Consider the following 115,343-nt stretch of genomic DNA (forward strand, 5'->3'; position numbering starts at 1 on the left):
CCGCCGTCATCCAGTTTACTTCGCCGGGGCGGATTAGCTGCTGAACTCCCAGGCTGTCACGGTGGGTAACCTGCCCATCAAACAGATAACTAACGGTTGACAGGCCAATGTACGAATGCGGCAACACATCCATGTTCGTTATCTGGTTCGGATCAATAGAAACGGGGCCACCGTGATCCATAAAAATGAACGGGCCAAGCATCCGTCGCAACTGATAGGGCAGAATGCGCTTTACCGTAAATCCATTGCCCAGCGAAGCCGGACGCACGTCAATAACCAGGTCTAACATAGCCGAAATTGGAATGGATCATCTCAAAAATGCGGAATCGCTTTTACAACAAGCAAGCGTTTGTCAGAAAGCGTACTGCTGAGTTACTTACGCCGTTTACGCGTCAATTTCGCCCATTTACGTTAAATCTTGTCGATGAAAATTTACGGGTAGTTATAAAACATAGCGCGTAACGAAGCCGTTAGCTAAGTGTAAAAGAGAATTTTTTAAAGCTTGGCTCGTATTGAAGTCCGGCTTTTTTGTCTTTTGAACGATAGCTTTGTCGGTACCATAAAGCCGTTGATGGCTGCAAAAAGCTAGCCTGGCCAGTAACACGTTGAATCAGTCCCAGAATCGCAAAATAATTCACATTGACATGGATGCCTTTTACGCATCCGTCGAGCAACGGGACAATGAACATCTTCGGGGAAAGCCCGTTGCGGTAGGGGGCTCCCGGCAGCGTGGTGTTGTAGCCGCTGCCAGTTATGAAGCGCGTCAATTCGGGGTTCGCTCGGCAATGGCGTCGTCCATCGCGATTCGAAAATGCCCCGATCTTATTTTTGTAAAACCTCGCTTTGACGTGTATAAAGCCGTGTCGGCGCAGATACGGGGTATTTTTGCCCAGTACACCCCGCTTATTGAACCGCTCTCACTCGATGAAGCGTATCTGGACGTAACCAACAACCTAGTCAATAATCCGTCCGCTACCCGAATTGCCCAGGCTATCAAAGAGCAGATCCGACAAGAGACGGGGCTGACCGCTTCGGCTGGTGTGTCGTACAACAAATTTCTGGCTAAGCTGGCATCGGATTACCGCAAGCCCGATGGCTTATTTGTTATCAGACCCACTGAGGGCGCAGCCTTTGTGGAAGGATTGGCTGTTGGGCAGTTTCACGGGGTTGGCCGGGTTACCGCAGCAAAAATGAATCAGTTGGGTATTTTCACCGGCGCGGATTTGCGCCAGAAAAGCGAAGCTTTTTTGACCCAGCACTTCGGTAAAGTTGGTCATCATTACTATTCCATTGCCAACGCAGTCGATCACCGCCCGGTAACGCCTGACCGGGTACGAAAATCAGTGGGTTCCGAGACAACGTTCGAGCAGGATCTCACCGATGCTCCCGACCTGCAAAATTCCCTCGAACCACTACTGGACAGTGTATGGAGCTATTGCCAGCGGACGAATGTGTTGGGGCGAACGGTGACGCTGAAAGTCAAGTACGCCGATTTTCAACAAATTACCCGCAGCCGTACCACGCCTAGCCTGATTACGGATCGCACGCTGCTCAAACAGGTGAGTAATGAATTGCTAACCTCTTTGCTTCCCGTGCAAAAGGGTGTACGGTTGCTAGGTATAGCGCTGTCAAGCCTACAGGACTGGTCGACAGCCAGGAATGGGCAATTATCGCTGGATCTGTGAGCAAAGCACGACAGAACGCAGTTACTCTTTGGGTGGTATAAACCGATTAATAAGTAGCTATTTTGTCTATAAGTTTTTATATAGTTCCAATTAATAAGATTTTGTTAACTTATTATTCCTGTAAGGTAACTCACGCTAAATTAGATTTAGCTTTACAGTACTAACGTTAATTGCTATGCATTACGCAGGGTTTATCATTGAAGAAAAGGCTATACCGACGTGTGTTTTTCACGAAGACAGCTATGAACAGGTAGGAACAAGTGTTGCTTACTCGATCAATAACACGCGCACCGGGCTGACCTACGGGCTTAAGCACAGTCTGGAGTCGGCAAAAAAAGCCATCGATAAAAATGGTGCTCGATGGCTTTCTGAATTACCGTCTCATCAGATGGATCAGGAGGCTCCGGTCGTCGCTTAGACGAACTGGTTATCGACCGTCTTTGTCGTCGTTACTAATCTTCTTTCCTTTTTTACCGCCACCCGTGTTCATTTGGCCAAACCGCCATTCGAACGTCAACCGTACGGAACGGCGAAAGAATGCGTAATTGGTTTGCGACTCAAACGTTGGCGCTGATTGCCGGTTTGTCTGGTACACGCGCTGGTAAAATGGATTGTTGAGTCCCAGGGTCAGGCTAGCCTGTTTGTTCATAAACTCCCGTTTGGCCGAGATACTGTGCCAGTAGAAGCCTGTGTATTGCCCCTGTAAGCTGATCCAGCCCGAGTTGAAATTACCGTTTGCCTGAATCGTGTAATTATTGGGCAGTTTGTAGCTAGTATTCAGATTGGTACTCCATACAATACCACTATTCCCCTGATTCAAAGCCGGGCTGCGCAGATCCACGTAGCGTAGATCGACACCTCCGTTGAGGCTCCAGTTTTTTGTCGGCTGGCTTGTTATGTTCGTGTTGAGGCCATACGCCTTACGCTGGGCAATGTTCTGAGGGGTCGTGAGGGAGGTCCCCGAAGCATCGACCGTTGCCAGGTATTCGATGGCATTGTTTGTAAATCGCCAGTATAAGGCCGTGTTTAACGAGAGTCCTTTTTTGGTGCTGACGTTATAGGACAGCTCCGTGGCGTGGCTCAGTTCGGGATCTAAGTAAGGGTTACCAGTCTGAATATTTTTAGGGTCGCTCTGGTTCAGCCAGGGGTTTAGATACCACACCATAGGGCGTTGTATCCGCTGCGTGTAGCTAACCTTGATCGTCTGGCCCTTGATGCCTTTGGACAAGGTGATGCTGGGAATCAGATTGTTGTACTGACTGACCAGCTTTGTTTTTGTCGTAACAAAATCACCCTGAATAGCAGTATGTTCAAACCGCGCTCCGGCGTTAAGACTCCATTTGCGTTTTGTGTCGAGCCGTAATGACGTATACCCGGAGTAAACCTTTTGGACGTAGTTGAACTCATTTGTTTGAGTCGAGTCCAGTACCAGCTCGCCCAAGCCATCCAGCGACTGGGTCACGCGGTATTCGCTGCCAATATCCCGCAGAATACCCTTGAGACCTGCTTCCAGTTTAATTGTCGTGGTATCCCGGCGTCCGTTTATGGTGAATGGATGCGTGTAATCCGTCTGGAATGTGTATTCTTTGTTGCGACTGTAATTGGTACTGTGTTGACGGTAAATAAGCTGCTCGGCGGTATTATACCGGTCGGTGTCGTAAAAGTAGTTATCGGGCATGCGGCTGAACTGCGTCAGAATCGAAAATTCCTGTCCCGTCTTTTTAAACGTTTTAGTATAGCCCAGATCGAGTTGGCCATTGCCGTACGGGTTGCTGAATCGAATGTCGTTGCGAAACGCTTGCAATTCCTCACCCGACGGGTTGGTCAGCCGGTTGAACACGGTGCTATTGTTTGGATAGTACCCACCCCAGACGTTGGCCGAAAAGTTGATGTGATTGGTTGAATCGGGGTCATACTCGGCGCTCATTTCCCCGTAGCCACCGGTGCCTGTATTGTCAGCGCTATTTTGTTGGGTCAAAATAGAAACGGGCTGGCGACTGCCGTCACTGGCTGTTGTAAAGCCGGTGCGAGTCGACTCGATTTGCCGCTGATTGCGAAACTGGTAACCATTTGCCGAGAGCGAAAAGCCAAATTTTTTCTTTCTTAGGTTCAGACTGGTACCGATTCCCCGGTTTAGATTGCCTGCCGTGGCATTAGCCGAACCGTTGAAGCCTTGAAGTGCTTTTTTGGTGATGATATTGATAATGCCTGCGGACCCTTCGGCATCGTATTTAGCCCCTGGGCTGGTTATAACTTCAATAGATTTGATGGTATTGGCGGGCATCTGGCGCAGGGCATCGGCGAGGTTACGGGCCATCATGGCCGAAGGCTTCCCGTTGATCAGCACTTTGATATTACCGTTGCCACGCATCTGCACATTACCATCGAGGTCAACGCTTAACGTGGGCACTTTACGCAGCACGTCCGCAGCTGTACCGCCAGCGTTCGAAATGTCTTTTTCGGCGTTGTACACCAGCCGGTCGCCTTTGTCCTCCACCAGCGCCTTCTGACCGGCTACGGTTACTTCGCTTAATGTTTTCCCTTCGGCAATCATTCGGATCGAGCCAACGTGCAGGATTGGCTGGGCGTCGGTAAGCGTTACGGCCAGCGGTTTTGAACGGTAGCCAACAAACGACAGCATAAGGGTGTATCGGCCTAACGGTAAATTTGGTAAAACAAACGCGCCAGCGCCGTCTGTGGTGGTGCCCGTAACGAGTTTGGTACCATCCATTAACGCTACGGTAGCGAAAGGAACAGGTTTTGTGGTGCTGGAGTCGGTAAGCGATCCGGTCAGCTTACCTGGGTTAGACACTTGCGCCAGGGCACTAGTCAGCCAGGCACCCAGCAAGAGCAGCGTGAGAAGGTGTTTCATCGATATGGTTGAAGGAAGTTGTTTGGACAGGTGGAAGATACCTGAAGCGTCAGTGTTTGTTAGAAGCGTTTAACGTGCCCCGGTAGCACGCTTATTCGCTCGTTGAACCAAAGAGGTCAGCTAGTAGTGGTGTGTTGCATCGTTGGTGAAAATAATTTTGAATGCTGTCGCCCGTAAAACCTACTTTCAGGAATGAAGACGATCCAGTCATCGAATCATTACAAATAGTCCAGTCTTTTGTCTAGAAAAATGTAAAAAGGCTGGGACTGCTAAAAGAAGCGATGCTAAGAAATTAAATAATTTATATTAGCTGGTATGTCGCAAATACCTAAGTATATTTGCTTAGGTTGTTTTAGCGAAAAATAAATTATTGGTTGCGTTCTGTATGAAGTCTATTGTAATGATGTTGTCGGTATTCGGGCTGTTATCGATGTCCGGCCTGTTTTTGAAGGAATGCATTCAGACACCTTTGGGAACACTATGCCGGGTCAAGACGGGTTTAGCCGCAATGGCTTACGGAACCCTGGCCGTGCTTATGATATGGGGTTTGTTAAATTATTCTATCGAATGAAAGTGACTCCTTAATCTGGTGACACGCTTGAAAGCAAAGCGGTCATAGATGCTGGTTATCAGGTTATATAGCTCGTGTAGAAAATCCAGCAAAGCGTTTCTGTCGTATATGTAGTCAATTATGGCTTCCGCTTCTCCACAACTGAAGCCCGCCATTACTACTATCAAGACCCGGTCTGCACGTATTGCGCAGGCCGGGTTTTTCTGCTTTAAAGCGGTAGTGTGTCCATTGGATGAAGTACTGCAACGGGCTGTGGTCTGGTTTTGGACGCGTTGATGAGCTAGCCGAGGAATGATTGCCGTCATTTAATGGTTAACCCTGTGCATGCCGCTTCTGGAGCCATTTTAGGCCGATTAGCTAACCCTACACACGTATGATCCATTTCGACACCCTTGCTCTCCGTGCTACGCACCAACCTGATCCAACGACCGGAGCCGTCATACCACCCATTTACCTGTCTACCACGTTTGCCCGCGATGAAGCCAACGAATTACCGGCTGACTTCATATACACACGTCCTAACAATCCTACCCGTGAAGCATTGGAGAAAGCACTGGCCGCGCTTGAAGGGGGGGCGGTTGCTATGGCCTTCGGATCGGGACAGGCCGCTACCATGACGCTGTTTCAGGCGTTGCGGCCGGGTGATCACGTCTTACTATCTGCTGATTCCTATTACGGTACGCCCGCCCTCCTCGAACAGGTATTTCATCCGTGGGGGCTGACGTATACACGCGTCGATATGAGTGATCTTGATGCGGTGCAGCAGTCGATTCACGAAAATACCCGTGTCGTCTGGTGTGAAACGCCTTCGAACCCTATGTTGTCGATTACCGACCTGCTGACCGTAAGTCGGCTGGCTCACGAAGCCGGAGCCATTTGCGTTTGTGATAATACCTGGGCGACGCCCGCTCTGCAACGCCCTTTCGACTTCAATTGCGATGTGGTTATGCACTCGACCACCAAATACCTCAGTGGTCATAGCGATGTGTTGGGAGGAGCGCTGATTTTTAAGCATGACAATGCATTTGCCCAGCGTGTTCGTATGTTGCAGGGTTTGTCGGGGGCGGTACCGTCGCCGTTTGACTGCTGGCTGATTAGTCGGGGCATTAAAACGCTTGGCGTCCGGATTCGGGCGCAAACGGCTACAGCACAAGCTATAGCTGATTTTCTGGATGGGCATCCTGCGGTCGAGCAAGTACACTACCCCGGCTTGGCCAACCACCCCGACCGTGCCTTGATTCATCAGCAAATGAACGCGCCGGGGGCTATGCTGTCCGTCCAGGTCAAGGGAGAAGCCGCCGAAGCCCTGCGATTCATCGGTAAGCTAAAACTGTTCACAAGGGCCACGAGCTTGGGAGGGGTGGAGAGCCTGATCGAGCACCGCGCCAGTGTTGAGGGCCCCAATTCCGCAACACCACAGAATCTGTTGCGAATCTCCATTGGCCTGGAACACGCTGAAGATCTAATTGGCGACCTGGCTCAAGCGTTACGCTAAGGCTTTTTCGGTACGTGCTGGCGCCAATGCCTTTCCCCAGGCATTGGCGTTTGTTTGTCTGGCGGGTAGCTGGGTCGATACCGTTGCAGGGTATAATAGGTAGACGAGTCAGGAATTTTGACTGGCATATTGTCCAGGGTGGCCCGGACCACATTATCGGGGTCAGTAGGCTGTCGGTAAAACGAGTTGGCCGGTAGTAGCGTCGGCATTGCCCGCTGAGTATCGGGCAGGGAGTCGCGCCGGATGGTTGTGGCGGGGAGCTGGGCGTAGGCAAAGCCGGTAGCCAGCAGCATGAGTAGCAGGGATTTCATCGTGTCAGTTCGGTTAAACCGGGTGAATTTACACAAAGACCCTTTTTGGGACTTATGCGTTGCAAAACCTGTGCTGAAACTAAACCCTAATCACGGTGGTTTCTCAACCATACGAAGCAACCTACCCCAATGAAAATCGCTTTGATTTCTACCTCCTCGCGTAAAAACAGTAACTCACTGCGTTTCATCAATTACGTTCGGCAACTGCTGACGGCAGATGAACAGCACGAGGTGTCAATCGTTACGTTTGAGCAGTACGATATTCCCTATGTTGGACAAGGATCCGTTAAGCCGGAGACGCTCACGCCTTTTCAGCACGAACTGATCGACGCCTGGGAGTCGGCGGACCTGGTGATCTTTGCCATGCCCGAATACAACTGGACGGCTCCGCCACAAGCCACCAATACGATTCATCAATTAGGCGGACCGGCCTACAAGCACCTGTTCGATAACAAGGTTTTTGCTATGGTCGGCGTTTCTAATGGTCGGGGTGGCCGGCAACCTGCGCTGGACATGACAACGGTGGTGAACAAGATTATTAGCTTTACCAACAGCTACTCAATCGTTTCACCAAAGTTATACGAATCGCACGAAACCGATAAGAACCTGGATGAGAACGGCAACTTCGTCGGGCATGACGTGTACGAACGGACCGCGAAAGCGTTTGTTGACTATACCCTTCAGGTCGCCCAACGCTGGATCGGTAGCGAACAGTTAACGGAACGGTAAGGGCTGGGCTAGCATGGCCAGCCTGGTTTTAGGAGAGCCTCACCCATGAACAACAGCGCGTTGTTTGTCGGTGAGGCTTTTCAGTGTTATTGGGTATCAGAACGGGCGATCATCCGTTGCTTTAAGGCATTGATCAACTCAACAAACGGTTGAACACTGCGCAGCGATCGCTGGTATTCGTATTCAGAAAGTACGCGTTGCCGCATATCGGCTGCAGATTTGCTTACTTCCCGATCAAGGCTGGTTTTTAGGCCACGGTTTACAATGCTGATGCTGGCGATCCGGTACTTAAACAAGCCATTTTTTACTTGTATCTCAACCGGTACTTCGTAATAAGCCTGCGCTCGTGAATTGGGAACTTCTGTTTGGCTGTTGGTTATAGGAATGAACAACCTTCCTTTTCCCGTAACCAGTCCTTTGGCCTGGTCTGCGGATTTAATGACCTGATTATCTTTTGGAAATAGATTTTGTAGCGATGACCTGGCCCGCAGATACAATTGATCAGCCATAACGCCCGGAACCTCAACCATACCTCGATATACAATGCCTCCCGATGCGGAATCAAGCTCAAAGGGCATATCGGCCAATGAGTATGTTCGCTTTTGGGAATAGCCATGCCCTGCCAACAGGCAGAACGCTACAAATAACCATTTCTTCATCTGAACGTTTCTTAGGTTTGTATTTAGCCATAAAGAAAGGGCTAAATTGGGCGCAGGCCAATAGTCAGTACGCAATCGGCTGAAAAAGTTGATTATAGGGTTGAATGATACGGACTTGCAAGCCGACCTCAAGCTGCGGGTTTTTATCCCTGAATGGATCAAAGCGGAAAGGCTATCGGTTAAACCAATCGACGGTTGTACGAATCGTAACGCTTAGGCAGCCAATGGTGGCCAGCAGATTCACACCAGGCATAAACGCTATAGGTACCGCAATCTGCATGGTGTCTTCCTGGGCGTCGGTCAATAGCCCACACATCAGTATGAATAGCATTGGAAGGAAATAGCACGTAAAAAAGAGTATAAACATAGTAGTAGGTGTGTTTGTAAAGCCCCAATCAGAAAACAACGGCGGTATTCCAGAGACAATGGTACAGGCTTATTCGGGCTACACAGTAGTTATAAAATCATCAAAAATTGTATTCGCTTACGCCAAGAAGCTGTTTTACTTATGACTACCAAAAGGTAGGTAAGTCATTAAGTGCGGTTATTGAATCTATAGAATTTGAGGAAAGTGAGTCGCCACTCCACCCGATAAGCGACGGGCATACACCATTAATGCGCTCCATGATCAGCTGTAAAAGGTAGTTTCTAAAAGCGAACGAGCTTCCTTGTAGCGTGTTCGATTTTCCGTAATTATGCTACCTTTACGACAATTGTATGCAAGCATACTATCGCTATGGAAACGACGTATCAGTCTTTGTCTCTTACCGCTGCTGACGGTATCATGACGGTTACTTTGTTAGGTCCCGGAAAAGGCAATGCGATGGGCCCCGAGTTTTGAGAGGAGTTTCCCAAAGCAATGGATGCCATCAACGGCATGGCCGACATTCGTTGCGTTATTGTTCGGGGTAGTGGCGACCATTACAGCTATGGTTTAAATCTGCCCCACATGATACCAAGACTGGCAGCCATGACAACGGGTGCGGTAGTGGCTCACCAGCGTAGCGAGCTAATGGCGCAGATCCGCCACATGCAGTCCGGTTTTCAGAAGATGCACGAATCGCCCAAACCCGTTATTGCGGCTGTACACGGTTGGTGCATCGGGGGAGGGGTTAACATGATTGCGGCTGCTGATATTCGACTTTGTTCCCGCGAAGCCAGGTTTAGTCTGCGCGAAACCAAACTGGCGATCACACCCGATATTGGTGGGTTACAGTTTCTGCCTCCTATCATCGGGCAGGGGTTTACGCGAGAAATGGCGTTTACGGGGGCTGACTATGATGCCGCTTTTGCCGAGCGTATTGGTTTGGTCAATCACGTGTATGATACGCCCGACGCGCTTTTTCAGGCGGCTAATCAGCTAGCCCGGCAGATTGCCGATAATCCGGCGACGGCCGTGCAGGGAGCCAAGCGTGTACTTAATTATAGCCTGAACAAATCCATCGAAGACGGGCTGCAATACGTTGCCGTCTGGAATTCATCACAGCTGCAATCCGATGATTTCAGCGAAGCTATTCAGGCTACGATGGAAAAACGCAAGGCGGAGTTTAACAAGAAAACAAACCGGGGCTACTAACGAGTGACTCGTTCACTGAAATGCTCTTTCACTTAGCTGATATGAACACAACAGGAATGCTCCGCGATGGAGCCATGCAGGGAAAAACCATTATTGTGACGGGTGGCGGAACCGGGCTCGGTAAGTCCATAAGCCGGTATTTATTACAGTTAGGAGCCTCGGTTACCATCTGTAGCCGTCGGCAAGCTGTTCTCGACGAGACCGCGCAGGAGCTGATGAACGAAACGAACGGTCAAGTCCTGGCTGTAGCCTGCGACGTGCGCAAACCGGCAGAGATTGAACACGTAATCGAACGGACTATCGAGAAATTTGGTCGAATCGACGGGCTTCTGAACAACTCAGCTGGTAACTTTATCAGCCCTACCGAACGCTTGTCCTACAAAGCATTTGATACGATTGTTGATATCGTGCTTCGGGGTACGTATTATTTCACCCTGGCGGTGGGCAAATACTGGATCGATAACAAAATACCGGGTACCGTGCTGAACATCGCGACTACCTACGCGACAACTGGTTCAGGCTACGTCGTTCCCTCGGCGGTAGCGAAAGGGGGCGCCTTGATTATGACCAAATCGCTGGCTGCTGAATGGGGGAAGTACGGTATTCGGCTTAACGCCATTGCTCCGGGGCCATTCCCGACCAAAGGGGCGTGGGACCGGTTGTTTCCCGAACCCTTAGCCAGTATCATGGATCCGACGAGCCGTATCCCACTAAAACGGGTTGGCGAACACGGCGAATTAGCCAATCTGGCGGCTTACTTACTGTCGGATTATTCGGGCTACGTCACCGGCGAAACCATTACCATTGATGGGGGGGAAGTGCTGGCTGCCGGTGAGTTTAACCACCTAGAGCAAGTGACCAACGAGCAGTGGGACATGATCGAACAAAGCATTAAGCAGGCTAATCGCGCCAGTAAGCAAGAAGGTCAGGGCTAATTTTTCTGTCCATTGCCTGAAGCACTTTTCCGACTATAGGGCTTTCTCGTAGGCCAGGAATCGTAATCCTGGCCGAAAGCTTAAGGTGATTTCACCAGCGTACCGGTAGCCTAATTTGGGAAATAACTTTTGGGTTACCTGATTTTCGGAGTTTGTATCAATTCGCAGAAAACTAACGGAGCGTTCCTTTGCAATCTGTTCGGCCTGAGCCAGTAAAGCGGCTGCCACCCCCTGACCGCGAAAAGCGGGATCAACGGCGAGACGATGCGTGACAATGGCGCGCTGGCTGAGGTCGAAACCGACCTGTGCGTATTCGGGCTCCTGGTCTTCGGTTAGGGCGGCTACGCCAGCCAGTTGGCCATCCACGTCAGCAACCCACAATTGCTCCTTGCTGATGTCTTCACGAAAAACGGTTACGTTGGGGTAATGGTCGTCCCACTGCAAATTGCCCGCTTCGCGCATGAGTGGAATTACCTTTTTTAAAAGCGTTAATAAAGCCGGAAGATCGGCAGGGGTGGCAAGTCGGATGGTCATTCGGAATGATGGCTACTTTCGGGTGAGTTAAACCTGTTAACTCGTTGCTATTACTTTTCGTCTTTTAACATCTCTACGACCAGCGTCAATTCATTCACGGTGGTTTCCGGGTCGCCGGAGTAGCCAATCTGGCGGTAGCGTACACGACCTTTCGGATCAATAACGACCTTGGTTGGAATACCCTGCACTTTGTACGCCCGCGACACGCGCTGACTAGCGTCAATCGGTACCGTAAAGCCGTAAGAACCATACGGTTGCCGGTTCATAAAGTTGTGTACCCGCTGTAAAGGACCGCCTTCACGGGTATTGACAAACAAAAACTGCACCTTGGAGTCATTCTCAAACTTCGATTGCGCCTGTTTCATAGCCGGGAACGATGCGATGCAAGGACCACACCAGGTTGCCCAGAAATCCAGTACGATCACCTTGCCGCGCAGCGAAGCCGACGAAATGGTCCGACCCTGCAAATCGGTCATCGAGAAAGCGGGGGCGGGCTCGTTGATAAGGATGTCCCGGAGTTCGTCCGTCTGATCGGCCCGTAGGTCGGCTTCCAGTTCGGTCAGGTACGTATCGGCTTTGGCGACTGTGTTGCCGGATTGTTTAGCGTACCAGTCCCGAAAAACGGTTTTCAGCCGGGGGGTAGCTTTCCCAACCCGGATAGCGGATTCGGTTAGCGCCTGAGCATCAGCGGCATGGTTAGCCTGAAGCGCGCATAGGAAATACCGTTCGTTGAGCCGTGGGTCGCTGTCTTCTATGGCATTCGGATTGATAACGTCCTGATAGGCTGTGTACGCTTCGGCGTATTTACCCTGCTGCTCCAGTACGCGGGCGTAGGTATTCATCAACTGCCGTTGCCGGTCGTCACCGTTGCCAGATTTCGGCTGTGTTTTCTGGATCATCATGGCCCGCTTGATCAACTGCTCGGCTTCCGGCAGGGATCGCCGTTCGTCGGCTAGTTGGAAGGCCATTGTGTTCAGCATCAGTACGTCGGTATGCGCTACGGGTTGCTGCTCGACAAAAGCGACCAAACCGCGGATATCGTTGTTTTTGAAGTAACCGTCCGTCATCATAACGGTTAGCGGAGGCAGGTAGGATGCGTTCGGAAATTCCTTCTGATAAGTCTGGTATGCCAGTTTTTTGCGAGTCCAATCCGTTTCATTTCGAACTGCGGTGGCCCGATCTCGTTGTACAAGTGATCCGGCGGGATCGAGCGATTTCATGCGTTCGCGCAGGGCGTTGGCTTTGGGGAAGTCGCCCATGTTTTCGTATAGCTGAGCGCCCGCTGTTAGCTCTGCCGCCGTAGGAGCCGGTCGGGATGCCAGATACGTTTCGATACCCAGCTTTACTTTCGGGCCGTAACCGGGTTTTTTCTGCTTGATTTGGGAGGCCAGATAATCCGACCAGTACATCGGATAAAGGGTAGGGTTGGCCTGAAACTCCTGCGCGTACAACGAAACCACCCGGTTCTGATCAGGACGACTACCCAGTTCGTACAGAAAATGACTACGGGTAAAAACCGACGATTGTCCCGCGATAGCGTGCGGAACGGTCTGACCCGTGGCGTCGTAAACCGGAATCACGTACAACTGGCCCTTGTTCAGGTCGATGCGTTGAGGTTGTTTGCTATTGCGAAAGGCCAGCATCGCGCCCGTTACCCCTTTCAACGGAATCAGTACCTGCCCAACAAACACATTGCCCTGCCGCGTAAGCGCAGCGGTTGTCGGACGACTCAGGTGCATGGCTGTTGGTGCGCCATAATACACAAACCGTCCTTCGAGTGTGCTGTCCGTCGCCAGCGGGGTGGCCTGTGGCGTATAGGTAAAGGAAACGGTTTGACCAACCTGCGGCTTTTCGGGCGAGAAACGAAACTGAGCCAGCACCGATGCCTGCGTGGCTACGAGTAAAAGAAAAAAACTACTAATACATTTCATAACGTAAAAAGGAAAGGCGTTGCAAGTTATACGATTACTGGCTCTTCTTTTTTGACCGGTTTGGATACCGCCAGTAAGCTGACGAAGGTAAATAACCCATTGAGCAGTAAACGCTCGAACCCAAACTGATAGCCGCCAAACCAGGCCGCTGAATTTTCATTGACAATGTACGTGAATACGGGTGAAGCCAGGCAAATGAACGGTACAAAACGATCAATAACCGGGCGTTTGCTGAAAATACCGAACGCATACAAGCCAAGCAGTGGCCCGTACGTATAACCCGCAATATCGAATACAGCGGTGATTACTTCTTTGCTGTTTAGTTGGCGGAAAACAATAATGACAACGTAAAAAAGCAGTGAAAAGCCGATGTGGACAATGTGCTTAATCCGGGAACGGTCGGACTCCGACCGTTTCTCAACGTTCATAAAATCAACGCAGAACGAGGTTGTAAGGGCCGTCAGGGCGGAGTCGGCACTGGCGTAGGTAGCCGCCGTGATCCCAAGTAGGAACGTAATTGCAACCACTAAACCAAGATGATTCAGGGCCAGCAACGGGTATAAATCGTCGGTACGGGCTGGAATCGCGATGCCTTCTTTCTGCGCATACTGATACAGTAAAACCCCTAAACTAAGGAATAGAAAATTAACGATCACGAGCGTAACGGTAAACCAGAACATGTTCTTCTGGGCTTCCCCGATGTTTTTGCACGTCAGGTTTTTCTGCATCAAATCCTGATCCAGACCCGTCATCACGATGGCGATAAAGGCACCCGAAATAAATTGTTTGAAGAAGTTTTTGGAATCATTGCCTTCCCAGTAAAAAACCTGCGACATCGGGCTGTCACTGACCGTTTTTATCAGGCCACCGAAGGATAAGTTCAGTTCTTTAGAAATCAGAAAAATCGTCAGGATAACGGCGGTGATTAAGAATAACGTTTGAAGCGTGTCCGTGACAATAATCGTTTTAACGCCACCTTTGAACGTGTATATCCAGATCAGACCAATGGTGATCAGCACGGAGACCTCAAATGGAACGCCCAGCGGACTGAACAAGGCGATTTGCAACACCCCAGCGGCAACGTAAAGCCGGACGGCAGAACCCACCGTTCGGGATAGCAGAAAAAAGCCTGCTCCAGTCTTGTACGACCAGAAGCCAAAGCGCTTTTCGAGGTAGCCGTAAATAGAGATCAGGTTTAATCGGTAGTAGAGCGGCATGAGTACCGAGCCGATGACGAAGTAGCCGATGATGTATCCGAGTACAACCTGAAAATACGAAAAGCCGATTTTACCCACGGCTCCCGGTACCGATATAAACGTAACACCTGACAGCGAAGTGCCAATCATGCCGAACGCAACCAGCCACCAGGGCGACTGCCGGTTGGCGGTAAAAAAGGTGTTGGTATCAGCTCCCCTGGCAGTATAGAAGGATACCGCGATCAACATGCCGAAATAGGCAATCAAAATCACTAAAGCAACGGTGGTATTCATGCAGCGAAAAGCACTTTTTTATAAACTGAGGTTGTCTAAGGTACGATAAGGCTGGTAAAATGGCTTGTTGTTGTGCAATTTATCCATCAGCGCTAACAAGCAACCGATTGAACGTTGAAAGTAGCCGATAAGCACATTACCGAGTTTGTATTGGCGCAATTTACGGATAAATATAAAGTTCTGGTTCGTCAGGCTCACTGCGTAGGCTATTCTTACCTACGCGTGACGGATCGCTGTACGATTGTACTGAACGAAACGGTAGCTTACCGGCTTGCCCAACGGATATTGATAACCAGTCTTTAAACTACCGGAGCTTTACGGGGTTTATAAGGTGAACATACCTTTAAACAGTATTGCTATGAAGATGAACACACAGCCCCTGCAAAATCTGCAAGTCAGCCTTGATGAGTTAGTGAACGCTTTTAGTAGTCTGCCTGAACAACCACAGGAGAACAATCTCCACGCTGTAAAATTTCCCGTGACCAACGATTACGGGAATCCGTGCGAGCGAGAGTTAATGTTTAAATGGAATCCGCAGCACAATGACTGGGAACTGAATACGAAAGGACACGATCTGCTTATTACGGCGGTCGAACGATAAACAGTGATGTCTACCATAAAACAGCAGGCCCCCAAGCGTAGGGGGCCTGCTGTTTTATGTACGGTGAAGCGGTCGCTCTTTTGTCGCAATTATTATTCGGCTGACAAATCCAGTTTCCTTCGCTGAACGTATAAGTAAGTATAACACATCACTTCTCAACTGACTTACTGGCCCATGCCCAAACTGTACATTTTATCATCAACGTTTGTGCATGACTACGCTAAAAGTAGCTGGATTAGATAAACCCATAGTTAATAGTTCGATCGTGTGGATTGAAGGCGACGGTAATTACGCCCGATTACACTTTATTGATAGCCACTCTTATCTGGCTTCTCAGACCCTGAAAGGTTTTGAAGCGAAGCTACCTGCATTTGTTCGCGTCCATAAATCGGTACTCATCAATCCTAAACACATTGTTCGCTTTGAACAGACCAAAGCCAAGCAGGCATGGATAGTGATGAGTACAGGCCAGCACATTGAGATCGCTCACCGACGCATCAACCAGGTTCGTCATACGCTTGGTATGGCCTCGTTCAGCGCACAAAGCTTCCCCGTGGAAAGCTAAAAAAACTGGCTACCCTGTCGTTAACTGATTTAACTTAAGAAGGGAGCTGACTTGCTTCAAACCAGTATTCGCACAATTGACGAACGATGTGTACCAGGCCAGATAGGCTAGGGGATTTGAGTAATACGGAGTTAGCTCCTGCCTGATAGCATTGGGTGATTTGCCCCTTCTCCAGGGAACCTGACCAGACAATAACCGGAATCATGTTGGTGCGAGAATCCTGTTTCAGAACCGCTAGTACATCCAGGGCGTTACTCGGGGGAATATTGAAATCCAGCAGAATAAGGTCTGGTAACGAGTCTAAGTGCAACAGCGATTCCAATAGCTCGGTAACCGTCTGCTGGTGCGAAAGAGTAACTTGCTTCGAGTAATTCCCGAATGCCTGATTGAGTAGATAGTAATCGTCCTCGTCGTCATCGATTAGCATGACGTTAGCACGCTGATCGGTTCGCATTGCCATTTCGTTGAGTGATAAACATCGAACGAAGGTAGCTTGTAGGCAACTACCATGATCGAAAACTTTTTAAGCGGACCCTGGTAACCGAATCAACTCAACTCCCAGTCCTGTACCAGTTGACCAAACAAGACCAATAACAAGTCCATGGAGGGTGGCTTTGTCAGAAAACCATTGGCACCTAGTCGGGCGGCTTTTTCCTGATCTTCCCGATGCGAAGAGGTGGTCAGTACAATGACGGGTACGTGTTGGTAGGGTGGGGTTTGACGAAGTTGCTTGAGCGTTTCGAAGCCATTGAGCCGGGGCATGTTCAGATCCAGAATGATCAGATTGGGCAGGTCCGACGTTTGCATAAGCGCGGGAATCAACTCTTCTCCATCGTCGAGAAGCTTAATCTCAACGGGGGGAACAAGCCGCTTAAACGCAATTTCGAACAGGTACTGATCATCGGTATCATCATCAACAATCCAGACGCGGGGGCAAGTTGTTAGCATAGGCAGCGAAATGGCGGGTACGATTAGGGCTTTTGGCGGTATACGATGAAACTACGTTTAAAATTAGTAAACAGCTCCCAAGAAACAGGATAAAAAGCACATTCTACCCGTACCTAGCCCATTAAAATCTGTTAAGCTAGATCAGGTCATGTTACCCAGCAACCACTGGCCGTCCTCGACAGTGGCTGTAGTTGCTGGGTAACACAACAAATTCAAACTTTATAATGCGTCTAGCCGGGAAGATATGAGCTTGCAAGGAGTACGCGTACGGGCTGAAAATTCATTTGCTTGCAGTACCTTGGCAACATAGAGCGGTCTGAAAACACTTGACCAGCCGGTGGTACCTACAAATACCCTTTCTTCGCTTCGTCCAGGTCCATCTCCGTCAAGAGTCCCATTTGCCCTAACGTCGTTAGTCCTTCAACAGTATGAACACGCTGTGGATCATTCGGCTCGGTCTCTTCAGAATCCCCATAAACTGCCTGGTCTACAGCTTCCCGTAGCTGAGTAACATTCTCAAGAGCAAACACATCATGAGCCTGACCGGCTTGGCCAACCGGTTCATGACTGATTGGCTGAAGGTTTTTTTTAAGTCTTGCCATTGGAGTAGATTACAGATTTCTCCCTATAAACCGCAAATTGTAGATTAGGTTAAAAATTATGGGAAGGAGCTAACAAAAAGCGTCCGCTTTACTGCCGCTAAACGGCTGGCTGTCGAAAGTCAATAAGGCAGCGATAGGGGCAACAACGTTCGGGGGCTTTGGGCACGAGCTTGAAATGCATCGTACTTATTCCTCCAGGAATCCGTAATTTCATAGACTTCCCGGCTTTCTTTTCTGAATAAAGGGGCAAGCTAAATTTGGTTTATACTGAATCAATGATCATTCTATTTGTTAATGCATATTATAGTAAAGTAATTGTTTTGTTTATTTTATATAAAAATCGTTAACTATAAGTTTTTTGTAGTATCTTGCATCATTAATTTCTTAGGTTAGGTATTTGTTTAAATGGGCTGCCTAGAGGGCGGCCCGTTTTTTTTAATCAATTACCGTGCTGGTCGATATGGCTCATAACTAACTGCGGTCAACAGCCCCGATGAATTGATATGTCTACCAGACTCTAGAGAATTTATATTTTTTACTGTAACTCCTTAACAATTAGATTGTAAATTACCTGATGAGCCGCTTTTCGCTTATTTACGCTAAAGATGGTCAATACCAACAGCTCTACTGTACATCTCAGAATGAAGCGATTGGCCTGTTACAACATATCTCAGTAGGGCAAATCGGCATTCCGATTGGCGTTTATGATGCCAAGACAGAACTGTTTTCGTGGGAAACGAATCGGCAACAGCAATACAACCGGATGAGCATTGAAGAGCAGGGTCGATTGGGGAGTCAGATTATCGCTGTGGCCCAGGCGTTACGACGTCAGCAGGAACACGGAGCCGCACTAGCAGGCTTGCATCAAGCCCAAGCCAACCTTGCCAATTTTATTAATCGTATTTAAGCGAGTTTATCGCTACACCCCACATTAGCTTGCCAGTGGCAGACCGAATGATTCTTAACGGATTAGCATCCGCTCTCTTCTAATAACCCTATATCCCGATAGACTACTAGCTAATTGATTGATAATCATTTTTTTACAAAGCACTTGCAAAAATAAAATCGGCTACCCAACTTTGCCCGTCTATTAACTGTAGCACTATCCAGGTTTGTCTGTAGCAACCTTATCTGGATAGGTTGAGTGGTTCAATACACCTGTCGTCACGCTATCTAATCAATGATGTTCACCGATGAGTAAATGTAAGTAATGGGTTATAATCTATAAATTCTATAGATATAATTATTAATACGTCAACCAATTGCGTTCAAAATCGAGATGTATCGCTTCTTATAAACCAACATAATCAATCCCACATGTGTAGATAGATAATTTATTGGTGCCGTAGCACCGGTAACCTGTGGTTCGTAATTCAGCGGCAACTGAATTATAGAGCGCAAAAAAAAGTCGAAACGGCGGCAACCGTTTCGACTGGCTAACAATAAGGCTCTGGCAACCGAAGCGTCGGACCGGCCTCACTTTTTCACATAACCAATACAAAGTAATGCAAAAACTTTTATTTGCAGGAGTAGTCTGGCTATTCTCTTGCGGATGGTTGCTGGCACAATCAACCGGATCACGCATAAACGGCACCGTTAGGACCGAGAACGGTGAACCTTTACCCGGCGCGAACGTGGTTGTTAAAAGCCAAACAAAAGGGGCGACGACCGATGCGGATGGCCGTTTTAACCTGGATGCCCGTTCGGGTGATCAACTTGTTGTCTCCGCCATCGGCTATCAAACGGCAACACTGGCCGTTAGCGGTAGTGCTCCGCTGACCATAACGCTCCGCGAATCAACGTCTCAACTGAATGAAGTGGTGGTTGTGGGCTATGGTACCCAGGATCGTAGGAATCTGGTCGGTTCGGTCACGCAGGTCAATGCCGATGAAATCAAGAATCGTCCGGTCGCCAGTTTCGACCAGCAGTTGCAGGGGCGGGCGGCTGGTGTGCAGGTAGCGGCCAACACGGGTGTGCCCGGTGATGGTATTTTCTTCCGCATCCGGGGAACAACCTCGATCAATGCAAGCAACGACCCGCTTTACGTGGTTGACGGTGTATTTGTCAACAACCAGTCGTTGCAAAAAATCACGACCCAGGGCCAGTCCAACAATCCGCTGGCCGATATTAACCCCGCTGATATTGAATCCATTTCGATTCTGAAAGATGCGGAAGCGACGGCCATCTACGGAGCCAGAGCGGCCAATGGTGTTGTCCTGATCACGACCAAACGGGGAAGCTACAACAGCAAAACCAAGGTGTCCCTGAATACATCCGTTGGGCAGGCCTGGGCCCCTAAACTTTGGGACTTAGTAACGGGTCCCGAGCACGCAACGATCATCAACGAAGCTTGGATTAACGACGGTAAGCCGGCATCTACTCGTCCGTTTCGCCCAGTTTCCGAAGGAGGGCGCGGTCTGCCGGAAGAACAACCTACCTACGACCGTTTAGGCGATATTTTCCGGACCGGTGCGCTTCAGAATTACGACCTCGCCGTGTCGGGTGGTACGAAGCAAACTCGGTTTTACATCGGTGGCGGGTATACCAGTCAACAGGCTACGCTACGAACCAACGATTTCGCCCGCGCCAGTTTTAAACTAAATCTGGATCAGGATATTACCGATAAAATTCGCATTGGAACGAGCAACATCCTGTCGCAATCCAACCGGACCAACGCCCGGGTTGGTGATGGCCCTCAGGGTGGAATTTTACAGGCCGCTTTGCATACGCCTACCTACTTACCCAAGTTCAACACTGACGGCACCTACGCAAAGTGGGCGGGCTTTGATAACCTGGATGTGCTGATCAACAATACCGATATGCACTCGACCAGTAGCCGGTACATCGGTAACATCTACGGCGAGTACGACATTTTAAGCGGGCTGAAACTGCGTAGTAGCTGGAGCATCGATTACAACGATTACAACGAATACGAATATTGGAACACCCTGACCAACCGGGGCAGCGCCAGCAAAGGACTAGCCACGTCGAGCGTTAGTAAGAACACAATCTGGATCAACGAACAGACACTTTCGTACCGACAAACGTTTGGTAGTCAGCATAGTTTCGGCGCGTTGGTTGGGAATACGTTCCAGGGGAATGTGTCAACGCAAACGCTGGGCCAGGGTACGAATTTTCCGTCGGATGCCTTTAAACAGATCGCGTCGGCTTCGGTAACGACGTCGTCATCGAACCGGAATGAGTACAATTTGGTGTCTTTCTTCGGCCGGGTCGATTATAATTTTGCCAAAAAATACTTCCTGGAGGCCAGCCTGCGGGCCGATGCTTCGTCGAAGTTCGCGGTAGGTCATCGCTGGGGCTATTTCCCGTCGGCGGGGGTTGCCTGGCAACTCAAACAAGAGAGCTTCCTGCGGGATGTGAATTTTTTGAGCGATCTGAAAGTACGCGCCAGCATTGGCTGGACGGGTAATCAGAACGGCATCGGCAACTACGCATCGCGCGGACTGTGGGGCGGGGGGAACAATTACCAGGACAATCCGGGAACAGTGCCCGTGCAGTTGGCTAATCCGGAGCTGAAGTGGGAAACGACCCGGCAGGCAAACATTGGCCTGAACGTTGGGTTGCTGAACAACCGGATCGGGCTAGAACTGAACGCGTATTCAAAGTACACGTACGATCTGTTGCTACAGGTGCCGCTGGCCCAAAGCTCAGGTTTCGCCAGCATCTACCGCAACGACGGCGAAATCAGCAACCGGGGCCTCGAATTTGCTATTAATTCGTTGAACATCAACAGGAACGGGTTTCAGTGGAACACGAGTTTCAACATTGCTGGTAACGTGAACCGGATCGAGAAACTGTCCATTCCGGTTGATGCCAGTTATGCCACCGAGCGCATGGCGGAAGGCCAATCGTTCCACTCATTCTATGTCTACAAACAGTTGTACGTTGATCCGAAAACGGGCGATGCTGTTTACGAGGACGTGAACAAGGACGGTAAAATTACCGTAGCCGACCGCCAGTTTTACGGGAGTGCATTGCCCAAATTCTTTGGTGGCCTGAACAACACCTTCGCTTACAAAGGCTTCGACTTGTCCGTCTTTTTTAATTTCAGCTCCGGGAATAAAGTCTTTAACAACAACCGCTTTTTCCACGAATCGGGCGGAACGCGCGACGACCGGCGGGCCATCAACAAAAATCAGCTCAACCGCTGGCAAAAAGAAGGAGATATAACGGATGTTCCCCGCGTAACGACGCTGGGTAACAATTACAACCTCAGCCCGATCAGCCGCTTTGTCGAAGACGGGTCCTTTATCCGACTGAACTCGCTGGTATTTGGCTACACGATTCCCAAAGAGATTCTTCGTAAAATCGGTATCGCATCGGCCCGGATTTATTACAGCGGTTCCAACCTGTGGTTGCTGAGCCGTTACCAGGGACCAGACCCCGAAGTAAACGTCACCGGCGATCCGACAACGCAAGGGTACGATCTGGGTACGCCACCACAGCCCCGGACGGCTCAGTTTGGCCTGAATCTCACCTTGTAACCGCGTGATTGGTCTACCGATAATTCCTCTTTTTTCAATCCGACAGTCTGCGTAGAAAGCAATAATTTTTATGAAACATAGTAGCAAGCTCATTGCGTTGATCGTGCTGTTTACCAGTTGCCAGCGTTTTTTAGACGTGCAGCCGGAGTTGCAGGTCGATCAATCGCAGGCCATCACGAATGCCAGTACCGCCGAAGCAGCCGTCAATGGCTTATATAACCGCCTGGGAAGTGATGGGTATTACGGCTCCAACTTTCCGGCTATCGCGTATCTGTCGGGGGGGGATATCCAGTGGACCGGATCGCAGTCGGCTCCGCAGGAGATTACCGCCCGCAAACTGACCGCCGATAATGGGTATGTCGGCTCAGCCTGGTCCGCTATCTACCGAACCATCCTGCAAGCCAATTACCTGCTTGAAGCCGTTCCGAACCTGACCGATCCACAGCTTACCGCTGATCGGAAAAACCAGATTCAGGGAGAAGCCTACGCCATTCGGGCGTTATCGTATTTCGACCTCGTTCGCGGATGGGGCGGGGTTCAGCTGATTACCAAGCCAACGCGTACGCCCGCTGACAATACCGGTATTACCCGGAGCAGTGTCGAGGATACCTACGCGCAGGTACTCAAGGACTTGACAACGGCAGAACCCCTGCTGAGCAATACAACCAACCGGAACAAAATTACCCGCAAAACAGTCTGGGCGCTGCGGGCGCGGTATCATCTGTACCGGCAGGAGTGGGAACAAGCGGAAACCTACGCCAGCAAGCTCATCGACGATGCTGCGAATTACAAACTGGCTAAACCCTACAGCGCCTTTTACACCAACAATGCGGTGGCTACTTCGGAGTCCGTTTTTGAAATCGCTTACACGAACTCGTTTAAAAACGGGCACTACAACTGGTGGCTACCTCCTGCACTCAGTGGCCGACGCGAATGGGCTCCCAATGGTACGTTGGTTTCGTTGCTGAATGACCCCGCTGTTGGTGGCAACCGAAAAGAGTTGATCGCGCAAACCGCTCCTCCAGGTAATCTGTGGTACGGCAAACTGTATTATCGTACGCCACTCGGTACTGATCCGGCCTATGTCATTCGCATCGCTGAGCTTTACCTGATTCGCGCCGAAGCCCGCGCCCAACTGGGTAAAACAACAACGGCGCTGGCCGATCTGAACGCGGTTCGCGACCGGGCCGGCGTACCCCTCTCGCAAGTCGCTACCAAGGACGCGCTGCTGCTGGCTATTGAAGCCGAGCGGCAGGTGGAGTTTCCCTTCGAAGCCGACCGCTGGTTCAATCTGGTTCGTACGGGACGGGTAGCTACGGTACTGGGTATCAGCGATGCCAGCAAGTACGTACTGCCTATCCCGAACAGCGAAATCCTGGCGGACAAGGCACTCACGCAGAATCCGGGCTATTGATCAACCCGATACCGATCCGACGTTTTTAACCAAATAAGACAATGACTAAAGCAGAATCCACTTCACAACCCACCTGGACCAAGGGGGAAGTCCTTGCGTTCCGCTTTGCCTTTATTTACTTCCTGATTCAGGCGGTACCCCTCAGCGGACGGTTTTATTACGATCTGTTGACCATTGATTGGGGTGCTTCGTACTACCGCGACTTATTTCGATTATCGCATTACGCCCCCCACTTTTTCGGGCCGACCGATACGTTTGCGGACTGGGCCGTTGTCGCCCTTATCTCGGCGGTTGGAACCGTGATTTGGACCATTCGCGATACAAAGCGGACGGACTACACCGCCTTGCAGTACTGGCTGCGGGTTGTGCTGCGGTATCGACTGGCTATCGGTGTTATTGCCTACGGGTTCATTAAACTGTTTCCACTACAGGATCCCCTGCCATCCATCAGCAACCTCAACACGCCTTACGGTGATTTTACCGCCTGGAAGTTGTTTTCGTTGAGTCTCGGCATTGTTCCTTCGTATGAATCCTTTCTGGGGCTAGTTGAAACACTGGGCGGTCTGTTGTTGCTTAACCGGAAAACGACGGCCATCGGTACGTTGGTTGTCATTCCGTTTCTGGGCAATATTTTCGTGTCCAATCTGGCGTACGAAGGGGGTGAATACGTGTATAGTTTTCTGCTGATAACGTTCGCCCTTTTTCTGTTTGCGTTCGATGCCATTCGGTTGTTTCGGCTTGTCTCACTGGAGCAGCCGACTCTGCCAAACCGGTTTCGGCCCGTTTTTAGCGAGCAGTGGCAGCGGTACGGTCGGTTGGCGCTCAAAAGTGCGTTTATCTTCTTTGCGGTTGTGGTCTACGGCTACAAAACGTACGCGGCCTACAAAACGGGACCTTACCAGTTTCCCCAGTCGCCGGGTTTAGCCGGGGCTGCGGGTCTGTATGATGTCGCGGAGTTCAGCGTGGCGGGTAAAGCCATTCCGTACGCGAATACCGATCCGGTTCGTTGGCAGGACGTTGTGTTTGAAACCTGGAATACCATCAGCATCCGGTCGAACCGGCCTGTCAAGCTGGTTACCGATAATACCGAGCAAATGTACACGGCTGATGCGGATCGGACGTACGAGCTGGCAGGATCGGCTAGCCGACATTATTACAGCTATCAGGTAGATTCCGTACAGCATGTGCTAACCCTGAAAAACCGGAACCCGAACTATCCGAACGAAACGCTGACGCTTCATTACGAGCGGTTGGGGGCAACCGGGATTGTCTTATCCGGACGGAATGAGAACCGGGATTCGGTGTATGCGGTGCTGAATCGACTAGACAAAAAGTACCTCCTCAATGAAGCGGCCAAAGCAGGTCGCCGGGGAACGCTCAAACTCTAACCTACGCTGAACAATGGCATTCCCGAATATCAACCCCGAACGGCTGGACTTAGGGCTGGTTTCCCCCGAAGAATTAGCCGAAGCCAATCCGGTTAACCGCGCATTTGATACGGCCAACGCACGGGCTCAATCAAAGCCCCTGCCAACCGAAAAGTCGAACCGGCACCAGAACTGGACAACTGGTCAGAAGATCAGCTTCCGCATCGCCTTCCTTTTTTTTATCGCGATCTCGCTGCCAACGGGTGCTTCCTGGTATAAAAATGTCTTCTCGCTCGACTGGCTGCACCTGCATTACCGTGATTTATACGACGTTGCGCGTTTTCAGCCTAATATTCTTGGTCGGGCGAAATGGTGGCCTGCCTGGATGGGTTACGGCGAATGGGTATTTATTCTACTTGTCGCGGCTGGACTTGGGCTGGTTTGGACGGCTGTCGTGCGGTGGCGAAAAACCGAGCCGAGGAATTATAACCTGCTTTACTACTGGCTGCGGGTGGTGGTGCGCTACCGGGCGGGTATTGGCATTATTGGCTTTGGCTTTACCAAACTCATGCCCACCCAACTGCCGTATCCGTCGCTGGGTCTGCTGAACACAAATTTCGGTGATCTGACGGCGCAGAAGATTTACTGGTTGTCCATCGGTATTGTTCCCTGGTACGAAGTGTTTGCGGGCGTTGTCGAAGTGCTGGCGGGGGCTCTGCTATTTTTTCGGGCTACCACGTTCTGGGGCGCCGTTCTGCTGTTTGGGGCGCTGGCCGATATCGTTTACGTCAACCTGGCTTATGATGGAGGTGTACACGGCTACAGTTCGTATTTTGTGCTATTGGCGGGATTTTTACTGGTGTATTACGTTCGGGATTTGTACAACCTGCTGATTCGTGAGCGACTTACAGTTCCGGTTCATTTCTACCCAACGTTCAGGGGCTGGCAGCAGGTGGCACGTATCGGTCTGAAAAGCGCGACGATTGGTATTTTTCTGGTGCTGTTATTCTGGATTCAGTACCTTAATTTTCGCTACGATCCGTACAAGCAACCCGCTCAGAAAGGCGTTCGGGAATTGCGGGGAAATTATCAGGTGAGTGAGTTTCGGGTTAATAACAAAGTAATTCCGTACACACCGCTGGATTCGATTCGTTGGCAGCAAGCTACGTTCGAAAACTGGTCGACGCTGACGTTTAAGGTGAACCGTGCAGTCCCGCTTGATCTATCGAACGGGGGTGGCTCACCCATGCGCGACATTAACCGAACCTTCGAGCTAACGGGCGTTGCGGGGGGGCAGCGGGTATTCTATTACGATGCTGATTCAGTCAATCACGTGTTGTACTTGCAGGACAAATACCGCTCTTTCGACGGCCGCCGGGGGGAGGGTGGTGAAGGAGAAGGCAGCCCATCGCCCAAGCGAAATAAAGAAAAGACACGGTCTAAAGGCAATCCCACCGATAACTGGATACCAACCACGGCCCAGGCCCGTATTGGTCCCGAAGACGCTAAAATTGAGGCTATTGCTCGCACTACCCGGCGAACGAAAGGTATACAATCCGAAGCGCGGCAGGAAGACGGCAAACGCAAGCGTATGATTCTTCACTACCAAACGACAGACGGATCACATGTGGTGCTGACGGGGATAGACGAAAACAAGGATTCCATTCGGGTTGTGCTGGACCGCATCAATCGACCCTATGCTTTGTCGGAAAGTACCTTGAACGCGGGGACATACTAATCGGACAAGCGCTATGATCGTCGTGGCTGCGCGAAAGACAAGATTTATTACGCAATAAAAAAGGGACGGGCTTTCGATAAAGCCCGTCCCTTTTTTTGTTGGCGTAATGGTTGCTTACTCCTTAATAACCTTCACGGTTTGCGTCTGCTGGGCGGTGCCCGCTTGAAGAAGCAACAAACCTGGTTTTACGTTGGTCAGCAGGAAATGTTGCTCCTCTACGGTACCTGGCTGCTCGATGGTCCGGCTTTCCAGCAGGCGACCCTGCAAATCCATCAACCGCAGTTGAACCGGCTGACCCTGAGCACCCCGAATCTGAACGCCTACCTGCTCGTGCGCCGGATTGCCCAGCACTTGTAGCGAAAACGCTTCGGCAAATTCGGCTGCACTTACACCGACACGTGCCCGACCGCAAGCCGCTTTCAAATCCCAGATGTAGGTAACGGTCTGTCCGTTCTGACGCGCCATGAGCGTAAAAGGCTGTACATCGCTCACTGTGCGGCTCTCTCGATCGACAAACTGATTCGGGTTCGTTGACCAGTCCGTAATGCCAATAGCTTTAAATTCGATGGTCGAGCCGTCGCCACCGGTGGTGTTGAATGTAATCGCTCCCGTAGCGCAGTCGTACGTTGGTTTGGCGAGGGCTAATGTATTTCCCGTTGGGGGTTGTACGTTGTTGCAGAAGGCCGCAAAATCAAACGTATATCGAACGGTATAACCACTTTGCGTTGCTTGTATAATAATTGGCTTTGGGTCATTCCGTAACTCCTGTTCAACAATACCGACCGTGCTGGTAACATCGGTGCGTGTTACGCCGGGTACGGTGTAGGTGATCGGTGAGCCGTCGCCACCGTTGGTGTAGAATTGGATCAGTCCAGACTGACAATTATAAAAAGGAGGCAGAATGGCTAGCCCTGTCGTGTTTGTCTGGTCGGAAACGATCAGGTTAAAGGTTGCGCTTACCGGACCGCAGTAGCCGTTGCTGGCCGTAATGGTTACCGGATACACACCCGCTTTGGCCGGAGCCTTGCCCCGAAACTTGGCGACCAGGCCCCAAGTTACTCCCCCCTGCGATGTACCTTCCGTCGAATAGGTCATTCCCTCTGGTAAGCCCTGCGCGGAGAACGAATAGATAACCGAGCGTTCGTAGCGGTTGATGTACGCGAAATTAGGATCCTGAAAGTACTTACTGATATCGTACGCGTTCAGGGTTTGGCCCGGCGACAAGGTCAGGTCCGGGATGGTATTGATGGTCATTGGTTTACCAATGTATGTGAATCGGCACACGTCTTTCAGAACGAACGAATAGTTGGTGGTGTAGCCGCTCTGCATCGCCTGAATCGTTACCGCTTTTTCGGGATCGATGCATTGTATGTTAACCGTGTTGCTGGTAGGAGACGTAAGTGCCAGATCCGATAAGGAATACGTGATTGGTGAGCCGTCGCCACCGGTAGTATTGAACTTGGCGACAGCCCCAACCGTGAAGCAGCTAAAGGTAGGCGCGATTAGTTTAAGCGGATCGCCAGTGGGCGGGGCGCTACAAAAAGCCTTTAAGTCGAACGTGTAGCTCGCTGTATAGCCGCGCTGCGTAGCCTGGATTAGAATGGGTTTAGGGTCATTCCGCAGGTTCTGCTCAACGACACCCACGCTATCGCTCGATGATGAACGGGTGATGCCCGATGCAGAATAAACAATGGGTGAACCGTCTCCGCCACTTTTGTTAAACGTGATTGCGCCGGTTGTACAGTTGTAGGAAGGCGGCAGCAGGGTTAGGGTGGACTGGGAAAAGACACTGGCTGGCAAGGCGAAACACAATAGCCATACGTAAACCAGCCATGGCTGGCTGGCTACTAATCCGTAATTGTTTTTCATGTAAAAGTGGACTGGTTTTAACGATTTGTGCAATAGTAGATAAAGAGTAGCTAGTAATCGCCATGTACGGCTTATTTAATTGCAACTAATTGTGTACAATCAGCATGTAAGCTTGATAGAAGCTGATCAAAGAATTTTTCGGTGAAAGACTGCTTGTGTAGTGTTGAAAACATAGCGTGTTGAGTGATATGAAACGTATAACTAGTTCTGTGCAATAATTAATCCATTTTCGCAAAAGTAGACTAATTAGTTTTCAATAATAGACAAAAAGTTAAAAATAGATCTATTATTTAGTATAGTAGTTAATATTATTTCATTGCCAATAATAAATAGGCATTTAGGTTACTATAAGGCTATAGTCTGGCATTATATTTTTGATAGGCTACACGTAAAGCACTAACCAGTGCTTTTTTGTCAGGATATCATCACACTGGTGGGCATCAATCAACTAGGTAATGGATAGCGACTGCTTTCATAAAAAAAAGTTAGCGGGTAACGTTCACAGTTCATAACGAATGGAGAGGAACCCCGGCGCGCGCTAAATGAGTAGTAGAGAGGCTTTTGGATGCTTTATGCCTGTAAATAAATTGGACAATGGCCAAAACGCTACGGGGATGACAGTAAACCAACATCATTGTTTACGTGGGCTGATTCAATCGAGCCAATTGCTGATTTTGCCAGTCGTCGTACTGGCTATCTTCCTGAACGGATCGGCGGTTTTTGGTCAATCGCCCGGAAAGACAGCGTCACTGTTTGACGGAAAAACCCTGACCGGTTGGAAAACTGTCAATCCGGCTCATGCTGCGCTGTGGTTTGTCAAAGACAGTGTTATCCGAAGCGGGGATGGCATCAATAAGATTCCGGAGAATACGTATCTGCACACCCTGAAAGAGTACGGCGACTTTGAATTTCGTTGCCTGTTTCGGTTGTCGGGCAATCCGGCAACGGGTATGATCAACAGCGGCATTCAGTATCGCTCGGTTATTGAAGGCGATAAAATTATCGGCTATCAGGCTGACATCGGCAATGGGTTCTGGGGTGATCTGTACGACGAACACCGGCGCGAAAAACTGGTCAGTGGTGATCTGCGTACCCTCAAACGTATGTTGAACGAAGAGGGCTGGAACAGCTACATCATTCGCTGCAAGGGAAACCACCATGAGCTATACATCAACGGCGTTAAAACCTGCGACTACATCGAGCAGGACAGCAACATTCCGCAGAAAGGCATAATCGCCGTGCAGATTCACAGCGGAGGAGTTGCCCAGGTCGAATTCCGGGACTTGACTATCGCTGAGCTTTGAGACTTTTCATAACCTAGGTAAAGAGCAGTCGCGTCGAAACGATTCCGATAACCTATTCCTTTAATCCCATGCCTATACTTTACCTAATCGTTACGCTGCTTTCGGGCTTTGTGCTATTGCCTAAAACGGTCTGTAGAGCGCAGGCTCCTGAACCAAAACCGGTTCAGGATACCACGGCGATTAACCGCGAGTATGCGCTGGAAGCAACGATGCTGGGATTCTTCGCCAAAAATGGTGCTCGCAATCCGACGTTGAAAGCGAACAAGGGCGACCGCGTCCGCATTACGATCACCAACGGGGAGGTTATGACGCACGATATTGCGCTGGAAAAACTGGGCTTGAAAAGTAAAACCCTTCAGGATAAAGGTAAGAGCACCAGCATAACTTTCACCGCCGACAAAAGTGACACCTACTTTTGTACGGTTCCGGGACACCGGGCTGCTGGTATGGTTGGGAGCTTTGAGGTGGTGGAGGGCACTATCGCCGATGCGACTATTGCCGGACAGGTGCCGGTGAAAAACGGTCAGCCGCTGAACCTGAATTTCGAAACGGGTACCCTACAGGACTGGACCGCCACGGGCGATGCGTTTGCTAGCCCCGTTTTTGCCCAGGACGACCCATCACCGGTTCACGAAAAAGACATGCATATCGGTTATGCGGGCAATTACTTCTTAAGCAGTGGTGGGACAGCCAACGCCAAACGGACCGGTACATTGACCTCTGTCCCATTTACCGTAACACAGCCCTTTGCCGCCTTCATGGTGTCGGGCGGGGCGTTGCAGGATACGCGCGTCGAACTGGTGCAGGCCGGAACGAATACCGTGCTTTTTCACAGCACCGGACAAGGCCGGGCCACGCTTCAGCCGGTTGTTGTCGATCTGCAACCGTACCTGAACAAAGACATTTACATTCGGATCATCGATAATGAAACCGGTATTTCGCAGATCCCGTACATTCCGCACGACAAGTGGGCGCACATCAACTTTGATAACTTTCAGTTTTATCCCACTCGGCCTACCTTTCCGAATGAGCTGAAACAGAAAGATATCATTATTATGCCGCCCCTCGATCCTGTCTTGCACGCTGGTCTTTCGGGTACCGAAGCGGCCAAAGTCATGACCCTGCCGAAAGGGTTCACAATTACCCTGGCAGCCGCCGAACCGGAACTGGTTAAACCCATTTGTTTCACCGTTGACGCACGCGGTCGATTGTGGGTGGTCGAAAGCCATACGTACCCCGTTCGTGCACCGGAAGGGCAGGGCCGGGACCGTATTCTGATTTTTGAAGATACAGACGGTGATGGAACGTTGGACAAGAAAAAAATCTTTATCGACGGGCTAAACCTGGTTAGTGGTATGGAGGTGGGCATGGGGGGCGTATGGGTGGGAGCCGCTCCCTACCTGCTGTTTATCCCGGCAGATTTCAAGAACGATAAACCCGCCGGACCACCTCAGAAACTGCTCGATGGCTGGGGACTGGAAGACACGCACGAAACGCTGAACAGCCTGCGCTGGGGCCCCGATGGCTGGCTCTACGGTACGCACGGGGTATTTACGCATTCGAACGTTGGGAAGCCGGGTGCACCAGATTCGGAACGGACGAAGCTGAACGCGGGCGTCTGGCGCTACCATCCAATCTCGCACCAGTTTGAGTTGTTTGCCGAAGGAACCAGCAATCCGTGGGGACTCGATTTTAACGAGTACGGTCATGCCTTTATCACCGCTTGTGTCATTCCGCACATGTACCACATGATTCAGGGTGGGCGCTACCAACGACAGGCGGGCAAGCATTTTAATCTGTATACGTACGACGATATCAAAACCCACGCCGATCATGTGCATTGGGTGGGCGAACGAGGACCACACGCGGGAAACTTCCGGTCGGCTTCGGCGGGAGGGGGGCACGCTCACGCGGGGGCAATGATCTACCTGGGCAATAGCTGGCCACAGGAATACCGCAACGATATATTTATGAACAATATTAACGGGGCTAAGCTCAATCAGGACCATCCGGTTCGGGCGGGATCGGGCTATATCGTTACCCACAAGCCGGATTTTCTGACCATGAACGATTCGTGGTCGCAGTGGCTGAACATGAAATACGACCCCAGCGGCTCGGTGTGGGCCATCGACTGGTACGACAAAAATCAGTGCCATAGCCCAAACCCCGATGTGCACAACAAAACGATGGGGCGAATTTTTAAGATTACCCACGACAACGACAAATGGGTACAGGTCGATCTGACGAAGGCATCGGATAAGGAACTGGTCAACTATCAACTCAACGGCAACGACTGGTACGTGCGCCAGGCCCGGACGATTTTGCAGGAACGCGGCCCAAACAAAAAAGTGCATAAAGCCCTGAAAGAGATTCTGGCAAAAAATACCGATCCGACCCGCAAACTTCGGGCGCTCTGGGCGTTGCACGTGACCGGCGGACTTACCGAAAAAGAGCTGATCGATTTACTGGCGAACGACAACGAATACATCCGAAGCTGGGCGATACAGCTATTGGCCGAAGACAAAACCGTTTCCCCCGAAGCGCTGAAGCAGTTTGCCGCGATAGCCAGACAGGACAATTCGTCGCTGGTCCGGTTGTACCTGACATCGGCCATGCTGCGACTGGAACCGAATCAGCGGTGGGATGTACTGGACGCGCTTGTTCAGAAAGCGTCCGATAAAGACGATCATAATTTGCCGCTGATGCTGTGGTATGCCGCTGAACCGCTGGCCGCTGTGGATATGAAACGGGCGTTGGAACTGGCTCAGAAATCAACAATGCCGAAGCATTTGCCGTACACCGTGCAGCGGATTGGCGCTATCGGTACGGAGGAGTCTAAAAAGTTGCTGAAAGAATTGCAGGACCGAGTCGGGAAGCGGGAGCACTCGCCCAAAAATCACGAGATTCAGGTGCTGATCGCGAAAGCATTGGAAGAGTAGCGATGGGCGGAACTAGGTTTTTTTAACAAACGAATCGGGATGTCATGAACGTGAAAACAGATCAGAACAGCCGGTGGGTGTTGGGCGGAGTCTTGCTTCTCTGCTGGATGACAAACGCCTATAGCCAGGATAAAACGTTGTTTAACGTACGCCAGCAACAGGCCACAAACACCAGCAGTACCAATCGGGCAACGAAATCGGTCACGCCATCCGGCGACTTCAGGAAAACGGAGCTTACGCGCGATTTTATTTCCGAAGGGGTAGCCGTCGCTGATCTGAACAACGATGGAAAACCAGACATCGTGGCTGGTTATTACTGGTTCGAAGCGCCCAACTGGACGCGCCATGAGCTCGCTCCGTCCCGTGCGTTCGATCCGCGCAAGGAGTACAGCAACTCGTTCCTGAACCTGGGTATGGACGTCAATCAGGATGGTTGGGACGATGTCGTAGTGGTAGGTTTTCCCGGAAAGCCGGGCTTCTGGTTTGAAAACCCTAAAAACAACCAGTCGGGCGAATGGAAAAAACATGTCCTGGCTGATTCGGTGGGCATCGCCAACGAGTCGCCAGGTTTTATCGACATCGATGGCGATGGCCGACTCGATATTTTGTGCGGGGATACGAAGAAGAAACAGATTGTCTGGCTAAAGTCGCCGTCCAAACCCGGTGAGACCGAATGGAAACGCTTTGCCCTGAGCAAGGAGAATGTGCCCGGCACCGAAATCTTTTCGCACGGCATTGGTTATGGCGATGTGAATAAAGACGGTTTCAACGATGTCGTGGTTCGCGAAGGCTGGTACGAAGGAACCGCCGACAAAGCATCGGGTAACTGGGTCTTTCATCCGGCCAACCTGGGCGAACCTTGCTCGCACATGCAGGTGCTGGATGTAAACGGCGACGGAAAAAACGACGTGGTAAGCGCTTCGGCTCATGCCCTGGGTGTCTGGTGGCACGAACAGGTTGCCGACGAACAGGGTAAAGTCGACTTTAAAACCCATTTGATGAGCAATACGACGGCGCAAACGCACGCGTCCATTATGGCCGATCTGAACGGCGATGGCCGTGCCGATTACATCACCGGAAAGCGATACTTGGCGCATAACGGCCACGATCCCGGCGATGGTGACGCCCCCATTCTGATGTGGTTTGAATTTACGCCCGGCAGGGAGCCGTATTACAAAGAGCACATCATCGACACCGATTCTGGGGCGGGTCTTAACATCGTGGTGCGGGATATGAACGGCGACAAAAAGCCGGATATCGTTATTGCCAATAAAAATGGTGTGTTCCTGCTAGAGAACAAAATCAGCAAATCGCGTTAGTCGGGCGGTTTCAGTGGTTCGTTTACGCCTTTCGGAGCAAGGGCCGCATTAAAATAAACTTAAGCGGTGATTTCGATCCGGTTCTGTTCAGGGTCTAGCACAACGCTTTCGTAATAGCCATCGCCCGTTTGTCGTGGTTCGCCCGCGATGAGGTAGCCATCCGCCCGGAGCCGTTCCGTCAGCGCATCAACAGCGTCCCGGCTGCCAACCGACACCGCAAAATGAGTAAGACCGATAAACTGTTGTAGAGAGTCATGCGGGCTGTCCGGAATGGTAGGCATGTGCATGAGTTCCAGGCGTGAGCCGCCGTCGAAACGTAGAAAATAGGACGAAAAGCCCTTCTGGTGATTGGTGTATTTCTGGTTAGCGATTGCGCTAAAGTAAGTCTGATAAAATGTCCGCATCTGCTCAAGATCGCGAACCCAGATAGCCAGGTGTTCGATATGCATAGTGGCAAAAATAGAGCCCAAACGGCTTGTCTGCCTAGTGCTTGGTTGATAACTATCAATGCCCGATAAGCGGATTGCCGATCACGAATACGACGGATCAAAAAACCAGCCGGATATAAGCCAAAGGGGCCGGTAATGACGTTTGGTAAACCATTCGTTATGGCTTGTGGACGTATACCTTTTACTCAATCATCGTTTGAAAGCCACTACCGGTAGTGTAGATTCGCACCCTGCGGTAATTATCTCGTTCGCAACGAAATTCGGTTGCCAATGCATGATTTTGTTGTAAAACACAATTGACTGCTTCAATCGAAAAAGCGTATCGTAGATTCGTCGAAAATAGCGATAATTTACCTAACTTACGTTTTAATCGAAGTGGCAGAAGGTACAACTATTTATTAGTAATTAATTCAATTAATTATTGAATTAATTCGTGATTATCTGATCGTGTTCTCGAAAAAACACCTTCTAATCGGTTAAAACTGGCGCTTTCTATCTGCCCACTAACGCGTGATTTATGCCTGATCGTAGTAATAAATACTCGGATACCTTTACTGAACAGCAGTATGCATCTATCATCGCAGACTGGGTTGAAGCAATGAAGCAACTTCAGCAATGGTACAACCTGCTTGATACGGCTATTGACGGGCAAAGTAATCCCTACGGCTCCGAAAATTCACGCGAAGAGAAGGGGAAGACGGCCGTAGTCGATCTAATCAAGCTAAGGACGAAGATTGACGATGGGTTGATACGCCTGACAAAGGAAGTTAGTGCGGATGATAAAGCCGCGAATGTTCCGTTGGAGCTACTCAGATTAGTGGAACATACCGAAACCGTTCTGCTTTGGTGTATCGAAGTTAAACAAGTCCTCGGGATGAACTCAGGGTCTGAATACCAATGGATCAGCGCTAATTAGCCCCGCGCTTTTTACCGGTGAGCTGAATTACTCTTTCCGTAAAGCAATCAAAAATAACGCCCGATATATCGGTTAGCAAGATACAGGAATCGCTCCGACAGCTGCCTCTGGAAATATAACGCGAAGCTGGAAATGACCATCACGAAACCGATAAAGAAATCATCAGATTAGCGGTTGTATTCAGCAGTATAAAGCAACTTTTTTGGCAAAAAAGCGGTTCTCTTAAAGCAAGACAACAGCTTTTAAAAGCGGCTGTTATGCCGTAAATTTGCTTAATAAACACCTTTTACTCGCCCATGCAACCTTTTGAAGAAACCGAAGTGGACGTTCTTGAAGAAGTCGTTGAAACAGACGTTCATAGCCTCGTAGTCTTCAATGACGACGTAAACACGTTTGATCACGTGATTGATACGCTGATCGACGTTTGTCATCACACGCCCGAACAGGCTGAGCAGTGCACCCTGTTAATTCACTACAAAGGGAAATGTGCCGTTAAAAATGGTTCGTGGGAAGAGCTTGTGCCGATGCGCAACGAAATCTGCCGCCGAGGCATTTCGGCCGAAGTTGTAAACTAGTCAAGAATGATGAGTCAATAAGGTAATTGCCCTTATTGGCTTTTAACTCAACACTAACCTCTTGGAGTATCCATCCAAACTTATAGAAGACGCAGTAAATGAGGTAGCGAAACTGCCGGGTATCGGTAAAAAAACCGCCCTCCGGTTAGTGCTCCACTTACTCAAACGGGACGAAGAACAAACCGAAACGTTGGCGCAAAGTCTGACAACGATGCGCACGCAGGTCAAATACTGCCGCAAGTGTCATAATCTGTCGGACCACGAGCTGTGCACGATTTGCGCCAGCAACAAACGGGATCAATCGCTGATCTGCGTTGTTGAAGACACGCGCGACGTGCTGGCCATCGAGAACACGGCTCAGTACAAAGGGCTTTATCACGTGCTGGGAGGGATTATTTCACCCGTCGAAGGGATCGGCCCGAGTGATTTACAGATCGATTCGCTTATCGCACGATTGCGGGGTACGGAAGGCGAACAGGTTCGGGAAATCATTCTGGCTATCAGCCCAACCATGGAAGGTGATACAACGGCGTTTTACCTACAGAAAAAGCTCCGGCCGTTCAACCTTAAGATCTCGACCATTGCCCGAGGGGTGCCTATCGGCGGTGATCTTGAGTACGCCGATGAGGTTACGTTAGGACGAAGTATTTTAAGCCGTATCGCTTACGATTAACAAAAAAGGCACTGCAAGCAGTGCCTTTTTTGTTAATCGTACGTCACTAACCTAGCGATGAGCAGCCCAATAACGTTGGAGCGGCAATTCTAGGCTATCTGGCCCCGCGCCGTCATATAACCCCGATTTTCGCGGAAATATGCCTTTCTTTGCGTTCGCAACCCATTCACTGAACATCCTTCCGAAGGATGAGTTGTACGATAAACGTTAGTTATACTTTTATAAACCAACATTCGCATGAATCGCTCCGAGTTTTTGAAATTGGCCTTTGGTGCTTCGGCCGGTTTAGTTGCTTTCCCTTCTTTTGGCTTTGCTCAGGCCGAAGGTCCGTTCAAGCTGGCTCCTCTGCCGTTTGACGCGGGCGCGTTGGAACCGCACATCGACAAAACCACGATGGAGATCCACCACGATAAGCACCACAAAGCGTATGTGGACAATCTAAACAAAGCCGTAGCCGGAACCGATATGGCGAAGATGGATATCGAGGCTCTGGTGAAAAGCATAGCCAGCAGTACACCCGCTGCCGTGCGTAACAACGCTGGTGGACACTGGAATCACACGTTCTTCTGGAACATCCTCGGTCCGAACGGAGGTGGTGCACCGAAAGGCGCGCTAGCCGATGCGATCAACAAAAAATTCAACTCGTTCGATAACTTCAAAACGGAGTGGGCGAAGGCTGCTGCGGGACGTTTTGGTTCTGGTTGGGTGTGGCTTATCAAAAACGGAAACGACATTGAAATCACGTCAACCCCCAATCAGGATAACCCACTGATGGGTATAGCCGAGAAAAAAGGTACGCCCATCATGGGACTCGATGTTTGGGAGCATGCCTACTACCTCAAGTACCAGAACCGGCGGCCTGAGTACGTCACGGCAGTCTGGAATGTATTTGACTGGAATAAAATCGGAAAGAATTTTGCCAGCTAGTACGCAGTACGTTCATGGTTCACGGGTTTCTTTCGTGAACCATGAACATCATTGTATCTTCTAAGCCGTTGTATGCAGCGGCAGGTAGACATGAAAGGTAGTGCCGTAATTGACTTTGCTTTCCAGCGTAATCGTACCGCCATGATTTTCCGCTACCCGCTTGCAGGTCGCCAGACCAATCCCCGAACCAGTGAACTGCTGTCGCCCGTGCAGTCGGGTAAATAAGCCAAAAATCATTTCGAAGTTTTCGGGGTCAATCCCAATACCGTTGTCCTCAATACTGAACAGGGCATACTCCTGAAGGTGATCGACACCGGGAAATTCAGGCACATCGCCACCGCGAACAAGTTGGCCAGTGATACTTACCTCGGGGCGTTGGGTAGGCCGCACAAACTTTATGGCGTTCGTCAGTAGATTTTGGAATAGCTGTCGTAGCTGCGTTTCATCGCCCGGCACCATCGGCAGATTTGGGTCCGATTTAATCACCGCTCCTCGTTCTTGTATGGCAATTTCCAGGTCATTCTGAATGCCGCTCAGCAGTTCGCTGACATTAATCAACTCTTGTTTCTGAAACTTGGCCAGACCACTGGGCGTTGTAATACGCGCGTAAGAGAGCAGGCTCTTGATAAGATCGTTCATCCGGTCGGCGGCTGACTGCATCCGGTGGACTATATCAACGCCGGTTTCATCGAGCTGCTTCGTATACCGTTCACCTAGTATATCGCCGAACGATTTGATTTTTCGGAGCGGTTCCTGCAAATCGTGGCTGGCAACGTAAGCAAATTGTTCCAGGCTGTGGTTCGATTGCTTTAGATCATGGTTCATTCGTTGCAGCGTCTGCTGCTGGCGGAACTGTTCCGATATATCCCGGTAGACGCAGATACCCATGACAATATTGCCTCGTTCATTGCGTACCGGCCCCACGTAGCATTCACACCGCCAGCCACCCCAATGATCGCTGAACGAGTGCTGCTCACCCATCAACGCCGTGCTGATGTATCGTTTCCAATCGTCCTGATAGTTGGGTAAGATGGTGTCGGTAATGCGCTGGCCGATCAGTTCATCGGCGTTGCTGCTTTTGAACAGTCCCGGCAGATTACCATTGGCAAAAAGGACTTTTTGAAAATAGTTAACAACGACCACGCTCATGCCCGGTACGCTGGACGACAGAGTTTTAAACAAGATCGATTCACCCAGCAGCGTCTGTGATGCGTTTTTTAACGCGGTAATGTCGGTAAACGAAAGTACGGCGCACTGCCCATCGCCCAGCGGTTCGATGCAAAGGTCAAACCACAGTTCTTGCCTGGTATACGACGTTTGGTAATAAAAATCGCTGTGCTGACTTTCTCCGCTTTCAACTACGTCGGCAACTTTACTCCAGAGAGGAGCCAGCGTCTGCGGCAGGAGCTCCGCAACTGTATGCCCCAGCATGCTCTCCCGCTTGAGTCTGAGCGTTTTTTCGGCCTGTCGATTGGCCAGTTGAATGGTAAATGTTTCAATATCGCCATCCTTGTTACGGATGGCCTGGGCTACTAAAATGCCACTGGCCGACTGATCCAACGCTTTTTGCCAAAGAGTAGCAGGCGTTTGTAGTGGATCGGCGATGTTTACTTTCATAGCAGTGGAAGGCATGCCGCCGGCCGCCGGGGCCGAGCAGTTAAAAAGACTTAAGCACAAATTAACAGTCGAGTGCGTAGAGTTGTTAACAAAATTTATTCTACAGCACTTGACTTATTCTTGGTTTCCTGATGTCGTGAGGCTTCTAAAGCCTCGTGGACAGATTGAGTAATCTTTTGTACTTTTGTAAAAACAGTTTAGTGTATGTCATCACAAGAGTTATACGATGAAATCCCGTCCCTGGATTTGGCCGATTTCACGTCGGGAGATCCGGAACGTAAGGCGCGCTTTGTTGCGGATTTAGGTCGGGCGTTCAATCAGATTGGCTTTGTTGCCATCCGTAATCATGGCTTAACCGATGAACTGACGCAGCGGCTTTACGATACGGCCAAGGCGTTTTTCTCGGCTCCGGACGACATCAAGAAAAAATACGAGCACCCTGAGCTGCACGGTCAGCGGGGCTATATCGGAAAAGGAAAGGAGACGGCAAAGGGATTTAAAGTTGCTGATCTAAAGGAGTTTTACCACATCGGCCAGCCTGCGCCAGTAGGAGATATGCCTGCTAATGTGTTTCCCGACGAATACCCGGAATTTGGAGAGGTTACCGTAAAAACGTATCAAACGCTTGAAAACGCGGGCAAACAGTTGTTACGGGCCATTGCTTTATACCTGGAGCTACCCGAAACCTACTTCGACGACAAAGTCAAAAATGGGGATAGTATTCTGCGGGCGCTTCACTACTTCCCGCTCGACCCGGACAAAACGCCCGAAGGTGCCGTACGGGCTGCTGCCCACGGCGATATCAACCTCATCACGTTGTTGATGGGTGCGTCGGCGGACGGCCTGGAAGTTCTTCGTCGGGACGGTAAATGGATTGGTATTACGGCGCTACCGGATCAGGTTGTGGTTAACGTCGGCGATATGCTCGATCGGCTGACGAACCACAAGCTGAAGTCAACGATTCATCAGGTGGTAAACCCACCCCGCGAAAAAATGAATCAGTCGCGCTACTCGATTCCTTTCTTCATGCATCCCCGCAGTGATATGGATCTGACGAGTCTCGAAAGTTGCATTGATGCCGAGCATCCAAAGCTATACGTGGACATGACAGCCGGTGATTTCCTGAACGAGCGGTTGATGGAACTGGGACTCAAAAAAGCGTGATAACGCGGCTTTTCTTACCTACTGCCTTGCCAACCTGCCGATCAAATCAGTCGTCAGTCGTTTATACCAGAATTTAACTCGTTTCGGGCTGAATAACACGATTTTTCAGCCCGAAACGAGTTAAATTTCCTATGTCGTTTGCTTTTGTGTTTACTATGCCGCCCTATCTGACACCCGTCAAGCCCGTACGGCGAATCCGCTATCTTATTTTCATGAAAGATGTGCTGATTCTTGCCCTAACTACCTTCGGTGGGCCGCAGGTGCATTTGGCTATGTTGTACGAGCGGTTTGTGAAGAAACGACGATACCTGACCGAGTCGGAGTTGATGGAGCTTAACGCGCTGTGCCAGATTCTGCCCGGTCCAACCTCTACGCAGACCATAACCGCCGTCGGTTTCAAGATAGGCGGTCCTAACTTAGCTTACATCACGCTGTTGATTTGGGTATTGCCCGCCGTGAGCATCATGACTGCCGTTGGCATGGGCATGTATTATCTCGAACAGCATAATCTGTCCCTGCGGTTTGCCCGGTTTATCCAGCCGATGGCCGTTGGTTTTCTGATTGTCGCCGGGTACCGCATCGGGCAGAAGGTAATTAAAGATCAGGTCAGTCTGGCGTTGGCAATAACAGCCGCGCTGGTGGCTTACGTATTTCGGTCGCCGGTAATGACGCCTATCGTTATCGTGGCGGGGGGCCTGATAACCGCACTCACCTACCAGAAGCACGAACGAATGGAGAAGAAGCCCCTGAAAATTCAGTGGGCTAACTTTTTTTTGTGGGCAGGCGTGTTCATTGGCGCAGCGGGTTTGGGAGCTATTACGCAGTCGTTGCCCGTACGTTTGTTCGAGAACTTCTACCGCAACGGTAGCCTGGTGTTTGGGGGAGGGCAGGTCCTGACGCCGATGCTCTACAATGAGTTTGTGGCTTTCAAACATTACCTCACCCGCGAAGAGTTTCTGTCGGGTTTGGGACTGGTGCAGGCTTTGCCGGGTCCCACGTTTTGCTTTGCTTCCTACATTGGGGCCTTATCCATGCGGCATTCCGGCTGGTCGGGTCAGTTCTGGGGGAGCTTTGTATCGACGGCGGGTATTTTTCTGCCGGGTACCTTCCTGATTTATTTTGTGTACCGCTTCTGGGAACAACTCAAACGCTACCGAGTAGTAAGGGCTTCCCTGGATGGGGTCAACGCGGCTAGTAGCGGCTTAACGGCGGCTGCGGCTATTGCGCTTTTCGAGCCGATGGCTCCTTATTGGCCGTCGGTAGCTGTTGTGCTGATCACCATGGGAATATTATTCTTCACCCGAATCCCTCCCGTTGTCATTGTTATCTGCGGCTTACTGGCTGGTGTGGTATTGTAACGTATACCGTTCGACAAAGTACCTTGTTAGCCGTGCCAGATTCCTTCGGCAATTAATTTAGTTCGTCCGCCCACCTTGATGGTAAACCAATCGTTTGTCAGTTGGCCGTCGAGGTACAGATAAGAATGACGCCCCATTTGAAAACCCTGCTCTACAATTGCGTTGATGGTCGTTGTTCGGTAGGTGAGTAGATACGCCAGCAGACACCCATTCGCGCTACCCGTCGCTGCGTCTTCGGAGAGTTTGTCATTTTCAATCAAAAACATACGGGTGTTGTAGTCTGAATCGGCGTTGGAGGTTTCGCTGGTAAAGAAAAACAAAGACGTTGAGTGGCCGGTCGGGCTATTTGTTCGGTATTTGCCGTTTGCGAGTAGAAAGGCTTTGAACGATTGATAATCCAGGGAAAGGCTGTCGATGGCGGCTAGACTTTGTAGCGGGATCAGAATGTAAGGTAAGCCGGTACTAATTTCCTGAACCGGCAACGAAGTGTCCAGATGGGAGAGGGCTATGCCCAACCCTTCTGAAATGACTTCGTGCGTAAAGATATTTCCGAATTCAGGTTGGGCCTGCTGCATGTAAAAAATGCTGTCTTCCAGATTGGCGGGGTCCAGAATAGATATGGCGATGTCGCTATGGGCTAGTTCCAGGACCAGCGAAGCAGGAGCGGACGGGGTCAAAAACCGGGCTATGATATAGCTCGTTCCTAGGGAAGGATGCCCCGCAAACGGCACTTCGTGTTCCGGCGTGAATATTCGGACGACAAACCGCTGATTGTCTTTATTTTCTTTGATGAAGGTGGTTTCCGCAAAGTTGATCTCTCTGGCCATCCGTTGCATTTGCTGCTCCGAAAGCTGGTTGTCCAGGTCCAGGAAGACCGCCAACTGGTTTCCTTCGTATTTCTGGTTGGCAAAAACATCGACAATGTAAAAGGGGATACCGGACATAGCTGGCAAAAATAAAAATGCCTGGGTGTAATCCCAACGAATGCAGAGGGATTCGCCGAGTGAACCGAACGTCAATCAGGCCATTCCGAAGAAAGAAATGGCCTGATTGACTATTTTCTGAAACATAAAACCAGGATTTTCTCCTTTCTCAGTCGGGTCTGTTATTGGCTTGCAACGCCAGATAAACGCCATTTGTCCAGCCAAAGCCGTCCTGATTCGGGTATTCGCCCCCACCCGCCGTCAAGCTGGTGTCTATGACGTTGTATTTCTCCATCATTTTACCGGTATCCCGGAATACTTTATCGTTAAGAGCCAGCCAACGTTTTTTTAACTCATCGGCGGTCTGCGTAAAGCCAAACGCCAACAACCCCTGGTGCGTAATCCATTGCAAAGGAGCCCATCCATTCGGAGCATCCCACTGCTGGCCGCTTTCCTCTACTGCGGATACGACACCGCCTTCTTTCAAAAAGCTTTTTTCGATGTGGGCATGAACAGAAGCTGCCTGCTCGTTGGTTGCCAGTCCAACGTACAGGGGAAACATAGCCGCCAGCGACCAGATGGGGGTAGGCTTGTGCAAAACGATGTTGTAATCCACGAAAAATTGTCGCTGCTCATCCCACAGATAAGTCATTATCGCTTGTCGACGCGTCGCTGCTTTTTGTTTGTAGTGTTCCGCGGGTTCCTGAAATGAACTTTGCCGGTAAGCATCCGACAAGGTCAGTTCCAGATCGTACATCAACGCGTTAAGATCCACGGGAATGATGTCCGTAGTGTGAATGGTAGCCAGCCGTTGTGAATCACCAAACCATCGGCAGCTAAAATCCCAACCCGATTCGCAGGCGGCCCGAATGTGCCGGTACAACGCACTGGGCGATATACCATAGGGAGCCGCTTCGTGCGCGAGTTCAACGTCCTCCCGGTACGATTCGGGACGAGGAGCCGCCAGATCATCCCAGTAGCGATTCAGGACACTGCCATCGGGCAGCAGCACCACGCGCCGGAACGCTGCTTCGTGATCACTAAGCCGAAAATATCCATCCATCCAGTAATTGTATTCTTTCTGCATGTGGGGCAGGTAGCGAACCAGAACGTCTGCACCGTCAATATCGGCCAGTAAGCGTACCATTCGGGCAAAAAAGGGCGGCTGCGACCGGGATAAGTAATAGCTGCGGTTGGCGTTGGGGATATGGCCGTAGGCATCGATCAGATGAGCGAAGTTATCAACCATGTCCCGGATCAGTTCGTTCTCACCCGATACGCGCAGGCCGAGCATGGTAAAATAACTGTCCCAGTAGTAAAGACCCCGGAAACGCCCGCCGGGAACGATATAAGGTTTGGGGACCGGCAGCATCGAACACAATGGTTCTGACTGCCGCTTAAAGATCGGCCAGATATGGTTGAGGTGCACCGCCGTCGGTAAGCTCTGATCGCTAACGTGACCGGTTTCTATGTTTTTGGGCAGGTGAAAATACGTGTGGACAAAATCGGTCAGTCGAAACTCGCTCTGGTGCTTCTCAATCTCATACCGGCTCAAGATTTCTTCCGGTGCCCGTCTGGGATAGCAGTCGGCAAAGGTGATGGAATCATCAAATACGGGCTGCATCTGTACGTCATGAAACAGCGGGCCAAAGAGTTGATCGGGGGGGAGTATGGCAGGAACTACACTATAAATCTGAGGGGGAAGTTGCGGCTTTTCGGGCATAATAATCAGGTTACGTTTATACTATAAACCCAGTGCAATAAGGTTGGTTATGATTTTTGCGATTCCAACCGGCAGTACCAGCGCCACGTAGCCTCCTGCATAAACCCTAAACGCGGAATGCGCGGCTGTCTATGAAGCAACCGCGCATTCCGCGTTTTTTTAGATAAGTCGGATAAGAAATTCCTACCTACTACATATCATCGGACAAAAACTTGCGCACACTCTGGTAGGGTCGTAGGCCCTGCGGTTTCCCGTTCGTGCCGTTGATGGGCGTAGCCGACGTGTTGCCCGGTGGGCGAGTTTCGCCGGACCGGGCGCGATTGCCGTTTTGAAGCGTCAGCATTTCCTTGCGCAACTGCCGCTGTTCGTCGTCACTCAACACAGTACGCGTGGCTTCTCCCTGACCGTACCCATCGTTGAAGTTACTGATCCGGCTGTCGGTCTGTGCCAGTTTCAGTTCGGCGTATAACTCGTTGAGGTCTTCGGTGGCCGACTGCCGTCTTTCTTTCAACTCGTTGAGATTGGGAAGCAGGTCGAGATTATGCTGTAGCACATTCTGCTGAATGCGTTGTTCGGCCAGTTGTGCTTCAAGGGGAGCCAATACTCCGTCGATTCGTTTGATACGACGACGTAATTTCCAAAGCTTGATATCCGCCTGCAACCATCGAAACCAGAAGGCCGACAGGACGGGAAGCGCTATCCCCAGACAGACCGCTCCGGCCAGCGCGAACAGGATACCGCTCAGTACGAATGACAACAAGGCCCAGGGACTGTTGACCAGCGCGAGATTTAACTCGCTGGACTCGCTCAACTGTTTTTCAATTTTGTTGATCGTCGATGGGCTGAGTGTTTGTGTAGCCGCCGTCGGGTCGGTATTCAGTTGAAGCTGGCGGACCGATTTGTTGATAGCCGCTTTCAACTGATCGGTGCGGTACGCTTCGTACCGGAACCAGCCCAGTACGGCCAGCGTCAGTACCGAAAAAACAGCCAGCGCAATTTTAAACCGTTCGTATTTGGTCCGGTTCTGCTCCGGATTTTCCTGGTAAGGCTGCTCGATAAGCCGATCATAAGCCGGTTTCAGCAAGATCGATACCATCGCTAAGCCAACGGCAAACGCCCAGGCTTCATTCGTGTTGCGAATGTTCAGGGCATAGGCTACAATCTCGTGGGAGATAATTAAATCACCGGCCAGAAACGAAATGCCGGCAACCAGAAACAATAGCCCCGCCAGCAAGGAATAATCGGGAGCGGCTTTGGTGCGACGCTCGCGAAGGTTGTCGCGGTCGGCTTCCAATGCCTGCCGGTCGGCTTCGTGGTGTTTGACCTGCTTGTCCAGGCGCTCTACCTGGAGGGCGTGAGTTTGCAGTTCTGCGTAAGCCGTGCGGTGGGCTTCCGTCGCTTGGGTCAACTGCTGGTCGGTTTCCGTAATTTCGGTGCGCTTCTCCTGAATGCGTTCCTGAAGCCAGTCCTTGTTTACCTGACTTGATAAATAGCCTTCGTATGTTTCCCGGTTGACACCTTCAATACCGCTGTTGTAGCCGTGCTGAAAATCGGGATTTTCTGTTGGTTCCATGCTAAATCGTTTACAGCGGACGATTGGTAGTACTGCTATGAACCCTCCACTCAGTTAAATAGTGCTTCTCGCTGTTGCTCCGGGAGCCGCTGCTCCGGGAGCCGATCCCGGATGCTGCGAGCAATCTGGTATTCACTTAAAAACAAGCTAACAAGCTGATCGCGTTTGGCGTTCAAACGGGCTAAATCCGTTTCCAGCTGTTTCAAGGTCGTAACAAGCGGCCACTGCTGGTTGCGGATGGCTTCTACTTCCCGAACCAGTCGCTCACGGTCGGTTACCCAAACGGGTAGGTTCTGCTGTTTGTCAATAAGCAACTGACGGTTCTGTCGAATCGCCTGAAATCCGTTCTGAAGCCGCGTTAACGTACTGAGGAGTAACTTTCCCGTTAGCAGAAACAGAAAAAAGATAAAGACAAACAACGAACCCGCCTGCCAGATCGACTGCATTTGCACAGCCTGAGCGAGTACAAACAAAGCTGCTGCCATCGGTAAGGCGACCTCTTCGATAAGCCGCCGACCACTCAGTCGAGTGCCTTCCTCGTAGAAAAACGATGTGCGTCCGAATAAATTGAACATACCCGCCAGAAATACACCGACGGCAATCCAGCGATTCGGAAAGGCAGGCCGCAGAGTTTCATCCACCAGATAAAAATTGCCGATGCTCATCCCGATTGCCAGCAACAGGCTCACACTGGTTCGGAGCAGATCATGGATAATCGGCAGCTGTTCCTGTAAGGCTTCGATCTGGCTTTTTAGGCTAGCAATCCGGCTTTCCCGTTCATGGATTACCTGATTCAGTGCCTCCACTTTTTGGGTGTACTGCTCCACCATTTTTTCGATTGGCGCAGCCTGCTGGTCAATATGCGCCCGTATTTCAGTTACTTTCTCGTCGGTCTGGGCGTCTGCTAAGCCAAATAACACACCTTCGTCGCGCAGGGCTTCTTCGTCTGCAAGCCAGGACGGCAGTGAATCTTCCAGAGCATATACGGTCGGTGCAGCATGGTAAGCCTGTTGATTGTCAGCTGGTACAAAGACATCCGAAATAGCGGGTGCCACGGTAACCGGAGTGGAAACGGCTGAGACCGGTGTGCGCACAAATAAAGAGCGAAGGCGTTCAATAAACGTCATTAGTCAAACCCGATGGCGGGTTATCGAGACAGGTTGCTGGTACGAAAACGGTTGTAAATACGCAAAAAGTGCCCTAATAACACAATTCTGCTTGAAGGGCACAGCGATGAATGACCGGGAAAGCAAAAAAATAGTCAGGGTGTGTTTTGTCCCTGACTATATTGGCGGTTAGCGAATTACCGTTGCAAAAAGACGCGTTGGAGCGCTCCCCAGAGCCGTTTCTTTAAATTTTGGTCGGCTTCGATGGTCGGCAGTGAATCGGCCATTAAAAAGGTAATGCCGAAAAAACGGATGGGCTGATACCGGTCCATCGCAATATCCAGGTGGATACGGCTGAAGGGTACGCCAAACGTAATAAAATGGTGAATCTTTTTGTCCTGAACCAGTTCGGCAAAGTCAAGGTCACCCGCACCGTGCAGATTGAGCAGATCGACACCGTCGATGTTGAGATTAACCGCTTTCAGGATTTTTTCGAGGAAAAGCAGGTTACTGGGGTCTAGTTCTTCATCGGCGAGCAGCAACACTTTGTGGTTAAGCTGGGGTAGCCGGGGCTGCTGTGTCGGCGGAACAACCGATGGCGTTGTCGGGCGTGGGACCGGCTGTGGTAGCGGTTCGGGTGTCGCGGTTAACGCAATGGGTTCCGGGGCTGGCGCTTGTACGACGGGTATATCGACAATAGGTTCAACCAGCCGTTTTTCGTCCGAGTGCGTAAGTGGTGACGCGGCCAATGCATCCAGTTCGTCCAGTAAATCGGCGGTGACCACCGGGATTATCTCGTCAGGCGGTTCACTAACTAAATGAGTCACGTCGGGCGCACTCGCTGTTTCGACAAGCGGTTGCGTGCTGTAACTCCACGATTCTCCCGCCAACCGGAATAGCTGGTCGTTTTGGTAAAGCGTCTGATATAAATTCTTTGCTGACATGCGGCTTGTTAACGTCCGGTTTCTAATTTATGCCACTTTGTCGCTTTGAGTGGTTCGCGTCGGCCATCGAAGGGTTGGTCAATTGGTCCGTAATGTTTCACCAGATAAGCCAGAATAGCCGGTTCCGATTCGCCCAGATCCCATAACTTCTGCGTACGCTGCATCCATCGGATTCGCTCGATCCATTTATCGCGTGAAAAATGACTTTGCAGAATGAGCTTACTCGAATGGCAGGCTGTACACTGACCTTTCACCAGCGTAAGATGCTCGTCAACGGCAAGGCCGGTTTCAGGATCGGTTTTCACCGAGTCCGCTGGTGCATAGGTACTATAGACTGTTTCTGGCGCACCATTCTTGGCAATGAGTCCCGATCTGGTTTGCGCGGCTACGGTGATCAGCGCAGCCAACGCAAAAGCCAATGCTGGCCATTTTTTCATTTGTTTCATGTTGTTTCGTTATGCACCGACTTTCACGGCAATGCGGTGGCAGGCGTTGTTGCAATACCCCTCCGGATTCCACTGGGGCATAACCATGGGTTGTGATACACCCGCATCGTCGGTTGCCCGCGCCCATAGTTCGTAATAGCCCGGTTGGGAAAATTTAATCGTTGCGGTCCAGTGCTGCCAAGCCAGGCGATTCTTCGGTGGTTTTAGATCGGCTTTCTGCCAGGTGGCCCCAAAATCATGCGACACTGCTACCTCGCGAACCGAGCGATCTCCTGCCCAGGCGTGGCCGCGTAAGTTGAGCGTCTGACCTTTGGTAAGCATAGCACCCGTTTGGGGAAACGTAACGAGCGATTTCACCGGCATGGACTCAATAATTTTGAACTGACTTTCGGGTGGATCGACGCCGGGTTCGACGGGGTTGATCGGCACCTTATAGCTTTTACCCGTCATTTTTGTTCCATCGTGGACTTTGTTGCGTACCGCAATCGTGTGCAGCCATTTGCCCGAGGTCGAAGCGGGCCAGCCGCCGACGACCAGCCGCAGCGGAGCGCCGTTGACAAGCGGAATATCCTGCCCGTTCATGGCCCAGGCAACCAGCGTTTCGTCTTCGAGGGCTTTGCGCATCGGCACTCCGCGCGATATGGCTTCTTTTTTCGGGTCCAGACTGATGTGTACATCCTTGCCGTAATAACCAATGTAGACCGCATCGTCTTTCAAGCCCACATCGGCCAAAATATCTTTCAGCCGAACCCCGGTCCATTCGGCACAGCCAACGCCCCCATCCGTCCACTGGTTGCCCGATGTTTTAGGGAAATAACCAGACCGTCCGTTGCCAGCACATTCGAGCACCAGCTGGTACGTGTAGTGCTTAAAGCGTTTCTTTAAGTCGTCGAGTTTGTAGGTTTTTGCCTGCTTCACCGACTCGCCGTTGATCGTCAACGTCCAGCTGGCGGGGTCTACTTTTTCGGGCATCAGGCCATTATTGCGAATAAACAGCTTATCGGCAGGTGTAATGGCATCATCCAGCAGGTGCGCGGGCGTTTCGACGTTCCAGGGTTTGTCGCTCAACACAACCAGACCTTTATTTTTCGTCGCCATTGGATCAACCTCAAACGCCATTGGCAAATAATGCTGAGGCAATTTGTCGGCAAAAACGATGTCGGTACCGAGCAGGGTAGTGAGCGTTGCCAGGGCGCTTTTCTGGAGAAAACCCCGGCGGTCAAAAAGGTTATCGGATGGGTTTTGTGATGCCATTGGTAAAAACGGGCCAGATTGAGTTCTCAAAAATACGCAAAAAAAGCCAGCCCTGGCGTAGTTGCAGGACTGGCTTTTAGAAGACCAGAGCCGATTAGTGGGCTTAGGCAATACCTACCGCCTGACGGTAGATGATAGCCTCCCGGTCGGGACTGGTCGAAATGAAGCTGATCGGTAAACCAAGTGTTTCTTCCAGGTAATTGACGTAATCCGCCAGTTCAGCGGGCATGTCATCGAACGCGTGGATGTTCGCCAGATCCGTTTTCCAGCCCTTGAACGATTTGTAGATCGGAGTCACGTCCGTGTCGCAGAGATCGTACGGAAGCTGTTCCGTCGTAGTGCCGTCGGGAAGCTGGTAATGCGTGCAAACCTGAATTTCGTCGAAGATATTCAGCACGTCTACTTTCATCATAACCAGCTGCGTAACGCCATTGATCATGATCGCGTATTTGAGAGCAGGCAGGTCAAGCCAGCCGCACCGACGCGGACGACCGGTCGTCGCGCCGAATTCGCGCCCTTCCTGGCGGATTAGCTCACCGGTTTCGTTGGAAAGCTCCGTTGGGAAGGGGCCGCTGCCGACCCGTGTGCAGTATGCTTTAAAGATACCAAAGACTTCACCGATCTGGCGGGGTGCCACGCCCAGACCTGTGCAGGCACCAGCCGTCATGGTGTTGGATGAGGTCACGAACGGATAAGAGCCAAAATCAATATCGAGCAGCGAACCTTGAGCACCTTCGGCCAACACGTTACGGCCATCGTGCAAGGCCTGATTGACTTCGTATTCGCTGTCGGTCAGTTGAAACTGCTTCATGAATTCGACCGCTGCGAAGAATTCGGTTTCCGCCTGCGGTAACACCGACGCATAATCAAAGTTGTTCTGTTCCAGAATGACCTTATGAATAGCAACCAGCTTTCCGTACTTGTCCGCAAAATTTGGCGACAGAATATCACCAACGCGAAGTCCCTGACGAGCTACTTTATCCTGATAGGTAGGACCGATACCCCGGAGCGTCGAACCAATTTTAGACTCACCTTTAGCCTGCTCGTAGGCCGCGTCCAGCAGCCGGTGGGTCGGGATAATGATCGACGCTTTCTTCGAAATCTGTAGGTTTTTTGTGAGTGCCAGATTGTACTTAGCCAGCCCGTCGATTTCTTTCTTGAAAACAATCGGGTCGAGCACCACACCATTGCCGATGATATTCAGAATATCGTCCCGGAAGATTCCAGACGGAATCTGGTGCAAAACATGCTTGAACCCGTTGAATTCGAGCGTGTGACCGGCATTGGGACCGCCTTGAAAGCGGGCCACAACCTGATACTGTGGTGCTAGCACATCCACAATTTTACCTTTTCCTTCGTCGCCCCACTGGAGGCCTAATAAAACATCTACCATTCTGATTGGCCGCTGAAACGGCTGTGATTAGACTAATTTCTCTGAGTTTTTCTTCCGTCGGCTCGTACCCACTGACCAACCAAACGCTGAAGAATACGTTCATGGACGAACGTAAGTAAAAGCAGGGGGCCTGGATTTACTCCTCGACCGGTATCTGAATACCCTGCGCATCTTTCGCCGTATGCTGCCGGTTTTCGCAGAAATCGCGGGCGCAGGCACCGTAGAAAATCAGCGAATGGTGCATGACGTTGAATTTCAGCATGTCGCCAACCATGTTCTGGATATTCTGAACCCGTGGGTCACAGAACTCCATCACCTTGTGGCAATCCGTACAGATGAGGTGGTCGTGCTGACGGTAACCATACGATTTCTCGTACTGGGCCAGGTTACGGCCAAACTGGTGTTTGGTAACCAGATCGCAGTCGACCAGTACATCGAGCGTATTATAAACCGTAGCTCGGCTTACGCGATAATTCTTGTTTTTCATCGAGATGTACAACTCGTCCACGTCAAAGTGGTCTTCCCGGTTGTAGATCTCTTCTAGAATAGCGAATCGTTCGGGTGTTTTCCGCAGCCCCTTGTTTTCTAAGTAAGCCGTGAAAATCGTCCGGGCAGATTCTAAGTTTGATAATTTCGGCGCAGCCATATCCGTTCCGATGATTGAAAGTGCAAAAATAAAAGTTATAGCCTATAGTTCATGGTTTATGGACTATAGTTTGTTCGTAATCGAACAAACGGGAAACCACGAAGTACACACTACGAAAAAAATCAGGAGTCGAACCGCACGACCTCGAAGACGCCCTGAACCCGTTCCAGTTTGCGCATGAGCGTTTCGAGATGCCCCGTGTCATGAACGTAAAGCCGGATGTTACCCTCAAAGATACCATCTTTCGAGTCAATCGTTACCGAACGCATGTTGATGTGTAGTTCATTGCTGATAACCCGCGTTACGTCGTTCACTAAACCGACACGGTCCATTCCCGTGATGCGCAGACCCGCCAGGAACGCCAGCTCTTTCTGGGAGGTCCATTTGGCTTTGATGATCCGGTTACCGTGGTTCGACATCAATTCGACGGCGTTTGGACAGGTGACCCGGTGAATTTTGATGCCGTCGTTGATGGTTACAAACCCGAATACGTCGTCGCCCGAAATGGGGTTGCAGCACTTCGAGAGCGTGTAGTCGATGCGATCCATGTCCTCACCAATGAGCAGCATGTCGGCGTCGGCCCGTTCCCCGTGAATTCGTTTTAATTCTTTGGTAAACGACTTGGCGTCCTGTAGGGCATCGGTATTGAGTTTGTTCAGGCGGTTCTCTTTCGCTTCCTTGTCGGATTTGAATTTCTTTAGTTCCTGAACGTCGATGTGTCCTTTGCCAACGCGGTAAAAGAAATCGTCGCTTGTTTTGGAGCCGAAATAAGCCCGGAGCTGATTGATGGTTTCGTTGGTCATCTCCATCCGCAGCACCCGCAGTTTTTTCTGCACCAGATCACGGCCATCGGTCACGAACCGTTTGTTTTCTTCCTTGATTAAGTCCTTGATCTTGGTCTTAGCCTTGGACGTAACCACGAACCGCAGCCAGTCTTCGCTCGGTTTCTGACGATTCGAGGTAATGACTTCAACCTGATCGCCGTTTTGCAACACATGGCTCAGCGGTACGAGTGTGTTATTGACCTTGGCGGCCATACAGCGAGCCCCGATCTGGGTGTGAATATCGAAGGCAAAATCCAAGGCCGTAGCCCCCCGCTGCAAGACTTTCAAATCGCCTTTGGGCGTAAACACAAAAACTTCCTCGCTGTACAGGTTGCTTCGAAAATCGTCGACAAACTCGATAGCGGCTTTTTTGTCGCCCGTACCAGCCGACTCGATCATATCGCGCACCTGACTGATCCAGGCTTCAATGCCCGCACCCGTCTGGGTATCGTTGCCTTTGTATTTCCAGTGGGCCGCGTAGCCTTTCTCGGCAATTTCATTCATCCGCTCGGTGCGGATCTGTACTTCTACCCACTGACCGGAGCGGCTCATCACCGTCGTATGGAGCGATTCATACCCGTTGGCACGGGGCGTACTAATCCAGTCCTTCAACCGGTCGGGATTGGGTTTGAAATGATCCGTAACGATGGAGTACGCCCGCCAACAGGCCGCTTTTTCTTCTTCGGGGGGCACGCTCAGTATAATCCGGACGGCGAACAAATCGTAAATCTCTTCGAACGGCTTTTTCGATTTGCTGAGCTTGTTCCAGATCGAATAAATTGATTTGGGACGACCTTTGATCATGTATTTGATCTTTGTTTCGCCCAGGTCTTTCTCAATCGGCTCGATAAACCGACCGATGAACCGGTCGCGGGCTACGCGGGTTTCGCGCAGTTTTTTGGCGATATCCTTGTACGCTTCCGGCTCAACGTACTTCAGGTACATGTCTTCAAGCTCCGACTTAATTGCATACAAACCCAGTCGGTGCGCCAGGGGCGCATAAATGTAAATCGTTTCCGAAGCGATCTTTAACTGCTTGTCGCGGGGCATGGAGTCCAGCGTTCGCATGTTATGGAGTCGGTCGGCCAGCTTGACCAGGATTACCCGAACATCGTCCGAAAGTGTCAGCAGCATCTTACGGAAGTTTTCGGCCTGCTGCGACGTGCCGTACTCGAAGATGCCCGAAATTTTGGTTAGCCCATCGATGATTTTGGCTACTTTGGAGCCGAATGCCCGCTCAATGTCGGCAATCGTCGTATCTGTATCTTCCACGACATCGTGCAGCAGAGCTGCCACGATACTCGTTGTGCCCAACCCAATTTCTTCAACCGCAATCTGGGCAACGGCCAACGGGTGGTAGATGTACGGTTCTCCCGACCGCCTGCGCATATTTTTGTGCGCTTCGGCGGAGGTGTTGAACGCTTTTTTGATCAGTTTGGCGTCATCGCCTTTCAGCATTGGCTTTGCCGCCCGCAGTAGTCGTCGGTAGCGTTTCAGGATTTCCTGGCGCTCCAGCTCTAGATCGATCGCAGGTTCGGCGGTGGCATTCATCATGGTTGGCGTCTTTGCAGGTGGTTGTACTCGCTCTACCAAGATAACAAAATAATATGGTAAAAAAGACGCTGCATCCACTAAAAATAAAACCTTTGAAAATTTTTCTTGACATGTATAAATTCTTTTGTACCTTTGCACCTCCAAAACACGAGTTGATGAGCGCTAGACAGACAAATCTGGCTTGACGACTTCTCAACCTCCAGGCCGCGGGTGTGGCGAAATTGGTAGACGTGCCAGACTTAGGATCTGGTGCCGCAAGGCATGGGGGTTCGAGTCCCTCCACCCGTACATCGTTTAAAAGCGAAAGACTGAAAGAGTGAAAGAGCGTTTGTCTGTGAATGACTCACTCTCCCTTCTTTCAGTCTTTCGCTCTTTTATTTTAAAACCGACACAAACGTGGATATTACTTTAGAAAAAGCCAGTGATACCAATGCTTCGCTGAAAATCGTCCTGACCCCAGCCGACTACAAACCAGAAGTTGATAAAAAACTGAAAGACTACGGTCGGAAGGTTCAACTGAAAGGTTTCCGGCCTGGCCATGTTCCTGCTTCGCTCGTGCAGAAAATGTACGGTAAAAGCATCCTGGTGGACGAAATCAACTCGATGCTAAGCAAAACGGTTAGCCAGTATATTCGCGAAAACAAGTTGCAGGTCGTTGGTGATCCTGTGCCAAATCGTGAAGAGGCCGATGCCATCGATTGGGATAACCAAACCGATTTCGCGTTTAGCTACACGCTGGGTCTGGCATCGGAATTCGATATCGATTTTAATGATCTGCCAGGCGTAACGCAGTACGAAATTCAGGCTGGTGATGCCGAAGTCAATTCAACCATTGCTGAACTGCAACAACGTTTCCATGCGCACGCTCATGGCGAAGAAGTAGGCGATGGTGATACGATCTACGGTGAACTGAAGCAGGTGAACGCACCCGCTGAAGGTGAAGCGTTTACGGCCAAAACGGCTTTCCCGATGAATCAGATGGCCGAAGAAGCCAAAGGACAGTTTATCGGTAAGAAGAAAGGTGACGTGGTTACGTTCAATCTGGAAGCTGCGTTCCCGGACGAAAAAGCACGGGCTACGGCAACCGGTGCACCAAAAGAAGACATTGCTAACCTGACCGGTGAGTTTACGTTCGAGGTAGACGATATTACCCGTCATGAGCCAGCCGCGTTGGATCAGGAGTTCTTTGACAAAGTGCTGGGTGCTGGTGCCGTCGAGAACGAAGAGCAGTTCCGCGTGAAAGTAGCCGAAATCATCCGGGGCAACTACGGACGTGAAGCCGCTCAACTGCTGCGACTGGACATCGAAAAGATGTTGCTCGAAAATACGCCGATTTTGCTGCCCGACGAGTTCCTGAAAAACTGGTTGCTGGAAGTAAACGAAGGAAAGTTCACCCCAGAACAAATTGATGAGCAGTACGATGACTTTACGAAGTCCGTAAAACTGCAACTCATCAAGAATAAAATCGCCGATAAAGCCGACATCAAAGTTGAGTTCGAGGAAGTGCTGGAAGTAACGCGTCAAATGGTACGCGAGCAGTTCGGTTTTGCCGGTGCTGAAAATGAGGAGATGAACCAAACCATCGACCGCATTGCCCGGAACTACCTGCTGGACGAGAAAAACAACGGCCAGAATTACACCAGCACGTTCAACCGGGTGTACGATGATAAAGTAATCGACTACGCCAAGACTCAGTTGACAATTGCTACCCAGGAGGTAACGGTTGATGAGTTTAAAGCACTGGTTGAAAATCGCTAGTACTGCCTGTATACAGGTAATCAAGGCCCGGTCATTGACCGGGCCTTTTGCGTTTTATTAGAACCAGAGCCGCATAACTTACTAGTTGGTATGTTTTTTAGCTAAATCTGCCGGAGTAAGCAGTATATTTTGACAAAATGGGCTATTGGTTAGTAGCCATACGCTACGTTCATGGCATCTGTGAACGATTAAGCAAGCACTAGCTAAGCCCTGTATGAAAACAAGTTTACTGATTTTATTCTTACTGCCTCTTTTGACGTTCGCCCAATCAAAAAGCGATCAATCAGTTGTCATAAAAGGAATACTCCTTGACGAACAAACGAAGCCCATTCCGTTCGGGACCGTTACGTTACATCAGAAAGCAGACTCTACGCTGATAACCGGAGCGATCTCCGATGAAGCGGGTACGTTTGAACTTCGGGCCAAGCCAGGGACGTACTGGGTAAAAATTTCCGTTGTGTCATACACCGAAAGACGTATCCCGGCAATCCAGGTCGTGAATAAGCCGATCGATCTTGGTAAACTAATACTGAAAGCAAGCACCAAACGGCTGGACGAGGTCGTCGTGAAGGGCGAGCGCAGTCAGATGGAACTGGCGCTGGACAAAAAAATATTTAACGTAGGAAAAGACCTGGCCAATGCGGGAGGAACGGCTGCGGATATTTTGAGCAATGTGCCGTCCGTGGCTGTCGATGCGGAAGGGAATGTGAGTTTGCGAGGTAGTAATAGCGTCCGGATTCTGATTGACGGAAAGCCATCAGGATTGGTGAGTTTGAAAGGAGGGAGTGGGTTGCAACAGTTGCAGGGCAGCAGTATTGAGCGGGTAGAAGTGATCACCAATCCGTCGGCGCGCTATGAGGCCGAAGGAATGGGGGGCATTATCAACATTGTCTTGAAAAAAGAGCACAGAGAAGGCATTAATGGCTCATTTGATGTTATTACGGGTTATCCGGCCAACTTCGGACTAGCCGCCAACGTAAACTACCGCCGTAAAAACCTTAACTTCTTCGTTAACTATACGGCGTCGTACCGGAACACGCCCGGTCGGAGTTCGCTGTATCAGGAGGTGTACCGTGATGATACCACGTTTATTACTCAGCAAAATTCGACAAACCGGTTGAAGGGATTGAACAACAATGCCCGCGCGGGTCTGGATTATTTTTTCAATCCCAAGAACGTGCTGACGGCTTCCTACACCTGGCGGCTGAGCAAAGGAAAACGCTACGCGGATATACTTTACCGGGATTACCAGTTTTCGACCCAAAATCTCCGCAGTATAACCAGCCGCACGCAGGACGAAACCGAAACGGAGCCCAATTCGGAATATGCGTTGACGTACAAACGAACCTTTGCCCGCGAAGGCCACGAACTTACCGCCGATGTGCGCTATCTGGATAACTGGGAAAGTTCCGATCAGTTATTTAACCAGCAGACCGTTGGGCCTGACGGATTTATGGCTACCACGCCCGCTGTGCTGCAACGGTCGCTTAACGACGAGACCGAAAAGCAATTACTCGTTCAAATTGATTACGTTCGACCGTTTAGCAAGAATGGGAAAGTCGAAGCCGGACTACGGAGCAGTTCGCGCGATATGACGAACGATTACTCGGTGACGCAACGGGGTGACAATGGCGTGTGGCAGCCGTTACCCGGACTAACCAACGATTTTCTGTATGAGGAACGCATTCACGCGCTGTACGGAATCATCGGCAATAAGTCGCGCAAGCTCTCCTACCAGGCGGGACTGCGTGGTGAACTAACGGATGTGACGACAACACTTCGCCGGACAAACGACGTCAATCCGCGCCATTACGCTAATCTGTTTCCAAGCATGCACGTTACCTACGATCTGCCTCGTCAGCACGCGTTGCAACTGAGCTACAGCCGCCGGATTCGCCGACCGCAGTATAACGATCTGAGTCCGTTCATGACGTTCAGCGACAACCGAAACTTTTTCAGCGGAAATCCGAACCTCAACCCTGAATTCACCAACGCCTTCGAAATTGGTCACATCAAATATTTCAGCAAAGGGTCGATTAGTTCGTCTGTGTATTACCGGCATACGAACGACAAAATTCTGTCCATTCGTCGGGTCAACGAGCAGGGGTATTCGACAACCCGACCCGAAAACTTGGCGAGTGAAAATTCATATGGAGCGGAGTTTGCCGGTTCCTACTCGCCTTTTACCTGGTGGAAACTGGACGGTAGTTTCAACTTTTTCCGGGCTATGACCAACGGGAGTAACCTCGACGTGAATTACCAAAGCGATACCTACAGCTGGTTTACCCGGATGATTTCACGCTTTACGCTCCCAAAATCCACGGATGTCCAACTGCGGGGTAATTACGAAGCGCCCCAGAAAACACCGCAGGGAAGACGTAAAGCCTTGGCGACGCTCGATCTGGCCATCAGTAAAGATTTGTTTAATAACAACGGGACGCTGACCTTGAACGTCGTTGACGTATTCAACTCCCGTCGATTTCGGTCCATTACCGAAGGCGAAAACTTTTATACCGAAAGTAGTTCGCAGTACCGGCTTCGTCAGGTCAACCTGACCCTTAGCTACCGACTACGGCAGGCGAAAAAGAAAGAAAAACCGGCTGAAGGCGAGTTCTAGCCCCGTTCAGGCAATTACGGCGTAAAACGAAAAGCGGAGACGTGTTCGGCCTCCGCTTCTCGGTATTATTTTGGGGTATTTCTCTAGGACCTACTGGTACTGGATGTACATAGGCTTGGGAGTCAGCGCCAGTACTTCTTCGGGAGTCATAATGCGCGAACCGGGCTTTCTGAAATCGTTGTCGTAAAACAATTTAAAGCCTGTATACTGCACTGGCTCTTTCTGGATGTAGTCGTGATACGAATCTTTCTTAAGCACCGGCGGGCCCCAACCGTCCATGTCCATAACAATCTGGACATTAGGGTTGAGTTTGATGTTTTTGTAGTTCTTGATCATCCCCTGCGTAAAGCGGTGAACCACCAGTACTTTAGGCGGTATGTTATTTTCTTTGACAACGTTACTCAGAAATTGAACCGCCTGGTTGACGTCAGCCGCATCGTAACTGCCGATTTTAGTGCCGGGCTTGGCGCCGGTGACCATCGAAAATTCAGGATCGATACCCAGATGCACAAAAGGCAATTTAAGGTATTTCTCCAGGAATTTCATTTCGGGACCAAGTGGAGCGTGACCCCGTTGAATATCGAGAAACACGATAGCCTTGTGCTCGTTGCCCCACTTAAGCACTTTCTTGATCGTTTTGTCGGACATCCGCATCCGGTAGCCGCCGTCTTTGCCGGGAGCCCCCTGCGCCGAGATCGCTACCAGATGCAACGCGGGCTGAATCGGTGTCGCCGGGTCGGCTTTTTCCCAGTTCTTGATTTCCCGGTCGAGCCGTTGCAGCATTTCCTCTTTGGGGTACTTTCCCAAAATACCCATCTTTTTAGAGTGCGGATTGCCGTAGTAAGCAAAGATCCGTTTTTTGGGCAGGATGGCTTCCGTAGGGGCGTACGTTAGCGAATCGAGGGTCGAGTCGCCGGTACTTACCGAGCGGGAAGAGGCAAGTGAATTTTTTTCGGCTTCGGGCTTTTCAGCCGAATCCGTTTTCGCAACGTTGGATTCAGCCGATGCCTCTGTGGTGATTTTACCTGTTTTGGACGAACTTTCCTGTTTCGATTCGGAAGAGCAGCCAGTAAGTTGACTGAGAGCCAGCAGAGTAAGCGCGGCCAGGGGAAAACGCATGGTAATCAACTAAGTTTAAAAAAATGCATGAGAAGGTTGAGCTGCAAGTCAGCGTATACCCGGATAGTGCAAGTATAGAGGCTTATGGTAACTTTTCAAAGCATAAGTTCGCCCAGGCCCTGACGAATTATCGAAAAATTATCGTCGGTTGCGTCAACAATGGTGGAAGCTACATTACCACCGTAACCACCGTCAATGACGATATCGACCTGGTGCTGGAATTTCTCGAAGATCAGCTCCGGATCGGTCGAATACTCGATTACTTCGTCTTCATCCCGGATCGACGTAGTGATAATTGGGTTACCCAGCTCATGAACGATGTCGCGCGGGATGTTATGATCCGGCACGCGGATACCCACCGTTTTTTTATTGGTGTTGAGTAGTTTAGGAACGCTGCCGCTGGCTTCCAGGATAAACGTAAACGGACCCGGCAAGACTTTTTTCATCAGCTTGAACGCCTGATTGCTCACCCTGGCGTAATCGGCAATGTGACTCAAATCGTAGCAAATGAATGAAAAGTCGTTCTTGGTAGGTTTAATTCCTTTGATACGGGCTACCCGTTCTACGGCGCGGGCATTATGAATGTCACAGCCCATCCCGTAAATGGTATCGGTTGGGTAGATGACGACGGCACCGTCGCGCAACGCTTTTACGATGTGATCAATCCGGCGCGGATCGGGATTCTGTGGATATAACTTGATGAATTCAGCCGACATAAAAAACGTTTTTGGTTAATAGATGTCCGCCAAGGACGAACGACTAACCATAAACTACAAACTACCTAAACCAGTTTAGCCGGTTGATAGGCTGGCTGGTGCGGATGGTTCCATTTGAGGTAACGTCGGTACAGTTTATTGACGGGTAAATGAAGACGGCTAAGGCTAAGAATCAGCGATGTAAGCGCACCCGGCGAATCCATTCGTTGGAGCAATTGACCAAATTCCAGCGCTAGGTCAAACTGTTCGGCATAGAAGGCTTTACGGATAAATTGCCGAACCCGGCCCGCCAGTGCTTTGTATTCGGCCGGGTGGTTGCAACGTTCAAACGCTTTATAACAGACGGTCAGCGAGGAACTGAGTAATTGATTTCCGGGCATGATTACCTGGGCCTGCATCGAGTTGGGAAGCCGTCTTTTCTGGGTCAGGACTTCGTCGAGGTAGGCGTAGTGGTAAAGCCGCGAGGAGCGAACCCAAAAATCAAAATCTTCAAACGACAACGTTTCGTCGTAGCCGCCCAGCTCGTTCAACACATCCCGGCGCATCATCATGGTTGGCGTACAGATGAAATGCGACTCCAGCACGTTTTTAAACACATCGCCCGAAGGGACTTTAAAACGGGCACGACCCTCGGCATCAACGGCGTAATGAAAGGCTGTCTGGTTGCCGTGCTCGTCGATGTAAGCCGCGTTGGAAAAGACAACCGCGTAAGGGCCCGCCAGTTGTTCGAACAGGTCGGCCTGTCGGGCAATTCGGTTGGGCAGGAGCACATCGTCAGCGGCCAGATCGATCACGTAGCGACCACTGGCCAAGGCCAGTCCTTGATTAAACGCCTGATTCAGCCCGCGATTGGTAGGATTTTTGATAAAGCGTACCACCGGATGTTTCTGCACAAACCGTTCGATTCGTTTCGCTGATTGGTCGGAGCTGCCGTTATCAATAACAATCAGTTCAACGTTTGGGTAGTGCTGATCGACTACCGATTGAAGTGCCTGTTCAACGTAGGCTTCCTGGTTAAAACTGGTGCAAATTACACTAACCCAGGGCTTTATCCGGTTGAGGTAAGGACTCATCGGTAAGGGGTTAGATTGGCCAGTAACGGAAATCATTCGGTCTGGTTAAGAAGGTATTGGCGTATAAGCAGAAAAAGCCGTGCCGATTTCTGGGGTTGACTAAAAGACAATAGTACGAACCATTTGTCACCAAAAGTCTACTTTTTGAGCAAACGGAGATAAGGTTAAAGGGATGTTGATTAGCGCGTAGCGTTGGCACGGTTTTTCCATAAGAGTCAGGAACGGTTTACAAGATGACATCGCCTGATGTGTGGCCGTTTTCCTTTTATGGGTTAGCGTTTGCAAACGTCATCCTAGGTATTCGGGGTGACGTTTGTTGTTTTCTGGGCAACGTCAGGGTCCCGGTCGCCTTCCAGGTTGTAGAGCGCAACATTCATTTCAAAGCCAATAATAAGCAGCAGAGAAACCAGATTGATCCAGATCATCAACGCGATGAGGGTACCGATCGAACCGTACACTTTGTTGTAGGAACCAAAGTTGGAGACGTAAAACGAAAAGCCCAGCGTTGTCAACACAATCAACACGGAGGCCGTGATGGCTCCCGGCGCAACAAAAGCCCATTTCATGCGCACGTCGGGGCCAAAGTGGTAAATAACCGAAACAGCCGCTACAAACACGGCAAAAACCAGCAGATAGCGGCCCAGCGCCAGTAGATTGACGAAAACGGCATTGTTCAGAATACCGAAGTGTAGCAAGTAATCGCTGACAACACCCCCCACGATCAGCACAACAATGGCCAAAACGAGCGCAAAGGCCAGAATGATGGTTAAGCCAACCGCCACGCCCCGCACTTCAAAAAAGCCACGCCGATCCTGCGTCTCGTTGGTCGAGTTAAAGGCGTTCATCAGGGCCACCACACCACTCGTTGCGGAGTACAGCGCCAGCAGAAAGCCAAACGACAGCACGCCACCCCGTGGGCGGCTGATAATGTCGCGAATTGTTGTCTCAACCGAACTAAAGGTGTCACCCGGCAATACTTCTTTGAGGAAGCCCATGATCTGTTCCTCCAGATTGGGTACGGGGATGTACGGGATAAGCGTAAAGAAAAAGATAACGGTAGGAAAGACGGATAGAATCAGGCTGTAGGATACCGATGCGGCCCGCTCACTAGTGTCGTTTTCCGCGATTTTGGCACCCATTTTTCGCAGAAAGGTGTACCAGCTGATTTTTGAGTTAAACGGTTTGTGCTCGCGAAGCCAGGCGCGTGTCACCCGAAATGCTTTCAAGCTCCATAGTTTTTCAAGCATACACAGGTCAGTAAGTTGTAAGCCGGTAAAACCGCATAAACGGTGCCATTCACCGGCTTATTGACTATTTTTTAACCGGCTAGTCAAAAAAAGGTTTCGCAGCGTCGAGCAAATCGGCGGGAGCCGGACCTGGTCGGCCCGTAGCCGATCGGAGAAAAATAAGCGTCGTTTCGCCCGTATTGAGCAATTGTCCGTCCTGGTTGAAGATTTCGTAGCGAAACACGATGCGCGTATTCGGCAACTGAGGAATCGTAACCCGGATGGTCAGCAAATCGTCGTATTTAGCCGGTCGGATAAAGCGGCAACTCATATCGTAGACCGGCATCCCGATACCGCTTTCTTCGAGCGCTTTGTACTCCATGCCCAAATGACGGAGCGCTTCTACGCGGCCAATTTCGTAAAATCGGGCGTAGTTGCCGTAATAAACGATACCCATCTGGTCAGTGTCGTAATACCGAACGCGGATACCCGTAACGTCGTGGGTAAACATAGGTGGGGCTATTTCATAATTTTCATTCGGGTCAGGGCCTGCTGATACAACCGCGCATTCGCCAAATGTTCCGATAAGGTTTTCGAGAACGTATGATAGCCGTTGAAACTAGCGTTGACCACAAAATAAAGGTATTCGTGCTGTTCGGCGTTCAGCACAGCATCGATGGTAGCGGGAGCGGGGAGATTGATTGGTCCCGGTGGCAAACCCGTGTAGCGATACGTATTGTACGGTGAATCGACCGCTAGTTGCCGATTCAGCAGACGCCGGATGCCAAAATCGCGCAGGGCAAAAATAACCGTTGGGTCGGCTTCGAGTTTGATACCCCGTTTGAGTCGATTCAGGTAAACGCCCGCCACCCGTGGCTGCTCATCCCGCTTGTTGGTTTCGGCGGCCACAATGGAAGCCAGTACCTGCGCCTGCGTTTGGGTCAGACCCAGTGCTTTCGCTTTTGCCTGACGTTCGGGAGTCCAGAATTTCTTGTATTCTTTACCCATCCGTTCCAGAAACGCTTCCGGCTTGATGGTCCAGAAGAATTCGTAGGTATTGGGCAGGAACAGACAGACGATGGTTGTCGTATCGAAGCCAAACTTCTCGCAGGTTGCCGGATCGTTGAGCAGCGTACCAAGCGCAGCAGGGCCGAATTCGAATTTGCTGCCCAACCGCTGGATCAGGTCGCTTTTCATCCGGATGTTGTTAAACGTAACGGGCATCGCGTCCTGACTGCCGTTGCGCAGCTTGACCAGAGCCTCGCGGTTGCCCATCCTGGGTTTGATCTCGTAGCGCCCTTCTTTTACCCGTTCGGGATACTTCATCAGTTTTGCCAGAAAGCGAAACGACGTTTCGTCGTTGACAACCTTGTGTGTTTTAAGGGTGTCCATGACCGACTCGAACGTTGACCCTCGGGGAATAAGCAGCGCAAAGGTTTTGTCGTTTTCCTGGACTTGAAGATTCGGGCTTTTGAAAACCTGCCAGAAGTAAAACGTAAACGTCGTCAGCAGGATGGATACGGTGAGGAACAGGCCAATTTTGAGGTTACGCGACATAATACAGAATCAAGTTGTGCTTTACAGAAGCTGCCCCGGTTTTGCCGTCATTTTAGCTACAGACGGGTTTTGTTTCGAATCACAAATCGTCCGTGAGACGTAATGCGGAAGCGGACCTCCTGTAAACTTTTTGCAAATGTACGGCAAGGAGCTTTATGAGATCGATTTTATGCGCTGAACCGTAAATTTTACCCACGCAAATGGCGCTTCGTTACGCTCTACCGAAAAGTTACTATTGTTAGCAGATAGTATCTCATAGATTACTTAAAGTTATATTTGAATGTATCTTCTTATTTTCATTAAACAAACGCAATACTGATCCGCTTTACTCAGCGTATTTACTTAGCCCGGGTTCAGGATTGAGTAATTTTAACAGGTAGTTAATAGCCATTTAATGATGAATTAACCGTAAGACTGGTACTTGCGGCCCTAATCACCTTGTTCCAATTACAGATTCTATCTTATGAATTTTCGAACGATCGCCAGAAAAGCAAGTCCTGCATTTGTCCTTGGCTGGTTGTTGACAATACCAACGCTGTTTGCACAAACAGTGGGCATTCAGCCGGATACGGTTCAACAAACGTTACCTCAACTCGAACAGCAGTTTCTGGACCGAAATTTTCAGTTGCTTGCCCAACGCTATCAGATCAGCGTCGCTGAGGCCAACGTCATTCAGGCAGGGTTGCGTTACAATCCAAATGTTCAGTTTCAATCCAACTTTTTCAATCCGCAAACGGGTAAGTTTTTCCAGTACGGACAAAACTCGGCGGCCGACGTGGCTAACAGCCAGTTCAACCGGGGGGGGATGACGATCCAGGTGCAGCAATTGCTGATGCTGGCCGGGAAGCGCAGCAAGCTGGTTGCGGTGGCCGAAAGTAACCGGGCGCTGGCCGCGCTGGCCTTTCGCGACATTCTACGGACGCTGCGTTATCAGCTAAATACCACCTACGCCAACCTGTTCTACGACCTCCAGGCCGTCGCCCTGCTGCGAGGGGAAGAAGGGCGTCAGCAGCAATTGATTGAGTCGTATCGAATTGCCCAGCGTACGGGTGGAGTTGCTCCTTACGAGGTAACGCGCCTGGAAGCGGCTCTGCGCGACCTGCGGGCCACGATTGCCAATTATCAAAGCCAGATTGCCGATGAGCAGGCTACACTGCGGGTACTGCTCCGGCAAACGGGAAATCGCTTCATCCTGCCTACGGATGTTCCGGTCGCTACACCACCTTTGCCGCAACTCAGTGTGGCAATCGACTCCGCCCTGCACAACCGCCCCGATGCAGCCATCGCTCTGGAACAGATCAACTACGCGGAACGGAGCTTAAGCCTGGAAAAAGCCCGTCGGACACCAGACCTGCTTGCTGGTTTTGTTTTCGACAAATACGGCAACGCTTTCAACAACTTCACGGGTCTGTACACCGCTATGGACTTGCCAATTCGGAACCGAAATCAGGGCGCGATCAAAGCGGCTGAATTTAACGTGAAAAGCTCACAGGCGGGTGCCGACAACCAGCAAACGATTGTACAAAGTGATGTGCTTAATGCGTACGATAAACTAAGCACTTACTACAATCAATACAGTACCCTGCCCACGGATTACATCAGCCGATTGCAAAATATCTCCGTTGAAGCTACCCGCAGCTACAACGCCCGAACGATTGGTCTGCTCGATTATCTGGACAAAATCCGTACCTACCAGCAAGCGCAGTTGAACTTGATTAACCTTCGAAACAACCTGTTTCAATCGCAGCAGCTGCTGAATTTCGTAACCTCCACCCGATTTTATTAGATAGTAACCACGTCGTTGTATGAAATCTTTGCTATGCATTGCGGCTACCGGTTTGTTGCTGGCGGCTTGTGGACATAAAAATGCTGAAGACGAAAAAGTGCCGACCTCGGCTGCCGATTCAACCAGCAGTTATCTGACCGATTCTGTTCGGCGCATGAGCCCCGAGGCTGAGTTAACTCTTAACGGAACGGTGACATTTGATCAGGATAATGTCGTGCGCGTTTTCCCGCTGGTGAGTGGAAACGTTCAGAAAACGACGGCTTCGCTGGGCGCTTACGTACAGAAAGGTCAGGACCTGGCCCTAATTCGGTCGGGCGATATCTCGAATTATACCAACGACTACCAGGCCGACAAGTCGGATCTGGACGTTGCCAAGCAAAACTTCAAAAACGTCGAGGCACAGTACAAAGCCGGATTTGCTTCGCAAACGGATTACCTGACCGCCCAAAGCAATTTGAAAAAGGCGCAGGACGAATTAGGGAAATCAACGAATATCCTGCGCGTCTACGGCGGAAGTACGGCTGGAACAGGACAGCCTTATTTTACCGTAAAAGCACCCATTGCTGGTTATATTGTTGAGAAAAATGTAAACACAGGGCAGGACTTACGATCTGATAATCAGGACCCGCTCTATACCATTTCGAGTCTGCAAAAGATATGGGTGCTTGCCAACGTCTATGAGCAGGACATTCCCGAAATCAAACAAAACCAGGCCGTCGATATTCAGGTACTGGCTTATCCCGACAAAACCTTCAAGGGTATAATCAGCAACGTCAGCAGCGTACTGGACGAACAGGCGCGGGTGCTGAAGGTGCGGATCGTACTGGACAACAAGGACGGTTTGCTCAAGCCCGATATGTTTGCCACTATTCACGTGCATCTGCCCAATACAGGGGTGGCGGGAACGGATCAGGCGCTGGCCGTAGCGCAGAAAGCCGTCGTATTCGACCGGGACCATTATTACGTAATCGTGCAGACGGGCCGGGACAAGTACGAAGTCCGGGAGGTTAAAGTGGTAAAAAATACGACCCGCTACGCCTTCGTGGAGGGCGGGAACCTGAAGCCCGGCGATACGGTGGTGACCGAAGGTAGCTTGCTGCTGTACAACGATTTGACCGATTAGGTTTCGAGGAAACGGGTTGTTGCAGGCGGTTGCAAACGTAGCAATTGTGACCGCGCTCAATCGCCCAGGTACTCATTCACTCAATTGTTTCCATGAACAAGTTCATTCGTAGCCTGATCAGCTTTGCCCTGACCAACCGGCTCACCATATTTTTTACCATCGGCCTGATCGTAGTGGCCGGGGTGGTTAGTTTTCTGAATACACCCGTTGAAACGTTTCCGGACGTTACCAATACGAACGTTATCGTTATTACGCAATGGCCGGGTCGTTCGGCGGAAGAGGTAGAACGGTTTGTGACCTTACCCCTCGAAACCGAACTGAACTCCGTTCCGCGCAAAAGCACGCTGCGGTCCGTGTCCCTTTTTGGCCTGTCGGTGGTGACGATGATCTTTGAGGATGGCGTCGATAACTTCACGGCCCAGACTAACGTCGCCAACCGCATTGCCGGGGTTGATCTGCCCGATGGCGTTACGGCTGAAGTTGAACCACCCTACGGGCCAACCGGTGAAATCTACCGCTTCACGCTCGAAAGCAAAACCAAAGACATCACCGAGCTAAAAACGCTTCAGGACTGGGTGATCGAGCGTCAAATCAAAAGTGTGCCCGGCATTGCGGATGTCGTTAGTTTCGGTGGTAAAGTAAAAACCATCGAGGTGAGTCTGAATCCAACGCTACTGGCCAATTACGGTTTTACCGCGCTGGACGTTGATCAGGCTATTCAGCAAAGCAACATCAACGTGGGGGGCGATGTCATCAAGCAGGGCAACCAGTCGCTGGTGGTGCGTGGCATCGGTTTGCTTACCAAACCCGAGGACGTAGCCGGTATCATTATCGACAACGTAAACGGCGCTCCGGTTCGGGTGCGTGACGTAGCAACGGTTCGTGAATCGTTTCAGCCCCGGCTGGGTATTGTCGGGCGCGACAAGCAGGACGATGTCGTTGAATGTATCGTGGTTATGCGGAAAGGCGAAAATCCAAACGACGTTATCCCGGCCCTTAAAGCCAAGATCGATGAGCTGAACAACCAGATCTTACCCAAAGACGTAAAAATTAAAACGTTCTACGACCGCACCACGCTGAACAACTACACCTTGCATACGGTGGGCGAAAACGTGGGCATGGGTATCTTCCTGGTAACGGTTATTCTTCTCGTATTCCTGGCCGACTGGCGCACCACCGTAACAGTAGCCATTGTTATTCCGCTGGCGTTGCTGTTTGCCTTTATCTGCCTGCGGCTGCGCGGTATGACCGCTAACCTGCTGAGTATCGGAGCGCTTGACTTCGGTATCATCATCGATGGCGCCGTCGTGATGGTCGAGGGCTTGTTCGTGATGCTGGCCGTGCGGGCCGAGAAGCTGGGAATGACCAAATTTAACGGGCGCGCCAAACTGAGTTGGATCACGAGTACGGCTACGGAGTTGGGTAAGTCGATCTTTACCTCCAAGCTCATTATCATTACGGCCCTGTTGCCGATCTTCAGCTTCCAGAAAGTCGAAGGTAAGTTGTTTAGTCCGCTGGCCTGGACCATCGGTTTTGCGTTGCTTGGTTCGCTTATTGTGAGTCTTACGTTGATTCCGTTGCTGTGTAGCATCCTGCTGAAGAAAAACGTGCGGGAGCGACATAACCCGGTTGTGGAAGGACTCGAAAAAGGCTACATTCCCGCGCTGGCCTGGGCCATTCGCAAACCACGTACCATCATCGGTATTGCGCTGGGTGGACTGGCTTTTGCGATCTATTTGTTTCTGTTTCACATTGGTTCCGAGTTTTTGCCGCAGCTCAACGAAGGCTCGATCTACGTGCGGGCCAGCTTGCCTTATTCTGTTTCGCTGGACGAAAGCTACGCGTATACCCGCAAATTCCGGGCGGTGTTTGACGAGTTTCCCGAAGTGCGGGGTGTGATCTCACAAACCGGGCGACCTAACGACGGAACCGACCCAACGGGCTTTTTTAACAACGAATTCTTTGTTGACCTGTACCCCAAAGAGGAGTGGAAGCGCGATATAACGAAGGATGAACTGATTGCAGAAATGCAGCAGAAATTAGCGCGTTTCCGGGGTGTGTCCTTTAACTTTTCCCAACCGATATCGGATAACGTCGAAGAAGCGGTTTCGGGGGTGAAAGGATCGATGGCGATTAAAATCGTTGGGCAGGACCTGAACGTACTTGATCAGGAAGCTACGCGCGTGTTCAACGTGATGCGGACGATTCCGGGCGTGAGCGATCTGGGTGTGTTCAGGAACCTGGGCCAGCCTGAATTTAGAATCCAGCTCGACCAGCAGAAAATGGCGTTGTATAACGTACCCACCGACGTCGCCCAGTCGGTTATCGAAACGGCCATTGGTGGTAAAACCGTGACGCAGTATTACGAAGGGGAGCGCCGGTTCGACGTTAAAGTGCGCTATGACGAGCGGTTTCGGTACTCACCCGAGCTAATCGAAAACTTGCTGGTGCCTACGCGTTCGGGTAGTAAAATTCCACTGAAGGAGCTAGCTGACATCGGTACCCGTTCGGGACCGGCGTTTATCTACCGGGAAAACAACGCCCGCTTTATTGCCATCAAGTTTTCGGTACGGGGCCGCGATTTGGGAAGCACCATTGCCGAAGCACAGCAGAAAGTTGGTCAGCAGGTCAAACTGCCCGAAGGTTTCCAGATGCGCTGGGCGGGTGAATTCGAGAATCAGACGCGGGCCGAGCGGCAATTGTCGATTGTGGTACCCATCAGTATCACGATTATCTTCCTGATCCTGCTCTTTACGTTTGGTAGCGCCCTGGACGCGGCACTGATTATCCTGAACGTACCCTTTGCCCTGATTGGCGGTATCCTGGCACTCTGGCTGACGGGTATCAACTTTAGTATTTCGGCGGGGGTTGGTTTCATTTGCCTGTTCGGTGTTTCAGTGCAGGATGGCGTGATTCTGATCAACCGCTTCAAGGAAAATCTGCACAATAAGTTGCCGTTGGTACAGGCCGTGCGGGAGGGGGCGCAGACGCGGGTACGACCCGTGGTTATGACGGCGTTGATGGCTTCGCTGGGCTTATTACCCGCGGCTCTTAGTACGGGAATCGGGTCCGAAACGCAGAAACCGCTGGCAATCGTCATGATCGGTGGCCTAATGACCTGTACCGTTCTGTCCCTGTTGATCTTACCCGTTACGTACGAACTGATCCACAAAGGCCGGGCCTGGCGCAAAGAGAAAAAAGCGGCTCTGGCCTCAAACAAAACAGTTTAGGTATTTTGCTGTCGGGGTGGTGTCAGGTTCTCAAACCTGACACCACCCCGACATACCACCCCGATAGTGCGTTTGGGCGTTACCACAGAGCAATACAGTTTATTGTTCGGGCTCAATGATTGGGGAGAACGGCCTACCTTTGCAGCCGGAACCTTCAATAGATCAACTTGTCAATCACGCATTCATTGTCAGGGGCACAAACCGTACGTGGCCCGTCGTTGTACACGTTTTCGTTCTGGCTGCTGTGCCTCAGTAATTTTTTGTTTTCGGCCAGTTTTCAAATGATGATTCCGGAATTGCCGGCTTACCTGACAAAGTTGGGCGGGCGGGAATATGTCGGGCTAATCATTGCGCTTTTCACGCTTACAGCGGGTGTCTCCCGGCCTTTCAGCGGTAAGATTACCGATACCGTCGGGCGCGTTCCCGTCATGGCGTTTGGGTCGATTGTGTGTTTTGTGTGTGGTTTTCTGTATCCGTACCTGCTGACGGTCTGGGGGTTTCTGACCCTGCGGCTCATCCACGGTTTCTCGACTGGCACCAAACCGACAGCCACCGCTGCCTACGTAGCAGATGTGGTTCCGGCCAATCGTCGGGGTGAGGCAATGGGAACGCTGGGTTTATTTACGGCTATGGGCATGTCGCTCGGACCGGCCATCGGGAGCTGGCTGGCGGATGATTATTCCATGAACGTGATGTTCTGGACATCGTCGGTATTTGCCTTGCTGTCCATCGGTATCCTGCTGCGGATGCCCGAAACGCTGGTTAACCGGCAACCGTTCCGGTTCAGTCTGTTGCGGTTAAAAAAAGACGAAATTTTCGATAAACAGGCCATTCCGCCGTTCACGGTTCAACTGCTCCAGGCGTTTTCGTCCGGCGTCGTCCTGACCGTGATCGCTACGGTGAGTATGTCGCTTGGTATTGCCAATAAAGGGTTGTTTTTCAGCGTATATACCGTGGCGTCGCTGGCCGTTCGCCTACTGTTCAGCAAAGCATCGGATCGGTACGGACGGGTGCCTGTGCTGCTGGTATCCTCCACGGCACTAGCTATCTCGATGGTTTTGTTGACGGTTACCGACCCGGCTGATCCGAACGCGTACTTGTGGTTCTGGAGTGCGGCCATTGTGTATGGAATGTCGTGGGGCATGAATTCACCCACCATTCAGGCCTGGACGGCAGATCTGAGCGACGAAGCAACGCGAGGGCGCGCCATGGCGACGATGTACATAGCCCTGGAAGCCGGAATTGGCTTGGGCGCGGTGGCATCGGGCTGGCTGCTGAATCACTTTGCGGGTGAGGCCGGGATTGATGCGTCGTTTATCCTGTCCGGCGTATTGGCTATAGTTGCTGTGCTTTACTTAAGCTGGAAGTGGCGCCAGCGGCAACCGCCCGAAACGCACCGGATGAACGATGCCGATGAAATGGCCTTGGTGGACGGAGAGCCATGATGGAAGAGATTGAACCGCAGATTCGACCGTTGATTGACGCCTTGAACGCCACCGGTCTGGTCCGGACGTTTTCGAGCTGTGAGGGGCATTATAGCGCCGAGGAACAGACGCTTGTTGATCGAAACCGCGCCGACGTTCGGTTTGTGCCTGCCGAAGGAGTTACCGAAAAAGAAATCGAAGGATTGCTGACGTATTTGTTAACCCGCTTTAAAGGGCAGCATGGTGTACTGCCCGTTCAGGTAGTCGGCTATAAAGTGTATACGCCAATTGATGATGAGGCCGTTGACGAAACGTTTGTGCTGGAACTCCGTCCGTTTAACCGCTTCGAGCCACCTGACCGGAAGCGAGCTGATACCGACCGGGCCATTGAAAAACTAACCCGCCTGGTTGTCGCGTGGGTAAAATAAGATTCGTCTACGCGACAACCAGGCAGATCAACTACAAAATAAACTGACTCAAATCCCGGTTTTTGACCAGACCGTTCAGTTTTTCACCCACTAATTCTTTCGTCACTACGACGTGCGCATTGGCCCCAATCGCGTCGGGAATGTCGAACATAAAGTCATTCATCAGATGACTCAGTACCGTTTGCAACCGGCGAGCCCCGATGTTTTCGACTTCCGCGTTAACCTCGAAGGCAATCCGGGCCAGTTCGCGAAGGGCATCATCCTGAAAGGTAAGTTCTACCTGTTCGGCGGCTAACATGGCTTCGTATTGCTTCGTCAGCGCGTTTTTCGGTTCTTTGAGGATCTGGTAAAAATCGTCCTCCGACAAGCTCTGCAACTCCACCCGAATCGGGAAACGCCCTTGTAACTCAGGAATCAGATCGCTGGGTTTGGCGACGTGGAAAGCACCGGCGGCAATAAACAAAATATGGTCGGTATGAACGACACCGTGCTTGGTATTGACCGCGCTGCCTTCCACAATGGGAAGCAAATCACGCTGTACACCTTCCCGGCTGACGTCCGGTCCGCCACCGCCGTTACCCGACCGGGCCGAGGCTACTTTGTCGATTTCGTCGATGAAAATAATTCCTGCATCTTCGGCTTTTCGGATGGCTTCTTCTTTCACTTCATCCATATCGATCAGCTTGGCGGCTTCTTCTTCGAGCAAAATTGTCCGGGCTTCGGCAATGGTCACCTTGCGTTTTTTGCCCCGTTTAGGCATCATGCCACCGATCATTTCCTGAATGTTCATCATGGAAAGATCATCCACGGCACCGCCCATAATACCGATGTTAGGCGCTTGGGATTGCTGAACGTCGATCTCAATTTTACGGTCGTCCATCTCACCCGAGCGGATTTTGTCCCGAAAGCGTTCACGAGTTCGTTCGTTGAGTTCCGCATCGGCGTCTTTCGGCTGATTCTCAAAACCGAGCTGATTAGTGTTGCCAGCAGGTTTGACGGGCGGGATCAGGATATCCAGGATAGCGTCTTCGACGAGTTGCTGAGCCCGCACCTTGACGGCTTCCTTTTTCGCGGACCGCACCATGTTGACGGCCTGTTCGACTAGATCGCGCACCATGCTTTCCACATCGCGCCCGACGTAACCTACTTCGGTGAATTTCGACGCTTCAACTTTTATAAAGGGCGCATCGGCTATTTTAGCGAGCCGACGGGCAATTTCGGTCTTGCCGACACCCGTTGCGCCAATCATTAGAATATTGTTCGGCGTAATTTCGTGCTGCATGTCCGCAGCACTGTTCATCCGACGCCAGCGGTTACGCAGCGCAATGGCTACGTTGCGTTTCGCATCGTTCTGGCCAATAATGTACTGATCTAACTCAGCAACGATTTGCCGAGGGGTAAGGTCTTTGAGTAATTCGGTCATCGAAAAAAAAGAAGCGTATGATACGCGCTGCCTAGTAAGGAAACGCAGGAATTAGAAAAATGTCTCCACAAGGCGTAAAAAATGCACTTCGTACGCCTACGGGCTTTGGGCTATGGATTAAATTGCCTGTTGTGTAGCAGCGAGTTCTTTTCGAATCACGGGGGCTACCTGGGTGCCAAATAATTCAATAGCCCGTAGCAGTTTCGGATGGTCGGCCGACTGTCCACCAATGAGTTGGGCCAGGTAGCGCGTATTCTGAAACAGCTCATGGAACGTCAGTAGCTTGTCGATGACCTGCTGCGGACTACCCACCAGCAAAGGACCGTGCTGCCGCAGGTATTCGTACTGTTCGCGACCGAGCGGGGGCCAGCCGCGCTCCCGACCAATCCGATTCATCAGCACCGCGTAGAACGGGTAAAAATCGTTGGCTGCCTGTTGCGAGTTATCCGCCACGTAAAAGTGGGAATTGACGGCGAGCGGGATCTGGTCGTGTCCCGCTTTCCGGGCCGCCTGCCGGTACATGTTCACCAGGGGCACAAACCGGTCGGGCGTGCCACCCAGCATTGCCAGCGTCATCGGCAGGTTCATACTGCCCGCCCGAACCGCCGAAGCGGGCGTACCCCCAACGGCCAGCCAGATCGGAAGCGTTGGTTGGTAGGGGCGAGGATACACACCTACGTTCGGAATAGATGGACGGAAGTGGCCCTGCCAGCTAACCACTTCCTGCTGGTTGATGGCCATCAACAACTCCAGCTTTTCGGTGAATAGGTCATCATAATCGTTCAAGTCATAACCGAATAGGGGAAACGACTCGATAAACGAACCCCGTCCGGCCATGATTTCGGCCCGCCCGTTCGAAATAAGATCCAGCGAGGCAAAATTCTGGTACACCCGCACCGGATCGGCCGAACTCAAAACCGTTACGGCGCTCGACAACCGAATGGTCTTTGTCTGGGTAGCCGCAGCGGCTAGAATCACTTCGGGAGCGGAGATAATGAAATCAGGCCGGTGGTGTTCGCCCAGGGCAAAAACATCCAGACCCACCTGATCGGCCAGTTTTATTTCTTCCAGCAACTGCTGCATGCGCGTGTGGGCGTTGAGGGCCCTGCCCGCTACCTGATCGGGAATGACCTCGCCAAAACTACTGATACCTAGTTCCATCGCTTCGTCGTTAAAGGAGTTGTTTGCTATGCTGCGGGCCTGTTGCCGAAAGGCGGGTGCCGCCCGCTTTTTAGTTCATCAATCGATTCAGGTCAACACGCAACGACAGCTGACTGGTTCCGGCGGTCGGTACCGACGAGAAGCGGCCGTACGTCAGTTGAAACCCCCGCGCCTGTACCGAGGCTCCGAACGAAATGCCGGCTCCACCGCCACCAGTTGTCAACTTTCCTTCCTGACGTTTCTGGTGATTATAGCCTACCAGCAAATGAACATGCCGGCTAAGCAACAGTTCGGCGCTGACGATCAGATGGCGCGCTATTTTTTCGGTCACGCTGGTCGGCTGCGAAATGATGTTGCCGTTCAAATCGTACCGAACGTTTAGGCTCGGGTCGTTGTAGCTGATGTCGAAGCGTTGCAGGTGATGCGCCGTCAAGGTCAGGCGTACAGGGGCGTGTTTCGGCTTTACGGTTACGCCCGCTTGCAGGTCAAACGGTAAATCAGCGTCGGCTGGGCCGTAGTTTTTAAGCAGGTAACCCACATTTTTGGCCACCAGACCAAACGTTAAGTTCTGTTTCGGATGCCTCCAGATGCCCCCCAAATCGGCCAGTACACCAAATGCTGAGTACGTTTCGATGCTCGACCCAACCGCTTTAAGGGTAGCGCCAAGCGTAAAGTTACCTTCGGTACGGGCATGGGACAGGCTTAGGGCGTAGTCATTGGCGGAGAAGGTGCCGAGCGAATTGCCTGCCGGGTCAGTTAATGTAAACTCGCCATAGGTAAGATACTGCAAGCCTGCGGCCCACCGCGCCCGACGGTTGGGATCATTGGCCTGAATGGGTAAACCGTATTGCAACGTGTAATATTTAGCCGCGGCCAGATAAGGCATCAGGCTAATGGACAGCTCATTATCCCGAACCGAATCGGCTAGGGCGGGATTGTTAAGATGATAGGAGCCATCGGGTTGTGTTGCCGAAGCCAGCTGTCCACCCAGGGCGGCAACGCGCGCATGGGTTGGCAAATCCAGAAACGGAAAGATACGCTGGCCACCGAGCGGTTGAGCCTCGGCCATGTGGCAGAAGAGTAGCCCAAGAAGCAGGCTCAGTAGCGGTTTTAGCACGTATCAGAAACAAAAAGTCTGGGGCAAATGTCGGTGAAAAAGCGGGAAAGCTCAACAGCAGAAAGGGAAACCTCCTGCCCGCCGATACGACCCGCTTTCTTTGTCCGTTAGCTCTGTCATTACGATGTTAGCTTTGATCAAGAGAAAATGGAACAAAATCGGTAGAATTGGGTAGAACAATTAACTTTGCCTAACGCGCTTTCGCTAAACTCTACCTCATGCAACCGGAAATTCAGCCCGAAACCGATTTGTCACCAACTGTCAAACCATCCAAAACGGCTGTCCTGGCCCAAAAAAACGCCGAAGCTGAACTCGGTGGCGGTCAGAAGCGGATCGACAACCAGCACGCCAAAGGCAAGTTAACGGCTCGCGAACGAATCGGTTTACTCGTTGACGAAGGGTCGTTTGAGGAAATCGGGAAGTTCGTCATGCACCGTACCCGCGATTTTGGACTCGACAAAGAGCATTACTTGGGCGATGGTGTTGTAACGGGTTACGGTACTGTAGACGGACGGCTGGTGTACGTGTTTGCGCAGGATTTTACCGTGTTTGGTGGTGCCCTTTCGGAAACCCACGCGGAGAAAATCTGCAAGCTGATGGATCTGGCTATGCAAAATGGCGCGCCAATCATTGGGCTGAACGATTCGGGTGGGGCCCGGATTCAGGAAGGGGTATTGTCACTGGCGGGTTATGCTGATATTTTCTACCGAAATACGAAGGCGTCGGGCGTAATTCCGCAATTATCGGCGGTGATGGGTCCCTGCGCGGGCGGAGCGGTCTACAGCCCGGCCATTACCGATTTTATTTTCATGGTCGAACATACGAGCTACATGTTCGTGACGGGGCCGAACGTAGTCAAAACGGTTACGCATGAAACCGTTACGGCGGAAGAATTGGGCGGAGCCAGCACGCACAGTACAAAGTCGGGGGTGACGCATTTCGCCTGCGAAAACGAACTGGCGTGCATCCAGCACCTCAAGCGGCTGCTGAGCTATATTCCCCAGAACTGTGAGGACGAGCCCGCGCTGCTGCCGTACGACGCGCAGGACGAAACCCGACTGGCGCTTAATAGCATCATTCCCGACAATCCAAACCAGCCTTATGACATGCGCGAAGTCATTGAGGAACTGGTGGATGCGGGTACGTTTATGGAAGTACACCGGAATTTTGCCGAAAACATTGTGGTTGGCTTTGCCCGGATTGGTGGGCGCAGCATCGGCGTGGTTGGCAACCAGCCCGCCGTATTAGCCGGCGTTCTGGACATTAACGCGAGCACCAAAGCCGCCCGTTTTGTCCGTTTCTGCGATTGCTTCAACATTCCCTTGCTGGTCCTGGAAGATGTGCCGGGTTTTCTGCCGGGAACCGATCAGGAGTGGAATGGTATCATCACGAACGGAGCCAAGCTGCTGTACGCCTTTTGCGAAGCCACGGTTCCCCGCGTGACGGTTATCACGCGAAAAGCATACGGAGGAGCTTACGATGTGATGAATTCGAAGCATATCGGGGCTGATCTGAACTACGCGTGGCCGTCTGCCGAGATTGCGGTGATGGGAGCCAGCGGGGCCGCCGAAATTATTTTTAAACGCGAAATTGCGGAAGCCGACGACCCGCAGGCCAAGTTGCAGGAGAAAGTACAGGAGTATACCGAGAAGTTTGCCAATCCGTACCGGGCCGCGAACCGGGGCTATATCGACGAAGTAATCATGCCCGACCAGACTCGGCATAAGCTCATTCGTGCCTTTGGTATGTTGGAAAATAAGGTGGCTAGTATGCCGAAGAAAAAGCACGGCAATATTCCCCTTTAGGGCTGCTTTTGACAGCATGTGCTGTGGAGTACTCCGGCAATAACCAACTACCCGCAATGAAATTATACAATTCTTTATGCATATTTGTGTAAAATCCGAACGTACTTGCGCATGCCTATGGACAATCAATCGACCAAACAACCAGGAGGTTTACTGAAAACAGTGCTGATCGGTTTGCTGATTATTTTTAGCCTCGCGCTGATTGTCGGAACCTTGTCGGTCGTATTCCCGTGACGCTCAGGCGTCAATTGCTTGTAGAATGATCGAACAGGCTTCCCGAATCTGCTCTTCCGTAATAACGAGTGGTGGCGCAATGCGCATGGAGTTATCGCAGAATAGAAACCAGTCCGTAATGATGCCTAAGCTTGTCCCGTTGCCCGCAATGGCCCGGTCGATAACGGATTTCAGAATAGGAAAGGAGTCGAACTCAACCGCCAGCATCAACCCTTTTCCGCGCACTTCCCGAATGGCTGGATGGGTTAGCAATTGCTTGAAAAGTTGCCCTTTGGCTTCGGCAGCTTCGTAAAGACCTTCCTCCCGGATGACCTGAAGCGTGGCCAGCGAAGCCGCGCACGAAACCGGATGACCGCCGAAGGTGGTAATGTGGCCCAGAATCGGGTTATTTTTGAAGACGCTCATAATCTCAGCCGAACTGATAAACGCGCCAATCGGCATTCCTCCGCCCATTCCCTTCGCGCACAGTAAAATGTCCGGCGTAACGGCCACGCCTTCAAACGCCCAGAACGTTCCCGTACGGCCAAATCCCGTTTGAATTTCGTCAAAAACCAGCAGAGCGCCCACCTCCGTACAACGCTGACGGACCGCTTGTAAATAACCGGCTGGTGGAATACGGACGCCCGCTTCACCCCCGATTACTTCGATGACTACAGCGGCAGTACGCGTCGTAATCTTCTCAATATCATCCCAGTTACCAGGCCGGATATGCCGGACGTCGGGTAGGAGAGGGCGGTAGTTACGCTTGAAATTTTCGTCGCCCGAGAGTGAAAGTGCCCCTTGCGTCGAGCCGTGGTACGCGTTGAAGCAGCTGATGATTTCGGTCCGGTTGGTATAGCGTTTCGCTACTTTCATCGCCCCTTCTACGGCTTCGGTTCCCGAGTTGGTAAAGTACACCGTGTCAAGCCCCACCGGTAACGTTTGGGCCAGTGCATGAGCCAGTTGGGTTTGCGGTGTCTGAACATACTCGCCGTAAACCATCAGGTGCAGGTATTTGTCGAGCTGCTGCTGAATGGCTTCCAGCACGCGCGGATGCCGGTGGCCGACGTTACTCACGCCAATCCCCGAAATCAGATCCATGAATGGCTTACCATCCGTTGAATAAATAAATACGCCTTCTGATCGATCGATTTCCAACCCTAACGGGAAATCAGAGGTCTGTGCTACGTGCTGAAAAAATAACTGCCGGTGCGTAACCGTTTTCATGCCAATCATCAACTTTGTCGTCTTTGTATCCTAACACCCGCAACCATGAAAACAGTTCTTCTTTTACTCGTACTTTACCCGGTCGTCCTGTGGGGGCAAGCCGTTCGGGTAACACCAGAGGATTTGGCGCGTAAGCAATCGTTTTTGCTGATGCGCGATGGCTCGGTGGTACGCGGGCAGATTGTTCGTCAGGACAGTTCGCTGATAACGGTCAAAAAAGCAGGCGGGGACATGACCTTTGTTGAAACCGACCAGCTCATTGGGATTATGCCCATCCGACCGCGTCCGACGACCAGCGCTCCCTCGTATTCTGTTTTTTACCTTAAGGATAGTACACGCCTGGAAGGACGGTTTGTCCGGCGCGATAGCACCATGATTACCGTTCGGAAGCGCAATGGGCAGCTCACTTATTTTGAGCCGGAGCTGCTCCACCGCGTTGATTCAACGGTGGTTGATACCGTTCCGGGCGCTGATTCGGGACGCACGTTTTCAAACCAGTTTTCGCCCTGGCTGCTGATCGGACAAACGGCCTACAATCCTAAGAAAGGGCAGTTCTACTATCGTAATAAGTGGGTGCTGCTCAACGAATTTCAGTACGGAATTACCCGCAACTGGAGTGTTGGTGTTGGGGTTGCTACGCCTATCCCGTGGCTTTATCGGTCAGCCTACGATGCGTATTACGGATCGGGTAGTGTGTTAAATAACAGTTTCCAACTAAAGTCGAAACTAAGCGCGTCGATCGGTCGAAAGTTCAGGGTGGGGCTCAATGTGTCGTACCAACCAAACACCTATCGGTATTCCTACTCCAAACGAGCATGGACCTTTCAGGCACTGGCCTCTATCGGCACCAGCCAGCGAAATGTTACGCTGGGTTATGGTCTGATCAATCGCGGCAAACAACCGGTATACCAGTATTGGTCATCAATGTATCCGACGCCTTATACGCTCGAACGTATTCCGGATCAGTCATTCCTGACGCTGGGACTGGTGCAGAAAGTACTGCCCAACCTGACTCTACTCAGTGATAACCGAATTAATCTGGGGCAGCGTTATTATTTCTATGATGACACCGGCGAACGGGCTACTCTGTCGTTTGCCCTGCGGCTCGACCGTCGGCGTCACTCGTTCGACCTGGGCGCTTACAGCCTGATCTACCGCAATAACTACTCCTGGGACGGAAAAAATGTACGCGTTATCCCGTACATCGGCTACAATCTGCTGCTCGGTGGGAAGACGAAATAGCTCATACGAATACCTCATTAAAGAAGTCCGTCTAAACTTACTAGTAAGTTTAGACGGACTTCTTTAATGAGTACGAACCGGTTATTTCTCGAAAAAGCACACCGTTCCGCCGACCCAATCCTTGTTCTTATTGAAATCTACGCCAATCATTTCACCCCGGCTCAGGCGGCTTAAGTTGGTTAATAGTGTAGGCCGGGCGTCTTCCTTTGGCCAGATAAACAGCAACCGAATTTCAGCCTTAACCAATCCGTCGGGCGATTGAATGACGGGTTCGTATTTCACTTTACGTTGCAGCAGATACCCATTTCGCTGTTCGGTTGGAATAGCGTCAAGGTCAGCCGCCGTAAACGTGAGCCTGACCCCGCTCCCCGCGAAAGAAAACAAAGGTTTTAGCACGTAATTTTCCAGATCGGCTGGATAGTCGGTCAGATCGGATAAAAAATAACTAGCTGGTACGTAGGGACTTTCGATTAGGGGTAACGTGTACTTGCTGATGCGGAAAAACCAGTTTGGATGCCCCACCCAGTCGACATCAACGTCGTCGGTCAGTGTAAAGTCCGTTTGGAGATCCGGGTAGTTTCGTAAGTCATCGAAAATCAGTCGGTTATAAATACGCTTGATCCGAATCCGACGACCGTCCTTTTCGTAAAAAAGCTGCCGTCCGTCCTTCTGAATCTTTGTCAGGCACACGGGCGCTACGCCAAGCATTCGTTGCGTCAGGGCAAAGTCAATGCGGGTTTTTTGCTTTTCCGGGTAGATCTCCAGCAGGATAACTTCCTCCGGATTACAGTCGCCCACGATCATTTGCCGGAGCCGATCCAGATACGCATCATTGGTAGAGACCGTAAAGAGGTGCGACAACTGATCGGGAATCGGATAAAAAGAACGGAACTGATCGGCCAGGTACGGCTGGAAGGTGTAGAGCGACGGAAAACCCTGTAACTCGATAAGCTGCGGGGTCAGTTCGCCGTGCTCGTCCTTACAGACAGCAAAGTCAACCGCCAGAAATTGGGTGTGCGCATCTTCATTCGGAACCCGTTGTCCAGCGGGAATTGCGTCCTCGGTCAATTGTTTAAAATCGTCGCGCGTGATTACATCAACAATTGTGTCGCAGGCCGCCAGGAGTTTATTCGTAAGAACGGTAGGGACAAAAACGGGCGTTTCGGCGACGCGAAACTCCAACTGGCCGGGAAGATCGGCGTCGATCTTGTCCAAAAAAGCCCGGTAATGTTCCGGGCTAAAGGCTTGGTTATAGGCTTGACGAACGGTCTGAATCATGGTTTTCTCAACGACAGGGGTAAGGATGTACAGAATTCTCGGTATAGGTATCAAATAAAATCCTGTGCATCTTGTTCATCCTGTCGAAAAATTAATTCTGTTCGATAAATTGATCGGAAGAAGCGAACGTAGCAATAGCCTGCCGCAAAAAGCCGGGTAAAATAACCGATTCGGTCAACGCGATCTTGTCGGGGTCCTGCAAGTAAGCAACCATCTCGTCGTACTTTTCCTGGCCGAAGTTGGTAACGATCTGATTGCGTTTTTCGTCGGTCAGGAAATACCGCAGCATCCCTTCGTTGTCGGCTTCGGGGTGGAACTGCGTACCGATGATTTCGGGCGAAAAGCGCATGGCCATAACAGCCCGGTCGAGCGGTACGTGGGGACGAATTTTTTCCAGACACAGGATAGAAGCTCCCAGTTCATTAATCCGCTCCAGGTTGGGCTCCGTAATCTGGTAGTCCCGCGAGTCTACGGCGTAGAACGGATCGGCCAATCCCTGAAACAAGTCGTCCGAACAGCCGCCATCGGTCTTGTGAACCGGAAAAATGCCGAACGAAGTTGATTTGCGCTTGCTGAGGAGACCCAGCTCCAGATGCCGGATCGTCAGCTGAAAGGAGTGGCAGATCAGAAAGACAAACTTCTTGCGGTCGTTCTGACGATTCCAGTTAAAAAGCTGATCAATCAACGCAAAATAAGGTTCTTCCCAGGATTCTTCCGACGCCAGCGGACTACCAGGACCACCCGACGAAATATAAACATCGTAGTCAAGACCCGGAATTTCGTTGTTGGCCCGAACATTGAATACATTGAAAGCCAATTCGGCGTGATCGTTGCCCTGGACGCTTCGAATCAGCTGTAAAATACAACGCATGCCTTCGTTGGCGTGGTTGTTATTCATGTCCAGAACGGCAATTTTTACTAAGCTCATAGTGTCATGTTACGGTAAAGTAATCGAATTAGACCGTCTCATAAAAACTAGCTAATGCCGAAAGAAGTTTCCTCAACGATGTAATCGACTACGCGCTTGAGGTCGTTATGTTGCTGAAAAACGGCCAGTTGCCGGTCGGCCCCCGTTCCCATTTCCAGTATCTTGAGCACGTACTCGCATTCGGCTCGACTACCCAGATCATCCACGACATCGTCGATAAAATTGAGCAGTTCGTGAATCAACTGGTGCGTAGGAACTTCTTCCTGTTTGCCAAAATCAATGAGCTTTCCTTCAATGCCGTAGCGAGCGGCCCGCCATTTGTTTTCGTTGATCAGGATTCGGCGGTACGGGCGAAAATTTAAATTCTGTTTGTGCAGTTTATAAATTTTTGCCACCAGCGCCTGCATAATGGCGGCCAGGCAAATCGTTTCGTCAACGCGCATGGGTACGTCGCAGATGCGAAACTCAATGGTGTTGAAAAACGGATGCAGCCGGATGTCCCACCAGATTTTTTTGCCGTTGTCGATGCAGTTGGTTTTGACGAGCAGGTTGATGTACTCATCGTATTCAGCCGCCGAGGCAAAATAATCAGGGATACCCGTTCGGGGAAACTTGTCGAACACTTTAGACCGGTACGACTTAAACCCCGTATTGCGACCCCGCCAGAACGGTGAGTTGGTCGAAATGGCGTACACGTGGGGCAGAAAATACCGCACCGCATTCATGATCTGAACCCCTTCGTTCCGATTTTCGATACCCACGTGCACGTGCAGGCCAAATATCAGGTTGGAGCGGGCCACATCGCGCAACTCATCGATGAGCCGGTCGTAGCGTTCGTTGGGGGTAATCAGCTGGTCCTGCCAGTCCGAAAACGGGTGCGTCCCGGCAGCCGCGATTTTTAGGTTTTGCTTGTCCGCCAGTTCGATAATCATCTTGCGGAGGTAGCTTACTTCGTGGCGCGCATCATGAATGTCGTTGCAAATGTTGGTGCCTACTTCCACTACCGCCTGGTGCATTTCGGCTTTTACGCGCTCCTGAAGGACAATTTGACCGCCGTCAACGATTTTAGACATGTGCGAGCGTAACTCGCCGGTTGCTGGATCTATGGTTTGAAATTCTTCTTCTATTCCGAGTGTGAATACGGGCATTTTGTAAAGGGTTGAGTGTCGATGGGTTAGATACAGTCAGGGATTCTGCCTGCTGAAAGACGCTGATGCGTGAGTAATATACTGTTTTTTTATAAACTCAAAGCGGGAAATATGGTTTTTCCAAATGAACGCAAAATAACGATCAATTACGTATGCAGACGCCGGAAGAAAAGAAACTGTTGACCAAATACTGGTGGTTTGGGGGAGGAGGAGCGATGTTGCTTGGCAGCGGCCTTGCCGTATTACTGCATGGATCAAAGATGAAGGAAGCCAATGAAGACCCTTGGTTTTGGGTGAGCACAGGTGGGTTTGCCCTCATCATGTCTGGACTGAGTTTTATCGGCGATGCCAACCGGTTTCGAACGATGGTCGATGTACTTCGGGAACTGGACCGTCGGGAAGGCCTAACAAAGCCGTAACCGTTTTCTCTGAAAAACAGCAATCGAATCAACGAGCCGACAATGACAGCCTACAGCCAGCAAGTAGAAGCGTTCGTTCAGGACGTTTTAATTACCATTCATGCGAATGTGCGGGATCTCGAAGAAAAGAAAACGTTTGCGGACCCTCACGAGCAGGATTACATTGATGGTCGGTTGTTTAGCTACGTTGAAATGATGGCCATACTTCGGACATCGGCTCGCGACACGGGGATTGATCCCAAAGCACTTGGGTTATAAACTAAAAATGGTCGATCGACAAACGGATATGGGTCCTTTTTTCGGATAGACCTTACCTCCGTTTGTCGATCGACCATTAAGTACGTTACTTTTTAATCTGTTCGAACCAGTCCAGCGACTGACGCATAAACAGCACCTCAGTCGGAACGTGTGCTCCCTGGGGAAGCGCCACCAGACTCAAGTTTGACGAACCGAGCTTGCGCATGTCGCTGTACGTTTGCTGGGAGGTCAGAAAAGGAATGATTTCATCCTGCTGGCTATGGATAAGCCGGGTAGCCGTCGTGGTGTGCCAGTCGGTTAGATCGTTGTCGGCCAGGGCCCGCGCGAATGGGGACGACGGATTGTTGACCTCAGCCCGAAACTGATCCGTACAAATCTGATCGAAACTCGCTAGGATCGACCGGGCATTGTCGAGCGATTGCGCAATCTGGCTGGCATACGGCTCCTTGAAGTAATAAGAAACTGGCTTGTTCAGCCCATAAATGCGGTTGTAGCTGAGTGTTTCCCAGGCATAAATGTAGTTGGCAACGCCACCTACCGTCGAATTCTGGGTTATGTGCTTAAAGAACGCCGACATGGCGTATGGACCCGCTCCGCAGCTGGCTCCGCTCAACGGAAGGTCTGACTTGTATTTTTCTTCCAGCAACTGTTGAGCCGACAGGGTGGCAAAACCACCTTCCGAATAACCCGCCAGAAACAGCTGGTTGCTCCACTGCACATTTTTCTTGGCCAGGAAGTCCTTTGTGGCCAGCATCATATCCACCGTTGCCTGGGCCAGCGTCTGGCGGTGTTCGTAATCGTGGGGTACGTGATCAGCGGTGCCGTAGCCAATGTAATCCGGACAGGCCACGATGTAGCCGTGCGTTGCGAAATAAAGGGGATACGAAAAACTGACGGTACCGAAATTAAAACCCGACGGCACTTCGGCATTCGAGAAAGCCGTAGGGTGCTGAAAGCTGAGCAGCGGATACTGTTTGTTCGGTGAATACAGCTGATTTGGCAGATAAACAATCCCCGAAGCCGTGATGGTTGTCCCGTCGCTAAGCGTAGTCTGGTACGTAATTCGGTTTACACTAACCTCATAATCGGCGGGTTGATAGGTTAGCGAACTGTTGGTTGTGGTAACGCCCTTGAGGGTCGTGTTGTTGTAAAAAACAATCTGACTGGCGCTGATTAATACGGGTTTAGGCTGGCTTTCGGGAGGGGTACAGGCGTTGAAGAGAAACGAAAAAGCACACAAAAAAGAAACTAGTAAACCTTTTTTCATCGAGTTAACGTACTTGGTGGTGGTGTGACGGTGGTTAAAATCCAATCACAAAAATACATACAGACAGCGTGTCATGCCAAAAAAAGTTACGACGTGCTGTCTGTATGTTACCAAGTAGCGTTGCGCTTAAGCCTTCGGCTTTTTGCCTTTGGCCGGTTTTTTCTCGTCTACATCCGGTTTTGCCGATTTTGCTTCTTTCGTAACCGTGTCGGATTTGGTGACCGTAGCCGCTTTAGGCGGTTTAGGCGAAAGAAGGGGTTCGCCGGCTACCGAACCGCGCACAAACGTGCCCCACGTCAGGTTGTCCTTGCCTTTCTGTAAGGTCTTGGCTCGTTCGATAGCCATCGTCGCTGCGGCTTCTACCACCCATTCGAAGTTTTCCTGCCCGACCGAATGAATGTCGGCATCAGGGGCGGGGTTGCAGAAGTCAATGGCAATGGGGATGCCGTCACGTACCGCAAATTCGACCGTATTGAAATCGTATCCGAGACCGTGATTCAGTTTAAGTACGTAGTCGGTCATCGTGTTGAGCAGTTTCTTACCGGCGTCACCCGTCGTTTTCATCTCCGAAGCGTACCGCAGGTGATGTGGATTCCGAGGTTCGTAGGGCATGATCCGCACGTCTTTGCCGCCGATGCAGTAGCACCGGAAGTAGTCTGTGAAGTCAATGGCTTCCTGGTAGAGCATAACCAACTGCCCCGTTTCGTCGTACGCCCTAAACATCTGCTCGGGGTTGTCTACCTTGTAAACGCTTTTCCAGCCACCACCGGCGTGGGGTTTCATGAAAGCGGGAAAACCAATGTGATTAAAAATGGCTTCCCAGTTCATGTGTTGCAGGTTACGGAACGAGTTATGATTCGTATCGTCGGGCCGTTCTTTGGAAGGAAGCAGAATTGTTTTGGGAACGGGTACTCCCAGCTGCACGGCGAGTGCATTGTTGAAAAACTTTTCGTCGGCACTCCACCAGAATGGGTTATTGATGACAGCCGTGCCGGTTAAGGCTGCATTCTTAAGAAACGCTTTGTAAAAAGGGACATCCTGTGAGATCCGGTCAATAATGACGGCATAGTCGGTCGGAACACTTTGTTCGACCTGTTCGATCGAAACGAATTCAGCCGGGAACGTACGTTGTTTTTCGTTGACCCGGTCAACAAAGGCTTGTGGGAAGGTGTTTTCCTGGCCGAACAGAATGCCAATCTTAACTTTGTCGCTCATAATCTGTCTGTTATACTAAAAAGTGGGAAGATGTAAACCGTAATGGGATAACAACGCTGAAAAGTACGCCTATTTCGGGGGTAAACCAGATAAAAAGCCCATTGTTCTTGGGCAAGTGCGTTTATTGGAAATAAGCGGTTCGCTCGGGTTTACCAGGTTTGGTTAGCGGAACGCCGGCTAACGTAACTCCAGCCTTTGCCTCTTGCGTATTGTTCGCACAAAGGAACGATGCCTATTGAGTGCTCAACGGAGGTAGGTTTTCGGGAAAAAATCAGGCGACTCTTCCCGGCTGGTTTCACAAAAAGTAACGCAATAGCCCCACAAACGCTCGACCGGCAGGGTTCCGTGCCAACTTGCTACATAGGTTCTGGTCAGGTACAGCGAATGGCGATTTGTCCTGACAATGGCCAGCGGTTGCCTGATCCGAAAAGATTGGACGACGGACTGAATTGACAGCTAATTGCTTACAGCGTGCAGGCTATCGGCTCGAGATCCGTAAGAATGCATTCCAGCAATTGCGACACCGGTATACCTTGAACGGAATGATAGCAGAGAAAATCTTGAGCAGTTCAGAGCGGGGGATGCGGTCATAATCGAAGCGACCACATTTGGGGCATTTTGCCGAAAAGCTTGTGTGTCGATACGCATAAACAAGACTCAGCAGTAGAACGACGAAAAGAATAACGTAAGTCATGAATAAAGCAAATCGAACAAAGCCTTAATTCAGGACAAACTACTGCAACCAACTGTTTCGTCTGCACACATTGGGATACTCAGGACGAAAATCCCTACCAGCAGAGCCAATAGGGATTTATAATTAACCTTATAATGCGTGGCAATATACATGTTACCGAAATAAAAATATCGTAAATAAATTATTCGGTATAGTATAACTGATCGTTATTTTTAACAATTGATTGGCTCAGCCTTGATTTTCAGATGGGTTTATCAACGAGTGCTTCGCTCAGCTTGCCCTGTCTGCCAGGCTGTTGTCTGACGCTTACCGGGCCTCGTAGCTGGCGAGCATACGGGTATAGGCGTTAATAAGCGTTTGGTAGTGATTCAATAAAAGCCCATTGTTTGATTGCTGGCTAGCCCGGTCGAGTAATTTCTGCATTTGTTCCCGGCTTACTTTAAGACAATCTATTTTAGATTGTCGAGCCGTTTGGGCTCGCTGCAAAAGATCGCTGCTATAAACTGGTTTCATCTGCCATTCAGGCGTTGAACGTAAGATTTCCTGCCATTGTCCCTGCAACTGCTTGATAGGCTTTGCAAAGGAGTGACCATCAAAAATGGAAATCGGTAGTTTCGTTACGTTGTTGTCAAAAACAAGTAGAACCTCAACCAGTTTGTCCCCTTTCTCAACAAAGCCAGACAGGATATCAAGTCCCAGTTCAACTTCTTGCTCATTAACTTGAAACCCAAAGTTTCGCTCCTGGTTGTCGCGGGTAAGCGCGTCAATTACAAAATACATACTAAAATAGCGTTGAGTGTCTATGAGCATCAAGTTAACCGTTTGTATGAAACAAACGACATAGTTTCAGCGAATAGTGAGGTAATGGGACGCTTGTTGCTCTGTCACGCCCGACAAATGCCAACTGCCAAAAAGCAGGTACATGGACCAGATCTATAAACAGACGAGTATTTTTTAATGGGTAGTTGTCAGACTCGGTATCATTTTCGGAATAGCTTCCAACGGACAGGACCTCAACTCCCTGGAGCAAAACGGTAGGGACGAGTTGGTAGGCACAGCGTCGGGCTAACCGAGTAAACCAATACGAATTGGATCGTAGTAACTAGCGAATTCCAGCGTTAACATAACTCCGGATATAGATAGTCGAATAAAGCGTTACGACTCGTTTTTTTTGTGATTGACCAAACAGGATCGTAGCCAAAACCCTATTCCAAAGGCGATTGCGATATCGATTAGCTCCAGCATAGTCTTTTGTTTTATACTATTTAGACTAGGCATTACCGAAAAGTAAGGGAGAGTACGAAGCGCTTTTAGTATACGGTAATTCGGCTCGGGCATTTTCGGTCTGATGCTGGCGCTTACCCGAAAACCCCTATCGTCCGCGCAAGTGGTCGGATCGGGACCGGAATGCATCGTCAAACCAGGGTAGCATTGGAAGAAGCCTGCGTAACCTCCCGAATTTTGTAAAAATGATTGTGGCAACGGGGACAAGCATACGCCTTTACCGGAAGTCGTTTGGCAATCCCTTTCCGGGGTATTCGATTCGGGTCGGCGTAGCCACAACCAGGGCACTGTTTGCGAAAGCTAACCAATCGATACAGGACAATCAGAATGCCAACAACAGACAGGAGGACTAGTGCGCGAATGAGAAGCATGGTTTCTAGTGAGGTTGTACACACGAATCTACTGAAAAACGTAACTACTTAGAAACGAATTAATTGAGCGGCAACCATGAGAAACCCCACTCGCAAGGCCAGTGGGGTTTGGGTACTTTTCACCGTGCTTGTAAGCACATCCGAAAGGTAGTTGAGTTTATCGACGCGCGTAAACTAGATTGAGTTAATGAGTGTCCATTTGATCTACCGGTACAAAATAGCCTCGTTCGGTCCGATTAGCCCGTATTTATTTAAAACCACAAGGAAAAGGCCGGTAAACCACTGCTGGTGTGCGTAGCGGAAGCGTGAACGATGCCCTCTTTCAGCGTAGCAGGCGATCGCAGACCACTTCCTGCTAGAAAAACAATTTAATCACGGACTCGGCGATCAAGGTAAGTACCACGGTCGCGATGAGAAAAACCATTGTCCAGGGACCCGCTAACGTTGAATTTTTTTTGAACATCATAACGGTTGATGTAGGATGCTGTACAAAGTAAACATCCTGTCGCCAGCAATCATTTTGTGCCGAAGTGATTATAACGACAATTTAACACCCACTTAAGAACGGCTTAATGGAGTGGCCAAGCCAACCGAAAGCTACGCCGAACCCCGCAAGTTTATCGCGTAGTCGCAGTAACAGCAAGGAGTAAATGAGTCGATTTATTGGCAGATCCGGCAGATGAATTACTACCTGGGGTGAGTAAAACCACTGGTTGAAGGGTATGAACCCTGACTTCGTTAATTATACAAGTAATTAAGTAAAATTAAGGGTTTAGGAATAATCAGAAAAGCCCGGCGGTACTACTGCCGGGCTTTCTCGCTGCGTTCTATAATTGGCTTCCAGCGCCTTTGGGCGGCATGAAAGTAAAGTAAGCCAATCAGGGTATGGGCCGCTTTCAAACCGGTAATAATCCTTATGCTTATTTTAATTACTTCTTAATTACCGGCTGAAAATTGCTTCCGTATAATTCCCTTAGTTTGCGCCGTAGAGTTATTGTTAACGGAAAATGTTGGCGTAGTGAACTGTATAAAGGCTATGTTTCTGCCCTATCTGGGCTGGGATTCCACGAATTTGGCTCATATTACCCGGCTGACAGGCCAGCGGTATGACGATGCGTACGCCATCTGGCAGCGCTTTCACAAACTTCCTGAATCATACGCCATCACGTATTCGGTGCTTTGCCTTGCGCAGCAGCACGAAATATCCGTCGAGCAGGCGCTGACCTGCTACCTGGAACACCTGCGCATGAACCAGCACTGAACCGAACGCAGGTGTTCAACAACGCTTTCTTTCGGTTAAATCTGGCTCAGGTAGCGCGGAAACTGGTCTTTCCAGACGGGCCAGTCGTGATTGCCCCAGGGCGACACGTCCAGCTGATGCCGAATTCCTTTCCGGCTTAGTATACCGGACATCTGGTAGTTCGCGTCCCGGCAGAAATCGTATTCCGATGTGCCCAGTACGATGTTCATGTGGTGAAATTCGTTGTTCTGCGCGTTGGGCAGGAAATCGGGCGGATTATTAAAGTAAACGTTTTGGTCGTAATAACCGCCGAGGAATGACCGGATGTCGAAGGCGGCTCCCATCGTCAGCAAGTGGCCTACTTGCTCAGGGTGCCGAAACGCAAAATTTAAGGCGTGATAGCCGCCGAACGAAGCCCCCGACACACCTATTTTCTGGACGTTACACTCCCGCTGAATACCCGGAACCAGTTCTTCGTGCAGAAAACGATCGTACAGAACGTGGTTCCAGATGCGTGCGCCAGGGTGGAGGTGCTTGGCGTACCAACTGTCCCGATCAATGCTGTCGATACAAAACAACTTAACCTTACCCGTCTCGACGAACCAACGGGCCGTTTCGACCAGGCCAAAATCTTTGTATTCGTAGTAATGCCCCATTGAGGTCGGAAACAGCACTACCGGATAACCCCAATTGCCGTAAACCAGCATGTCAATATCGCGGCCGAGGTGGTGTGAGTACCATTTTCGATAATCTTGCTGCACGGTGTTGTATGTTTAGACGTACCTTCTTTTTCGGGTGAAAAATAGAAGAAATCGCCCGGATCGACAAAAATAGGCGGGCGTAAGCCGAAAAAAATGCCTATTTTGCCGGTTGTGGTCTATTTATTATTGAGAATTTTCGCGCTTATGGCTGCTCATTTACCGGTTGTTTCTTCTGCCGAGTCTTGTTCCGTATCGGTTTGGCACGACGATTCATTGGCTTCCGTTCCGCTCCGTCGTACTGTTCACCTGGACATTATTCTGCCCCCTGCTTATCACCCCTCCGGTCATAGTTACCCCGTACTGTACCTGAATGATGGTCAGGATCTGGGCCGGTTGCGCATGACGCAGGTGCTGGATTCGTTGTACCAGCAGCAGCTCGTCCAACCCTTCGTGCTGGTGGCCATTCATGCCGGCGACCGGATTCAGGAGTACGGAACAGCGGCCCGCGCGGATTACATGCATCGGGGCAGCAAAGCCGGATTGTACACCGATTTTGTGCTGACGGAACTGCTCCCTTACGTAAAAAAACATTACAACGTCAGTAGCGAACCAGCAGCCTGTGCCTTTGCTGGTTTCTCGCTGGGTGGTTTGTCCGCCTTCGATCTGGTGTTTCATCATCCTGACCGATTTAGCCGGGCGGGGGTGTTTTCGGGCTCGTTCTGGTGGCGCAGTAAAAGCACCGAAGACGGCTACCGCGATGAAACCGACCGCATTATGCACGATCTGGTTCGTAAGGGTGCGTATCATTCGAACCTTGCCTTCTGGTTCGAGACCGGAACCGAGGACGAAACCAGCGACCGAAATAACAACGGTGTGATCGATGCGATTGACGACACGCTCGATCTGATTGACGAACTGGTTAAAAAAGGATACGCATGGGATCCGACCGGCGGGCGAGTGCCATCTTCATCGTCCGCGATTCGGTACGTAGAAATCGATGGAGGTAAGCACAACCAGGAAACCTGGAGTGCGATCATGCCTGACTTTCTGACGTGGGCATTTGGAACCCGCTAACGTGACAAAAAACGGTGTAACGGTAAGCTTTTGGAACGATGATGAAAAGCGTATTGATTGTGAAGATGGTGGGGGTGGCTGTTTTGCTAGCCTGTAAAAGTCCGAATGTGGGATTGCCCGTGGGTGATCCGGTTGCACCTTCCGCCCGCAAGTTGGTCTGGGCTGACGAGTTTACGAAAAACGGGTTGCCCGATTCAACAAAATGGGGCTATGAAGTCGGCGGTAAGGGCTGGGGTAACAACGAATTGCAGTACTATACGGCCAACCGATTGGAAAACGCGCGGGTTGAAAACGGAAAACTCATTATCGAAGCCCGTAAAGAAGACTATCAGGGAAACAAGTACACATCCGCTCGTTTGCTGACACGGGGCAAGGCCGCCTGGAAATACGGACGTATTGAGGCACTGGCGAAACTCCCCGCCGGACGGGGTACCTGGCCTGCGGTCTGGATGCTGGGGCAGGGTATTCAAACCGCAGGGTGGCCCAGAGCGGGCGAAATCGACATTATGGAACACGTTGGCTTTGATGAAGGGGTGGTTCACGGCACCGTTCATACAGAAGCCTACAACCACGCCAAGAAAACCGAAAAAGGGCAGGCAATCCCCGTCAAGGACGTCAGCACCCGCTTTCACCTGTACGCCATTGAGTGGACGCCCGACAAAATCGATTTCTTTGTCGACGACCAAAATTATTACAGCGTTCAAAAAGCAGCCCTGGGAAATACAGAAGCTCAATGGCCGTTCGATCAGCCTTGTTACTTACTGCTGAACGTAGCCGTTGGCGGCAACTGGGGTGGGCAGAAAGGCGTCGATGAGTCCATCTGGCCGCAACGGATGGAAATCGATTATGTACGCGTTTACCAGTAACAAAACGAGTTGACGTACGGGCATTGGTAAAACCTGTACGTCAACTGACAGAGTCCAAGGGAAGGGGCTAATCAGAAAAACTGTTCGCCGTACATAAGCCGGATTTTATCGCGCGTTCGCTTGAGCCGCATCTTGACCGCGCTGTTTTTTAGCTTTAGTTGTTGGGCAATTTCGGTAATATCGAGCCCATCTTCATACTTCATCCGCAGCATCAGGGTTTCTTCTTCTGAGATGACACCCAGTACTTTGTCCAGCTGTTGCAGCTGAAATTCCCGGTTTTCCTGATCGGTCGGTTCCGCCCAGGTGTATTCCTGATCCTGCTCCAGCGAAACGGTAGACGTTCGGTTCGCACAACGAATCTGGTCCATGCAGTAGTTGTAGGAGATCGAGTACAGCCAGGTTGAGAAAGCCGAGTTTTCTTTAAAATTAGTGAGGTTACCGTATACCCGCAGAAAGATATCCTGCGTGTAATCTTCGGCATTAGCGGTATCTTTCGTCAAGTTCAGGCATCGCTGGTATACCTTCGTTACATAGCGCTTGTAAAGGGTTTCGAAGTAGTCATTGCGATGAGTCATTAGATGCATGCGGATCAATTCCTCATCTTTTAACTGGCTGTTCATAGGTTAGGTTATTAGGGATCAAGGTAGTTCGCAATTGGGCCGCTCGTGATACGATTGACACAGGAGAAAAACTGTTCACCGGTTTCGTCTAACAAAAGACCTGGTTTCTTTGCCAATACGACAAGCCGTGCAAGCAAGTCCTGATTCACTCGTACCCAGACAGCAAGTTAATTAGTTTGTCAATAATCTGTAAAACGTATACAGCAAACTTTTTTAGCTTATATATCTTACGGCAACACCTTGGTATTTGTACGAACCAGTTGTGCTTACTTCGTATACTTATCGGCGTTTTTAAGAGAAACCCGTCAGGCCATAAGGACTCGCCAAGCTTACCTTCTGGTTGGCTTCCGGTTCTGTCCTTCTTTGCGGACGCTCAGGTAATACCCAACGCTGGCGGGATACAACCGACCGATATCCGTTGCGATGGCCGTATTGACGGTCAGGCCGTTAAATACGGGTAATCGTGTTGATACGTCCAGCAGACCGGAAAACTGATGAACCGGTTCCGGGAAAGGAACTTCGTAGGTGCCCAGGTTTTCACTGTAGGAAGCTTTAAGCTGGAAGCGCACAAAATCGGCGATGTGTCCCGACAGGCCAAGGTGCAGGACGGCCACCCGGTTGTTGTTGGTAAACCCGTAACGCGGCAAATCGCTGCGGCTGTTGCCGGAAGGGGTAATGAAAGGCGTACCGAGCGTCATGCCGTAGCGCGACCAGCCATCCTGGTATTGCGAATGGTTGAAATAATTGTCGCGGCCTCGTTGTGCTTCCTGGTTGTCGATAAACAAAGAGCCCCCCTGGTTTTGCGTGTACAGGTATTCCAGTAATACCGTTTCGATTTGCAGACCCCTTGGCTTGACCGAATGTAGACGCCGAATGCGGATACCATGCAAGCCATCCCGTAGGTTGGTGAGGTGAAACAATGACCCGTCTTCGTAAATACTTTGGCGGTACGCAAAAATGGCGAAAGAGCGCCCCGTGTACTCAAAGCCCAGGTCAACCGTGCCCAGGTGATTGCCAATCCGGTTTTCCCGGTCAAACTGGCTTACCCGGTTGGTATCCACGTTGGTACGGGCTCCCAGTGAACTAGCGGTTACTACATCAATGTAGTCCCGGAAAGTGGAAGGCAACAGGTTATTTTTAATGCGTGAACTCGATAGTTCCGTAGTCGTGCCACCCCACATGACTTCGTGGTTCATACCCCCGTACAGCTTTAAGCGCCAATTGGGTTTGCCCAGACGGACATATAAGGCTTTCTCGTGCAACCACGTATTGCGCACAAACCGGTCTGCTTCAAACCAGCCATGACTATACAATCCTTTTATCGCCAACAGCCCTTTACGGGGCCAGAATTCCCGGATTGCCAATTGAAACTTAAGCATCGGAAGGGCATTGCCTGAGAGCGTGTAGGAGCCCGAGGTGAGCGTCGTGTCCACCAGACCGATAATCTCGCGTCGGCGACCACTCCAGACTTCGACGGGTCCCACCCGAACTTTTACGTACGCTTCCGGGATAATCAGTCGCACATTGTACCCGGTGTTCAACACCGCTTCCGCCCGCCAGCCCCAATCGACGCGCCGGTTAAGCGCCTGCAAACTATCCCGTTTCGTTCGGGGGGCGTCGTGGTAATCGACGTGCAGTGCCTGTCGTACGGTCAGGGGAGAGTGATCCAGGGAAACGATGCCGAATTGATTGGTCCTCAGCCAGAAAGGGGTTTGGCCCGACGTGGAAAAATAACTGCCTACTTCGGTACTATACCGTAGAGGTTTGGGGGTTTGACAAAAGCAGGTGGATACAGTTAGCAAATAAAGTACAAGTAAACGCATAGGCAGCAGGAAAAGCAAAACCGGAATACCTCTTAGATGGTAGAACGTGCTGGTCCGTCACTACCGATCGGTTCGTAATTGGTAAAGGATAGGTACACAAACTATGCCATCGACTAACTGGATTTAGTTGTAAGTATATTTATCCGTAAAAAATAGGTATTTAAATGATTGGGCTTTTGTTACGAAAAGAAAAGCGGTTGACAATCAAACGGTAGTGGCGTACCATTTGGGCGTACGGAGGAGGAGTCAAATTGATCGATATGTTTTTTTCGAAACGCCACCGATATTGATGTACCTTTGTTGGGCGTATCTAAACCTGTTTGAGCGGACAGGAAAAGGACTGCGTTGTATGAAGTTGTCTTTTTGTTAACTTTATACAAGCACGTCTCAGTTCGTAAATTTATTTGTAGCGGTGTCAAACAAACCGTCTGCAAGGAAGTAGTAATAAACGTTAAAATTGCTTACTGTTGAGTTGTCGGACAGTAGCCGGGATCGCCAGTGGCTAGCACGGTGGCGTATCGACCGGAACGAATACAGGCCGACCGCTTTATTTTTTGAATAAACAACCTTATGGTTCCAAACGACGAACTTATTCGAATCATTGACCTCCTCAATACAACCTACGAAAGTGAGGAAGCTTGGCACGGTCCATCGGTAGTTGAAGTGTTACGGGGGGTGACCCCTGATATGGCGGGTCGCCGAATTGCGCCCAACACCCACTCCATTGCCGAACTGGTTTTTCACATGACGAGCTGGCGTATTTTCTGCGTCAAGAAAATGCAGGGCGATGCGACGTTTGATATCACAACCCCAGAAAAAAACTTTGGCGCACTGCCTGATAAAATTGATGATTTTGAGTGGGAAGCACTCGAGATGGAACTGAGCCTGAGCCAGGAGGAACTCATCAATGAATTAGACAAACGCGATGACGACGAATTCCTGGAAGACATCGTGCCCGGACGTGATTATACGTATTACGACATGCTGCACGGTATTGTCAACCACGATCTGTACCATACCGGGCAGATTATGATCCTCCGGAAAGCCCTGACGTTTAAAGGAGCAGGCTCGAACTTTGCCGACGATGACGACGAATATGACTCGCGTTACGGGAACAGTCACGAGCAGGATGACTATTATTGATAGGAACCCGCGCGCATTGGCAGCCGTTCGCCAATCGCGTTTTGAGAGCTTATCATTTTACGCTTAATGACTTACCCACCGTTTGAATTACTGGCTAGTTAAATCCGAACCCGACACGTACGGGTGGCATCATTTTATGGAGCAGGGCCGTGCCGTCTGGGATGGTGTCCGGAATTATCAGGCTCGCAACAACCTGAGACTGATGCAGGTTGGCGATCAGGTCCTGTTCTACCACAGTGTGACCAATCCTGCCGTCGTTGGTCTGGCTACGGTGGTGCGGGAAAGTTATCCGGACCCTACCGCCCTCGACGAGCCGGTTGTCGCCAACGCAGCCGCCCGCCCGACCCCCTGGGTGGTTGTTGAACTGGAGCCGGTTATGGCCCTGGAAAAACCGGTTACGCTGGCGCGCATCAAAGCCGAGCCCATGCTGGCAACCGTGGCCTTGATCAAACAATCGCGCTTATCGGTTATGCCCATCAAACCCGATGAATTTGAACTGATTCTGGCAATGGGTCAACATGCAGCGAAGAGTGAAGACAGGTAAGCTCGTAGCCGAACAAGTCTCCTGCGCTACACGCTTCATTCGTTAGTAAATAAAAATGGCTGATATTCACCTAATTACCCCAGCGCCCTGGTCTGAATACGAATTGATTGATTCGGGCGATTTCCAAAAACTAGAACGCTTCGGCGAATTTATACTGGCCCGCCCCGAACCCCAGGCTATCTGGAATCGATCGTTGCCTGATCAGAACTGGCAGGAGCGGGCGCATGCGATCTTTCGGCGCGACCGGCAGTCACCCGAGCGGGGCGACTGGCAAACTACGCCGACCATGCGCGATCCCTGGTTTGTTTCGTTTCGACAAAGTGGGTTGAACCTGAAGTTTAAGCTGGCCCTGACTACGTTTAAACACGTTGGCTTGTTTCCCGAACAGGCTGATAACTGGGTATACATTCACAACGCAATACAAAAACTATCCGCTCAGGTAGCCCGTCCCAAGGTGTTGAATCTGTTTGCGTATACGGGCGGAGCATCGCTGGCCGCCCGGCAGGCCGGGGCCGACGTTACCCACGTCGATTCGGTGAAGCCGGTTATCAGCTGGGCCCGGGAGAACATGGATCATAGCGAATTGGATAACATCCGGTGGATGGTAGAGGACGCGGTCAAGTTCGTGCGTCGGGAAGTGCGTCGGGGCAATCAATACAACGGAATTATTCTGGACCCGCCCGCTTATGGTCGGGGACCCGATGGCGAAAAATGGGTGCTCGAAGAACACCTCAGCGATCTGCTGAAATCCTGCGCCGATCTGCTGGACCGCAACAACTTCTTCTTTATCATCAATCTTTACTCGCTCGGCTTTTCGTCGATTCTGCTGGATAATCTGATGAATCAGGTATTTGGCAGCGTACCGAATCCGGAATGGGGGGAACTGGTCGTAACGGATAGTTTTCAAAAACGGCTGCCATTAGGCGTTTTTTATCGGTTTGCGTCGGTTTGAATAGCCTAATGGTACTTTCTATGCGTCCCTATTTGTTTTTCTTGCCTTTGACGGTCCTTTTGTGGTCCTGCGGTGGGAATGACCGGCAGACGGCCCACATCCCCGACTTTCCCAAGCCGGGCGATAGCAGCCGTACGGAGGGAGCGTTGCGGGCCTTAACGCGCGCCATCAACCAGTCGTCACCGGCATCGGCCTACGCCAAACGGGCGGCTATTCTGCTGACGATGGGGAAATTCAATGAAGCCCTGAGTGATATCGACGAAGCCATCAGCCGAAATGACAACGCGGGTTCGTATTACCTGATCCGCGCGCAGATTCTGCGAGGATTGCAACAGCCCGATAAGGCGCTCGTCAACGCCCAGCGCGCTGAACTCTTGGGCGTTGATACGCCTGAACTGTACACGCTGCTAGGCGATCTTTTTCAACAGCAAAATCAGTTTCCCAAAGCGCAGCTTTACGTGACCAAGGCGCTGCAAATGGCCCCCTACGACGGCGAAGCCTATTATTTTCGGGGGTTGATGGCTGCCAAGCTGGGCGATACCACCCAGGCGCTGGCCCTTTATCGGCAATCATTGCACTTAAAACCGCGCTACCTCGACACGTATAACCAGCTAGCGTCGGTCTACCGTACGCTGGGTGATCGTAACGCGGCTCTTCACATCAACGGGCAGGCACTGCGTTATTTTCCGAAGAACGCCAAGCTTTATTACGGTCGGGGGTTGATCTACCACATGGCCGGTGAACTGGATAGTGCGATGACTTGTTATCAACAGACACTAAGTGTACAGCCCAACTATTATCAGGCGTACTTTCAGATTGGCTTGCTTAATCAGAAGTTCCGCAATTATTACGTAGCCCTGGCCAATTATCAGCGTGTTCAGCAGATACGGCCGCAGTTTCCGCGTATTGATACGTACATCGGCTATTGCCACGAACAGATGGGTCAATACGACCTGGCGATTGCCGCTTACACGAAAGCAACCCAGTTAAATACGACCGATCGGCAGGCTGCGGCAGGTTTATGGCGTTCGCAACGGCGACAATACTCGCAAAACTCCTTATTTTTGCCCGATGCGTCCGATGAAGCCTTGCCAGCCGCGTCAAACCGGGCTACGATCGATACGACGCGCGTGCGCATCCAGACGATTCAGCCCAAGGAGCGGGTAACGACCGGTTCGGGCGATTCGCTCCGGCGTACCGTCAAACCAATCGGACAGAATTAAACGATGTAAGCTGTACGATACAGGATGTATTACTCAACCATACAGCCTATATCATATAGCCAATGAAGTAGCTTACAGTTGTAGGTAGGCTGCGGGTACCCACAAATAAATCAGTACACAAATGATTGCGCAGGACGAACAAATCCGCGTGACGCTGCCCGACGGGAGCGTTCGGCAGTATCCCAAAGGAAGCACCGGGCTGGATATTGCCACCCAAATCAGTGAAGGACTAGCACGCAATGTGCTGGCGGCCAAAGTAAATGGTGTCGTTCAGGACGCTACGCGACCGATTGACGAGGATGCCAATGTCCAACTCCTGACCTGGAACGATTCCGAAGGTAAAGCGACCTTCTGGCACTCGTCGGCTCACTTGCTGGCCGAAGCCCTTGAAGCCTTGTATCCGGGCGTCAAGTTTGGTATCGGGCCCGCCATCGAAACCGGTTTCTATTACGATGTCGACCTCAATGGACAGGCGTTTTCGCAGGAAGATTTCAAGAAGGTTGAAGATAAAATGCTGGAACTGACTCGCCAGAAACAGCAATATATCCGCAAACCGATGAGCAAAGCCGACGCGATTGCGTACTTCGAGGAAAAAGGCGATCCGTATAAACTCGACCTGCTGGACGGGCTGGCCGACGGTACGATCACGTTCTATTCCCAGGGCGATTTCACGGATTTGTGCCGGGGACCACATATCCCGAATACGGGTTTTATCAAAGCCGCTAAAATCATGAACGTGGCCGGGGCTTACTGGCGCGGGAACGAAAAAAACAAGCAGCTCACCCGTATCTACGCGGTTACGTATCCTAAGCAGAAAGAACTCGACGATTACCTGTATCTGCTGGAAGAAGCCAAAAAGCGCGATCATCGGAAGCTAGGGAAAGAACTGGAGTTGTTCGCTTTTTCGGAAAAAGTTGGACAGGGGTTACCGCTGTGGCTCCCGAAAGGAACCATGCTGCGCGAACGGCTGGAAAACTTCCTGCGGAAAGCACAGATCCGGGCGGGCTATTCCCCCGTGGTAACTCCGCACATTGGTAGCAAGCAATTGTACGTAACGTCGGGCCACTGGGAAAAATACGGCGAGGATTCGTTCCAGCCCATTCGGACCCCGGACCCGAACGAGGAGTTTCTGCTTAAGCCGATGAACTGCCCGCACCACTGCGAAATTTATAAAACCAAACCCCGTTCGTACCGGGATCTACCCCTGCGGCTGGCTGAGTTTGGTACTGTTTACCGCTATGAGCAATCGGGTGAATTACACGGCCTGACCCGCGTGCGGGGCTTTACCCAAGATGACGCGCATATTTTCTGCCGTCCCGATCAGGTAAAGGACGAGTTCATGAAAGTGATCGATCTGGTCCTGTACGTCTTCCGGTCGCTTGGCTTTACCGACTATAGCGCCCAGGTTTCCCTGCGCGATCCGGAAAATAAAACCAAATACATCGGCTCCGACGACCTGTGGGAGAAAGCCGAAGCAGCCATCATTGAGTCGGCCGCCGAAAAGGGTCTACCAACGGTAACCGAACTCGGCGAAGCGGCTTTCTACGGACCTAAGCTGGACTTTATGGTGCGTGATGCCCTAGGCCGGAAGTGGCAGTTGGGAACCATCCAGGTTGATTATAACCTGCCGAACCGGTTCGAACTGGAATACATCGGTGCCGACAACCAGAAGCACCGGCCCGTAATGATTCACCGGGCACCTTTCGGGTCCATGGAACGGTTTATTGCTATCCTGATCGAAAATTCGGCGGGTAATTTCCCGCTCTGGCTATCGCCCGATCAGATTGCTATCCTGCCGATCTCGGAGAAATACGAAGACTACGCCAACGAGTTGTTTTTTAACTTGCAGGAGCAGGATATCCGTGGTTTCGTGGATTTACGCGACGAGAAAATTGGTCGTAAAATTCGCGATGCCGAGGTCAACAAAGTACCGTTTATGCTTATCGTGGGCGAGAAGGAAGCCGCCGATGGAAAGGTATCGGTACGACGGAAAGGCCAGGGTGATTTAGGCAGTATGGGCATTGACGAATTTGTTCAGTTGTTCCAGGCCGAAGTAAAAGTGTAAGCGATTATTCTATTCAGGGGCTTGGTTTCTGGTTGTGCGGTATCGATCTTGCCAAAAATCGGAAACGAAGCGCCTGAATACATATTCTTTCTTGCGCAGCATCAGTATTTTCAATAGCTTCCCGAACTTTTTAGTACTCCAAACGTTATTCCAAGCGATTTAAAAGTTAGTTACACTAAACACAATATATGGCATTACCCCAGCGCAGACCACCTCGTCGTGTGGTTGAAGAACCGTACAAAGTTAATGAGCGCATTTTAGCCCGCGAGGTGCGGGTGGTCGGTGAAAATGTAGAGCAGGGAATCTACGATATAAACAAGGCGCAGGCTATGGCCAAAGCGCAGAATCTCGATCTGGTTGAGGTATCGCCCAACGCGGTGCCGCCCGTCTGTCGTATTGTTGACTATTCCAAGTTCAAATACGAGCAGAAGAAAAAGCAGAAAGAAATTAAAGCGAACGCGACGAAAGTCGTTATCAAAGAAATCCGGTTCGGTCCCAACACGGATGATCACGATTTTGAGTTCAAGCTCAAACATGCCATTAACTTCCTGAAAGAAGGCGCCAAAGTAAAAGCGTACGTACAATTCGTAGGCCGGGCCATCGTCTTTAAAGATCGTGGTTTCCAACTGCTGGAGCGGTTCTCGAAAGGATTGGAAGAATACGGCAAAGTGGAAGCGGAGCCCAAGCTCGAAGGAAAACGGATGTCTATGTTTCTGGCACCAAAACCGGTTGTCGCTAAAAAATAACCAACCCCAGTTCACTCGTTGATAGTGGCTGACAGAAGCCTGTTTTGATCTACTTCTCGGTAGGTGAAAACGGGCTTCTGCTGTTGCTGCGTCGGGTTCCTGACAAACGGGCCGATGACGACTAGGCGGTTGGTGCGATTCATTGACGCAAGCTAATTGGCCTAAGTTGGTCGATTGCGTTTATTTTTTCGTATCTTTGCGGCCTGTTTACTTAATTTTCCATACAAAGCGGTCTACTGAAATGCCAAAAGTTAAAACCAATTCGGCGGCCAAGAAGCGTTTTAAGCTGACTGGCACCGGAAAAATCAAGCGGAAGCACGCCTTCCACAGTCATATCCTGACGAAAAAGACGACCAAACAGAAGCGCAACCTGGTGCACGATACGCTGGTATTCCCAGCTGACGAGCGTCGGATCAAAGCCCTGCTGAACGTCTAAGTTAACAAGAGACGCAGTTGCGTCTTGGTTTTACGTTTCACCCGATGCCTGGCCTTAAAGTACCCGTCAGACGGTCGCCAGTTGTCAAAAAACACGCATTAATATGCCACGTTCCGTCAATCACGTTGCCTCACGGGCGCGTCGGAAAAAAGTAATGAAGCTGGCCAAAGGTTATTTCGGTCGGCGTAAAAATGTTTGGACAGTTGCTAAAAACGCTGTCGAAAAAGGCTTAGGCTACGCATACCGCGACCGCCGTGCCAAAAAACGGGATTTCCGTAGTCTGTGGATTCAGCGGATCAACGCGGGTGCCCGGATCAACGGTATGTCCTATTCAGCACTGATGGGTGCCTTGAGCAAATCGGGCATCGAACTCAACCGCAAAGTACTGGCTGATCTGGCCATGAACCACCCGGAAGCATTTGCCGCCGTCGTGGAGCAAGTAAAGTAAACAGGAATCGTCTTGAAAGCGCGGAGCTTGCCGGTAGGGTAGGCTCCGCGCTTTTTTTATGTCTGTACCAATTTTGTCCTGATCCCGGCCCGCTCGCCGTTTGCCTGTCTGCCGAGTAGAAAAACGTCGATTTCCGTTTGTCCGGCGTAGAATACCTGCCGATCCGTTAGCTCCTTTTCCAGCAATTGCTTTAGTTGTTGAAATTTCGTGGTCCGCGTTTTTTCTTCGTCGCCGTACCAGTCTTGCTCCGTTATGACGGGCTCCCAAAATTCATTTTCCGGCACTTCGTCAACGTGAATTTCAGGAGGAAGCATCTGCCAGTCTTTAATCTGGCTAACAGTTAGTGGTTCTTCCTGGTTAAGATAACACGTAACGAACTCAACCGGCTCATCGGATTCGCTGGGATAAAGCAAATCAGGCAATACGCTGTTGATTTGATCGCTTACGGTCCGATTTTCGGCAGGCTGATCGCTACTTTTTGAGTTTTCGTTCGTCATAGAGTGTACGCTAATTCGCGGCAAAGTAAAGGATTATGGTCCAAGTCGTTGTCGGACGCTAGTTAATTTTCACATAGGGAGTAGGTTATTCTATCTTCCATTAATCGTAAATTCATAGAGTCATGTTAGAAACATTGATGAATCTGGTTCAGCAGCAAGCGGGCTCTGCCATCACCAGCAATACCGCTATTCCAAGCGACAAGCATCAAGACGCGTTTCAGGCCGTATCGGGGGGCATTCTGAGCGGTTTGCAACAGCAGGCCCAGGGTGGTGGTTTGGGAAATCTGATCGGTATGCTGACCGGAAATAGCGGGGCTCAGCAAGAGGTGAACCAGGGCGTTCAGAAAACGGTCCAGGAGAATCTGTTTCAGAAACTGGGAATCTCTCCCCAGGTCGCCATGTCTATTGCAGCCGCCGTCGTTCCCATCGTATTGAGTAAGCTTAGCCAGAAAGCGCAGGACCCCAATGACCATTCGGTCAATCCGAACGACGTCGTTGGTTCAATTACGGGCAAACAGGGTACCGACTGGATGAGCATGGCGCAGTCGGCTATGGCCGATGGTAAACTCGACATGAGCGACTTGATGCGGATGATGAGCGGAAGCAATGCGCAAGCGCAGCCCAAACAACAGTCGGGTGGCGGACTAAGCGATATGCTAGGCGGACTATTCGGTAAAAGCTGAACAGAAGCGCTGACGCACAAAAAAGACCCTGCATTGTTCAGTGCGGGGTCTTTTTTGTGCGTCAGCGCTTTCAAACGCTATCTTTGAGACACGTGGGCAAAACGACCCCTGCGATTTTTCCCATCGCCACCGCTTATGAACACGTCCTCCTGGCTTGTCAAAGCAGCCACTGTCTTCTCCGTTGTCGGTCACCCCTTGTGTCTGTCGTTTTGCATTACCGCTTTCCTTGCCTGGAAGTACTTACCCGCCGGGCAAGCGGTATGGGTTTGCGGTCTGCTGGCGGGTGGTGTGGTTGTGCCGGTCTATTGGCATACGCATCGCCTGACGAAACGGGGTACATACACAAACGCTGATGTGTCGAATCGGCAGGAGCGCTACCGACTTTATCCCAGAGTGATTGGGTTGTTGACCTTCGTGACTATTGCGCTGTTCGCTACGAATCAATCCCGAGTGCTTTGTCTGGGGATGCTGAGCGCGCTGTTGCTGGTTATCTGTGCGTATGGAGTAAACTTTTTCAACAAGGTTTCGCTGCACACATCGGTTGCCCTTTTTATGGCCTGGGTCGTTTGGTCATCGAATAAACCAGTTGGAATGGCAGCCATTGCGTTAGCCTTACTTATTGCTGCTTCCAGACTGGTGTTGCAACGGCATACCTGGTCTGAAGTGATCCTGGGCATGGCACTCGGTACGTTGACGGGCGCGCTCTTTTACGGCCTCGCGGGTTGGTAAGCTCTTTTTGGGGCTAATTTCTGCCGCTGGTCTGCCACATTGTAAACGGGCAGGTCCACCTGAAACGTCATTCTGGCCCATTTAGGCTTATTGCTCTGCCAATCTGACAGCAATTCAAACATTTTTCCCCGCTGGCATTTCTATTGATAGATAGATCATGTCTGTCAGAGTATACACAGAAACAAAGAAACTAAACCACAACATTTGTTGGCAGTTATGGGAAAGATTATTGGTATTGACTTAGGCACCACAAACTCGTGTGTGGCCGTGATGGAAGGCAACGAGCCCGTCGTGATCCCCAACTCAGAAGGAGCACGGACGACGCCGTCGGTCGTCGCGTTTATGGATAACGGTAACGGCGAACGGAAAGTCGGCGCACCCGCCAAACGTCAGGCCATCACCAACCCCAAGAATACAATTTCCTCGATCAAGCGTTTCATGGGTAAGCGCTTCAACGAGGTAACAAACGAAGCGAAAAACGTCGCATATGACATCGAAAACGGCCCGAACGGAACCCCACGCGTTCGCATCGGCGACCGTCAATATACACCACAGGAAATTTCGGCGCTGATTCTGCAAAAAATGAAGCAGACGGCTGAAGATTACCTGGGTCAAACAGTAACCGAAGCTGTAGTTACGGTTCCGGCTTACTTTAACGATGCGGAGCGTCAGGCGACCAAAGAAGCGGGTCAGATCGCTGGTCTCGACGTAAAACGGATTATCAACGAACCAACCGCTGCGGCTCTGGCCTACGGTCTGGACAAAACGGATAAGGATCAGAAAATCGCGGTATTCGACTTAGGTGGCGGTACGTTCGATATTTCTATCCTTGAACTGGGCGATGGCGTATTCGAAGTAAAATCAACCGACGGTGATACGCACCTGGGTGGTGACGACTTCGACCAGGTGATCATCGACTGGCTCGCCGACGAGTTCAAAAAAGACGAAGGCATCGATCTGCGCCAGGACCCAATGGCCCTGCAACGCCTGAAAGAAGCCGCCGAGAAAGCAAAAGTAGAGTTGTCAAGCTCGACGTCGACGGAAATCAACCTGCCGTACATCATGCCGGTGAATGGTATCCCCAAACACCTGGTGCGTTCGCTGAGCCGCTCTAAATTTGAGCAATTGGCGGATACGCTGATCCAGCGGAGCTTGGAGCCTTGCCGTCGTGCCCTGAAAAATGCGGGTTTGTCGGCCAGCCAGATTGACGAAGTGATTCTGGTGGGTGGTTCGACCCGGATTCCGAAAGTACAGGACGAAGTCGAAAAACTGTTTGGTAAGAAACCGTCTAAAGCCGTTAACCCCGATGAAGCTGTAGCCATTGGTGCTGCGATTCAGGGTGGTGTATTGACCGGTGAAGTAAAAGACGTGTTGCTGCTCGACGTTATCCCGCTGTCGCTCGGTATCGAAACGATGGGTGGCGTGTTCACCAAAATGGTGGAAGCCAACACAACCATCCCGAGCAAGAAAGTGGAAGTGTACTCGACGGCTTCGGACAACCAGCCAAGCGTGGAAATCAACATCCTGCAAGGAGAGCGCCCGATGGCGGCTCAAAACCGTCAGTTAGGTCGGTTCATCCTGTCGGACATTCCACCCGCACCGCGTGGTGTTCCGCAAATCGAAGTAACCTTCGACGTGGATGCCAACGGTATTCTGAACGTAACGGCTAAAGATAAAGGTACCGGCAAAGAACAGAAAATTCGGATTGAAGCGTCGAGCGGTCTGACCGAAACCGAGATCAACCGGATGCGCGAAGAAGCGAAAGCCAATGAAGCGGCTGATAAAGCGGAACGCGAAAAAATTGAGAAAGTGAACCAGGCTGACTCGATGTTGTTCCAGACCGAGAAACAACTGAAAGAGTACGGTGACAAACTGACTCCGGACAACAAAACGGCGATCGAAGAGGCCCTTGGGCAGCTGCGCACCGCACACGGTTCGCGCGACGTAGCGGCCATCGATGCAGCCCTGGAGAAGTTGAATACGGCCTGGTCGGCTGCTTCGACGGATCTGTACAACGCGACTAACGGCGCGGGTGGTCCAACGGATGGTGCCGGTTTTGACGGTGGAAACCCGAACCCCGGTAACCAGGGACAACCAACCGGCGACAATGTGTCGGACGTACCCTACGAAGAAGTAAAATAAGCTCCTAAAACAGGAAGCCCCGCTGAGGAAACTTAGCGGGGCTTTTTTGTTGGTGGCTACTACGGGCCAACGGGTCAGAATCGGCTCTTTCTTGTACCAAAGCAATAATCTGTTGCATTCATAACCAAAACAAAGGGCCCGCATCAGTAAAAACCACGTACATCGGCCTTACCTTACCTGGGATAGCCCAAAAACTTACCAGTTTGTAGTAATGACGACGCGACGATCGTTTCTAAAAAATGCGGGAGGCACGGTTGCCCTGGCCACAGTAGGCCCGGTTGCAATGGCTTCCGGACGAATTACCGAAACCCACCACGCTCCCGGTGAAGACCTGTTCAAACTAGGCATGGCGGGGTATACATTTGTTCATTTCACCCTGGATCAGGCGTTGGAGATGATGAAGAAAACGGACGTCCATTATCTGTGCATCAAGGATTTTCATCTTCCGCTGAACAGCACACCCGAACAGATTACGGCCTTCCACGAAAAGCTGGCCAAGGCGGGAGTGACGGGTTATGCCGTTGGGCCTATCTACATGAAAACCACGCAGGAGGTTGATAATGCCTTTGCCTATGCCAAACGAGTCGGCGTGAAGCTTATCATTGGCGTGCCGAATACCGACTTATTACCTTATGTGGATAAGAAAGTAAAAGAGTACGATTTTCGGTTCGCTATTCATAACCACGGCCCCGACATCGAATTGTACCCCAACGCCGTTTCTATTCACAACGCCATCAAAAACCTTGACGCCCGCATCGGTTTCTGTTTCGACATGGGCCATGACCGGCGGAACGGCGATGATCCGGTAGCGGATTTGCAAACCTACGCCAAACGCATCTTCGATATTCACCTCAAAAACGTGACGGCGGCTTCCAAGGAAGGAAAAACCTGCGAACTGGGCCGGGGCGTAATCGATATTCCGGCTTTTGTGGATATGCTGCGTAAAGTCAAATACGACGGTTCCTGTAGTCTGGAGTACGAAAAAGACATGAAAGATCCGCTGGCGGGTATTGCCGAATCGGTCGGGTACTTCAAAGGGGTTTGCGATGCCACCCGAACCAACAAGCGAAAATCGTAGAACCGTTCGGTCGCTCACTCACGTATTAATCAACCTGCAAGAATGGAAACAACGAGACGAGAATTTATAAAAAAAGCAGCCCTGAGCACCGCCGGGCTAACCGTTGGCGGACTGGCGACGGGTATGTCGGCGAAAAGCTACGCGAAAATAATTGGGGCCAATGAACGACTAAACCTGGCCATTGTCGGGCTGGGTCGGCGGCTGGGCGCGTACTACGAACCCATCTCGAAAAAAGACAGTAACGTCGAACTGGTGTATTTGTGTGATGTGATGAAAAAGCAGCGGGAGTCGGCGCTCCAGAAATTTTCGAAACACATCGACTACAAACCAAAACTGGAGAACGACGTTCGTAAAGTGATTGCCGACAAAAATGTGGATGCGCTTTTTATCGCGACTCCCGATCACTGGCACGCGCCGGGTACCTGGATGGCGGTGCAGGGTGGTAAACACGTGTACGTCGAAAAACCCTGTAGTCATAATCCCCGCGAAGGCGAGCTACTGGTCGATTTTCAGAAGAAATACAAGAAGGTCATTCAGATGGGTAACCAGCAACGCTCGGCGCTGGAATCCATCGACATCATCAATCAGATTCACAACGGTGCTATCGGTAAGCCGTTTAAAGCGGTAGCGTTCTACGCGAGTGCGCGGGGCGAGGTGCCCATCCCGAAGAAAGCGCCCGTTCCGGAAGGGCTGGACTGGGATTTGTTTCAGGGACCAGCTCCCCGTATGGAATACACCCACGACACCTGGGATTACAACTGGCACTGGTATGGCTGGCTGTACGGTACCGCCGAAAGCGGCAACAATGCTACCCATGAACTGGACGTAGCCCGCTGGGCCTTGCAGGTCGACTATCCTGAATACGTAACGGTTGAGGCTGCCAAGCGGTATTTCGCCGAGGACGGCTGGGCGGTGTACGATACGATGGATGCGACTTTCCGGTTTCCTGGTGACAAAATCATCAAGTGGGACGGCAAGAGCCGGAACGGCCATAAAACCTACGGAAGCGACCGGGGCACGATTATCTACGGTACCAACGGAACCGTTTACGTGGACCGGGATGGCTACACGCTCTATAACCGGGACGGTAAAGTGATTAAAGACAGCAAATCGAAAGGCTCCGAAGCCGGAACCGCGCTCGGCGGTGGTGGTGATATGACCACTCGGCACGTCGTTAATTTCTTTGAGGCTATCCGGGGGAAAGAAAAACAGAACTCGCCCATTGAAGAAGGAGCCAAGAGCACGTTGCTGTGTCATCTGGCTAACATTGCTTACCGGACCAACAAGCCGTTTGCGGTAGATCCAAAGAACGGACACATCCAGGATCGGGACGCCATGAAGCTGTGGAGCCGTGAATACGAAAAAGGCTGGGAGCCCAAACTATAAGTATTTTCGATCATCGATTCCTGATCAAAAAAACGAAGCCCCGCTATAGTCCATAGCGGGGCTTTTTGTGAAAACGGTTTCCAGAACTCTGTCGTTTATCTATTGCTTTTTTTTGCCCGACGATGGGTTTCCTTTCCCCGTAGCGGCTGCTTGTTTGGCTGATGAATTACTCTTGGTCGTGCCGGAACCGTCGGGCGAAGCCGAGCGGTTTTTTTTCGCGGTTGGTGGTACGTACATATACGCACGGGAAGCCCCTTCGTCGTCAATGGTCATGCTATTCGGACTGCTGGTCGTGACGCGTTGACCTTCGGTCAGGTACCCCGACCCCGTCGATGCAGTCGAGCCACCGCTTTTGCCACCCGTTGTTGATTGGGCCATACTCAGTGAGGTAAGGCCGATAGCCAGGAAAAGACTGGCTGCTGTTACGGTCGTTTTCATATCAAGTAGAAACGGTTTCGTTGTGAACATTTGTCCTGGTATAAACTACTGATGCAGCCGGAAGTTTATAGCGGGAGGGATTATCGCGTCGAATGGGAACGGGTAGACAAAATTCTTTGTTCGTTAGACAAAATTCCTATATTTGTTGTATGACCGTTCCTGACCGCACCGCGCTTGTTTTCTCGGCCCTCAAGGGGGTACCGGCTATCGGTTTCTTCGAAATTGCTGATCTGACCGGCTACCGGCGCGAACAGCTGGCCGAAGTTTTTGATACGTCCCTAAAAACGTTTCAACGGTACGAACGGGAAAATAAAAAACTCAACCCGCAGGACAGCGAGAAGGTGCTTAAAATTAGAGCGCTCTTTCAGACGGGGGAATCGGTTTTTGGTTCGGCAGCGGCATTCCGGCGCTGGATGGACAAACCGGCTTACGGATTGGGAAACCAGGTCCCGTTTGATCTACTGCATACGTCGGGCGGCATCGATTTGATTATGGACGAAGTAATCCGTATCGAATACGGTGATCTGGCCTAACGGACTAGCCTGCTTACCATGCTTGTCTACCGAATTACGAAAGCCCTGTATGCCGACCGTCTGGTGGCATCTGGTGGCGCTGCCCGCTGGAATGAGCGGAATCAATTTGTGATTTATACCGCTGCTACCCGCGCGCTGGCCTGTCTCGAAAACGTGGTCCACCGGAGCGGAGAAGGATTGCAGGAGAACTTCCGGGTGATGGTGATCGATGTTCCAGAAGCGTTGCGTGTAGAAACAATCCTACCAGAATCGCTGCCCACCGATTGGTTCGATTTCCGACAGTACGATGCTTGTCAGCGGCTAGGAGGGGAGTGGCTCAGGCAAGGGCGTACGGCGGTGTTGCGGGTTCCGTCGGCCATTATTCCGAACGAATGGAATTACCTGTTAAGTCCGTCCCATCCCGATTTTTCACAGATTCAACTGCTTCGAACCGAACCCTTTGTTTTTGATCCGCGCATCAAAGTCTAGGAAAACGTATAGGGAATCGGCTGACGGATGCGGGCTGTTTCGGGTATATTTTCGTTGAAATAGAATTGTATTTCATCTAGACGTTAGAGCGTTGGCTGCTTGCCATTTATCCGCTCGTGCTTTTGTGCTTCCTCCGTCAATTTAAGCCAATTCTGCCGTATAATTCGCTTTTCTCCGGAAAAATTTGTATATTTGTTTATAAAGCGGTTTAAGCGTACAGGCTGAACCGGAATAGTAATTTTCTGCGAAACTCCTATTAGAATATGGCGGAAGAAAATCCCGACCTCGAATCGCCCAGTAACATTATTCCCATTAACATTGAGGACGAAATGCGTGGGGCTTACATTGATTATTCAATGTCGGTCATTATCTCGCGCGCCCTCCCCGACGTTCGTGACGGCCTGAAGCCGGTTCACCGTCGGGTGCTTTTTGGTATGGCCGAACTGGGGGTTAACTACAATAAACCTCATAAGAAATCAGCCCGTATTGTCGGGGAGGTATTGGGTAAATACCACCCGCACGGTGATTCGTCCGTTTACGACACGATGGTTCGCATGGCCCAGGACTGGTCGTTGCGGTATCCGCTCGTTGATGGACAGGGGAACTTTGGTTCGATTGACGGCGACTCGCCTGCGGCCATGCGCTATACCGAAGCCCGGTTAAAGCGGATTGCCGAAGAGTTGCTGACTGATATTTACAAAGAAACGGTTGACTTTCAACCGAACTTCGATGACTCGCTGGAAGAACCGTCGGTGATGCCCGCGAAGTTGCCGAATCTATTGCTCAACGGTTCGTCGGGGATTGCCGTCGGGATGGCCACCAACATGGCTCCGCACAACCTGACCGAAGTGGTTGATGGCATTGTCGCTTACCTGGACAATAACGATATCACCGTTGAGGAACTGATGCAGTACGTTAAAGCCCCTGACTTTCCGACGGGCGCGACGATCTACGGCATGGAAGGGGTTAAGTCGGCATTCAAAACCGGTCGTGGCCGGGTGGTGATGCGGGCGAATGCAACCATCGAAGAAAATCGGGGCAAAACCCAGATCATTGTTACGGACGTTCCGTACATGGTCAACAAAGCGGTGATGCTCGAGAAGACTGCCGAACTGATCAACGACAAGCGCATTGAAGGGATCACCGCGTTCCGGGACGAATCAGATCGCGATGGTCTGCGAGTGGTGTACGATCTGCGGAAGGATGCTATTCCGAACGTTGTTCTGAACAACCTGTATAAGCATACAGCGCTGCAATCGTCGTTCAGCATCAACAACGTCGCGCTCGTTAAAGGGCGGCCGATGCTGCTGAATCTGAAAGATATGATGAAGTACTATGTCGAGCACCGCTTCGATGTAGTAACCCGCCGGACGCAGTACGAGCTGCGCGAAGCCGAGAAACGGGCGCATATCTTAGAGGGATTATTGATCGCCCTCGATAATATCGATGCGGTGATTAACCTGATCCGTTCATCCCGTGATTCCGATGTTGCCCGCACGGGTCTGATGGAGCAGTTTTCCCTGAGCGACGTTCAGGCGAAAGCCATTCTGGAGATGCGTCTGCAACGGCTGACGGGTCTGGAACGGGACAAGCTACAGGCCGAGTACGACGAGTTGATGCGTGAGATCGCGAACCTGAAAGAAATTCTGGCTAGTGAAGAGCGTAAGCGGCAAGTTATCAAAGAAGAATTGCTCGACATCCGTGCCCGCTACGGTGACGAACGCCGGACCCAGATCAATGCCCTCGGCGACGGAAACATCAGTGATCTTTCGCTGATTGCCGATGAGGACATGGTGATCACCATTTCGCACGAAGGCTACATCAAGCGTACGCCGACGACCGAATACCGTTCGCAGGGACGCGGGGGAGTGGGAGCGAAGGCAGCTACCACGAAAGAGGAAGATTTTACCGAACACCTCTTCACCGCTACCATGCACAACACCCTGCTGGCCTTTACCCAGAAGGGACGCTTGTACTGGTTGCCCGTGTACGAACTACCCGAAGGTTCCCGAACCTCGAAAGGGAGACCCCTCGCCAACTTCATTAATATTGAAGGTGACGATAAGGTCCGGGCTGTCATCAACGTGACGGATCTGAAGAACGAGGATTACATCAACAATAATTACATTGTGATGTGTACACGCCAGGGCACGATCAAAAAGACGATGCTCGAAGCGTTCTCCCGGCCCCGTCAGAATGGGATCATCGCCATTACGATCGATGAAGACGATCAGCTGATTGGTGTTTGTCTGACCAACGGTGATAACGACATTGTGATCGCGTCAAGTGCGGGTAAAGCCGTTCGCTTCCACGAAAGCCGCGTTCGTCCGATGGGCCGTACGGCTGCGGGGGTACGCGGTATTACGCTGGATGAGGAAGACACCACGGACCACGTAGTGGGTATGGTCTGCATTGACTCAACGCAGGCCCAGTTGCTGGTTGTTTCGGAGAAAGGGTACGGAAAGCGGTCAGAAATTGAGGAATATCGAGTAACGAATCGTGGTGCCAAAGGCGTTGGAACATTGAAAGTAACCGAGAAGGTCGGTCGTTTGGTGGCTATCCTTGATGTGGCTGATAACAACGATCTGATGATTATCAATAAATCCGGAATCGCTATCCGGACGCCGGTTACCGATATTAGTGTAATTGGCCGAAACACGCAGGGTGTTCGTCTGATCAGTCTGCGCGATGGCGATGCCATTTCGTCGGTGACGAAAATTAAGCAGGAGGAGGGAGAGGATGGTCTCGTGACTGAATCCGACGAAATTTCCGCTTAAGTAATTTAGTATGAGTGCGTTGAGCCGCCGGAACTGATGGTCTATACTGTCCCGGCGGCTCAAACAATTTAAGGTCAGTCATGCTTATACAGACAGAATCGTTAATTTCGTTTCTGAAAATAAAACACAACCCCATTTAACACATGAAATCATCAGCTATTGCAGTTCTCGTAGCGTGTTGCCTGTCCGCAGGAGCCTATGCTCAGAATCAGGGTGGGGCAGCCAATGCATTGGATGCTGCCGCGATGGATGCCATTAAAAAAGACAAGGACAAGAGCGACAAGGATATCGCGGACGCGAAAGCGTCGACCAAAGCCAGCACCTGGATGGATCGGGCTAAAACGTACCAGAATATCGCGGCTCAATATATCCGCGTCGATTCCAGTGCTGCTACCACCGCGTACGAAGCATACAAAAAAGTAATCGAATTAGACAAGGACAAGAAAGGTGGTCCGGGCCGGCTGGCGAAAGAAGCCGAGGAGGCTATGAAGGGCCAAGCGCTCTACGGTGCTTTCATGCAACAAGGAGTTGCTAAATTCCAGTCGAAAAATTATCCTGATGCGATCAAGGCAATGACCGTGGCTGGTGATATCAATCCAAAAGATACGCTGGCACCGTTATATACAGCGATCGCTGCTCAGCAGTTGAAAGATAATGCTACCGCAAAAACCCAGTTGGAAAAATACATCGCTGGTGGTGGTAAAGACGCGTCTATTTACGGTTCGCTGGCGATGCTGTACAGTACCGACAACGAAGTGGATAAAGCACTGGCTACCTTGGATAAAGGGATAGCACTTGCCCCCAACAATAAAGATCTGTCGAATGAGAAGGTCAACATCATGCTTCGTACAAACCGGATGGATGATGCGATCGCGGGAATGAAGCAGATGGTTGAGAAAGATCCGAAGAACGTTCAGAACTTGGTAAACCTGGGTATCATTTATGATAACGCAGCTACCAAAGCGAAAGAAGAAGTTCGGAAGCTGGAAGGCGAAACAAAGAAAAGCGGTAACGCTGGCAAGCAGCTCGCCGATGCGAAAGGTTTGCTGGATACGTACAGCAGTGAGGTAACTCGCCTGAGTGGTTTGATCAAGAAGCAGCCAAAGAGCGCGGAACTGAAGCGTCAGTTAGCTGACGTTCAGAAAAGAGCCGCTGATCAGAAAGCCGAGATTGCCCGGTTGGATGCAGCCGCTAAAGAAGCGTCGGCTAACGCATCGGCTACCGCGGACTCGGAAAAGCGGTTGACCGAACTGAGACAGAAGCAAACGGAACAAATGGGGCTAGCTAAAGACTACTACACGAAAGCGCTGGCCGTTGATCCGAATAACTACGATGCAAACTTTAACCTGGGCGTTTACTATTATAACGAAGGGGCTGAGTTGAACAAGCAGTTGTCAGCCATGGATATGAAAGAGTATCAGGCTAAGGGTAAGGAAATCGAAGGAAAAGTTTGTGGTAAGTTCAAACTGGCGTTACCATACTTTACCAAAGCCAAGTCGATTAAAGACGAAGCGGAAGTAACGGACAACCTGACAAACCTGCAAAACATTCTAAAACAGTACGAAGAAAAGAAAGTAGTCTGTGCAGAATAACACTAGGA

Annotated in this window: 101 protein-coding genes, 1 tRNA gene and 1 pseudogene (1 of these 103 cut by a window edge); 56 read left to right on the forward strand and 47 right to left on the reverse strand. The window is 50.9% G+C overall.

Going from position 1 to position 115,343, the window contains the following annotated elements; genetic code table 11:
- A pseudogene (locus LQ777_RS12095) lies at window positions 1–289 on the reverse strand (pirin family protein) (its annotated part extends 281 nt beyond the left edge of the window); the annotation flags it as partial.
- Window positions 290–644: 355 nt separating this feature from the next.
- On the opposite strand from LQ777_RS12095, the gene dinB reads away from it, so the two are divergent.
- Both dinB and LQ777_RS12105 read left to right on the forward strand, forming a co-directional pair.
- Entirely contained in the window at window positions 645–1,685 is a 1,041-nt protein-coding gene (gene dinB / locus LQ777_RS12100) for a DNA polymerase IV (RefSeq protein ID WP_232558187.1), read from the forward strand.
- Between the two features lie 175 nt (window positions 1,686–1,860).
- The gene (locus tag LQ777_RS12105; RefSeq protein WP_232558188.1) at window positions 1,861–2,103 is read left to right on the forward strand and encodes a hypothetical protein; all 243 of its coding nucleotides are present in this window, start codon (window positions 1,861–1,863) and stop codon (window positions 2,101–2,103) included.
- A gap of 9 nt (window positions 2,104–2,112) precedes the next feature.
- On the opposite strand, the gene LQ777_RS12110 is transcribed toward LQ777_RS12105, so the two are convergent.
- Complete coding sequence (locus LQ777_RS12110) at window positions 2,113–4,557, reverse strand: TonB-dependent receptor (protein WP_232558189.1); 2,445 nt, start codon at window positions 4,555–4,557, stop codon at window positions 2,113–2,115.
- 947 nt (window positions 4,558–5,504) lie between these two features.
- Here LQ777_RS12110 and LQ777_RS12115 point away from each other — a divergent pair.
- Window positions 5,505–6,623, forward strand: a complete 1,119-nt coding sequence (locus tag LQ777_RS12115; RefSeq protein ID WP_232562839.1) for a trans-sulfuration enzyme family protein — start codon at window positions 5,505–5,507, stop codon at window positions 6,621–6,623.
- Here LQ777_RS12115 and LQ777_RS12120 read toward each other — a convergent pair.
- Window positions 6,620–6,934 carry a hypothetical protein gene (locus LQ777_RS12120; protein WP_232558190.1) on the reverse strand — a complete coding sequence of 105 codons (315 nt, stop codon included), beginning with the start codon at window positions 6,932–6,934 and terminating at the stop codon, window positions 6,620–6,622. The genes LQ777_RS12115 and LQ777_RS12120 overlap by 4 nt on opposite strands.
- A gap of 129 nt (window positions 6,935–7,063) precedes the next feature.
- On the opposite strand from LQ777_RS12120, the gene LQ777_RS12125 reads away from it, so the two are divergent.
- On the forward strand, window positions 7,064–7,663 hold the full coding sequence (locus LQ777_RS12125; RefSeq protein WP_232558191.1) for an NAD(P)H-dependent oxidoreductase: 600 nt from the start codon (window positions 7,064–7,066) through the stop codon (window positions 7,661–7,663).
- An 86-nt stretch (window positions 7,664–7,749) separates the two neighbouring features.
- Here LQ777_RS12125 and LQ777_RS12130 read toward each other — a convergent pair whose 3' ends face one another.
- Window positions 7,750–8,322 (reverse strand): DUF4468 domain-containing protein, encoded by a 573-nt coding sequence (locus LQ777_RS12130; protein WP_232558192.1) that lies wholly within the window; start codon window positions 8,320–8,322, stop codon window positions 7,750–7,752.
- Between the two features lie 172 nt (window positions 8,323–8,494).
- Entirely contained in the window at window positions 8,495–8,689 is a 195-nt protein-coding gene (locus LQ777_RS12135) for a hypothetical protein (RefSeq protein ID WP_232558193.1), read from the reverse strand.
- A gap of 492 nt (window positions 8,690–9,181) precedes the next feature.
- On the opposite strand from LQ777_RS12135, the gene LQ777_RS12140 reads away from it, so the two are divergent.
- The gene (locus LQ777_RS12140) at window positions 9,182–9,898 is read left to right on the forward strand and encodes an enoyl-CoA hydratase-related protein (protein WP_232558194.1); all 717 of its coding nucleotides are present in this window, start codon (window positions 9,182–9,184) and stop codon (window positions 9,896–9,898) included.
- 56 nt (window positions 9,899–9,954) lie between these two features.
- A complete protein-coding gene (locus tag LQ777_RS12145; protein ID WP_232562840.1) occupies window positions 9,955–10,833 on the forward strand; it encodes an SDR family oxidoreductase in 879 nt (292 codons plus the stop codon).
- Window positions 10,834–10,866: 33 nt separating this feature from the next.
- Here LQ777_RS12145 and LQ777_RS12150 read toward each other — a convergent pair whose 3' ends face one another.
- The 3 genes from LQ777_RS12150 to LQ777_RS12160 are packed head-to-tail and all read right to left on the reverse strand — an operon-like array spanning window position 10,867 to window position 14,788.
- Window positions 10,867–11,367 (reverse strand): GNAT family N-acetyltransferase, encoded by a 501-nt coding sequence (locus LQ777_RS12150; protein ID WP_232558195.1) that lies wholly within the window; start codon window positions 11,365–11,367, stop codon window positions 10,867–10,869.
- Window positions 11,368–11,417: 50 nt separating this feature from the next.
- A complete protein-coding gene (locus LQ777_RS12155; RefSeq protein WP_232558196.1) occupies window positions 11,418–13,298 on the reverse strand; it encodes a TlpA disulfide reductase family protein in 1,881 nt (626 codons plus the stop codon).
- Window positions 13,299–13,324: 26 nt separating this feature from the next.
- On the reverse strand, window positions 13,325–14,788 hold the full coding sequence (locus tag LQ777_RS12160) for a sodium:solute symporter (protein WP_232558197.1): 1,464 nt from the start codon (window positions 14,786–14,788) through the stop codon (window positions 13,325–13,327).
- Window positions 14,789–14,902: 114 nt separating this feature from the next.
- Here LQ777_RS12160 and LQ777_RS12165 point away from each other — a divergent pair, with 114 nt between their 5' ends.
- The 3 genes from LQ777_RS12165 to LQ777_RS12175 all read left to right on the forward strand — a co-directional run bounded on the left by LQ777_RS12165 (window position 14,903) and on the right by LQ777_RS12175 (window position 15,954).
- On the forward strand, window positions 14,903–15,091 hold the full coding sequence (locus LQ777_RS12165) for a hypothetical protein (protein WP_232558198.1): 189 nt from the start codon (window positions 14,903–14,905) through the stop codon (window positions 15,089–15,091).
- 55 nt (window positions 15,092–15,146) lie between these two features.
- Entirely contained in the window at window positions 15,147–15,389 is a 243-nt protein-coding gene (locus tag LQ777_RS12170) for a hypothetical protein (protein WP_232558199.1), read from the forward strand.
- 211 nt (window positions 15,390–15,600) lie between these two features.
- Window positions 15,601–15,954, forward strand: a complete 354-nt coding sequence (locus tag LQ777_RS12175; RefSeq protein ID WP_232558200.1) for a LytR/AlgR family response regulator transcription factor — start codon at window positions 15,601–15,603, stop codon at window positions 15,952–15,954.
- A 34-nt stretch (window positions 15,955–15,988) separates the two neighbouring features.
- On the opposite strand, the gene LQ777_RS12180 is transcribed toward LQ777_RS12175, so the two are convergent.
- The 3 genes from LQ777_RS12180 to LQ777_RS12190 form a co-directional block, all read right to left on the reverse strand.
- Window positions 15,989–16,408 (reverse strand): response regulator, encoded by a 420-nt coding sequence (locus LQ777_RS12180; RefSeq protein WP_232558201.1) that lies wholly within the window; start codon window positions 16,406–16,408, stop codon window positions 15,989–15,991.
- 92 nt (window positions 16,409–16,500) lie between these two features.
- Entirely contained in the window at window positions 16,501–16,902 is a 402-nt protein-coding gene (locus tag LQ777_RS12185; RefSeq protein WP_232558202.1) for a response regulator, read from the reverse strand.
- A gap of 344 nt (window positions 16,903–17,246) precedes the next feature.
- Window positions 17,247–17,504: a hypothetical protein gene (locus tag LQ777_RS12190; RefSeq protein WP_232558203.1), complete on the reverse strand. Its 258-nt coding sequence runs from the start codon at window positions 17,502–17,504 to the stop codon at window positions 17,247–17,249.
- A 574-nt stretch (window positions 17,505–18,078) separates the two neighbouring features.
- Between LQ777_RS12190 and LQ777_RS12195 the strand changes: the two genes are divergently transcribed.
- The 5 genes from LQ777_RS12195 (at window position 18,079) to LQ777_RS12215 (ending at window position 26,528) form a co-directional block, all read left to right on the forward strand.
- Complete coding sequence (locus LQ777_RS12195) at window positions 18,079–18,411, forward strand: hypothetical protein (protein ID WP_232558204.1); 333 nt, start codon at window positions 18,079–18,081, stop codon at window positions 18,409–18,411.
- Between the two features lie 598 nt (window positions 18,412–19,009).
- Window positions 19,010–22,009 carry a SusC/RagA family TonB-linked outer membrane protein gene (locus LQ777_RS12200; RefSeq protein ID WP_232558205.1) on the forward strand — a complete coding sequence of 1,000 codons (3,000 nt, stop codon included), beginning with the start codon at window positions 19,010–19,012 and terminating at the stop codon, window positions 22,007–22,009.
- 70 nt (window positions 22,010–22,079) lie between these two features.
- Entirely contained in the window at window positions 22,080–23,423 is a 1,344-nt protein-coding gene (locus tag LQ777_RS12205) for a RagB/SusD family nutrient uptake outer membrane protein (protein WP_232558206.1), read from the forward strand.
- A 41-nt stretch (window positions 23,424–23,464) separates the two neighbouring features.
- Window positions 23,465–24,811, forward strand: coding sequence for a DoxX family protein (locus LQ777_RS12210; protein ID WP_232558207.1), 1,347 nt, complete (start codon window positions 23,465–23,467; stop codon window positions 24,809–24,811).
- A gap of 13 nt (window positions 24,812–24,824) precedes the next feature.
- Window positions 24,825–26,528, forward strand: coding sequence for a hypothetical protein (locus tag LQ777_RS12215; protein ID WP_232558208.1), 1,704 nt, complete (start codon window positions 24,825–24,827; stop codon window positions 26,526–26,528).
- 114 nt (window positions 26,529–26,642) lie between these two features.
- On the opposite strand, the gene LQ777_RS12220 is transcribed toward LQ777_RS12215, so the two are convergent.
- Complete coding sequence (locus tag LQ777_RS12220; RefSeq protein ID WP_232558209.1) at window positions 26,643–28,397, reverse strand: T9SS type A sorting domain-containing protein; 1,755 nt, start codon at window positions 28,395–28,397, stop codon at window positions 26,643–26,645.
- A 614-nt stretch (window positions 28,398–29,011) separates the two neighbouring features.
- Between LQ777_RS12220 and LQ777_RS12225 the strand changes: the two genes are divergently transcribed.
- The 3 genes from LQ777_RS12225 (at window position 29,012) to LQ777_RS12235 (ending at window position 33,959) form a co-directional block, all read left to right on the forward strand.
- Window positions 29,012–29,701, forward strand: a complete 690-nt coding sequence (locus LQ777_RS12225) for a 3-keto-disaccharide hydrolase (protein ID WP_232558210.1) — start codon at window positions 29,012–29,014, stop codon at window positions 29,699–29,701.
- 68 nt (window positions 29,702–29,769) lie between these two features.
- Window positions 29,770–32,640 carry a PVC-type heme-binding CxxCH protein gene (locus LQ777_RS12230; RefSeq protein ID WP_232558211.1) on the forward strand — a complete coding sequence of 957 codons (2,871 nt, stop codon included), beginning with the start codon at window positions 29,770–29,772 and terminating at the stop codon, window positions 32,638–32,640.
- 107 nt (window positions 32,641–32,747) lie between these two features.
- Entirely contained in the window at window positions 32,748–33,959 is a 1,212-nt protein-coding gene (locus LQ777_RS12235; protein WP_425276948.1) for an FG-GAP repeat domain-containing protein, read from the forward strand.
- Window positions 33,960–34,018: 59 nt separating this feature from the next.
- On the opposite strand, the gene LQ777_RS12240 is transcribed toward LQ777_RS12235, so the two are convergent.
- A complete protein-coding gene (locus tag LQ777_RS12240; protein ID WP_232558213.1) occupies window positions 34,019–34,408 on the reverse strand; it encodes a VOC family protein in 390 nt (129 codons plus the stop codon).
- Between the two features lie 517 nt (window positions 34,409–34,925).
- Here LQ777_RS12240 and LQ777_RS12245 point away from each other — a divergent pair.
- The 4 genes from LQ777_RS12245 (at window position 34,926) to LQ777_RS12260 (ending at window position 37,499) form a co-directional block, all read left to right on the forward strand.
- Complete coding sequence (locus LQ777_RS12245; protein ID WP_232558214.1) at window positions 34,926–35,324, forward strand: hypothetical protein; 399 nt, start codon at window positions 34,926–34,928, stop codon at window positions 35,322–35,324.
- Between the two features lie 296 nt (window positions 35,325–35,620).
- On the forward strand, window positions 35,621–35,899 hold the full coding sequence (locus LQ777_RS12250) for an ATP-dependent Clp protease adaptor ClpS (RefSeq protein WP_232558215.1): 279 nt from the start codon (window positions 35,621–35,623) through the stop codon (window positions 35,897–35,899).
- Between the two features lie 61 nt (window positions 35,900–35,960).
- Window positions 35,961–36,572 (forward strand): recombination mediator RecR, encoded by a 612-nt coding sequence (gene recR, locus LQ777_RS12255; protein ID WP_232558216.1) that lies wholly within the window; start codon window positions 35,961–35,963, stop codon window positions 36,570–36,572.
- Window positions 36,573–36,809: 237 nt separating this feature from the next.
- Window positions 36,810–37,499, forward strand: coding sequence for a superoxide dismutase (locus tag LQ777_RS12260; RefSeq protein ID WP_232558217.1), 690 nt, complete (start codon window positions 36,810–36,812; stop codon window positions 37,497–37,499).
- A gap of 60 nt (window positions 37,500–37,559) precedes the next feature.
- Here the strand turns inward: LQ777_RS12260 and LQ777_RS12265 are convergent, their stop codons facing one another.
- Window positions 37,560–39,116, reverse strand: a complete 1,557-nt coding sequence (locus LQ777_RS12265; protein ID WP_232558218.1) for a PAS domain-containing sensor histidine kinase — start codon at window positions 39,114–39,116, stop codon at window positions 37,560–37,562.
- Window positions 39,117–39,320: 204 nt separating this feature from the next.
- On the opposite strand from LQ777_RS12265, the gene LQ777_RS12270 reads away from it, so the two are divergent.
- A complete protein-coding gene (locus tag LQ777_RS12270; RefSeq protein ID WP_232558219.1) occupies window positions 39,321–40,280 on the forward strand; it encodes an isopenicillin N synthase family dioxygenase in 960 nt (319 codons plus the stop codon).
- A gap of 155 nt (window positions 40,281–40,435) precedes the next feature.
- Window positions 40,436–41,638 (forward strand): chromate efflux transporter, encoded by a 1,203-nt coding sequence (chrA, locus tag LQ777_RS12275; protein ID WP_232562841.1) that lies wholly within the window; start codon window positions 40,436–40,438, stop codon window positions 41,636–41,638.
- A gap of 26 nt (window positions 41,639–41,664) precedes the next feature.
- Here chrA and LQ777_RS12280 read toward each other — a convergent pair whose 3' ends face one another.
- The 10 genes from LQ777_RS12280 to LQ777_RS12325 all read right to left on the reverse strand — a co-directional run bounded on the left by LQ777_RS12280 (window position 41,665) and on the right by LQ777_RS12325 (window position 54,021).
- Window positions 41,665–42,582 carry a PhzF family phenazine biosynthesis protein gene (locus LQ777_RS12280; protein WP_232558220.1) on the reverse strand — a complete coding sequence of 306 codons (918 nt, stop codon included), beginning with the start codon at window positions 42,580–42,582 and terminating at the stop codon, window positions 41,665–41,667.
- A 148-nt stretch (window positions 42,583–42,730) separates the two neighbouring features.
- The gene (gene treF, locus LQ777_RS12285) at window positions 42,731–44,284 is read right to left on the reverse strand and encodes an alpha,alpha-trehalase TreF (protein WP_232558221.1); all 1,554 of its coding nucleotides are present in this window, start codon (window positions 44,282–44,284) and stop codon (window positions 42,731–42,733) included.
- Window positions 44,285–44,474: 190 nt separating this feature from the next.
- Window positions 44,475–45,857, reverse strand: a complete 1,383-nt coding sequence (locus tag LQ777_RS12290; protein ID WP_232558222.1) for a hypothetical protein — start codon at window positions 45,855–45,857, stop codon at window positions 44,475–44,477.
- A 50-nt stretch (window positions 45,858–45,907) separates the two neighbouring features.
- Window positions 45,908–46,984, reverse strand: coding sequence for a hypothetical protein (locus LQ777_RS12295; RefSeq protein WP_232558223.1), 1,077 nt, complete (start codon window positions 46,982–46,984; stop codon window positions 45,908–45,910).
- Window positions 46,985–47,160: 176 nt separating this feature from the next.
- Window positions 47,161–47,907, reverse strand: a complete 747-nt coding sequence (locus tag LQ777_RS12300) for a hypothetical protein (protein ID WP_232558224.1) — start codon at window positions 47,905–47,907, stop codon at window positions 47,161–47,163.
- Between the two features lie 8 nt (window positions 47,908–47,915).
- Window positions 47,916–48,344 (reverse strand): hypothetical protein, encoded by a 429-nt coding sequence (locus LQ777_RS12305; RefSeq protein ID WP_232558225.1) that lies wholly within the window; start codon window positions 48,342–48,344, stop codon window positions 47,916–47,918.
- 18 nt (window positions 48,345–48,362) lie between these two features.
- Window positions 48,363–49,607, reverse strand: coding sequence for a sulfite oxidase (locus LQ777_RS12310; protein WP_232558226.1), 1,245 nt, complete (start codon window positions 49,605–49,607; stop codon window positions 48,363–48,365).
- 103 nt (window positions 49,608–49,710) lie between these two features.
- Window positions 49,711–51,000 carry an adenylosuccinate synthase gene (locus LQ777_RS12315; RefSeq protein WP_232558227.1) on the reverse strand — a complete coding sequence of 430 codons (1,290 nt, stop codon included), beginning with the start codon at window positions 50,998–51,000 and terminating at the stop codon, window positions 49,711–49,713.
- Between the two features lie 136 nt (window positions 51,001–51,136).
- The gene (locus LQ777_RS12320; RefSeq protein ID WP_232558228.1) at window positions 51,137–51,646 is read right to left on the reverse strand and encodes a Fur family transcriptional regulator; all 510 of its coding nucleotides are present in this window, start codon (window positions 51,644–51,646) and stop codon (window positions 51,137–51,139) included.
- A gap of 122 nt (window positions 51,647–51,768) precedes the next feature.
- Complete coding sequence (locus LQ777_RS12325) at window positions 51,769–54,021, reverse strand: RelA/SpoT family protein (RefSeq protein WP_232562842.1); 2,253 nt, start codon at window positions 54,019–54,021, stop codon at window positions 51,769–51,771.
- Between the two features lie 209 nt (window positions 54,022–54,230).
- Between LQ777_RS12325 and LQ777_RS12330 the strand changes: the two genes are divergently transcribed.
- The 3 genes from LQ777_RS12330 (at window position 54,231) to LQ777_RS12340 (ending at window position 58,399) form a co-directional block, all read left to right on the forward strand.
- A tRNA-Leu gene (locus LQ777_RS12330) sits at window positions 54,231–54,312 on the forward strand.
- 108 nt (window positions 54,313–54,420) lie between these two features.
- Complete coding sequence (gene tig, locus LQ777_RS12335; protein ID WP_232558229.1) at window positions 54,421–55,782, forward strand: trigger factor; 1,362 nt, start codon at window positions 54,421–54,423, stop codon at window positions 55,780–55,782.
- A gap of 214 nt (window positions 55,783–55,996) precedes the next feature.
- Entirely contained in the window at window positions 55,997–58,399 is a 2,403-nt protein-coding gene (locus tag LQ777_RS12340) for a TonB-dependent receptor (RefSeq protein WP_232558230.1), read from the forward strand.
- Window positions 58,400–58,489: 90 nt separating this feature from the next.
- Here LQ777_RS12340 and LQ777_RS12345 read toward each other — a convergent pair whose 3' ends face one another.
- From LQ777_RS12345 to mltG, 6 genes are all read right to left on the reverse strand, one after another.
- A complete protein-coding gene (locus LQ777_RS12345) occupies window positions 58,490–59,518 on the reverse strand; it encodes a hypothetical protein (protein ID WP_232558231.1) in 1,029 nt (342 codons plus the stop codon).
- A 95-nt stretch (window positions 59,519–59,613) separates the two neighbouring features.
- The gene (locus LQ777_RS12350) at window positions 59,614–60,234 is read right to left on the reverse strand and encodes an L-threonylcarbamoyladenylate synthase (protein WP_232558232.1); all 621 of its coding nucleotides are present in this window, start codon (window positions 60,232–60,234) and stop codon (window positions 59,614–59,616) included.
- Window positions 60,235–60,299: 65 nt separating this feature from the next.
- Window positions 60,300–61,343, reverse strand: a complete 1,044-nt coding sequence (locus tag LQ777_RS12355) for a glycosyltransferase (protein WP_232558233.1) — start codon at window positions 61,341–61,343, stop codon at window positions 60,300–60,302.
- 257 nt (window positions 61,344–61,600) lie between these two features.
- On the reverse strand, window positions 61,601–62,554 hold the full coding sequence (locus LQ777_RS12360) for a YihY/virulence factor BrkB family protein (RefSeq protein WP_232558234.1): 954 nt from the start codon (window positions 62,552–62,554) through the stop codon (window positions 61,601–61,603).
- Window positions 62,555–62,633: 79 nt separating this feature from the next.
- The gene (locus LQ777_RS12365; RefSeq protein WP_232558235.1) at window positions 62,634–63,044 is read right to left on the reverse strand and encodes an acyl-CoA thioesterase; all 411 of its coding nucleotides are present in this window, start codon (window positions 63,042–63,044) and stop codon (window positions 62,634–62,636) included.
- Window positions 63,045–63,052: 8 nt separating this feature from the next.
- Entirely contained in the window at window positions 63,053–64,090 is a 1,038-nt protein-coding gene (mltG, locus tag LQ777_RS12370; RefSeq protein ID WP_232558236.1) for an endolytic transglycosylase MltG, read from the reverse strand.
- Window positions 64,091–64,553: 463 nt separating this feature from the next.
- Here mltG and LQ777_RS12375 point away from each other — a divergent pair, with 463 nt between their 5' ends.
- From LQ777_RS12375 to LQ777_RS12395, 5 genes are all read left to right on the forward strand, one after another.
- Window positions 64,554–65,876, forward strand: a complete 1,323-nt coding sequence (locus LQ777_RS12375; protein ID WP_232558237.1) for a TolC family protein — start codon at window positions 64,554–64,556, stop codon at window positions 65,874–65,876.
- A gap of 19 nt (window positions 65,877–65,895) precedes the next feature.
- Window positions 65,896–66,999, forward strand: coding sequence for an efflux RND transporter periplasmic adaptor subunit (locus tag LQ777_RS12380; protein WP_232558238.1), 1,104 nt, complete (start codon window positions 65,896–65,898; stop codon window positions 66,997–66,999).
- A 92-nt stretch (window positions 67,000–67,091) separates the two neighbouring features.
- Window positions 67,092–70,229, forward strand: a complete 3,138-nt coding sequence (locus LQ777_RS12385; protein WP_232558239.1) for an efflux RND transporter permease subunit — start codon at window positions 67,092–67,094, stop codon at window positions 70,227–70,229.
- 167 nt (window positions 70,230–70,396) lie between these two features.
- Window positions 70,397–71,674, forward strand: coding sequence for an MFS transporter (locus tag LQ777_RS12390; RefSeq protein ID WP_232558240.1), 1,278 nt, complete (start codon window positions 70,397–70,399; stop codon window positions 71,672–71,674).
- Window positions 71,671–72,081, forward strand: coding sequence for a hypothetical protein (locus tag LQ777_RS12395; protein ID WP_341871356.1), 411 nt, complete (start codon window positions 71,671–71,673; stop codon window positions 72,079–72,081). Before LQ777_RS12390 ends, LQ777_RS12395 begins: the two co-directional genes overlap by 4 nt.
- A gap of 31 nt (window positions 72,082–72,112) precedes the next feature.
- Here the strand turns inward: LQ777_RS12395 and hslU are convergent, their stop codons facing one another.
- From hslU to porQ, 3 genes are all read right to left on the reverse strand, one after another.
- Window positions 72,113–73,504 carry an ATP-dependent protease ATPase subunit HslU gene (gene hslU / locus LQ777_RS12400; protein WP_232558241.1) on the reverse strand — a complete coding sequence of 464 codons (1,392 nt, stop codon included), beginning with the start codon at window positions 73,502–73,504 and terminating at the stop codon, window positions 72,113–72,115.
- Window positions 73,505–73,621: 117 nt separating this feature from the next.
- Window positions 73,622–74,665, reverse strand: coding sequence for an LLM class flavin-dependent oxidoreductase (locus tag LQ777_RS12405; RefSeq protein WP_232558242.1), 1,044 nt, complete (start codon window positions 74,663–74,665; stop codon window positions 73,622–73,624).
- A gap of 70 nt (window positions 74,666–74,735) precedes the next feature.
- Entirely contained in the window at window positions 74,736–75,782 is a 1,047-nt protein-coding gene (porQ, locus tag LQ777_RS12410; protein ID WP_232558243.1) for a type IX secretion system protein PorQ, read from the reverse strand.
- A 218-nt stretch (window positions 75,783–76,000) separates the two neighbouring features.
- Between porQ and LQ777_RS12415 the strand changes: the two genes are divergently transcribed.
- Window positions 76,001–77,587, forward strand: coding sequence for an acyl-CoA carboxylase subunit beta (locus tag LQ777_RS12415; protein WP_232558244.1), 1,587 nt, complete (start codon window positions 76,001–76,003; stop codon window positions 77,585–77,587).
- Window positions 77,588–77,824: 237 nt separating this feature from the next.
- Here LQ777_RS12415 and LQ777_RS12420 read toward each other — a convergent pair whose 3' ends face one another.
- Entirely contained in the window at window positions 77,825–79,027 is a 1,203-nt protein-coding gene (locus LQ777_RS12420; protein WP_232558245.1) for an aspartate aminotransferase family protein, read from the reverse strand.
- A gap of 45 nt (window positions 79,028–79,072) precedes the next feature.
- Here LQ777_RS12420 and LQ777_RS12425 point away from each other — a divergent pair, with 45 nt between their 5' ends.
- Window positions 79,073–80,269, forward strand: a complete 1,197-nt coding sequence (locus LQ777_RS12425) for a hypothetical protein (RefSeq protein WP_232558246.1) — start codon at window positions 79,073–79,075, stop codon at window positions 80,267–80,269.
- Window positions 80,270–80,350: 81 nt separating this feature from the next.
- Here LQ777_RS12425 and LQ777_RS12430 read toward each other — a convergent pair whose 3' ends face one another.
- From LQ777_RS12430 to LQ777_RS12440, 3 genes are all read right to left on the reverse strand, one after another.
- Window positions 80,351–81,547, reverse strand: coding sequence for a hypothetical protein (locus LQ777_RS12430; protein ID WP_232558247.1), 1,197 nt, complete (start codon window positions 81,545–81,547; stop codon window positions 80,351–80,353).
- Between the two features lie 91 nt (window positions 81,548–81,638).
- Complete coding sequence (locus tag LQ777_RS12435; protein WP_232558248.1) at window positions 81,639–82,475, reverse strand: type 1 glutamine amidotransferase; 837 nt, start codon at window positions 82,473–82,475, stop codon at window positions 81,639–81,641.
- A gap of 47 nt (window positions 82,476–82,522) precedes the next feature.
- On the reverse strand, window positions 82,523–83,623 hold the full coding sequence (locus tag LQ777_RS12440) for a carboxylate-amine ligase (protein WP_232558249.1): 1,101 nt from the start codon (window positions 83,621–83,623) through the stop codon (window positions 82,523–82,525).
- A 152-nt stretch (window positions 83,624–83,775) separates the two neighbouring features.
- On the opposite strand from LQ777_RS12440, the gene LQ777_RS12445 reads away from it, so the two are divergent.
- Together LQ777_RS12445 and LQ777_RS12450 are read left to right on the forward strand one after the other, a co-directional pair.
- Window positions 83,776–84,042, forward strand: coding sequence for a hypothetical protein (locus tag LQ777_RS12445; RefSeq protein ID WP_232558250.1), 267 nt, complete (start codon window positions 83,776–83,778; stop codon window positions 84,040–84,042).
- A gap of 42 nt (window positions 84,043–84,084) precedes the next feature.
- Window positions 84,085–84,300 (forward strand): hypothetical protein, encoded by a 216-nt coding sequence (locus LQ777_RS12450; RefSeq protein ID WP_232558251.1) that lies wholly within the window; start codon window positions 84,085–84,087, stop codon window positions 84,298–84,300.
- Between the two features lie 85 nt (window positions 84,301–84,385).
- Here the strand turns inward: LQ777_RS12450 and LQ777_RS12455 are convergent, their stop codons facing one another.
- Both LQ777_RS12455 and LQ777_RS12460 read right to left on the reverse strand, forming a co-directional pair.
- Window positions 84,386–85,567 carry an alpha/beta hydrolase family protein gene (locus tag LQ777_RS12455; RefSeq protein WP_232558252.1) on the reverse strand — a complete coding sequence of 394 codons (1,182 nt, stop codon included), beginning with the start codon at window positions 85,565–85,567 and terminating at the stop codon, window positions 84,386–84,388.
- 126 nt (window positions 85,568–85,693) lie between these two features.
- Window positions 85,694–86,782: an ATP-grasp domain-containing protein gene (locus tag LQ777_RS12460; RefSeq protein ID WP_232558253.1), complete on the reverse strand. Its 1,089-nt coding sequence runs from the start codon at window positions 86,780–86,782 to the stop codon at window positions 85,694–85,696.
- A gap of 195 nt (window positions 86,783–86,977) precedes the next feature.
- Between LQ777_RS12460 and LQ777_RS12465 the strand changes: the two genes are divergently transcribed.
- The gene (locus LQ777_RS12465) at window positions 86,978–87,235 is read left to right on the forward strand and encodes a hypothetical protein (RefSeq protein WP_232558254.1); all 258 of its coding nucleotides are present in this window, start codon (window positions 86,978–86,980) and stop codon (window positions 87,233–87,235) included.
- A gap of 547 nt (window positions 87,236–87,782) precedes the next feature.
- Here LQ777_RS12465 and LQ777_RS12470 read toward each other — a convergent pair.
- On the reverse strand, window positions 87,783–88,256 hold the full coding sequence (locus tag LQ777_RS12470; RefSeq protein ID WP_232558255.1) for a hypothetical protein: 474 nt from the start codon (window positions 88,254–88,256) through the stop codon (window positions 87,783–87,785).
- Window positions 88,257–88,891: 635 nt separating this feature from the next.
- Window positions 88,892–89,131, reverse strand: coding sequence for a hypothetical protein (locus LQ777_RS12475; RefSeq protein ID WP_232558256.1), 240 nt, complete (start codon window positions 89,129–89,131; stop codon window positions 88,892–88,894).
- A 1,036-nt stretch (window positions 89,132–90,167) separates the two neighbouring features.
- Between LQ777_RS12475 and LQ777_RS12480 the strand changes: the two genes are divergently transcribed.
- Entirely contained in the window at window positions 90,168–90,392 is a 225-nt protein-coding gene (locus LQ777_RS12480; protein ID WP_232558257.1) for a hypothetical protein, read from the forward strand.
- A gap of 35 nt (window positions 90,393–90,427) precedes the next feature.
- Here the strand turns inward: LQ777_RS12480 and LQ777_RS12485 are convergent, their stop codons facing one another.
- Complete coding sequence (locus LQ777_RS12485; protein ID WP_232558258.1) at window positions 90,428–91,132, reverse strand: esterase family protein; 705 nt, start codon at window positions 91,130–91,132, stop codon at window positions 90,428–90,430.
- A 144-nt stretch (window positions 91,133–91,276) separates the two neighbouring features.
- Between LQ777_RS12485 and LQ777_RS12490 the strand changes: the two genes are divergently transcribed.
- Window positions 91,277–92,146, forward strand: coding sequence for an alpha/beta hydrolase (locus tag LQ777_RS12490; RefSeq protein ID WP_232558259.1), 870 nt, complete (start codon window positions 91,277–91,279; stop codon window positions 92,144–92,146).
- A 41-nt stretch (window positions 92,147–92,187) separates the two neighbouring features.
- Complete coding sequence (locus LQ777_RS12495) at window positions 92,188–93,012, forward strand: glycoside hydrolase family 16 protein (protein ID WP_425276949.1); 825 nt, start codon at window positions 92,188–92,190, stop codon at window positions 93,010–93,012.
- A gap of 71 nt (window positions 93,013–93,083) precedes the next feature.
- Here LQ777_RS12495 and LQ777_RS12500 read toward each other — a convergent pair whose 3' ends face one another.
- Both LQ777_RS12500 and LQ777_RS12505 read right to left on the reverse strand, forming a co-directional pair.
- Complete coding sequence (locus LQ777_RS12500) at window positions 93,084–93,632, reverse strand: RNA polymerase sigma factor (protein ID WP_232558261.1); 549 nt, start codon at window positions 93,630–93,632, stop codon at window positions 93,084–93,086.
- Between the two features lie 329 nt (window positions 93,633–93,961).
- Window positions 93,962–95,455 (reverse strand): capsule assembly Wzi family protein, encoded by a 1,494-nt coding sequence (locus LQ777_RS12505; RefSeq protein WP_232558262.1) that lies wholly within the window; start codon window positions 95,453–95,455, stop codon window positions 93,962–93,964.
- A gap of 570 nt (window positions 95,456–96,025) precedes the next feature.
- On the opposite strand from LQ777_RS12505, the gene LQ777_RS12510 reads away from it, so the two are divergent.
- From LQ777_RS12510 to infC, 6 genes are all read left to right on the forward strand, one after another.
- Window positions 96,026–96,598: a DinB family protein gene (locus LQ777_RS12510; protein ID WP_232558263.1), complete on the forward strand. Its 573-nt coding sequence runs from the start codon at window positions 96,026–96,028 to the stop codon at window positions 96,596–96,598.
- An 82-nt stretch (window positions 96,599–96,680) separates the two neighbouring features.
- The gene (locus tag LQ777_RS12515; protein WP_232558264.1) at window positions 96,681–97,142 is read left to right on the forward strand and encodes an EVE domain-containing protein; all 462 of its coding nucleotides are present in this window, start codon (window positions 96,681–96,683) and stop codon (window positions 97,140–97,142) included.
- A 55-nt stretch (window positions 97,143–97,197) separates the two neighbouring features.
- On the forward strand, window positions 97,198–98,094 hold the full coding sequence (locus LQ777_RS12520) for a class I SAM-dependent methyltransferase (protein WP_232558265.1): 897 nt from the start codon (window positions 97,198–97,200) through the stop codon (window positions 98,092–98,094).
- Window positions 98,095–98,114: 20 nt separating this feature from the next.
- Window positions 98,115–99,317, forward strand: a complete 1,203-nt coding sequence (locus LQ777_RS12525) for a tetratricopeptide repeat protein (protein ID WP_232558266.1) — start codon at window positions 98,115–98,117, stop codon at window positions 99,315–99,317.
- Between the two features lie 121 nt (window positions 99,318–99,438).
- Complete coding sequence (gene thrS, locus LQ777_RS12530) at window positions 99,439–101,382, forward strand: threonine--tRNA ligase (RefSeq protein ID WP_232558267.1); 1,944 nt, start codon at window positions 99,439–99,441, stop codon at window positions 101,380–101,382.
- A 188-nt stretch (window positions 101,383–101,570) separates the two neighbouring features.
- Window positions 101,571–102,128 (forward strand): translation initiation factor IF-3, encoded by a 558-nt coding sequence (gene infC / locus LQ777_RS12535; RefSeq protein WP_232558268.1) that lies wholly within the window; start codon window positions 101,571–101,573, stop codon window positions 102,126–102,128.
- 11 nt (window positions 102,129–102,139) lie between these two features.
- Here the strand turns inward: infC and LQ777_RS30510 are convergent, their stop codons facing one another.
- On the reverse strand, window positions 102,140–102,271 hold the full coding sequence (locus LQ777_RS30510; protein ID WP_255720595.1) for a hypothetical protein: 132 nt from the start codon (window positions 102,269–102,271) through the stop codon (window positions 102,140–102,142).
- A gap of 98 nt (window positions 102,272–102,369) precedes the next feature.
- Between LQ777_RS30510 and rpmI the strand changes: the two genes are divergently transcribed.
- Window positions 102,370–102,564 carry a 50S ribosomal protein L35 gene (gene rpmI / locus LQ777_RS12540; RefSeq protein WP_162384346.1) on the forward strand — a complete coding sequence of 65 codons (195 nt, stop codon included), beginning with the start codon at window positions 102,370–102,372 and terminating at the stop codon, window positions 102,562–102,564.
- A 103-nt stretch (window positions 102,565–102,667) separates the two neighbouring features.
- A complete protein-coding gene (rplT, locus tag LQ777_RS12545; protein WP_232558269.1) occupies window positions 102,668–103,012 on the forward strand; it encodes a 50S ribosomal protein L20 in 345 nt (114 codons plus the stop codon).
- A 56-nt stretch (window positions 103,013–103,068) separates the two neighbouring features.
- Here the strand turns inward: rplT and LQ777_RS12550 are convergent, their stop codons facing one another.
- A complete protein-coding gene (locus LQ777_RS12550; protein ID WP_232558270.1) occupies window positions 103,069–103,509 on the reverse strand; it encodes a nuclease A inhibitor family protein in 441 nt (146 codons plus the stop codon).
- 122 nt (window positions 103,510–103,631) lie between these two features.
- On the opposite strand from LQ777_RS12550, the gene LQ777_RS12555 reads away from it, so the two are divergent.
- From LQ777_RS12555 to LQ777_RS12575, 5 genes are all read left to right on the forward strand, one after another.
- Window positions 103,632–104,192 (forward strand): DUF937 domain-containing protein, encoded by a 561-nt coding sequence (locus LQ777_RS12555; RefSeq protein ID WP_232558271.1) that lies wholly within the window; start codon window positions 103,632–103,634, stop codon window positions 104,190–104,192.
- 135 nt (window positions 104,193–104,327) lie between these two features.
- Window positions 104,328–104,921, forward strand: a complete 594-nt coding sequence (locus tag LQ777_RS12560) for a phosphatase PAP2 family protein (RefSeq protein ID WP_232558272.1) — start codon at window positions 104,328–104,330, stop codon at window positions 104,919–104,921.
- A gap of 216 nt (window positions 104,922–105,137) precedes the next feature.
- Window positions 105,138–107,063 (forward strand): molecular chaperone DnaK, encoded by a 1,926-nt coding sequence (gene dnaK / locus LQ777_RS12565; protein WP_232558273.1) that lies wholly within the window; start codon window positions 105,138–105,140, stop codon window positions 107,061–107,063.
- 211 nt (window positions 107,064–107,274) lie between these two features.
- Window positions 107,275–108,141 carry a sugar phosphate isomerase/epimerase family protein gene (locus LQ777_RS12570; RefSeq protein WP_232558274.1) on the forward strand — a complete coding sequence of 289 codons (867 nt, stop codon included), beginning with the start codon at window positions 107,275–107,277 and terminating at the stop codon, window positions 108,139–108,141.
- Between the two features lie 42 nt (window positions 108,142–108,183).
- Window positions 108,184–109,527 carry a Gfo/Idh/MocA family protein gene (locus LQ777_RS12575; RefSeq protein ID WP_232558275.1) on the forward strand — a complete coding sequence of 448 codons (1,344 nt, stop codon included), beginning with the start codon at window positions 108,184–108,186 and terminating at the stop codon, window positions 109,525–109,527.
- Window positions 109,528–109,626: 99 nt separating this feature from the next.
- On the opposite strand, the gene LQ777_RS12580 is transcribed toward LQ777_RS12575, so the two are convergent.
- Window positions 109,627–109,965 (reverse strand): hypothetical protein, encoded by a 339-nt coding sequence (locus LQ777_RS12580; RefSeq protein ID WP_232558276.1) that lies wholly within the window; start codon window positions 109,963–109,965, stop codon window positions 109,627–109,629.
- Between the two features lie 149 nt (window positions 109,966–110,114).
- On the opposite strand from LQ777_RS12580, the gene parS reads away from it, so the two are divergent.
- The 4 genes from parS (at window position 110,115) to LQ777_RS12600 (ending at window position 115,335) form a co-directional block, all read left to right on the forward strand.
- Window positions 110,115–110,498 (forward strand): type II RES/Xre toxin-antitoxin system antitoxin, encoded by a 384-nt coding sequence (parS, locus tag LQ777_RS12585; protein WP_232558277.1) that lies wholly within the window; start codon window positions 110,115–110,117, stop codon window positions 110,496–110,498.
- An 18-nt stretch (window positions 110,499–110,516) separates the two neighbouring features.
- Entirely contained in the window at window positions 110,517–110,966 is a 450-nt protein-coding gene (locus LQ777_RS12590) for an RES family NAD+ phosphorylase (protein ID WP_232558278.1), read from the forward strand.
- A 263-nt stretch (window positions 110,967–111,229) separates the two neighbouring features.
- Complete coding sequence (gyrA, locus tag LQ777_RS12595; protein WP_232558279.1) at window positions 111,230–113,743, forward strand: DNA gyrase subunit A; 2,514 nt, start codon at window positions 111,230–111,232, stop codon at window positions 113,741–113,743.
- A 143-nt stretch (window positions 113,744–113,886) separates the two neighbouring features.
- The gene (locus LQ777_RS12600; RefSeq protein ID WP_232558280.1) at window positions 113,887–115,335 is read left to right on the forward strand and encodes a tetratricopeptide repeat protein; all 1,449 of its coding nucleotides are present in this window, start codon (window positions 113,887–113,889) and stop codon (window positions 115,333–115,335) included.
- Window positions 115,336–115,343: the final 8 nt, after the last annotated feature.

It is taken from the genome of Spirosoma oryzicola, from assembly GCF_021233055.1.
GTDB lineage: Bacteria > Bacteroidota > Bacteroidia > Cytophagales > Spirosomataceae > Spirosoma > Spirosoma oryzicola.

Excerpts from the sequence above, each read along its gene's own strand:
- LQ777_RS12250 (WP_232558215.1), top strand. The coding sequence starts at position 35,621 with ATGCAACCTTTTGAAGAAACCGAAGTGGACGTTCTTGAAGAAGTCGTT.
- LQ777_RS12320 (WP_232558228.1), bottom strand. The coding sequence starts at position 51,646 with ATGGCTGCGCCGAAATTATCAAACTTAGAATCTGCCCGGACGATTTTC.
- infC (WP_232558268.1), top strand. The coding sequence starts at position 101,571 with ATGGCATTACCCCAGCGCAGACCACCTCGTCGTGTGGTTGAAGAACCG.
- chrA (WP_232562841.1), top strand. The coding sequence starts at position 40,436 with ATGCCGCCCTATCTGACACCCGTCAAGCCCGTACGGCGAATCCGCTAT.
- LQ777_RS12505 (WP_232558262.1), bottom strand. The coding sequence starts at position 95,455 with ATGCGTTTACTTGTACTTTATTTGCTAACTGTATCCACCTGCTTTTGT.
- LQ777_RS12300 (WP_232558224.1), bottom strand. The coding sequence starts at position 47,907 with ATGTCAGCAAAGAATTTATATCAGACGCTTTACCAAAACGACCAGCTA.
- LQ777_RS12600 (WP_232558280.1), top strand. The coding sequence starts at position 113,887 with ATGAAATCATCAGCTATTGCAGTTCTCGTAGCGTGTTGCCTGTCCGCA.
- LQ777_RS12570 (WP_232558274.1), top strand. The coding sequence starts at position 107,275 with ATGACGACGCGACGATCGTTTCTAAAAAATGCGGGAGGCACGGTTGCC.
- LQ777_RS12520 (WP_232558265.1), top strand. The coding sequence starts at position 97,198 with ATGGCTGATATTCACCTAATTACCCCAGCGCCCTGGTCTGAATACGAA.
- rplT (WP_232558269.1), top strand. The coding sequence starts at position 102,668 with ATGCCACGTTCCGTCAATCACGTTGCCTCACGGGCGCGTCGGAAAAAA.
- LQ777_RS12215 (WP_232558208.1), top strand. The coding sequence starts at position 24,825 with ATGGCATTCCCGAATATCAACCCCGAACGGCTGGACTTAGGGCTGGTT.
- LQ777_RS12135 (WP_232558193.1), bottom strand. The coding sequence starts at position 8,689 with ATGTTTATACTCTTTTTTACGTGCTATTTCCTTCCAATGCTATTCATA.
- LQ777_RS12280 (WP_232558220.1), bottom strand. The coding sequence starts at position 42,582 with ATGTCCGGTATCCCCTTTTACATTGTCGATGTTTTTGCCAACCAGAAA.
- LQ777_RS12170 (WP_232558199.1), top strand. The coding sequence starts at position 15,147 with ATGAAGATGAACACACAGCCCCTGCAAAATCTGCAAGTCAGCCTTGAT.
- LQ777_RS12480 (WP_232558257.1), top strand. The coding sequence starts at position 90,168 with ATGTTTCTGCCCTATCTGGGCTGGGATTCCACGAATTTGGCTCATATT.
- LQ777_RS12195 (WP_232558204.1), top strand. The coding sequence starts at position 18,079 with ATGAGCCGCTTTTCGCTTATTTACGCTAAAGATGGTCAATACCAACAG.
- LQ777_RS12220 (WP_232558209.1), bottom strand. The coding sequence starts at position 28,397 with ATGAAAAACAATTACGGATTAGTAGCCAGCCAGCCATGGCTGGTTTAC.
- LQ777_RS12455 (WP_232558252.1), bottom strand. The coding sequence starts at position 85,567 with ATGAAAAAAGGTTTACTAGTTTCTTTTTTGTGTGCTTTTTCGTTTCTC.
- LQ777_RS12110 (WP_232558189.1), bottom strand. The coding sequence starts at position 4,557 with ATGAAACACCTTCTCACGCTGCTCTTGCTGGGTGCCTGGCTGACTAGT.
- LQ777_RS12185 (WP_232558202.1), bottom strand. The coding sequence starts at position 16,902 with ATGCTAACAACTTGCCCCCGCGTCTGGATTGTTGATGATGATACCGAT.
- LQ777_RS12385 (WP_232558239.1), top strand. The coding sequence starts at position 67,092 with ATGAACAAGTTCATTCGTAGCCTGATCAGCTTTGCCCTGACCAACCGG.
- LQ777_RS12180 (WP_232558201.1), bottom strand. The coding sequence starts at position 16,408 with ATGCGAACCGATCAGCGTGCTAACGTCATGCTAATCGATGACGACGAG.
- thrS (WP_232558267.1), top strand. The coding sequence starts at position 99,439 with ATGATTGCGCAGGACGAACAAATCCGCGTGACGCTGCCCGACGGGAGC.
- LQ777_RS12120 (WP_232558190.1), bottom strand. The coding sequence starts at position 6,934 with ATGAAATCCCTGCTACTCATGCTGCTGGCTACCGGCTTTGCCTACGCC.
- LQ777_RS12290 (WP_232558222.1), bottom strand. The coding sequence starts at position 45,857 with ATGGAACCAACAGAAAATCCCGATTTTCAGCACGGCTACAACAGCGGT.
- LQ777_RS12550 (WP_232558270.1), bottom strand. The coding sequence starts at position 103,509 with ATGACGAACGAAAACTCAAAAAGTAGCGATCAGCCTGCCGAAAATCGG.
- LQ777_RS12470 (WP_232558255.1), bottom strand. The coding sequence starts at position 88,256 with ATGTATTTTGTAATTGACGCGCTTACCCGCGACAACCAGGAGCGAAAC.
- LQ777_RS12430 (WP_232558247.1), bottom strand. The coding sequence starts at position 81,547 with ATGATTCAGACCGTTCGTCAAGCCTATAACCAAGCCTTTAGCCCGGAA.
- LQ777_RS12305 (WP_232558225.1), bottom strand. The coding sequence starts at position 48,344 with ATGAAAAAATGGCCAGCATTGGCTTTTGCGTTGGCTGCGCTGATCACC.
- LQ777_RS12105 (WP_232558188.1), top strand. The coding sequence starts at position 1,861 with ATGCATTACGCAGGGTTTATCATTGAAGAAAAGGCTATACCGACGTGT.
- LQ777_RS12420 (WP_232558245.1), bottom strand. The coding sequence starts at position 79,027 with ATGAAAACGGTTACGCACCGGCAGTTATTTTTTCAGCACGTAGCACAG.
- LQ777_RS30510 (WP_255720595.1), bottom strand. The coding sequence starts at position 102,271 with ATGAATCGCACCAACCGCCTAGTCGTCATCGGCCCGTTTGTCAGGAAC.
- LQ777_RS12415 (WP_232558244.1), top strand. The coding sequence starts at position 76,001 with ATGCAACCGGAAATTCAGCCCGAAACCGATTTGTCACCAACTGTCAAA.
- LQ777_RS12580 (WP_232558276.1), bottom strand. The coding sequence starts at position 109,965 with ATGAAAACGACCGTAACAGCAGCCAGTCTTTTCCTGGCTATCGGCCTT.
- LQ777_RS12435 (WP_232558248.1), bottom strand. The coding sequence starts at position 82,475 with ATGAGCTTAGTAAAAATTGCCGTTCTGGACATGAATAACAACCACGCC.
- LQ777_RS12130 (WP_232558192.1), bottom strand. The coding sequence starts at position 8,322 with ATGAAGAAATGGTTATTTGTAGCGTTCTGCCTGTTGGCAGGGCATGGC.
- LQ777_RS12225 (WP_232558210.1), top strand. The coding sequence starts at position 29,012 with ATGACAGTAAACCAACATCATTGTTTACGTGGGCTGATTCAATCGAGC.
- LQ777_RS12475 (WP_232558256.1), bottom strand. The coding sequence starts at position 89,131 with ATGCTTCTCATTCGCGCACTAGTCCTCCTGTCTGTTGTTGGCATTCTG.
- LQ777_RS12560 (WP_232558272.1), top strand. The coding sequence starts at position 104,328 with ATGAACACGTCCTCCTGGCTTGTCAAAGCAGCCACTGTCTTCTCCGTT.
- LQ777_RS12365 (WP_232558235.1), bottom strand. The coding sequence starts at position 63,044 with ATGTTTACCCACGACGTTACGGGTATCCGCGTTCGGTATTACGACACT.
- treF (WP_232558221.1), bottom strand. The coding sequence starts at position 44,284 with ATGCCCGAAAAGCCGCAACTTCCCCCTCAGATTTATAGTGTAGTTCCT.
- mltG (WP_232558236.1), bottom strand. The coding sequence starts at position 64,090 with ATGTCGCGTAACCTCAAAATTGGCCTGTTCCTCACCGTATCCATCCTG.
- LQ777_RS12395 (WP_341871356.1), top strand. The coding sequence starts at position 71,671 with ATGATGGAAGAGATTGAACCGCAGATTCGACCGTTGATTGACGCCTTG.
- rpmI (WP_162384346.1), top strand. The coding sequence starts at position 102,370 with ATGCCAAAAGTTAAAACCAATTCGGCGGCCAAGAAGCGTTTTAAGCTG.
- LQ777_RS12140 (WP_232558194.1), top strand. The coding sequence starts at position 9,182 with ATGGATGCCATCAACGGCATGGCCGACATTCGTTGCGTTATTGTTCGG.
- LQ777_RS12440 (WP_232558249.1), bottom strand. The coding sequence starts at position 83,623 with ATGCCCGTATTCACACTCGGAATAGAAGAAGAATTTCAAACCATAGAT.
- LQ777_RS12205 (WP_232558206.1), top strand. The coding sequence starts at position 22,080 with ATGAAACATAGTAGCAAGCTCATTGCGTTGATCGTGCTGTTTACCAGT.
- LQ777_RS12490 (WP_232558259.1), top strand. The coding sequence starts at position 91,277 with ATGGCTGCTCATTTACCGGTTGTTTCTTCTGCCGAGTCTTGTTCCGTA.
- gyrA (WP_232558279.1), top strand. The coding sequence starts at position 111,230 with ATGGCGGAAGAAAATCCCGACCTCGAATCGCCCAGTAACATTATTCCC.
- LQ777_RS12160 (WP_232558197.1), bottom strand. The coding sequence starts at position 14,788 with ATGAATACCACCGTTGCTTTAGTGATTTTGATTGCCTATTTCGGCATG.
- LQ777_RS12270 (WP_232558219.1), top strand. The coding sequence starts at position 39,321 with ATGTCATCACAAGAGTTATACGATGAAATCCCGTCCCTGGATTTGGCC.
- dinB (WP_232558187.1), top strand. The coding sequence starts at position 645 with ATGGATGCCTTTTACGCATCCGTCGAGCAACGGGACAATGAACATCTT.
- LQ777_RS12360 (WP_232558234.1), bottom strand. The coding sequence starts at position 62,554 with ATGCTTGAAAAACTATGGAGCTTGAAAGCATTTCGGGTGACACGCGCC.
- LQ777_RS12510 (WP_232558263.1), top strand. The coding sequence starts at position 96,026 with ATGGTTCCAAACGACGAACTTATTCGAATCATTGACCTCCTCAATACA.
- LQ777_RS12210 (WP_232558207.1), top strand. The coding sequence starts at position 23,465 with ATGACTAAAGCAGAATCCACTTCACAACCCACCTGGACCAAGGGGGAA.
- LQ777_RS12325 (WP_232562842.1), bottom strand. The coding sequence starts at position 54,021 with ATGAATGCCACCGCCGAACCTGCGATCGATCTAGAGCTGGAGCGCCAG.
- LQ777_RS12150 (WP_232558195.1), bottom strand. The coding sequence starts at position 11,367 with ATGACCATCCGACTTGCCACCCCTGCCGATCTTCCGGCTTTATTAACG.
- LQ777_RS12525 (WP_232558266.1), top strand. The coding sequence starts at position 98,115 with ATGCGTCCCTATTTGTTTTTCTTGCCTTTGACGGTCCTTTTGTGGTCC.
- LQ777_RS12190 (WP_232558203.1), bottom strand. The coding sequence starts at position 17,504 with ATGGCAAGACTTAAAAAAAACCTTCAGCCAATCAGTCATGAACCGGTT.
- LQ777_RS12355 (WP_232558233.1), bottom strand. The coding sequence starts at position 61,343 with ATGATTTCCGTTACTGGCCAATCTAACCCCTTACCGATGAGTCCTTAC.
- LQ777_RS12500 (WP_232558261.1), bottom strand. The coding sequence starts at position 93,632 with ATGAACAGCCAGTTAAAAGATGAGGAATTGATCCGCATGCATCTAATG.
- LQ777_RS12350 (WP_232558232.1), bottom strand. The coding sequence starts at position 60,234 with ATGTCGGCTGAATTCATCAAGTTATATCCACAGAATCCCGATCCGCGC.
- LQ777_RS12445 (WP_232558250.1), top strand. The coding sequence starts at position 83,776 with ATGCAGACGCCGGAAGAAAAGAAACTGTTGACCAAATACTGGTGGTTT.
- hslU (WP_232558241.1), bottom strand. The coding sequence starts at position 73,504 with ATGACCGAATTACTCAAAGACCTTACCCCTCGGCAAATCGTTGCTGAG.
- LQ777_RS12245 (WP_232558214.1), top strand. The coding sequence starts at position 34,926 with ATGCCTGATCGTAGTAATAAATACTCGGATACCTTTACTGAACAGCAG.
- LQ777_RS12295 (WP_232558223.1), bottom strand. The coding sequence starts at position 46,984 with ATGACGTTTATTGAACGCCTTCGCTCTTTATTTGTGCGCACACCGGTC.
- LQ777_RS12125 (WP_232558191.1), top strand. The coding sequence starts at position 7,064 with ATGAAAATCGCTTTGATTTCTACCTCCTCGCGTAAAAACAGTAACTCA.
- LQ777_RS12235 (WP_425276948.1), top strand. The coding sequence starts at position 32,748 with ATGACAAACGCCTATAGCCAGGATAAAACGTTGTTTAACGTACGCCAG.
- LQ777_RS12555 (WP_232558271.1), top strand. The coding sequence starts at position 103,632 with ATGTTAGAAACATTGATGAATCTGGTTCAGCAGCAAGCGGGCTCTGCC.
- LQ777_RS12200 (WP_232558205.1), top strand. The coding sequence starts at position 19,010 with ATGCAAAAACTTTTATTTGCAGGAGTAGTCTGGCTATTCTCTTGCGGA.
- LQ777_RS12265 (WP_232558218.1), bottom strand. The coding sequence starts at position 39,116 with ATGAAAGTAAACATCGCCGATCCACTACAAACGCCTGCTACTCTTTGG.
- LQ777_RS12450 (WP_232558251.1), top strand. The coding sequence starts at position 84,085 with ATGACAGCCTACAGCCAGCAAGTAGAAGCGTTCGTTCAGGACGTTTTA.
- LQ777_RS12575 (WP_232558275.1), top strand. The coding sequence starts at position 108,184 with ATGGAAACAACGAGACGAGAATTTATAAAAAAAGCAGCCCTGAGCACC.
- LQ777_RS12405 (WP_232558242.1), bottom strand. The coding sequence starts at position 74,665 with ATGGAACTAGGTATCAGTAGTTTTGGCGAGGTCATTCCCGATCAGGTA.
- LQ777_RS12345 (WP_232558231.1), bottom strand. The coding sequence starts at position 59,518 with ATGCGTTTTCCCCTGGCCGCGCTTACTCTGCTGGCTCTCAGTCAACTT.
- LQ777_RS12175 (WP_232558200.1), top strand. The coding sequence starts at position 15,601 with ATGACTACGCTAAAAGTAGCTGGATTAGATAAACCCATAGTTAATAGT.
- LQ777_RS12590 (WP_232558278.1), top strand. The coding sequence starts at position 110,517 with ATGCTTGTCTACCGAATTACGAAAGCCCTGTATGCCGACCGTCTGGTG.
- dnaK (WP_232558273.1), top strand. The coding sequence starts at position 105,138 with ATGGGAAAGATTATTGGTATTGACTTAGGCACCACAAACTCGTGTGTG.
- LQ777_RS12145 (WP_232562840.1), top strand. The coding sequence starts at position 9,955 with ATGCTCCGCGATGGAGCCATGCAGGGAAAAACCATTATTGTGACGGGT.
- LQ777_RS12315 (WP_232558227.1), bottom strand. The coding sequence starts at position 51,000 with ATGGTAGATGTTTTATTAGGCCTCCAGTGGGGCGACGAAGGAAAAGGT.
- LQ777_RS12375 (WP_232558237.1), top strand. The coding sequence starts at position 64,554 with ATGAATTTTCGAACGATCGCCAGAAAAGCAAGTCCTGCATTTGTCCTT.
- LQ777_RS12240 (WP_232558213.1), bottom strand. The coding sequence starts at position 34,408 with ATGCATATCGAACACCTGGCTATCTGGGTTCGCGATCTTGAGCAGATG.
- LQ777_RS12260 (WP_232558217.1), top strand. The coding sequence starts at position 36,810 with ATGAATCGCTCCGAGTTTTTGAAATTGGCCTTTGGTGCTTCGGCCGGT.
- LQ777_RS12380 (WP_232558238.1), top strand. The coding sequence starts at position 65,896 with ATGAAATCTTTGCTATGCATTGCGGCTACCGGTTTGTTGCTGGCGGCT.
- LQ777_RS12230 (WP_232558211.1), top strand. The coding sequence starts at position 29,770 with ATGCCTATACTTTACCTAATCGTTACGCTGCTTTCGGGCTTTGTGCTA.
- LQ777_RS12425 (WP_232558246.1), top strand. The coding sequence starts at position 79,073 with ATGAAAACAGTTCTTCTTTTACTCGTACTTTACCCGGTCGTCCTGTGG.
- LQ777_RS12460 (WP_232558253.1), bottom strand. The coding sequence starts at position 86,782 with ATGAGCGACAAAGTTAAGATTGGCATTCTGTTCGGCCAGGAAAACACC.
- LQ777_RS12310 (WP_232558226.1), bottom strand. The coding sequence starts at position 49,607 with ATGGCATCACAAAACCCATCCGATAACCTTTTTGACCGCCGGGGTTTT.
- LQ777_RS12155 (WP_232558196.1), bottom strand. The coding sequence starts at position 13,298 with ATGAAATGTATTAGTAGTTTTTTTCTTTTACTCGTAGCCACGCAGGCA.
- parS (WP_232558277.1), top strand. The coding sequence starts at position 110,115 with ATGACCGTTCCTGACCGCACCGCGCTTGTTTTCTCGGCCCTCAAGGGG.
- LQ777_RS12495 (WP_425276949.1), top strand. The coding sequence starts at position 92,188 with ATGAAAAGCGTATTGATTGTGAAGATGGTGGGGGTGGCTGTTTTGCTA.
- LQ777_RS12340 (WP_232558230.1), top strand. The coding sequence starts at position 55,997 with ATGAAAACAAGTTTACTGATTTTATTCTTACTGCCTCTTTTGACGTTC.